The 96,497-nt window shown below is 69.9% G+C and carries 88 protein-coding genes and 10 pseudogenes (1 of these 98 only partly in view); 41 read left to right on the top strand and 57 right to left on the bottom strand.

Annotated elements, in window-relative coordinates:
* The 15 genes from ACIBB8_RS14615 to ACIBB8_RS14545 form a co-directional block, all read right to left on the bottom strand.
* Positions 1–203: flavodoxin-dependent (E)-4-hydroxy-3-methylbut-2-enyl-diphosphate synthase (locus tag ACIBB8_RS14615; RefSeq protein ID WP_393308375.1), on the bottom strand; the 203-nt coding region annotated here is incomplete at its 3' end.
* A gap of 4 nt (positions 204–207) precedes the next feature.
* On the bottom strand, positions 208–1,227 hold the full coding sequence (gene hpnH / locus ACIBB8_RS14610; protein WP_037698782.1) for an adenosyl-hopene transferase HpnH: 1,020 nt from the start codon (positions 1,225–1,227) through the stop codon (positions 208–210).
* Between the two features lie 5 nt (positions 1,228–1,232).
* Positions 1,233–1,892 (bottom strand): 1-hydroxy-2-methyl-2-butenyl 4-diphosphate reductase, encoded by a 660-nt coding sequence (locus ACIBB8_RS14605; RefSeq protein WP_398951953.1) that lies wholly within the window; start codon positions 1,890–1,892, stop codon positions 1,233–1,235.
* Positions 1,892–3,892 carry a squalene--hopene cyclase gene (gene shc / locus ACIBB8_RS14600; protein ID WP_398951950.1) on the bottom strand — a complete coding sequence of 667 codons (2,001 nt, stop codon included), beginning with the start codon at positions 3,890–3,892 and terminating at the stop codon, positions 1,892–1,894. The genes ACIBB8_RS14605 and shc overlap by 1 nt, the downstream gene beginning before the upstream one ends.
* Positions 3,893–3,996: 104 nt before the next feature.
* Positions 3,997–5,100, bottom strand: coding sequence for a polyprenyl synthetase family protein (locus ACIBB8_RS14595; RefSeq protein WP_366137882.1), 1,104 nt, complete (start codon positions 5,098–5,100; stop codon positions 3,997–3,999).
* Positions 5,097–6,485: a hydroxysqualene dehydroxylase HpnE gene (gene hpnE, locus ACIBB8_RS14590; RefSeq protein ID WP_398951947.1), complete on the bottom strand. Its 1,389-nt coding sequence runs from the start codon at positions 6,483–6,485 to the stop codon at positions 5,097–5,099. Before hpnE ends, ACIBB8_RS14595 begins: the two co-directional genes overlap by 4 nt.
* A 160-nt stretch (positions 6,486–6,645) precedes the next feature.
* Positions 6,646–7,587: a presqualene diphosphate synthase HpnD gene (gene hpnD / locus ACIBB8_RS14585; protein WP_398951973.1), complete on the bottom strand. Its 942-nt coding sequence runs from the start codon at positions 7,585–7,587 to the stop codon at positions 6,646–6,648.
* Between the two features lie 8 nt (positions 7,588–7,595).
* Positions 7,596–8,516: a squalene synthase HpnC gene (hpnC, locus tag ACIBB8_RS14580; protein WP_398951971.1), complete on the bottom strand. Its 921-nt coding sequence runs from the start codon at positions 8,514–8,516 to the stop codon at positions 7,596–7,598.
* 445 nt (positions 8,517–8,961) lie between these two features.
* Positions 8,962–9,747: an ABC transporter ATP-binding protein gene (locus ACIBB8_RS14575; RefSeq protein ID WP_398951945.1), complete on the bottom strand. Its 786-nt coding sequence runs from the start codon at positions 9,745–9,747 to the stop codon at positions 8,962–8,964.
* Positions 9,740–10,669: an ABC transporter permease gene (locus ACIBB8_RS14570; RefSeq protein ID WP_398951943.1), complete on the bottom strand. Its 930-nt coding sequence runs from the start codon at positions 10,667–10,669 to the stop codon at positions 9,740–9,742. Before ACIBB8_RS14570 ends, ACIBB8_RS14575 begins: the two co-directional genes overlap by 8 nt.
* A gap of 106 nt (positions 10,670–10,775) precedes the next feature.
* Positions 10,776–11,660 (bottom strand): glycosyltransferase family 2 protein, encoded by an 885-nt coding sequence (locus tag ACIBB8_RS14565; RefSeq protein WP_398951941.1) that lies wholly within the window; start codon positions 11,658–11,660, stop codon positions 10,776–10,778.
* Entirely contained in the window at positions 11,657–12,436 is a 780-nt protein-coding gene (locus tag ACIBB8_RS14560) for a CDP-alcohol phosphatidyltransferase family protein (protein ID WP_398951939.1), read from the bottom strand. Before ACIBB8_RS14560 ends, ACIBB8_RS14565 begins: the two co-directional genes overlap by 4 nt.
* On the bottom strand, positions 12,414–13,475 hold the full coding sequence (locus ACIBB8_RS14555; RefSeq protein WP_398951937.1) for an iron-containing alcohol dehydrogenase family protein: 1,062 nt from the start codon (positions 13,473–13,475) through the stop codon (positions 12,414–12,416). Before ACIBB8_RS14555 ends, ACIBB8_RS14560 begins: the two co-directional genes overlap by 23 nt.
* A complete protein-coding gene (locus tag ACIBB8_RS14550; RefSeq protein ID WP_398951935.1) occupies positions 13,463–14,200 on the bottom strand; it encodes a sugar phosphate nucleotidyltransferase in 738 nt (245 codons plus the stop codon). Before ACIBB8_RS14550 ends, ACIBB8_RS14555 begins: the two co-directional genes overlap by 13 nt.
* Complete coding sequence (locus ACIBB8_RS14545) at positions 14,197–15,957, bottom strand: DUF5941 domain-containing protein (protein ID WP_398951933.1); 1,761 nt, start codon at positions 15,955–15,957, stop codon at positions 14,197–14,199. Before ACIBB8_RS14545 ends, ACIBB8_RS14550 begins: the two co-directional genes overlap by 4 nt.
* 339 nt (positions 15,958–16,296) lie before the next feature.
* Here ACIBB8_RS14545 and ACIBB8_RS14540 point away from each other — a divergent pair.
* The 4 genes and pseudogenes from ACIBB8_RS14540 to idi all read left to right on the top strand — a co-directional run.
* Positions 16,297–16,611: pseudogene (locus ACIBB8_RS14540) on the top strand (NAD-dependent epimerase/dehydratase family protein); the annotation flags it as partial.
* A 219-nt stretch (positions 16,612–16,830) separates the two neighbouring features.
* Positions 16,831–17,772, top strand: coding sequence for a cation diffusion facilitator family transporter (locus tag ACIBB8_RS14535; RefSeq protein WP_398951931.1), 942 nt, complete (start codon positions 16,831–16,833; stop codon positions 17,770–17,772).
* Between the two features lie 283 nt (positions 17,773–18,055).
* Positions 18,056–18,383 (top strand): annotated as a pseudogene (locus ACIBB8_RS14530) (GNAT family N-acetyltransferase); the annotation flags it as partial.
* A 149-nt stretch (positions 18,384–18,532) separates the two neighbouring features.
* A complete protein-coding gene (idi, locus tag ACIBB8_RS14525; protein ID WP_398951929.1) occupies positions 18,533–19,126 on the top strand; it encodes an isopentenyl-diphosphate Delta-isomerase in 594 nt (197 codons plus the stop codon).
* A 39-nt stretch (positions 19,127–19,165) separates the two neighbouring features.
* Here idi and ACIBB8_RS14520 read toward each other — a convergent pair whose 3' ends face one another.
* Positions 19,166–19,621: an ATP-binding protein gene (locus tag ACIBB8_RS14520; protein WP_398951928.1), complete on the bottom strand. Its 456-nt coding sequence runs from the start codon at positions 19,619–19,621 to the stop codon at positions 19,166–19,168.
* A 370-nt stretch (positions 19,622–19,991) separates the two neighbouring features.
* On the bottom strand, positions 19,992–20,546 hold the full coding sequence (locus tag ACIBB8_RS14515; RefSeq protein ID WP_398951926.1) for an HdeD family acid-resistance protein: 555 nt from the start codon (positions 20,544–20,546) through the stop codon (positions 19,992–19,994).
* Positions 20,547–20,627: 81 nt separating this feature from the next.
* On the opposite strand from ACIBB8_RS14515, the gene ACIBB8_RS14510 reads away from it, so the two are divergent.
* Positions 20,628–21,392, top strand: a complete 765-nt coding sequence (locus ACIBB8_RS14510; protein ID WP_398951924.1) for an enoyl-CoA hydratase/isomerase family protein — start codon at positions 20,628–20,630, stop codon at positions 21,390–21,392.
* Between the two features lie 71 nt (positions 21,393–21,463).
* Here the strand turns inward: ACIBB8_RS14510 and ACIBB8_RS14505 are convergent.
* Positions 21,464–21,563 (bottom strand): annotated as a pseudogene (locus ACIBB8_RS14505) (DJ-1/PfpI family protein); the annotation flags it as partial.
* Between the two features lie 162 nt (positions 21,564–21,725).
* Here ACIBB8_RS14505 and ACIBB8_RS14500 point away from each other — a divergent pair.
* On the top strand, positions 21,726–22,589 hold the full coding sequence (locus ACIBB8_RS14500) for a hypothetical protein (RefSeq protein WP_398951921.1): 864 nt from the start codon (positions 21,726–21,728) through the stop codon (positions 22,587–22,589).
* Between the two features lie 153 nt (positions 22,590–22,742).
* A complete protein-coding gene (locus tag ACIBB8_RS14495; RefSeq protein WP_398951919.1) occupies positions 22,743–25,157 on the top strand; it encodes a Tex family protein in 2,415 nt (804 codons plus the stop codon).
* Between the two features lie 166 nt (positions 25,158–25,323).
* On the opposite strand, the gene ACIBB8_RS14490 is transcribed toward ACIBB8_RS14495, so the two are convergent.
* Entirely contained in the window at positions 25,324–26,961 is a 1,638-nt protein-coding gene (locus ACIBB8_RS14490; protein ID WP_398951917.1) for an ABC-F family ATP-binding cassette domain-containing protein, read from the bottom strand.
* A gap of 151 nt (positions 26,962–27,112) precedes the next feature.
* Positions 27,113–27,281 (bottom strand): annotated as a pseudogene (locus ACIBB8_RS14485) (DDE-type integrase/transposase/recombinase); the annotation flags it as partial.
* Here ACIBB8_RS14485 and ACIBB8_RS14480 point away from each other — a divergent pair.
* From ACIBB8_RS14480 to ACIBB8_RS14470, 3 genes and pseudogenes are all read left to right on the top strand, one after another.
* Positions 27,279–27,425: pseudogene (locus ACIBB8_RS14480) on the top strand (transposase); the annotation flags it as partial. The pseudogenes ACIBB8_RS14485 and ACIBB8_RS14480 overlap by 3 nt on opposite strands.
* Positions 27,425–27,805, top strand: coding sequence for a hypothetical protein (locus ACIBB8_RS14475; RefSeq protein ID WP_398951977.1), 381 nt, complete (start codon positions 27,425–27,427; stop codon positions 27,803–27,805). The pseudogene ACIBB8_RS14480 and the gene ACIBB8_RS14475, both read left to right, overlap by 1 nt.
* 57 nt (positions 27,806–27,862) lie before the next feature.
* Positions 27,863–28,825 (top strand): FAD-dependent oxidoreductase, encoded by a 963-nt coding sequence (locus tag ACIBB8_RS14470; protein ID WP_398951914.1) that lies wholly within the window; start codon positions 27,863–27,865, stop codon positions 28,823–28,825.
* A 317-nt stretch (positions 28,826–29,142) separates the two neighbouring features.
* On the opposite strand, the gene ACIBB8_RS14465 is transcribed toward ACIBB8_RS14470, so the two are convergent.
* Both ACIBB8_RS14465 and ACIBB8_RS14460 read right to left on the bottom strand, forming a co-directional pair.
* Positions 29,143–30,435 carry a M14 family metallocarboxypeptidase gene (locus ACIBB8_RS14465; protein ID WP_398951912.1) on the bottom strand — a complete coding sequence of 431 codons (1,293 nt, stop codon included), beginning with the start codon at positions 30,433–30,435 and terminating at the stop codon, positions 29,143–29,145.
* Positions 30,432–32,411: a Xaa-Pro dipeptidyl-peptidase gene (locus ACIBB8_RS14460; RefSeq protein ID WP_398951910.1), complete on the bottom strand. Its 1,980-nt coding sequence runs from the start codon at positions 32,409–32,411 to the stop codon at positions 30,432–30,434. The genes ACIBB8_RS14465 and ACIBB8_RS14460 overlap by 4 nt, the downstream gene beginning before the upstream one ends.
* A gap of 201 nt (positions 32,412–32,612) precedes the next feature.
* Between ACIBB8_RS14460 and ACIBB8_RS14455 the strand changes: the two genes are divergently transcribed.
* The 3 genes from ACIBB8_RS14455 (at position 32,613) to ACIBB8_RS14445 (ending at position 35,361) form a co-directional block, all read left to right on the top strand.
* Positions 32,613–34,097 (top strand): M1 family metallopeptidase, encoded by a 1,485-nt coding sequence (locus ACIBB8_RS14455; protein ID WP_398951908.1) that lies wholly within the window; start codon positions 32,613–32,615, stop codon positions 34,095–34,097.
* Positions 34,098–34,231: 134 nt separating this feature from the next.
* Positions 34,232–34,525: a substrate-binding domain-containing protein gene (locus ACIBB8_RS14450; RefSeq protein WP_398951969.1), complete on the top strand. Its 294-nt coding sequence runs from the start codon at positions 34,232–34,234 to the stop codon at positions 34,523–34,525.
* A gap of 29 nt (positions 34,526–34,554) precedes the next feature.
* Entirely contained in the window at positions 34,555–35,361 is an 807-nt protein-coding gene (locus ACIBB8_RS14445) for an SAM-dependent methyltransferase (RefSeq protein ID WP_398951905.1), read from the top strand.
* A gap of 68 nt (positions 35,362–35,429) precedes the next feature.
* Here the strand turns inward: ACIBB8_RS14445 and ACIBB8_RS14440 are convergent, their stop codons facing one another.
* Positions 35,430–36,317 carry an oxygenase MpaB family protein gene (locus ACIBB8_RS14440; protein WP_398951902.1) on the bottom strand — a complete coding sequence of 296 codons (888 nt, stop codon included), beginning with the start codon at positions 36,315–36,317 and terminating at the stop codon, positions 35,430–35,432.
* Positions 36,318–36,802: 485 nt separating this feature from the next.
* On the opposite strand from ACIBB8_RS14440, the gene ACIBB8_RS14435 reads away from it, so the two are divergent.
* Entirely contained in the window at positions 36,803–39,469 is a 2,667-nt protein-coding gene (locus ACIBB8_RS14435) for a SpoIIE family protein phosphatase (protein ID WP_398951900.1), read from the top strand.
* A gap of 150 nt (positions 39,470–39,619) precedes the next feature.
* Here ACIBB8_RS14435 and ACIBB8_RS14430 read toward each other — a convergent pair whose 3' ends face one another.
* Positions 39,620–39,826, bottom strand: a complete 207-nt coding sequence (locus ACIBB8_RS14430) for a hypothetical protein (protein ID WP_398951898.1) — start codon at positions 39,824–39,826, stop codon at positions 39,620–39,622.
* Positions 39,827–40,090: 264 nt separating this feature from the next.
* Between ACIBB8_RS14430 and ACIBB8_RS14425 the strand changes: the two genes are divergently transcribed.
* Positions 40,091–40,822, top strand: a complete 732-nt coding sequence (locus ACIBB8_RS14425; RefSeq protein ID WP_398951896.1) for a MerR family transcriptional regulator — start codon at positions 40,091–40,093, stop codon at positions 40,820–40,822.
* Between the two features lie 41 nt (positions 40,823–40,863).
* On the opposite strand, the gene thrS is transcribed toward ACIBB8_RS14425, so the two are convergent.
* The 6 genes from thrS to ACIBB8_RS14395 form a co-directional block, all read right to left on the bottom strand.
* Positions 40,864–42,189, bottom strand: a complete 1,326-nt coding sequence (gene thrS / locus ACIBB8_RS14420; RefSeq protein ID WP_398951894.1) for a threonine--tRNA ligase — start codon at positions 42,187–42,189, stop codon at positions 40,864–40,866.
* Positions 42,190–42,327: 138 nt separating this feature from the next.
* Positions 42,328–44,499: a 3-hydroxyacyl-CoA dehydrogenase NAD-binding domain-containing protein gene (locus tag ACIBB8_RS14415; protein ID WP_398951891.1), complete on the bottom strand. Its 2,172-nt coding sequence runs from the start codon at positions 44,497–44,499 to the stop codon at positions 42,328–42,330.
* A 38-nt stretch (positions 44,500–44,537) separates the two neighbouring features.
* Positions 44,538–45,752 (bottom strand): acetyl-CoA C-acetyltransferase, encoded by a 1,215-nt coding sequence (locus tag ACIBB8_RS14410; RefSeq protein WP_398951888.1) that lies wholly within the window; start codon positions 45,750–45,752, stop codon positions 44,538–44,540.
* A 36-nt stretch (positions 45,753–45,788) separates the two neighbouring features.
* Entirely contained in the window at positions 45,789–46,931 is a 1,143-nt protein-coding gene (locus ACIBB8_RS14405; RefSeq protein ID WP_398951886.1) for an acyl-CoA dehydrogenase family protein, read from the bottom strand.
* Between the two features lie 10 nt (positions 46,932–46,941).
* Positions 46,942–47,070, bottom strand: coding sequence for a hypothetical protein (locus tag ACIBB8_RS14400; RefSeq protein WP_398951884.1), 129 nt, complete (start codon positions 47,068–47,070; stop codon positions 46,942–46,944).
* Positions 47,070–48,212, bottom strand: a complete 1,143-nt coding sequence (locus ACIBB8_RS14395; RefSeq protein WP_398951881.1) for a CaiB/BaiF CoA transferase family protein — start codon at positions 48,210–48,212, stop codon at positions 47,070–47,072. Before ACIBB8_RS14395 ends, ACIBB8_RS14400 begins: the two co-directional genes overlap by 1 nt.
* 204 nt (positions 48,213–48,416) lie before the next feature.
* Between ACIBB8_RS14395 and ACIBB8_RS14390 the strand changes: the two genes are divergently transcribed.
* A complete protein-coding gene (locus ACIBB8_RS14390) occupies positions 48,417–49,607 on the top strand; it encodes a saccharopine dehydrogenase family protein (RefSeq protein WP_398951878.1) in 1,191 nt (396 codons plus the stop codon).
* A 45-nt stretch (positions 49,608–49,652) separates the two neighbouring features.
* Here the strand turns inward: ACIBB8_RS14390 and mmpA are convergent, their stop codons facing one another.
* A complete protein-coding gene (gene mmpA, locus ACIBB8_RS14385) occupies positions 49,653–49,796 on the bottom strand; it encodes a morphogenic membrane protein MmpA (RefSeq protein WP_327243110.1) in 144 nt (47 codons plus the stop codon).
* 81 nt (positions 49,797–49,877) lie between these two features.
* The gene (locus ACIBB8_RS14380) at positions 49,878–50,555 is read right to left on the bottom strand and encodes an endonuclease V (protein ID WP_398951876.1); all 678 of its coding nucleotides are present in this window, start codon (positions 50,553–50,555) and stop codon (positions 49,878–49,880) included.
* A gap of 65 nt (positions 50,556–50,620) precedes the next feature.
* On the opposite strand from ACIBB8_RS14380, the gene ACIBB8_RS14375 reads away from it, so the two are divergent.
* A complete protein-coding gene (locus ACIBB8_RS14375) occupies positions 50,621–50,917 on the top strand; it encodes a YciI family protein (protein ID WP_398951873.1) in 297 nt (98 codons plus the stop codon).
* Positions 50,918–50,978: 61 nt separating this feature from the next.
* Here ACIBB8_RS14375 and ACIBB8_RS14370 read toward each other — a convergent pair whose 3' ends face one another.
* Complete coding sequence (locus tag ACIBB8_RS14370; RefSeq protein WP_398951871.1) at positions 50,979–52,241, bottom strand: PucR family transcriptional regulator; 1,263 nt, start codon at positions 52,239–52,241, stop codon at positions 50,979–50,981.
* Positions 52,242–52,456: 215 nt separating this feature from the next.
* On the opposite strand from ACIBB8_RS14370, the gene ACIBB8_RS14365 reads away from it, so the two are divergent.
* The 3 genes from ACIBB8_RS14365 to ACIBB8_RS14355 all read left to right on the top strand — a co-directional run bounded on the left by ACIBB8_RS14365 (position 52,457) and on the right by ACIBB8_RS14355 (position 55,323).
* A complete protein-coding gene (locus ACIBB8_RS14365; protein ID WP_398951869.1) occupies positions 52,457–53,734 on the top strand; it encodes an acyl-CoA dehydrogenase family protein in 1,278 nt (425 codons plus the stop codon).
* Between the two features lie 70 nt (positions 53,735–53,804).
* Entirely contained in the window at positions 53,805–55,031 is a 1,227-nt protein-coding gene (locus ACIBB8_RS14360) for a CaiB/BaiF CoA transferase family protein (RefSeq protein WP_398951867.1), read from the top strand.
* 76 nt (positions 55,032–55,107) lie between these two features.
* Positions 55,108–55,323 (top strand): hypothetical protein, encoded by a 216-nt coding sequence (locus ACIBB8_RS14355; protein ID WP_398951865.1) that lies wholly within the window; start codon positions 55,108–55,110, stop codon positions 55,321–55,323.
* 142 nt (positions 55,324–55,465) lie between these two features.
* Here ACIBB8_RS14355 and ACIBB8_RS14350 read toward each other — a convergent pair whose 3' ends face one another.
* Complete coding sequence (locus ACIBB8_RS14350; RefSeq protein WP_398951863.1) at positions 55,466–56,581, bottom strand: WD40/YVTN/BNR-like repeat-containing protein; 1,116 nt, start codon at positions 56,579–56,581, stop codon at positions 55,466–55,468.
* Positions 56,582–56,765: 184 nt separating this feature from the next.
* Between ACIBB8_RS14350 and ACIBB8_RS14345 the strand changes: the two genes are divergently transcribed.
* The 4 genes and pseudogenes from ACIBB8_RS14345 (at position 56,766) to ACIBB8_RS14330 (ending at position 61,434) form a co-directional block, all read left to right on the top strand.
* Positions 56,766–57,182, top strand: a complete 417-nt coding sequence (locus ACIBB8_RS14345; RefSeq protein WP_398951861.1) for an SsgA family sporulation/cell division regulator — start codon at positions 56,766–56,768, stop codon at positions 57,180–57,182.
* A 731-nt stretch (positions 57,183–57,913) separates the two neighbouring features.
* Positions 57,914–59,545, top strand: a complete 1,632-nt coding sequence (locus ACIBB8_RS14340; protein WP_398951858.1) for an ABC-F family ATP-binding cassette domain-containing protein — start codon at positions 57,914–57,916, stop codon at positions 59,543–59,545.
* 140 nt (positions 59,546–59,685) lie between these two features.
* Positions 59,686–60,344: pseudogene (locus ACIBB8_RS14335) on the top strand (N(G),N(G)-dimethylarginine dimethylaminohydrolase); the annotation flags it as partial.
* Between the two features lie 115 nt (positions 60,345–60,459).
* Positions 60,460–61,434, top strand: coding sequence for an acyl-ACP desaturase (locus tag ACIBB8_RS14330; RefSeq protein WP_398951857.1), 975 nt, complete (start codon positions 60,460–60,462; stop codon positions 61,432–61,434).
* 668 nt (positions 61,435–62,102) lie between these two features.
* Here ACIBB8_RS14330 and ACIBB8_RS14325 read toward each other — a convergent pair.
* The 3 genes and pseudogenes from ACIBB8_RS14325 to ACIBB8_RS14315 form a co-directional block, all read right to left on the bottom strand.
* A pseudogene (locus tag ACIBB8_RS14325) lies at positions 62,103–62,345 on the bottom strand (short-chain dehydrogenase); the annotation flags it as partial.
* 344 nt (positions 62,346–62,689) lie between these two features.
* Complete coding sequence (locus ACIBB8_RS14320) at positions 62,690–62,944, bottom strand: WhiB family transcriptional regulator (RefSeq protein ID WP_327243128.1); 255 nt, start codon at positions 62,942–62,944, stop codon at positions 62,690–62,692.
* Between the two features lie 72 nt (positions 62,945–63,016).
* Positions 63,017–63,817, bottom strand: coding sequence for a VOC family protein (locus ACIBB8_RS14315; RefSeq protein WP_398951967.1), 801 nt, complete (start codon positions 63,815–63,817; stop codon positions 63,017–63,019).
* A 278-nt stretch (positions 63,818–64,095) separates the two neighbouring features.
* Here ACIBB8_RS14315 and ACIBB8_RS14310 point away from each other — a divergent pair, with 278 nt between their 5' ends.
* Together ACIBB8_RS14310 and ACIBB8_RS14305 are read left to right on the top strand one after the other, a co-directional pair.
* Entirely contained in the window at positions 64,096–64,266 is a 171-nt protein-coding gene (locus ACIBB8_RS14310; protein ID WP_398951854.1) for a hypothetical protein, read from the top strand.
* Between the two features lie 151 nt (positions 64,267–64,417).
* On the top strand, positions 64,418–66,625 hold the full coding sequence (locus tag ACIBB8_RS14305) for a DEAD/DEAH box helicase (protein ID WP_398951852.1): 2,208 nt from the start codon (positions 64,418–64,420) through the stop codon (positions 66,623–66,625).
* A gap of 30 nt (positions 66,626–66,655) precedes the next feature.
* Here ACIBB8_RS14305 and ACIBB8_RS14300 read toward each other — a convergent pair whose 3' ends face one another.
* From ACIBB8_RS14300 to ligD, 3 genes are all read right to left on the bottom strand, one after another.
* On the bottom strand, positions 66,656–67,669 hold the full coding sequence (locus ACIBB8_RS14300; protein ID WP_398951849.1) for a multicopper oxidase domain-containing protein: 1,014 nt from the start codon (positions 67,667–67,669) through the stop codon (positions 66,656–66,658).
* A 206-nt stretch (positions 67,670–67,875) separates the two neighbouring features.
* Entirely contained in the window at positions 67,876–68,958 is a 1,083-nt protein-coding gene (locus tag ACIBB8_RS14295; RefSeq protein ID WP_398951846.1) for an ABC transporter permease, read from the bottom strand.
* Positions 68,955–69,977 carry a non-homologous end-joining DNA ligase gene (ligD, locus tag ACIBB8_RS14290; RefSeq protein ID WP_398951844.1) on the bottom strand — a complete coding sequence of 341 codons (1,023 nt, stop codon included), beginning with the start codon at positions 69,975–69,977 and terminating at the stop codon, positions 68,955–68,957. Before ligD ends, ACIBB8_RS14295 begins: the two co-directional genes overlap by 4 nt.
* Before the next feature lie 76 nt (positions 69,978–70,053).
* Here ligD and ACIBB8_RS14285 point away from each other — a divergent pair, with 76 nt between their 5' ends.
* Positions 70,054–71,115 carry an ATP-dependent DNA ligase gene (locus tag ACIBB8_RS14285; protein WP_398951842.1) on the top strand — a complete coding sequence of 354 codons (1,062 nt, stop codon included), beginning with the start codon at positions 70,054–70,056 and terminating at the stop codon, positions 71,113–71,115.
* A gap of 283 nt (positions 71,116–71,398) precedes the next feature.
* Here ACIBB8_RS14285 and ACIBB8_RS14280 read toward each other — a convergent pair whose 3' ends face one another.
* Both ACIBB8_RS14280 and ACIBB8_RS14275 read right to left on the bottom strand, forming a co-directional pair.
* Positions 71,399–72,415 (bottom strand): MASE1 domain-containing protein, encoded by a 1,017-nt coding sequence (locus ACIBB8_RS14280; protein WP_398951840.1) that lies wholly within the window; start codon positions 72,413–72,415, stop codon positions 71,399–71,401.
* An 89-nt stretch (positions 72,416–72,504) separates the two neighbouring features.
* Complete coding sequence (locus ACIBB8_RS14275) at positions 72,505–73,335, bottom strand: PP2C family protein-serine/threonine phosphatase (RefSeq protein ID WP_398951838.1); 831 nt, start codon at positions 73,333–73,335, stop codon at positions 72,505–72,507.
* Between the two features lie 689 nt (positions 73,336–74,024).
* Here ACIBB8_RS14275 and ACIBB8_RS14270 point away from each other — a divergent pair.
* The 4 genes and pseudogenes from ACIBB8_RS14270 to ACIBB8_RS14255 all read left to right on the top strand — a co-directional run.
* A pseudogene (locus ACIBB8_RS14270) lies at positions 74,025–74,384 on the top strand (PucR family transcriptional regulator); the annotation flags it as partial.
* Between the two features lie 217 nt (positions 74,385–74,601).
* Positions 74,602–74,865: a hypothetical protein gene (locus ACIBB8_RS14265; protein ID WP_398951836.1), complete on the top strand. Its 264-nt coding sequence runs from the start codon at positions 74,602–74,604 to the stop codon at positions 74,863–74,865.
* 295 nt (positions 74,866–75,160) lie between these two features.
* The gene (locus tag ACIBB8_RS14260; protein ID WP_398951833.1) at positions 75,161–75,694 is read left to right on the top strand and encodes a hypothetical protein; all 534 of its coding nucleotides are present in this window, start codon (positions 75,161–75,163) and stop codon (positions 75,692–75,694) included.
* A gap of 149 nt (positions 75,695–75,843) precedes the next feature.
* On the top strand, positions 75,844–76,683 hold the full coding sequence (locus ACIBB8_RS14255) for a hypothetical protein (protein ID WP_398951831.1): 840 nt from the start codon (positions 75,844–75,846) through the stop codon (positions 76,681–76,683).
* A 172-nt stretch (positions 76,684–76,855) separates the two neighbouring features.
* On the opposite strand, the gene ACIBB8_RS14250 is transcribed toward ACIBB8_RS14255, so the two are convergent.
* Entirely contained in the window at positions 76,856–77,644 is a 789-nt protein-coding gene (locus ACIBB8_RS14250; protein ID WP_398951828.1) for an alpha/beta hydrolase, read from the bottom strand.
* Between the two features lie 162 nt (positions 77,645–77,806).
* Positions 77,807–78,352 (bottom strand): DoxX family protein, encoded by a 546-nt coding sequence (locus ACIBB8_RS14245; RefSeq protein WP_398951965.1) that lies wholly within the window; start codon positions 78,350–78,352, stop codon positions 77,807–77,809.
* A gap of 169 nt (positions 78,353–78,521) precedes the next feature.
* Between ACIBB8_RS14245 and ACIBB8_RS14240 the strand changes: the two genes are divergently transcribed.
* Entirely contained in the window at positions 78,522–78,692 is a 171-nt protein-coding gene (locus ACIBB8_RS14240) for a hypothetical protein (RefSeq protein ID WP_398951826.1), read from the top strand.
* Positions 78,693–79,280: 588 nt separating this feature from the next.
* Positions 79,281–79,430: a hypothetical protein gene (locus tag ACIBB8_RS14235; protein ID WP_398951824.1), complete on the top strand. Its 150-nt coding sequence runs from the start codon at positions 79,281–79,283 to the stop codon at positions 79,428–79,430.
* On the opposite strand, the gene ACIBB8_RS14230 is transcribed toward ACIBB8_RS14235, so the two are convergent.
* Positions 79,403–79,861, bottom strand: a complete 459-nt coding sequence (locus tag ACIBB8_RS14230; protein ID WP_398951822.1) for a YchJ family protein — start codon at positions 79,859–79,861, stop codon at positions 79,403–79,405. The genes ACIBB8_RS14235 and ACIBB8_RS14230 overlap by 28 nt on opposite strands.
* A 394-nt stretch (positions 79,862–80,255) precedes the next feature.
* Between ACIBB8_RS14230 and ACIBB8_RS14225 the strand changes: the two genes are divergently transcribed.
* On the top strand, positions 80,256–80,672 hold the full coding sequence (locus ACIBB8_RS14225) for a cupin domain-containing protein (protein ID WP_398951820.1): 417 nt from the start codon (positions 80,256–80,258) through the stop codon (positions 80,670–80,672).
* Positions 80,673–80,963: 291 nt separating this feature from the next.
* On the opposite strand, the gene ACIBB8_RS14220 is transcribed toward ACIBB8_RS14225, so the two are convergent.
* The 3 genes from ACIBB8_RS14220 to ACIBB8_RS14210 all read right to left on the bottom strand — a co-directional run bounded on the left by ACIBB8_RS14220 (position 80,964) and on the right by ACIBB8_RS14210 (position 82,942).
* Positions 80,964–81,767, bottom strand: coding sequence for an SAM-dependent methyltransferase (locus ACIBB8_RS14220; RefSeq protein WP_398951818.1), 804 nt, complete (start codon positions 81,765–81,767; stop codon positions 80,964–80,966).
* Between the two features lie 68 nt (positions 81,768–81,835).
* A complete protein-coding gene (locus ACIBB8_RS14215) occupies positions 81,836–82,078 on the bottom strand; it encodes a DUF397 domain-containing protein (protein ID WP_358861608.1) in 243 nt (80 codons plus the stop codon).
* A gap of 3 nt (positions 82,079–82,081) precedes the next feature.
* Entirely contained in the window at positions 82,082–82,942 is an 861-nt protein-coding gene (locus ACIBB8_RS14210) for a helix-turn-helix domain-containing protein (protein WP_398951816.1), read from the bottom strand.
* A 206-nt stretch (positions 82,943–83,148) separates the two neighbouring features.
* On the opposite strand from ACIBB8_RS14210, the gene ACIBB8_RS14205 reads away from it, so the two are divergent.
* Both ACIBB8_RS14205 and ACIBB8_RS14200 read left to right on the top strand, forming a co-directional pair.
* Positions 83,149–83,607 (top strand): ATP-binding protein, encoded by a 459-nt coding sequence (locus tag ACIBB8_RS14205; protein ID WP_398951814.1) that lies wholly within the window; start codon positions 83,149–83,151, stop codon positions 83,605–83,607.
* Positions 83,601–84,044, top strand: a complete 444-nt coding sequence (locus tag ACIBB8_RS14200) for a hypothetical protein (protein ID WP_398951811.1) — start codon at positions 83,601–83,603, stop codon at positions 84,042–84,044. The genes ACIBB8_RS14205 and ACIBB8_RS14200 overlap by 7 nt, the downstream gene beginning before the upstream one ends.
* Before the next feature lie 44 nt (positions 84,045–84,088).
* Here ACIBB8_RS14200 and ACIBB8_RS14195 read toward each other — a convergent pair.
* The 7 genes and pseudogenes from ACIBB8_RS14195 to ACIBB8_RS14165 all read right to left on the bottom strand — a co-directional run.
* Positions 84,089–84,508, bottom strand: a pseudogene (locus ACIBB8_RS14195) (GTP-binding protein); the annotation flags it as partial.
* 78 nt (positions 84,509–84,586) lie between these two features.
* Positions 84,587–85,933 carry a 6-phospho-beta-glucosidase gene (locus tag ACIBB8_RS14190; protein WP_398951809.1) on the bottom strand — a complete coding sequence of 449 codons (1,347 nt, stop codon included), beginning with the start codon at positions 85,931–85,933 and terminating at the stop codon, positions 84,587–84,589.
* A 132-nt stretch (positions 85,934–86,065) separates the two neighbouring features.
* Positions 86,066–87,607, bottom strand: coding sequence for a cytochrome P450 (locus tag ACIBB8_RS14185; RefSeq protein WP_398951807.1), 1,542 nt, complete (start codon positions 87,605–87,607; stop codon positions 86,066–86,068).
* A gap of 69 nt (positions 87,608–87,676) precedes the next feature.
* Positions 87,677–88,291 carry a GTP-binding protein gene (locus ACIBB8_RS14180; protein ID WP_398951805.1) on the bottom strand — a complete coding sequence of 205 codons (615 nt, stop codon included), beginning with the start codon at positions 88,289–88,291 and terminating at the stop codon, positions 87,677–87,679.
* Positions 88,272–88,643, bottom strand: a complete 372-nt coding sequence (locus ACIBB8_RS14175) for a DUF742 domain-containing protein (RefSeq protein ID WP_398951802.1) — start codon at positions 88,641–88,643, stop codon at positions 88,272–88,274. The genes ACIBB8_RS14180 and ACIBB8_RS14175 overlap by 20 nt, the downstream gene beginning before the upstream one ends.
* Positions 88,640–89,047 carry a roadblock/LC7 domain-containing protein gene (locus tag ACIBB8_RS14170; RefSeq protein WP_398951800.1) on the bottom strand — a complete coding sequence of 136 codons (408 nt, stop codon included), beginning with the start codon at positions 89,045–89,047 and terminating at the stop codon, positions 88,640–88,642. Before ACIBB8_RS14170 ends, ACIBB8_RS14175 begins: the two co-directional genes overlap by 4 nt.
* A complete protein-coding gene (locus tag ACIBB8_RS14165; protein WP_398951798.1) occupies positions 89,044–90,648 on the bottom strand; it encodes a sensor histidine kinase in 1,605 nt (534 codons plus the stop codon). The genes ACIBB8_RS14170 and ACIBB8_RS14165 overlap by 4 nt, the downstream gene beginning before the upstream one ends.
* A gap of 213 nt (positions 90,649–90,861) precedes the next feature.
* Here ACIBB8_RS14165 and ACIBB8_RS14160 point away from each other — a divergent pair, with 213 nt between their 5' ends.
* Entirely contained in the window at positions 90,862–91,071 is a 210-nt protein-coding gene (locus tag ACIBB8_RS14160; protein ID WP_398951796.1) for an SDR family oxidoreductase, read from the top strand.
* A gap of 242 nt (positions 91,072–91,313) precedes the next feature.
* Here ACIBB8_RS14160 and ACIBB8_RS14155 read toward each other — a convergent pair whose 3' ends face one another.
* Positions 91,314–91,820: a MarR family winged helix-turn-helix transcriptional regulator gene (locus tag ACIBB8_RS14155; RefSeq protein WP_398951794.1), complete on the bottom strand. Its 507-nt coding sequence runs from the start codon at positions 91,818–91,820 to the stop codon at positions 91,314–91,316.
* Complete coding sequence (locus tag ACIBB8_RS14150) at positions 91,817–93,496, bottom strand: FUSC family protein (protein WP_398951963.1); 1,680 nt, start codon at positions 93,494–93,496, stop codon at positions 91,817–91,819. Before ACIBB8_RS14150 ends, ACIBB8_RS14155 begins: the two co-directional genes overlap by 4 nt.
* Before the next feature lie 161 nt (positions 93,497–93,657).
* Between ACIBB8_RS14150 and ACIBB8_RS14145 the strand changes: the two genes are divergently transcribed.
* From ACIBB8_RS14145 to pcaC, 4 genes and pseudogenes are all read left to right on the top strand, one after another.
* A complete protein-coding gene (locus ACIBB8_RS14145) occupies positions 93,658–94,422 on the top strand; it encodes a VOC family protein (RefSeq protein ID WP_398951792.1) in 765 nt (254 codons plus the stop codon).
* Positions 94,423–94,543: 121 nt separating this feature from the next.
* Positions 94,544–95,115: pseudogene (pcaG, locus tag ACIBB8_RS14140) on the top strand (protocatechuate 3,4-dioxygenase subunit alpha).
* Positions 95,112–96,464 carry a 3-carboxy-cis,cis-muconate cycloisomerase gene (pcaB, locus tag ACIBB8_RS14135; RefSeq protein WP_398951790.1) on the top strand — a complete coding sequence of 451 codons (1,353 nt, stop codon included), beginning with the start codon at positions 95,112–95,114 and terminating at the stop codon, positions 96,462–96,464. The pseudogene pcaG and the gene pcaB overlap by 4 nt, the downstream one beginning before the upstream one ends.
* Positions 96,461–96,497, top strand: the start of a protein-coding gene (pcaC, locus tag ACIBB8_RS14130; protein WP_398951787.1) for a 4-carboxymuconolactone decarboxylase. Its footprint extends 1,124 nt past the window's final position; the window shows 37 of its 1,161 coding nt (coding positions 1–37); the start codon lies at positions 96,461–96,463; its stop codon lies beyond the right edge, outside the window. Before pcaB ends, pcaC begins: the two co-directional genes overlap by 4 nt.

Raw genomic sequence — 96,497 nt, 5'->3', positions numbered from 1 at the left:
CCCGACGCCGTCAACTCCGCGATCTGCTGCAACGTCGCACCGACGTCCGACGTACGCGTCGTGGTCATCGACTGCACCGACACCGGCGCATCCCCACCGACCGCCACCGACCCGACCTGGATGCGCCGCGAGGGGCGGCGCATCGCGAGCGGCCGGGCCGGCAGCTCGGGGAGACCCAGTGCGACTGGTTCTCCAGCGGTCATGACGTCACCGGTTCCCGGAGACGGTTTCCCGCGCGGCGCGCAGGGATTCCTTCAGCGACCCCATCGTGGCGAGGACCGCGGTCGGCTCGTAGCCGCAGTGCGCCATGCAGTTGGCGCAGCGCGGGTCCTTGCCGCGGCCGTACTTGTCCCAGTCGGTCTCCTCGATGAGTTCCCGGTACGTCGGGACGTACCCGTCGCTCATCAGATAGCACGGTCGCTGCCAGCCGAAGAGCGAGTAGTTGGGGATCGCCCAGGCCGTGCACGGGAAGTCCGCCTTGCCCTCCAGGAAGTCCAGGAAGAGCGGCGAGTGGTTCAGCCGCCAGCGGGCCCGGTTGCCACCCGCGAAGGACTTCTTGAAGAGCTCGCGGGTCTGCTCGACGCCGAGGAAATGCTCCTGGTCGGGCGCCTTCTCGTATGCGTAGGCGGGCGAGATCATCATCTCGTCTACCTTCAGATCGTCATTGAGGTAGTTGAGGACCTCGATGATGGTCTGTGGGGTGTCGGTGTTGAAGAACGTGGAGTTCGTGGTGACCCGGAAGCCGCGCCGCTTGGCCTCTTTGATCGCCGCCACCGCCTCGTCGAACACGCCTTCCTTGGCGACCGATTCGTCGTGCCGCTCGCGCAGGCCGTCGATGTGCACGGCGAAGGCGAAATACGGTGAGGGGGTGAATTTCTCGATCTTCTTGCGGAGCAGCATCGCGTTGGTGCAGAGGAAGACGTACTTCCTCCGTGCGACCAGTTGCCGTACGATTTCGTCGATCTGAGGGTGCATCAGGGGCTCGCCCCCCGCAATGGAAACCATCGGAGCACCCGATTCCAGCACCGCGCCGACGGCCTGGGCCACCGGCATCCGCTGCTTCAGGACTCCGGCCGGATGCTGGATCTTTCCGCAGCCCTCGCACGCCAGATTGCAGGCGAACAAAGGCTCCAGCTCAACAATCAGCGGGAACTTTTCCCGCTTGCGGAGCTTTTGTTCAATGAGGTACGTCGCAACCTTGATGGTCTGACGGAGCGGCATGGCCATCTAGCTCACCTCCTGGGGAGCAGCAAAGATCGGTGCCATTCATAGAAAGCCGGCAGGACGGCACGAAGAACACGGAAGGCTGATATTCCCCCGCGTACTGTGCCGATGCGGACGAGCTCATGCTCCGGGGCGTCCACGACCACCCGTACAGCCGCAACCGGGCGCGGCCCGGTGCGCAGGGCGGTGCGAAGAGTGGCGGCGGACTCCATGTCCACCGCGATTGCCCCGGTGGCCCGCAACTCGGCCCGCTCATGTCCGCGTACGACATGGCCGGAACCGGTGAGCGGACCGGTGTGGACGGTGCGGCCCGGCACCGCCCTGGCGAGGGCCTCGGCGAGCAGACCCGCGCCGGTACAGGCCGTCGAGTCCCCGGTGTCCCGGGTCTCGTCGGCGACCACCAGGTCCCCGGGGTGCATGTCGGGTGCGAGCCCGGCACAGAACCCGGAGGCGATGACCGCGGAGCCGTGCGCCCAGTCCTGGGCGAGCACGCGTTCCACGGCCGTCTCGGCGGCTTTCGGACCCATGCCCGTACGGAGCACGGTCACCGGGCCCGGGGCGTCGCCGGCCTTTCTACTGCCGCTGCGCAGGGCGAGTTGCTCGATACCGAGCGCGCAGGCGATCAGCAGAGGCGCTGCGAAGCCGGGCGGTCCCGGGGCATCGACCATCAGGCCCCCTCACGGGTGGCCGTGCGGGCGGCGAACGGGTCACCGTGCACGTACCGCCCCAGCGCGGTGAGAGGGAAGACCTGGCGGTAGAGGTGGTAGTTGATGGAGAAGTCCCAGGGGAACCCGGTGCCGGTGAAGTACGGCTCGTCCCAGGACCCGTCGGCCTGCTGGTTCTCGGTCAGCCAGGCGATGCCGCGGGCCACCGCCGTGCTGTCCCGCCGGTCGGCGGCGAGGAGGGCGAGGAGGGCCCACGCGGTCTGGGAGGCGGTGGACGAGCCGTGCCCGATCCACTTCTCCTCCCGGTACGAACGCAGGTCCTCACCCCAGCCGCCGTCGTCGTTCTGCACGGACTCCAGCCAGCCGACCGCCCGGCGGATCGCCGGATGAGCGGTGGGCAGCCCGGTGGCGATCAGGGCGGGCACCACCGATCCTGTTCCGTAGACGTAGTTGACGCCCCAGCGGCCGAACCAGGCACCACTCGCCTCCTGTTCGGCGAGCAGCCACTCGACGCCGCGCCGGGCGGCGGGGTGGTCGGACCGCCCCTCCATGGCGAGCATCTCCACCACGTGTCCCGTGACATCGGCGGATGGCGGGTCGATGACCTCTCCGAAGTCGCAGAACGGAAGCCGGTTGGGGAACGGGCTGGTGTTGTCGGCATCGAATGCGCCCCACGCGCCGTTGCGGGACTGCATGCCGAGGTTCCAACGCACCCCGCGTTCGATGGCGGCCTCGATACTGGCCGGATTGGGGTGCCGGACCCGGCGCAGCGCGAGGACCACCTCGGCGGTGTCGTCGATGTCCGGGTAGTTGTCGTTGTGGAACTCGAACGCCCATCCGCCCGGGTCCAGTTGAGGTCGACGCACGGACCAGTCGCCGGGCCTGACGATCTCCTCGCCGAGCATCCAGTCCGCCGCTTTCACGAGCGCGGGATGGTCGGGGCTGACTCCGGCATCGGCGAGCGCGATGGTGGCGAGGCAGGTGTCCCAGACCGGTGACTGGCAGGCCTCGATCATGCGGGCGCCGTCCTCGCGCCAGACGGCGAACCGGTTCAGCGAATCCAGGCCGGCCCGCATCACCGGGTGGTCGAGATCGTAGCCGAGGAGGTGCAGGGCGATGACGGAGTACACGGCGGGCGGCTGGATGCCGCCCCAGCAGCCGTCGTTCTCCTGACGCTCGATGATCCAGCGGGCCGCCGCGTTCATGGCGATCCGGCGCAGCCGGCGCGGAGCGACCCTGTGGTAGACGTGCAACGCTTTGTCGAGGCGCTGGAAGACGCCGTCCCAGCTGGCCGCCGGGGCGGGGCGCTTGGGCGGGTTCGGGACGAGCGGGTCGGTGTGCAGTTCGTCGAGGGCGAAGGGCGCGGGCCGCACCGGCCGCTTCGCCGAGACGACGGTCAGCGGCACAATGGTCTGCCGGGCCCAGCAGCCGAAGTCGTAGATGTTGAGCGGGAGCCACTTCGGAAAGAACATCAGCTCCGGTGGGAGCTCCGGCAGGTCGTCCCACTTCCACCAGCCGAAGAGGGCCAGCCAGATGCGGGTGAAGACGCGGCTCTCCGCAATGCCACCCTGCTCCCGGATCCATCCGGAGGCGCGAGCCATGTGCGGCTCGTCCGGCCGGTCTCCGGCCAGCCGCAGCGCGACGTAGGCCTCAATGGTGGCGGAGAGGTCTCCCGGGCCGCCGTAGAAGGTGGCCCAGGTGCCGTCGACGAGCTGCTCGCCGCGGATGAAAAGTCCGGCCGCCTCGACGGTGGCCGGGTCCTGAATGCCGAGGAACTGACGGAGCAGCAGGTCCTCGGCGTCCATCGTGACGTTGGTGGCGAGGTCGCCCTTCCACCAGCCCTGGGCGTCCTGCCTGCCGAGGAGATGCTCCGCCGAGCGTTCCGCAGCCCGCCGCGCGGCGGCGAGCACGTCGATTGCGGCGGTGGTTGATTCGGTCGGTTCGCTGGCCGAGGCTGCGCGGGGGTTCACAGCCCCGGTGCTTCCGTCGGTCGTCGCTGTCATGGCTTCCCCTTCGTGCAGTTGGTCCTCTGCTGTGCTGGGGTCTCCGTCGGCCGGCGCCCGGTACGGGCACCGGCCGGCGACTGCGAGTCATATGCGGATGGTGATCATCTCTTTCGTACGACGACGAAGTCCGCGAGCGCCGTGAGCTGCGCCCGCACGGTTTCCGGCATGGCGACAGCGTGCAGCGCCTCGATGGCGACCGCATGCTGCCGACGGGCCTCCTGGGCGGTCCACTCCCGGCCGCCCGCCTCCTCGATGAGCGCCGCCCGGGCGGCGAACTCCTCCTCGGAGAAACTGTCGAAGTCGCTGCTCTTGGCGTCCGCGGCGAGCAGTTCGCCGAGGCGCTCCGAGGCCGGTCCGCCGGCAGCGAGCGCGGCGACGACCGGCAGGGACTTCTTGCGCTGACGCAGATCGCTCCAGGTCTGCTTGCCGGTGGACTCCGGGTCGCCCCAGATACCGAGCAGATCGTCGACGGCCTGGAAGGCGAGGCCGAGGTGGTAGCCGTAGGCCTCCAGAGTGTCGGCGGTACGGTCGTCGGCGCCGCCGAGCACCGCGCCGATGGACACGGCGCAGGCAAGCAGGGCACCCGTCTTGTTGCCCTCCATCTCCAGGCACTCCTCGACGGTGACCCGCTCGCGGTGCTCGTAGGAGATGTCCTGGGCCTGCCCATCGATGAGCTTGCGGCTGGCGGTGGTCAACCGGCGGGCCGCGCGGCCCGCCTCGACCGTGCCGAGCTCCAGCAGGATCTCGTTGGCCAGCGCGAAGAGCGCGTCGCCGACCAGGATCGCCTGGGCGGGGCCGTGCACCTTCCACACGGTGTCGCGGTGACGGCGCTGCTCGTCGCCGTCCATCAGGTCGTCGTGCAGCAGCGAGAAGTTGTGCACGAGTTCGACGGCGACGGCGCCGGGGATGCCGGCCTCGGCGGCGGCGCCCGCCGCCTCCGCGGACAGCAGGGCGAGCGCGGGGCGGACAGCCTTGCCGCCGTCGCCGTCGGCGGGGCGACCCTGAGCGTCGATCCAGCCGAAGTGGTAGGCGGCGACGGTGTCCATGGGCGGTGCGAGCCGGTCAACGGCGGCCCGGAGCACCGGAGCGGACATGGCCCGTCCGCGCTCCAGAAGCGCGTTGACGTCCGCGGTGTCTGCCACGGTGTCGAAAGCCGGATTCGCCGGGGTCACTGACTCTCCTCTTGTTCCGGTGGTACTGCTCATGCCGCCTCCTGCAGCGGATGTTCATGGATGCGGCCGAGCGAGGAGAGCGCGGCGCCTGCGGCGCTGAACCCGCTGCGGACAGCGCCCTCCATCGTCGCGGGCCAGCCTGTGGCCGTCCATGCTCCGGCCAGATGGAGGCCGGGCATACGAGTGCGGGTTCCGGGGCGCAGCCGGCCAACGCCGGGGGCGGGGGCGAAGGTCGCCGTCCGCTCCCGGGTGACGAAGAAGTCCCTGATGCCGGCTCCGCGGGCGGCGGGGAGCAGCCGCTCCAGTTCGGGCAGGTAGCGGCTGCGCAGTTCGGCCACGGGCAGGTCGATCTCGACGTCGGCCGCGGACTGCGAGATCGCGAGGTACTGTCCGGGCCCGGTGAGCCCGGAGGCATCCGTGCGGTCGAAGACCCACTGGACCGGGGAACCGAGTGCGGCGAAGAACGGGCGGCGCAGCACCTTGCGGTCGTAGACGACGTGCACATTGAGGATCGGCGAGGTGCCGATGTCGAGCAGCCTGTCCGGCGCGTCGAGTGCGCCCTCGGGCAGCAGGCCGTGGGTCTCGCGCTGAGGGACGGCGAGGACGACGGTGTCCGCCTCGATCCGTTCGGCGCCCGTGTCGACGATCCAGCGTCCGTCGCCGGTACGGGAGAGGCTGTCGGCCTTGGTGCGCAGCTCGGTCCGCACACCTGCGGCGTCGAGCGCCTTGCGGGCCAGCGTGTCGTGGACCTCACCGAGCGGCACGCTCGCCCAGCCGATGTCGGCGGCGCCGGGCTCGGAGAGAAGTCCGGTCTTGAAGACCTTCGCAGCGAGGGCCAGCGAGGAGTTCGGTGCGGTGGCGTTGAGCGTGGCGACGCCGACCAGATCCCAGAGGGCCTCGATGGTTCGCGGGGACTGTCCGTGCCGGGCCAGCCAGCTGCCGAAGTCGATGGTGTCGAGCGCCGGGTCGTCCGGGTCGAGGCGGCCGAGTGCGAGCGCGGCGCGCCCGACGGACGCCCGTTCGGCGAGCGAGAGGTGCGGATAGCCGACGAGTCCGGCGGCGAGGTGGAACGGGACGGGAAGCGCATTGCGGCGCAGCCGTCCGAGCCGGGGCCCTGAGGGGCGTCCGACGTCGAGAACGGGCACGTCCAAACGGTTTTGCAGGGGTGCCAGACGGGCACCGTCGACCCGGTCCAGGAACCAGCGGTAGGCGGTGCAGCAGCGCAGATAGACGTGCTGTCCGTTGTCGACCGTCAGTTCGCCGCGACGGAAGGAGAAGGCGAGCCCACCGAGCCGGGGCCGTCCTTCGAGCAGGGTCACGTCAAGCCCGGTGTCGGAGAGACGGAGAGCCGCCGTGATGCCGGCGAGTCCGCCGCCGATCACGACGGCACGGGAGGAGCGCAGGGCCTCGTCGGTCATGCGTCCCCCCTCCGCTTCCGCCGGGTCGAACCGGCCGGGCTGGTCATGTCGGTCAGGCACGTCGTTTCAGTCAGAGACGCGTCATCCCGTCGAAGGGGCGCCCGCCGGAGAGACCGATTGTCCGTGTTGCACATGTTGCGCGAGTTGTCCGCGATACGCATCAGACACGCCCCCGGGCCGTCCGGCGCGAAATGTACCGCGCGTCCAGACCCGACAGGCCACGCACCGCGACGTACGCCTTCTCGTGGCCCGGCAGCGAGACCCGGCCGCGCAGCACCGCCTCGGGGTCCCGCTCGATCCGGTCGAGCAGCCGCCGGTAGATACCGGCCATGGCGGCGACACAGGCGCCGCTGCGGCGGTCCAGCATCGGCAGCAGCCGGTAGCCCTCGGCGAAGAGGGCGCGGGCGCGCCGGACCTCGAAGTGGACCAGGCCCACGAAGTCGGAGCCCGGCGGCGGTGTGGCCCGGTGGAAACCGGCGGAACAGCCGAACTTGGCGAGGTCGTCGGACGGCAGATACGTACGCCCGTTGCCCGCGTCCTCGCGGACGTCGCGGAGGATGTTGGTGAGCTGCAGGGCGAGGCCGAGCGTGTCGGCGTACTCCGCGGCCCGGTCCGCGCCGGGCGCACCCGGTTCCGTCCCGAAGACCCCCAGGCTGAGCCGCCCGATGGCTCCGGCGACACACCGGCAGTAGACCTTGAGGTCGTCCCACGTCTCGTACGTCGCGCCGCGCACGTCCATCAGCACGCCGTCGATCAGCTCGTCGAGCCCACCGAGCGGCAGCGGAAACCGGCGTGCGGCGTCGGTGAGCGCGACAGCCACCGGGTCGGTGTCGTCCTCGTCGACCGCGCCCTCCCGGATCCGGTTCAGGAGTGTGCGGGTGCCCTCCAGCCGGGTCCGCTTGGTCTCCCGGTCCAGCTCTCCGTCGCCGATGTCGTCGACCCGGCGGGAGAAGGCGTACAACGCCGACATGGCCTGCCGCTTCTCGGCAGGCAGCAGCCTGATTCCGTACGCGAAGTTACGTGCCTGCTGTCCGGTGACGGCCTCGCAGTAACTGTATGCGGCCTGTACCGGCGCCGACATGTACGTCGTCTGTCCCTCCATGGTCCGGCTCACCCCTCTCTCCGCGCTCTTCGCAAGACAACTCCCACCTCGCGCAACAGGCTGGGCTTGGCGGGCTTGGGCGGTCCGGGCAGTACGTCGAACCCGGCGGCCGCGATCGCGGTGAGGGCGGCACGCCCCCCTCCCACAAATCCGGCGAGAAGCAGCTTGAGCCTGCCGTGGACGCTACCCACCAGGGGGGTGCCTTCATTCAGCAGGTTCCGGGCGCGTTCTGCTTCGTATGCAACCAGTGCGCGCACCGATGCGCCCCCGGAGGGAGTCGCCAGGTCGGCCTCGGTGACATGGAACCGGGCCATGTCCTCGGCCGGCAGATAGATCCGGTCGCGGCCGAGGTCCTCGGTGACGTCCTGGAGGTGCTCGACGATCTGCAGGGCGGTGCAGACGGCGTCGGAGCGGCGGATCCGCTCGGGGCTCGCGGTCCCGGTGATCTGGAGGACCAGCCGGCCGACGGGATTGGCGGAGAGCTCGCAGTAGGCGAGCAACTCCTCGTACGTCCCGTACCGCCGGACCTTCTGGTCCTGCCGGTTCGCCTCGACGAGCCCGAGGAACGGTTCGGGGTTGAGCGAGCAGCGCCGCACGGTGGGGCGCAGTGCGCGGAGCAGCGGGTGGCGCGGGCCGTCGCCCGCGGTGTCGAAGACGCGGTGCAGATCCGCCTCGAAGGCGTCGAGCATCGCGAGCCGGTCATCGGTCTGCGCCGGGTCGAGTCCGAGGTGGCGGGCGTCGGCACCGCCGGGGGCGAGGTCGCCGTCGCCGATGTCGTCGACGAGGCGGGCGTATCCGTAGACAGCCATCAGATCGTCACGCCACGCGCGCGGCAGAAAGAACGGGGCCACAGGGAAGTTCTCGTCCGCGGCCTTGTCGAGCGTGGCGGGTACGGCGGCGTCATGGCGCGCCTGCCGGGCACGAGTCACCACGGACCGCCCGGCGCGGGGACGGCGTATACACCTCGGAGCTGGAGATTTTCCGTCATTGCCGTCACATCTCCCGTTCTACACTGCCGACCCAAAACATCCCATTCCGGACACGCCGCCCGCTCTCCTGAGTGCGGTGGACCGTCTAGGGTCGGTACTCCCAGGCGGTATCGCCCCACTTGCCACGAATCAGCACCGGTACAGCTTACGTTGTACAACCTTCAGCCATACGCCCGGGTGCAGTACCCAGTGCAGCAACGTTGTCCTTCCCACCAACCTTCGCCGTACGCAAGGAAATTGACGTCATCCGGCGGGAGGAGATCGCCCCTGGCGTGGCGCAGAGTCCGGCGCACGCCCGCCGGGTGCCCGCGATCCGGACATCGCAGCGGCCTCCGCCGGAGTGCTCCGGCGGAGGCCGCTGCGATGAGGGAGGACGACCGAGGGCCTACTTTCCGGTCTCCCGCTCGTACGCCTTGAGGACCTCGTCGGTCGGGCCGTCCATCAGCAGCTCGCCCTTTTCCAGCCAGAGCACCCGGTCGCAGGTGTCCCTGATGGACTTGTTGCTGTGGCTGACCAGGAAGACCGTGCCGGCCTCCTTGCGCAGTTCGCGGATGCGCTTCTCGGAGCGGATCTGGAACTTGCGGTCACCGGTGGCCAGCGCCTCGTCGATCATGAGAACGTCGTGGTTCTTGGCGGCGGCGATGGAGAACCTGAGCCGGGCGGCCATACCTGAGGAGTACGTCCGCATCGGGAGGGTGATGAAGTCGCCCTTCTCGTTGATGCCCGAGAAGTCGACGATCTCCTGGTAGCGCTCGCGGATCTCCTCGCGTGTCATTCCCATCGCGAGACCGCCGAGCACCACGTTCCGCTCGCCGGTCAGATCGCTCATCAGCGCCGCGTTCACACCGAGCAGCGACGGCTGTCCGTCCGTGTACACCTTGCCGCGCTCGGTCGGCAGCAGACCCGCGATGGCCCGCAGCAGGGTCGACTTGCCGGAGCCATTGGTGCCGATGAGGCCGATGGCCTCGCCCCGGTAGGCGGTGAAGGAGACACCGCGTACGGCGTGCACCTTCCGGACTCCCCGCGCGTCGCCCTTGCCGCGGCGCAGTATCCGGCTCAGCGCCGCAGTGGCACTGCCCTTGCCTCCGCCGGCGCCGTTGACCCGGTACACGATGTGCACATCGTCGGCGATGACGGTGGGGATGCGCCCCGAAGTGTTGTCCTCAGCCACGGCCGTACCGTTCCTCTGCCTTCCAGAAGTACACGAAGCCCGTGAGGCCGATGAAGGCCGCCCAGGCGAGCCCGGCGATCCACACGTGCGGCGGCAGGTTCTCGGAGCCGTAGCCGTCGATCAGCGCGAAGCGGATCAGGTCCATGTAGATGGCCGCCGGGTTGTACTGCAGCGCCCTGCCGACCCACTCCGGCTGGTCCTTGAGCATCACCGTGATGGAGAACATGACACCGGATGCGTACATCCAGGTGCGCATGATGAACGGCATCAACTGGGCGAGGTCGGGGGTCTTGCTGCCGAGCCGGGCCATGATCAGGGCCAGGCCGGTGTTGAAGACGAACTGCATGGCCAGCGCGGGCACCATCAGCAGCCAGGACAGCGACGGGTAGCTGCCGAAGCCGACGGCCACGATCACCAGCACGATCATCGAGTACAGCAGCTGCTGGAGCTGCTGCAGCGAAAACGAGACGGGCAGCGAGGCACGCGGGAAATGGAGTGCGCGCACCAGCCCGAGGTTGCCGGAGATCGCCCGGACACCCGCCATCACCGAGCTCTGCGTGAAGGTGAAGACAAAAACACCGGTCACCAGGAACGGGATGAAGACCTCCTTGCTCATTCCCCTGCTGGTGCCGAGGATCAGCCCGAAGATCAAGTAGTAGACGAGCGCGTTGAGCAGCGGCGTGGCCACCTGCCACAGCTGGCCGAGCTTGGCCTGGCTGTACTGGGCGGTCAGCTTGGCCCGGGAAAACGCCATGATGAAGTGGCGGCGGCCCCAGAGCTGGCGCACGTACTCGAACAGCCCGGGCCGGGCGCCGCTCACCGTCAGGCCGTACTTGCCTGCCAGTGCGGCGGCGCTCAGGCCGTCGTCGGCGGATGGCGGGGTGCTCAGCGCGACCGCACCGTCATGGGTTGTGTCACTCACCAGATGAAACTCTCGTATTCAAGATGCGCAGCCAGTCGCGGTCGCGGTTCAGGCGGACAGGTTCCGTAGGAAGTAAATACGCCTCATGCTCTCAGAGGAGAGCTTCTCAGATCACGGGAGGTCGGCCGAGTCTGGTCAGCCGCCATACCGTGCGCCACTTCATCGGACGACGTGGTCCGCAGGACTTGGTCCAGCCTTCCCGGAAGCCGCCGAACCATGCCTTCAGCGCGGGGCCCGAGGGCTTGCGAAGCAGCGTCAGCAGCAGCCAGACGCCGAGGTAGACGGGGACCAGAGGCGCGGGCAGATTGCGGCGCGCCAGCCAGACCCGGTTCCTGGCCACCATGCGATGGTAGACCGCGTGCCGGGACGGGGCGGTGGTCGGATGGTTGAGCACCATGTCGGCGCGGTAGTCGATCAGCCAGCCGGCGTCCAGTGCCCGCCAGGCGAGATCCGTCTCCTCGTGCGCGTAGAAAAAGTCGCCCGGCAGCCCGCCGACCTCGGCGAGGACCTGGGTACGGACGGCGTTGGCGCCGCCCAGGAAAGTCGTCACCCGCGACGAGCGCATCGGGTCGGCGGCGCGCAGCCGTGGCACGTGGCGGCGCTGGGTCACGCCGGTGTCCGGGTCGGCGATCCGGAAGCTGATGATCCCCAGCTTCGGGTCCCGCTCGAACGCCTGCCGGCACAGCTCGGCGGTGTCGGTCAGCGGCAGCAGTCCGTCGTCGTCGAGGAAGAGCAGCGCGTCGACGTCGGCGCCGGACGGGCCGAAGGCCTCGATGCCGACGTTGCGGCCGCCGGGGATACCGAGGTTCTCGGGGAGCTCGACGGTCCGTACCCCTGCGGGGACGTCCGGGACCGGGGCGCCGTTGCCGACGACCACCACCTCGATCCGGTCGCCGTCCTGCCTGGCGACCGAATCGAGGAGGGCGCGCAGCTCGTCAGGACGGTTGCCCATCGTGATGATGACCGCGCCGAGCTTCATGGGGGTGCTCACTTCAGCCTGCTCGATGCCAGGACCGACACCAGGTGCAGCAGCGTCTGTACAAGGGCGATACCGGCCAGGACGGCGACGCCGAGCCGGGAGAAGAACAGGTCGCCCCTGACCGCGTCCAGGACCGCCAGGACCAGGATCAGCAGGGATGCCTCGATTCCGAGCACCAGGCGGTGGAACTTCAGCGCCGCGGCGGCCCTGCGGGCCAGCGCCAGACCGGACGAGCGCGGCTCCGACGCCGCCTCCTTGACGGGCGGCAGTCCGCCCTGGTGACGCGCGACGCCGACGAGGTCGGTCTCGGCCTTGATCAGAACAGCGCCGAGGGCGGCGAGGGTGCCGAGGAAGGCCCACAGCCAGTCGATCCGCCCGGATCCCCACAGATCGGCCGCGCGCAGGCCGAAGCCGACCAGCACCGCGGCATCGCAGAGGTAGGCGCCGACACGGTCCAGGTAGACGCCGCCGAGCGAGAACTGCTTCTTCCAACGGGCGATCTCGCCGTCGATGCAGTCGAGCAGCAGATAGAGCTGGACCATCACCACCCCGAGGACGGCACCCGTGATCCCGGGCACCAGCAGGGCCGGGGCGGCGAGGACGCCGCAGACCGTCATCAGGTAGGTCAGCTGGTTCGGCGTGATCTTGGTGTTCACCAGGTACCGGTCTATGTGCAGCGAGATCTCCCGCATGTACAGGCGCCCGGCCCAGTGTTCACCGCTGCGCCGGTCTTTCACACCTTCCGGGTGAACGACCGGACGGAGTTCAGCTACTGATGGTCTTGGCATAGTCGGCGTACGCGTCCCTGATCTGGTCGGTGGACAGGTTGAGGTGCTCGAGGATCGTGAAGCGTCCCGGACGTGTCTGCGGGGCATAGGCGACGGCCTGGACGAACTCGTCGGCGGTGAAACCGATGTCCTCGGCCAGGACCGGCAGCCCGTGCCGGCGCAGGGTCGTCACCATGAGCAGCGACTCCTCGCGCGCACCTCGCAGATACATGGCGAAGCAGGCGCCGAGGCCGACCTGCTCGCCGTGGCTGGCAGCGCGCTTGGGGTACAGCAGGTCGAAGGCGTGGTTGATCTCGTGGCAGGCGCCCGAGGCCGGCCGGGAATCCCCGGCGACCGACATGGAGATGCCGGTGAGCACCAGGCCCTCGGCCAGTACCTTCAGGAAGGCGTCGTCGCCGACCCCGCCGGGGTGGCGCAGCACGGCCTCACCCGCCTGCCGGGCCATGGCTGCCGCCAGCCCGTCGATCTCCTCGCCCTTGACATCGTGGGCGAGCTCCCAGTCGGCCACGCAGGAGATGTTGGAGACCGCATCGCCGATGCCGGAGCGGACGAAGCGGGTGGGCGCCTCGCGGATGATGTCGAGATCGATGACGACCGCGATCGGGGTGGGGACCCCGTACGAACCCCGCCCGTTGTCGTTGTCCAGGGTCGCCACGGGCGAGCAGAGACCGTCGTGCGAGAGGTTCGTCGCAACCGCGACCATCGGCATGCCGACGCGCGCCGCGGCGTACTTCGCCACGTCGATGATCTTGCCGCCGCCGAGGCCGACCACGGCGTCGTACCGGTTGCCCTTGATCTCGTCGGCGAGCCGCACGGCGGAGTCGATCGTGCCGTCGGCGACCTCATACCAATCGGCGCCAGGCAGCACCGGGGACAGCCGCTCGCGCAGGACCCGGCCCGACCCGCCGCTGATCGCGACGGCGAGCTTGCCGGAAGCGGAGATCCGCTGGTCGGCGAGAAGGCCGGCCAGGTCGTCCAGGGCGCCGCGGCGGATGTCGACGACGACCGGGGACGGGATGAGCCTGCTCAGTACTGGCATGCGATCTCACGGCCCTTCGCGAGGTCGTCGTGGTTGTCGATCTCGACCCATGTCACTTCGCCGATGGGGGCCACATCGACGGTGAAGCCGCGGTTGACGAGCTCCTGGTAGCCGTCCTCGTAGTAGAGGTCGGGGTCGCGCAGATACGTCGCCTTCAGGGCGTCGGCGAGTTCCTCGGCGGCCTCGGGCTCGATCAGGGTCACGCCGATGTACTCGCCGGTCGCCGTGGCCGGGTCCATCAGCTTGGTGATGCGCTGGACGCCCTTGTCACCGTCGGTGACGACCTTCATCTCCTCGTCGCCGAGGTTCTTCACCGTGTCGAGGGCGAGGATGATCTTCTGTCCGTTGCCGCGGGCGGCGAGGAGCGTCTTCTCCACGGAGACCGGGTGCACGGTGTCGCCGTTGGCGAGGATGACGCCCCGCTTCAAGACCTCACGGGCACACCACAGGGAGTAGGCGTTGTTCCACTCCTCGGCCTTGTCGTTGTCGACGAGGGTGAGCGTCAGGCCGTACTTCGCCTCCAGCTCGGCCTTGCGGTCGTACACGGCCTCCTTGCGGTAGCCGACGACGATCGCGGCCTCGGTGAGACCGATCTCCGCGAAGTTGGCGAGCGTCAGGTCGAGCACGGTCTTCTCGCCGTCGACCGGCACGAGGGCCTTCGGAAGCGTGTCGGTGTAGGGGCGCAAACGCCGTCCTGCACCGGCTGCGAGTACGAGGCCGATCATGCGGGTTCTCCTTCGTCGTGAACGGCAGGTGCTCCGGAGGACACCCAGAAGCGGATGGACTCGGCGAGCACCACCACGGCCACGGCCACCGCGAGAGCGGTGAGTGCCATGGTGAAACCTGAATGCTGAGTGAGTACGGCGGCGAGTACGGCCACCACCAGGGTCCGGCCCTCGTGCCCACCGATCGTTCGCACCAGCCACCGGGGCGGCGCGCCGGTGCCCCCGCGAATGCGGTACACCGTGTCGTAGTGATGGTAGGCAACGGCCGAAACCAGTCCGAAAGCCGCAGGAAGGGCTTGATCGACACCGCTGCGGGCGGCCAGAGCAAGGATCGCGCAGTACTCCGCCGCCCGGAATATCGGGGGCACGAGCCAGTCGAGTGCGCCCTTGAGGGGGCGGGCGACGGCGACGCCGGAGCAGACCGCGTAGAACACCGCGGCGACGATCATCTGCCGGCTGCCGAACGGCTGCAGCAAAGCGGCGCCGATCAGGGCGGCCGCACCGACGAGGGCCACCACCGGGGCGGCCCATCCGCCCCGGATACGGGGTCCCCTCGCCGCGACGAGGCCGGCCAGCGGCCCGGAGTCCGCGAGGTCGGCAAGCGCCTGGGCGGCCCGGTCGGTGCGCTGCGCCTTGCGGGTCAACGAGCGCAGCAGGCGGCCGGCGGTGGTGTAGCAGGCGGCGACGGAGCAGCCGATCAGCAGAGCGTAGAAGACGATCCGCGGGGTCGTCACCGCGGTCAGCACGGCGATCATCGCCCAGCGCTCGCCGATCGGCAGCACTATCATCCGGCGCAGCCAGACCGTCCAGCCGACGCTGTCGAGCTTGTCGGAGAGGGCCGCCGTCGGGCTCGAATTGGCGACCGCGTCGTGGTTGGCCTCGTTGAACGAGAAGTCGACGACATGGCGGCAGGTCTGCAGCACCATCGCGCCGAGGGCAAGCGCCCATACGTCGTCGCCGTTGCGGGCCGCGCCGAGGGCGAGGCCCGCGTAGTACGCGTACTCCTTGGCCCGGTCGAACGTGGCGTCCAGCCAGGCGCCCATCGTCGAGTACTGCAGCGAGTAGCGGGCGAGCTGCCCGTCGGTGCAGTCCAGGACGAAGGAGAGGAGCAGCAGCAGTCCGGCGGCGATGTACCCGCCGCGGCTGCCGGTCGCCGCGCAGCCCGCCGCGATCAGCGCGGTGACCAGGGAGGCGGTGGTGACCTGGTTCGGGGTGAGGCCGCGGCGTGCGCACCAGCGGGCGATGTAGCGCGAGTACGGGCTGATGAAGTAAGTGGTGAAGAAGCCGTCGCGGGCCTTCACGGCGCTGCGCAGCCGTACCGCCTCGTCGTCGACCGCGGCCACCGCGGACTGCGCGGTGGCGCGGGCGGCCCGGTCGACGGGGACGGCCGCGACGAGCGAGCCGAGTTCCGGGCGCTGCACGGCGGTGCCCTCGGCCTCCAGCGCGACGGCGAGGCGGCCCGGCACGGTGCGGTCGGTGACGGGCACGGTGTCCGTGGCGCCGGCCGGCCGCAGGGGGACGCCCGCACCGACGGCCGCGGTCGCGCTGTGCAGAGCGCGGGCGAGCGCGGGACGCGCCTCCGGCTGCGCGGTGAGCGCACCGGGGACGGTGGCGGCGGGGAAGCGGGGGTCGGTCAGTCCGAGCCGGAGGGCGTGGACGTGTCCGACGAAGCGGGGATCGACGAGCGCGACGCGGGCGTCGGCGGGAGCCGCGGAGAGCAGCTCGGCGGCCTCGGTGACATCAGCGGCGGCCTGCACGTCGAAGCCCAGCGACCTCAGATCGTCCGCGAGCGACGATCCGGGTACCGGTGCACCGGTGAGGATGGCGGTCGACAGACGAACTCACTCCTTGGTGCTGACAGGGTCGGCGCGCGACAGTGCGGCCCGGATGCGGGCCGGCGGCACGTCGGCAGAGGCTATCGGATGAACGGAAGCGGGAGTTCACTGCCCGTTTATGCTCCGTTCGGGGCGGACCGGCATCATGCGGCGCCGCCCGCGATCATCATCGTCGATCCCGGCCCCGGCTCACAAACCGCGGGGGTACCGGGCTCCGCCTCGGCTCACACGCCGCAGCGGCACAGACCCAGGCTGACGGGTATGACATGGCTGATCACAGGCGGAACGGGACATATCGGGGCACATGCGGTTCGGGTCGTGGCGGCTGCCGGGGAGCGGGTGGTCGTGCTCGACGACCTGTCGACCGGCATCCGCGACCGGCTCCCGGCCGATGTACCACTGATCCGCGGCTCGGCCGCCGACCGTGCGCTGCTCGACCGTACGCTCGCCGAGCACGCGGCGACGGATGTGGTGCATCTCGCAGCGAAGAAACGGGTGGGCGAATCCGTCGAGAAGCCACTGCTCTCCTGCCGGGAGAACGTGCCGGGGCTGACCGTCCTGCTGGAGGCCGTGGTCGAGTCGGCCTGGGAGGGCTGGCGCCTGCGCCACCTCGAGGCACTCGTCACATGATCGGCGCCTGAACGGTGCACCGCCCTGACCAGCAATCGTTTCCGCAGGTCAGAGCACACGACAACGGTGTTCAATGCCGTGTTGCCCGATACCCCCTACCCGTAGTTCACTGGCCTTCTCGGGCCGATACGGGTCCGGTTCCGCAAGACGACCGGAGGCGTCCCCATGGGGGCAGGGCACGATCACGGGCACTCGCACGGCGGGCCGCCGCCCACCGGCACCGCTGCCGCCGCGTACAAGGGACGGCTGCGGATCGCGCTGTACATCACACTCACCGTGATGGTCCTGGAGATCATCGGTGGTCTGCTCTCCGACTCGCTCGCACTGATCGCCGACGCCGCCCATATGGCGACCGATGCGCTGGGGCTGGGCATGGCGCTGCTGGCGATCCACTTCGCCAACAAGCCTGCCGGACTCAATCGAACCTTCGGCTACGCCCGGGCCGAGATCCTCGCCGCTCTGGCCAACTGCCTGCTGCTGCTCGGTGTGGGCGGCTATCTGCTCTACGAAGCGGTCGGGCGCTTCATCACGCCCGTCGAGACCCGGGGCGGACTGACGATCGTCTTCGCCCTCGTCGGCCTGACGGCCAACATGGTCTCCCTGTCGCTCCTGGTGCGCGGGCAGAAGGACAGCCTCAATGTGCGCGGCGCCTATCTGGAGGTGCTCGCCGACGCACTCGGCTCGGTCACCGTGCTGGTCTCAGCCGGCATCATCCTGGCCACCGGCTGGCAGGCCGCCGACCCGATCGCCTCGCTGCTCATCGGTCTGATGATCGTCCCCCGTACGGTCAAGCTGCTCCGGGAGACGCTCAATGTGCTGCTGGAGGCGGCCCCCAAGGGCGTCGACATGGGCGAGGTACGGGCCCACATCACCGCCCTGCCCGGGGTGCTGGACGTCCATGACCTGCATGCCTGGACCATCACCTCGGGGATGCCGGTGCTCTCCGCCCATGTGGTGGTGCAGCAGGAGCTGCTCGACTCGATGGGGCACGAAAAGCTGCTGCACGAGCTGCAGGGCTGTCTCGGCGACCACTTCGACGTCGAGCACTGCACGTTCCAACTGGAGCCGAGCGGGCACGCGGAGCACGAGGCCGGACTCTGCCACTGAACGGCGATTCAGCGCGGTACCCGAACTGCCGTCCGGGCACGGGTGTAGGGTCCTGGGCAGAGGTATACGTGCCTCCCCCTGCCCGAGAGAGAAGCCGAGGTAGATGACCGTCGCGACGGCACCTGCCCGGCACAGCATCCGGTCCTTCTTCAACTCCCGGGTTCCCGGCTAGGAGGGTGCGTCGCCCGCCCGCAGGGCGGGCCCGGCGGCGTCTGGTGAGTGCGGCGCGCGCCTTCTGGGACCGAGACGGCCCGATGCACCCGGTGTCCGCACAGACGGCACGTACGCCCTGCCGACCCGGTGCCGGGTCGGTGACGCACCGGCGCTCGCACGGGCCCCCCGTGGCGACGGCCCCGGGCCGCCGGCGGCAGGGCGCGGGGCAGGCGGTGGTCCGGGCCGTCCTGGACGCGGCCCGGATGCGGGGCGAGTCGCTCGTGCTGGTGCTCGGGCATCGCGACTACCACCCGCGGTTCGGCTTCGTACCGGCGTCCCGGTACGGGATCCGGGCGGGTTTGGAGGTCCCGGACGAGGCGATGATGGCTCTGGTCCTCAACGATTCCCGGCCCGTGCCGACGGGCACGATCCAGTATCCGGCGATATTCGGGATCTGACGTGCCGTCCGGTCCCGCCGCATCCACCAGGTCCGGCGGGACCGGACATGCCAGGACCCGAAGTACGGACAAGCCGCTTTTGTACGGCAGACTTGAGCAGACTCGAGGGGACCGGCGCACGAGGCCGGGCACCATAGCGAAGGATGGGTATGCCGACCACACCAGCCACCGCGGCGAACAGCTCGTCGAACGGCACAGCAGAAGCGATCATGCTCGAACTGGTCGACGAGAACGGCACCACCATCGGCACGGCGGAGAAGCTCGCCGCCCACCAGGCACCCGGTCAACTGCACCGGGCGTTCTCCGTGTTCCTCTTCGACGAGCAGGGCAGACTGCTGCTGCAGCGCCGGGCGCTCGGCAAGTACCACTCCCCCGGTGTCTGGTCGAACACCTGCTGCGGCCACCCGTACCCGGGCGAGGCACCCTTCACCGCCGCCGCCCGGCGTACGTACGAGGAGCTCGGGATCTCACCCTCGCTGCTGGCCGAGGCGGGCACCGTCCGCTACAACCACCCCGACCCGGCCTCGGGCCTGGTGGAGCAGGAGTTCAACCACCTCTTCGTCGGGATGGCCCAGGCGGAGCCGGAGCCGGACCCGGAGGAGGTCGGTGAGACAGCGTTCGTGGCCGCCGACGAACTGGCGAAGCGGCATGCCGAGGCACCGTTCTCGGCGTGGTTCATGACGGTGCTCGATGCCGCGCGCCCGGCGATCAGGGAGCTGACCGGCCCGTCCGCGGGCTGGTAGCGGCGAACCGAACGGCGGGCGCGGGACGGTCAGAGGCGGTCAGAGGTACGGGTTCAGCGGCAGCGCGGCCCAGATGATCTTTCCGCCGCCTGCCGTGTGCTCGACATCGCAGGTGCCGCCCGCCTCGTTCGTGATCTCCCGGACCAGCAGCAGCCCGCGCCCGCCCGTCTGCGCATAGTCCGTCTCCAGCGCCGTGGGCCGGTACGGGTGGTTGTCCTCGACGGAGACTCTGACCCATTCGACGCCGACGGCCACCTCGACGGCGAGCTCCGGGGAGAGCAGCGCGGCGTGCTTCACGGCGTTGGTGACCAGCTCCGAGACGATGAGCAGCAGGCCCTGGGCGATGCCTTCGTCCATCGGCACGCCCTGGCGGTTCAGCAAATCGCGTACGGCGTGCCGGGCCTGCGGTACGGAGACGTCGACGGCCGGCGCGGTGAACCGCCAGACTCCCTCGTACGGCACGGGCCTGGCGGGGACACTCCCGCGGCTCTCCATAGTTCCCGCACCCGCTCTCGACTCGACAGTCACTGCACGTCGAAGTACAGAGTGCGGGGAGTAGTCGGTCCGGGCTGTGCTACTGAACAGAAGTCGACTTCTATCGACAGAATTTTTTTCGAATGAGTATGACAGCGTCACTTCTTGGACTGGTTCTGATCTTCTTCTGAGGGCTTGTCCGGCAGTGCCTCGGCCGCCAACACGCCCTAGGAGGGTGCTGAAGATCTTGGCCGGATCAGCGAGCGGCGTCTGGTGCGTGCAGCTGCAAGGCGCCGAAGCGGCCTCATAGCGGAGCTGTCAGGCCGTTTTGGCAACGCCGCAGATGTGCATGCAAGGCGCCGGGAGCCCGACCAAGATCTTCAGTGCCCTCCTAGACCAGCGAGACGGCGCGGCGGCCACCGACTCCGATCCCGATCAGGCTCAGCCCGTCGAAGAGCAACGCCAGCGAGAAGAACAGGCCGAGCACATAGAGGCTGCTGTGCGGCCAGCCGAAGAGGACCAACAGTCCCAGAAGCAGCCCGAAGGCACCCTGCAACAGCGTCCAGCCGAACTGCGGCCCGCGCACCACGAGGCTTCCCACCAGCCGGAACACCCCACCGGCCAGGAAGAGCAGTGCGGCGAACATGGTGAGTGCCTCGGCCGTGCCGTGCGGATGACGGATCACGACGACACCTGCGGCGATGTACAGCGCGGCGACCACCACACCGAGCCAGAAGTAGTCGGTGCCGCGGGACTGGATCGCGTGGAGCAGACCGATGAGGCCTCCGATGAGCAGCAGCCAGCCGAAGAGGAGCATCGAGGTGAGCGTGGCGGCCTCGGTGTAGACGAGACCGACCAGGCCGGCCACGACGAGGAGAGCACCGAGCAGGACGAGCCCGCTGAAGCCGCGGCTCAGCTTCCTGCCCTGGAGGTCGGGACCGGACATCTGGCAGCTCCTCACGGTGCGTGCCTGCTTCCCACCCGCATCTTGATCATAGGTTCGAACGGGACGGATAGCATCCGGCGCATGGACCGTACGGAACCGCAGCTGCAGCTCACCGTCGCGGACGGCATCGCCACCGTCGTGATCAGCAACCCGGCCAAGCGCAACGCCATGACGGCCGCCATGTGGCAGGCGCTGCCAGGACTGCTGGAGCGGATGGCCGCCGACCCCGCCGTGCGCGCCCTGGTTCTGACCGGCGCCGGGGACACCTTCTGCGCGGGCGCGGACATCTCCTCGCTGCGGGACCGGGCGAGCGGCCCGGCGTACGATCCGCAGGCTCTGGCGGTGGCGGCCGAGGAGGCCCTGGCCGCCTTCCCCCGGCCGACGCTCGCCGCGGTGCGCGGCTACTGCGTGGGCGGCGGCAGCCAGCTGGCGGCCGCCTGCGATCTGCGGTTCGCCGAGGAAGGCGCTTCCTTCGGCGTCACCCCGGCCAAGCTCGGGATCGTCTACGCCGCGTCGTCGACCCGGCGGCTGGTCTCGCTGATCGGACCGGCCGCGGCAAAGCATCTGCTGTTCTCCGGCGAGTTGATCGACACGGAACGGGCACTGCGGACCGGACTGGTGGACGAGGTACTGCCGGCCGGCGAGCTGGACAAGCGGGTGGAGGCGTACGTACGGATCCTGGCATCGCGCTCACAGCTGACACAGGCGGCGGCGAAGGAGTTCGCCACGGGGCGGGAGGACCGTGACGCGTACTGGGTGGAGCAGGCGCGCCGCAGCGGCGACACCGCGGAGGGTGTCGCCGCCTTCCTGGAGCGGCGGACGCCGCGCTTCACCTGGACGACCTGAGCGCCGGCCGTGATCCGCCGGACATCCTGTAGGGGCGCGTCCACAGAGTCCCGCCCGGTCCGCGGCGGGCCACGCCCTCCGGGCGAGCCAGTCCGAGGCGGTGCGCCACCCCTCCAGCAGACCGGCCGCAGCGAGCGGCAGCGAGCCGCTGCAGACAGAGGTCGTCCAGGAGCCCGGCCGCGGCGAGCAGCAGCACCCCCGTGCACATCCTGGACAGCGGGGAGCATGGCCGCAATGACGAAATGCCCGCCTTTTCTCCCATGCCCGGCCCGCATGAATCGGGTGCCCCGCGAGGGGTTACAGAACGTACCGACCAGTCGGTAATGTGAACGTATGAGTAATCTGCCGCCGCAAGCCGGACGCCGCTGCCACAACGCCATCAACCCGCTGCACTCGACGATCTACTTCTCCCCCGACCTCGGCAAGGAGTTCGGGGAGCTCGGCATCGACGACTCGAACGCCGTCTACATCGCCGGACGCGCGGCGGCGCTGGGCGCCGTCGGCCCCGGCACGGTCACCGCGACCTTCTACAACTTCAACCACGACCTCGTTGCCCGGCATCTGCCCGCCGTGTGGTCCGTCGCCTCGCCGCAGGCGGTCCTGGACGCCCGCCTGCGCGCCGCCGACTCCACGCTGCGCCGGCTGCTGGGCGAGGAGATCATCACCTCCTCCGACATGGCCGAGGCGGCCGGGCTGGCACTGCGCGCCGCCGAGGCGTGCACGCGACACGCCCGGCCGCTCTACGCCGCCCACGCCGATCTGCCAGTGCCGGAGCAGCCGCACCTGGCGTACTGGCACGCCGGGACACTGCTGCGCGAACACCGTGGTGACGGCCATCTCGCCGCGCTCCTCGCCGCCGGTCTCGACCCGGTCGAGGCCCTGGTCAGCCACACCGCGACCGGAAAGGGAATGTCCCCGCGCTGGGTGCTCGCCAGCCGCGGCTGGCGCCCCACGGACTGGGAGGACGCGGCCGAACGGCTGCGCGGGCGCGGACTCCTGGACAGCGAGGGCGAGTTGACGGAGGCGGGCGTCACACTGCGGGCGGAGCTGGAGGACACCACGGACCGGATGGACCTGGCACCGTACGAGCATCTGGGAGCGGAGGGCGTGGAGCGGCTCACCGAGCTGGCGCGCGGATTCCTCGTCACGGCGGCTTCTGCGGGCGCGTTCCCGGCCGATCTGATGGGCAAGGGCTGATTCCGCCGACCCGCCGACCGGCGGACAAGTGGGGTGGTCGGGCGACACGGCGCCCGACCACCCGGCACAATGCAGACGGAAGGGGCCCCGCCCCGGTAAGCACAGCCAGTACAGCCCAGCACAGCCAGTACGAGAAGGCGAGTCGGTAGAACCGTGACGACGTCCATCGAAGGCAGGATCGCCGAGGAGCTCGGCGTACGCGAGCGGCAGGTGAAGGCGGCCGTAGAGCTGCTCGACGGCGGGTCGACCGTGCCGTTCATCGCGCGCTACCGCAAGGAAGCGACCGAGATGCTCGACGATGCGCAGCTGCGCACGCTCGAGGAGCGGTTGCGGTACCTGCGGGAACTGGAGGACCGGCGGACGGCGATCCTCGACTCCGTACGCGAACAGGGCAAGCTCGACGAGGCCCTGGAGGCGCAGATCCGGGCCGCCGACACCAAAGCGCGGCTCGAGGACATCTATCTGCCGTTCAAGCCGAAGCGGCGGACCAAGGCGCAGATCGCACGGGAAGCAGGGCTCGAACCGCTCGCCGACGGTTTGCTGGGCGACCCGTCCGTCGAACCGCTCGCCGCTGCCGCCGCCTTCGTCGATGCCGGCAAGGGCGTCGCGGACGCGGCCGCTGCTCTGGAGGGCGCCCGTGCCATCCTCACCGAGCGGTTCTCGGAGGACGCCGACCTGATCGGCGAGCTGCGTGAGCGCATGTGGTCGCGCGGGCGGCTGGCCGCGAAGGTGCGGGACGGCAAGGAGGAGACGGGGGCGAAGTTCGCCGACTACTTCGACTTCGCCGAGCCGTTCACCGCGTTGCCCTCGCACCGGGTCCTCGCGATGCTCCGGGGCGAGAAGGAGGACGTGCTCGACCTGGTCCTGGAGCCGGAGGAACCCTCGGAGACACCGGGCCCTTCGACGTACGAGAACATGGTCGCCCGCCGTTTCGGCGTGGCAGACCGGGGCCGCCCGGGGGACAAGTGGCTCGGCGACACGGTGCGGTGGGCGTGGCGGACCCGGATCCTCGTCCACCTCGGGATCGATCTGCGGCTGCGGCTGCGGACAGCGGCGGAGGACGAGGCGGTACGGGTCTTCGCGTCGAACCTGCGCGACCTGCTGCTCGCCGCGCCGGCCGGGACGCGCGCCACGCTGGGGCTCGACCCCGGTTTCCGTACGGGTGTGAAGGTCGCCGTCGTCGACGCAACCGGCAAGGTCGTCGCGACCGACGTCATCTACCCGCACGTCCCGGCGAACAAGTGGGACGAGTCCCTGGCCAAGCTGGAGCGGCTGGCGAAGGAGCACTCCGTCGATCTGATCGCGATCGGCAACGGCACGGCGTCCCGCGAGACGGACAAGCTCGCGGGTGAACTGTGCGAGAGGCACCCGGAGCTGAAGCTCACCAAGGTAATGGTGTCCGAGGCGGGCGCCTCGGTGTACTCGGCCTCCGCCTTCGCCTCGCAGGAACTCCCCGACATGGACGTGTCGCTGCGTGGTGCGGTGTCGATCGCCCGGCGTCTGCAGGACCCGCTGGCCGAGCTCGTGAAGATCGACCCGAAGTCGATCGGTGTCGGCCAGTACCAGCACGACCTGTCCGAAGTGAAGCTGTCGCGCTCACTGGACGCGGTCGTCGAGGACTGTGTGAACGGCGTCGGTGTCGACGTCAACACCGCGTCGGCCCCGCTGCTCTCACGGGTTTCCGGCATCGGCTCCGGTCTCGCCGAGAACATCGTCGCGCACCGGGACACGAACGGGCCGTTCCGGTCCCGGAAGGCGCTGAAGGACGTGGCGCGGCTGGGCCCGAAGGCGTACGAGCAGTGTGCGGGCTTCCTCCGGATCCGGGGAGACGACCCGCTCGACGCGTCGAGCGTGCACCCGGAGGCGTACCCGGTGGTGCGGCGGATGGCGAAGACGGTCGGCGGGGATGTCGCGTCGCTGGTCGGCAACTCGGGTGTGCTGCGGTCGCTGCGGGCGGACGACTTCGTGGACGAGAAATTCGGGCTGCCGACGGTCACGGACATCCTGAGGGAGCTGGAGAAGCCGGGTCGCGACCCGCGGCCCGCGTTCAAGACGGCCACCTTCAAGGAGGGCGTCGAGAAGATCGGTGATCTGGCCCCCGGGATGGTGCTGGAGGGGGTCGTCACGAATGTCGCCGCGTTCGGGGCGTTCGTGGACGTCGGTGTGCACCAGGACGGCCTGGTGCACGTGTCGGCCATGTCGAAGACCTTCGTGAAGGATCCGCGGGATGTCGTGAAGCCGGGCGACATCGTGAAGGTGAAGGTGATGGACGTCGACATTCCGCGGAAGCGGATCTCGTTGACGCTGCGGCTGGACGACGAGGCTTCAAAGGGACAGTCGTCGTCGCAGGGCGGCGGGACGAAGCGGGAGCGGGGCGGCCAGGGCGGTCGGCCGCCGCGGCAGCGTCAGGGTCAGGGTCAGGGCGGTCAGGACCGTGACCGACGCGGTGGCAGTGGTGGCGGCTCTGCGCGTCAGGCGCCTGCGCCGGCGCCGGTGAACAGCGCCATGGCGGATGCGTTGCGGCGTGCGGGGCTGGCGGATCCGAAGCAGAGCGGAAGGAATCGCTGACGGCGGGGGCGGGTGAGGGCGGTCCGCTGCGCGGCTGTCCCCCACCCGCCCCTTCCTGAAACCGGGGGCTCCGCCCCCGGACCCCATTTTTTTGTCCTCAATCGCCGGACGGGCTTGGTTTTTCGCCTGCTCGGGCTTGGCTTTCGCCTGCTCGGGCTTGAGTGGGTCAGGCCTCGGTCAACCTGCCGTCGGCCACCTCGACGCGCCGCGTCGTCCGCACCGCCTCCAGCATCCTTCGGTCGTGCGTGACCAGCAGCAGCGTCCCCGTGTACGAGTCGAGCGCCGACTCCAGCTGTTCGATCGCGGGCAGGTCGAGGTGGTTCGTCGGCTCGTCCAGGACCAGGAGGTTCACCCCCCTGCCCTGGAGAAGGGCGAGGGCCGCCCGGGTCCGTTCGCCCGGGGAGAGGGTCGTGGCGGGCCGCATCACATGGTCCGCGCGCAGCCCGAACTTGGCGAGCAGCGTGCGGACCTCGGCCGATTCGGTCTCGGGGACGGCTGCGCAGAACGCCTCCAGCAAGGTCTCCGAGCCGTGGAACAGTTTCCGTGCCTGGTCCACCTCGCCCACCACCACGCCCGAGCCGAGCGTCGCATGGCCCGAGTCCAGCGGCAGGCGGCCGAGCAGCGCCGCGAGGAGCGTGGACTTGCCGGCTCCGTTGGCGCCGGTGATCGCCACCCGGTCCGCCCAGTCGATCTGCAGCGACGCCGGCCCGAACGCGAAGTCTCCGCGCACGACCTGCGCCTCGCGGAGCGTGGCGACGACCGATCCGGAGCGCGGGGCCGTGGCGATCTCCATCCGCAGCTCCCACTCCTTGCGCGGCTCCTCGACGACATCGAGCCGCTCGATCATGCGCTGCGTCTGCCGGGCCTTCGCGGCCTGCTTCTCGCTCGCTTCACTGCGGAACTTGCGGCCGAGCTTGTCGGAGTCGGTGGCCTTGCGGCGGGCATTCCTGACGCCCTTGTCCATCCAGCCGCGCTGCATCTGGGCGCGGCCTTCGAGGGCGGAGCGCTTGTCGGCATACTCCTCGAACTCCTCGCGGGCATGCCTGCGGGCCCGGTCGCGCTCCTCCAGATAGGCCTCGTACCCACCGCCGTAGAGGTTGATCTGCTGCTGGGCGAGATCGAGTTCGAGGACCTTGGTGACCGTACGCATCAGGAACTCGCGGTCGTGGCTGATGACGACGGTGCCGGCGCGCAGCCCGGAGACGTAGCGCTCCAGCCGCTCCAGTCCGTCCAGGTCCAGATCGTTGGTGGGTTCGTCGAGCAGGAAGACGTCGTACCGCGACAGAAGCAGCGAGGCGAGTCCGGCGCGGGCGGCCTGGCCGCCCGATAGCGCGGTCATCGGCAGGTCGAGGCCGACCGTCAGACCGAGGTCGGCGGCGACCTCCTCGGCACGCTCGTCGAGGTCGGCGCCGCCGAGGGCCAGCCAGCGTTCGAGGGTTTCGGAGTACGCGTCGTCCGCCCCCGGTGCCCCGTCGACGAGGGCCTGGGTGGCGGCGTCCATCGCCGTCTGGGCGTCGGCGACGCCGGTCCGGCGGGCGAGGAAGTCCCGCACGGTCTCGTCCCGGCGGCGCTCCGGCTCCTGCGGGAGGTGGCCAACGGTGGCGGTGGGCGGGGAGAGCCGCAGCTCACCCTCCTCCGGCCGGTCGAGCCCGGCGAGCAGCCGGAGCAGAGACGATTTTCCGGCTCCGTTGACTCCGACGAGACCGATCACGTCACCGGGTGCGACGACGAGGTCGAGTCCGGCGAAGAGTGTGCGGTCGCCGTGTCCGGCGGCGAGGTCCTTGGCGACGAGAGTGGCAGTCATCAGGGTGTCGATCCTAATCGGCGGACGGCTTCGCTCTCGACGAGTGTCGGAGAAGCCCGCGGGGGCACCGGACGCGGCGCGGTTCCGCGCGAGTGCGGGTGCGGGTGCGGATCGCGGGGCGGGCCCGCCCAGGTCGCCGTTCATCGCGGCTGTAGCAGGCGCCGTTGTCGGTCAGGACGCGTTCGACGGTGATCCCGGCCTGGGTGAAGAACGCGTGGGCCCCGGGCCCAGAAAGCGGTGGCGGTCTCTTTCTTCTCGTCGGTGAGGATTTCGCTGTAGGCGAGGCGGGAGTGGTCGTCGACGGCATTGTGGAGGTAGCTGTCAAGGGCTTCACCTCCCGCGTGCTGCGGGAAGAGTTTTTGCACCTGAAGTCGCGGACGCCTACCTTGTGGTCGTCGTCGTACTTCGCCGCATCGGTCGGCGCGGTCAGCGCCGCGACAGTGGAGAAGTACATCAACACCCAGTGGGAACGGCCCCAGAAGAAGGGCAAGGAGGCGCGGGACGGGCGCTGCTCGCGGTCGCTTCCGTCCTCGTCGGGTCCGCGACGGTTGCCGTGCTGCCCGGGCTGGTGCTGCTGGTCGCGGTGATCCGTGGCCTGCTGAACGGACGGATCTGGGCGCGGGCCCTCAGCATCCTCACGTCATCCGTGAGTCTGGGTGCCGCTGCGGCTGTGCTGCTGACGCTCGGCGATCTGGCCACCCCCAAGAAGGGCCTGTTCCCGCCCGAACCACCCGATGTGGCGGTCCCGGTGACTCTCACCGTGCTCGGCGCTCTGGTCCAGATCCTGCTGCTGTACGCGATGGCGGGAAGACGCGGAGCAGAGTTCTTCGACAAAGGCCGCTGACCCGAATCACGTCTCCGGGGGTCACCACTGACCAGGACTTTCCGTTAGCGTCCGGCCATGAGCGACACACGGGCAGAGATGACGGGGCAGACGGACGTGCCGGACGTGATCGTGGTGGGTGGTGGGATCAGCGGGCTGACCACGGCCCTGGTGCTGGCCGAGCGCGGCCACCGGGTGCGGGTCTGGTCCCGGGAGCCGGCTGCGGCGACGACGTCGGCGGTGGCGGGGGCGTTGTGGTGGCCGTACCGGATCGAGCCGGAGGGGCTGGTCGGCGACTGGTCACTGACGTCGCTCCGGAGATACGAGGAGCTGGCCGGGCGCCCGGACGAGACGGGGGTGCGGCTGGTCTCCGGTCTGCACGGGGGCGAGCGGCTCGCCGCTCTCGGTTCGTGGGCGGGGCAGTTGAAAAACGTGACCGAGGTCGCGGAGGGGCTGCGGGTCCGGCTGCCGCTGATCGACATGCCGGCGCATCTGAGCTGGCTGGAGCGGCAGTTGGCGGCGGCCGGTGGCGTTGTCGAGCGGCGTACCGTCACCTCGTTCGACGAAGCCGCCGCCGAGGCGTCGACGGTGGTCAACTGCACCGGTCTCGGGGTGCGGGAGCTGGTCCCCGATGCCGGAGTGCGCCCGGTCCGCGGCCAGCTGGTGCTGGTGGAGAACCCAGGGATCGAGGAGTGGTTCACCGAGGCGGACCCTGCCTCGGACGCGACGACGTACTTCTTCCCGCAGCCCGGGAGGCTGGTTCTCGGCGGCACGGCCGAGGTGGACGACTGGAGCACGGAGCCCGACCCCCGGACCGCCGAGGAGATCGTGGCCCGGTGTGCCCGGATCCGGCCGGAGATCGCGGGGGCGCGGGTCATCGGGCACCTGGTGGGTCTGCGTCCCGCGCGCGACACCGGTGTGCGGATCGAGGCCGAACCGCTGCCGGGCGGCGGGCGGTTGGTGCACAACTACGGGCACGGGGGTGCGGGGGTGACGGTGGCCCTGGGCTGCGCGCGGGCGGCGGCCGATCTCCTCTCCTGAACCGGGCCGCGGGGCGGGGGCGCGGGCGGCACGGCGGAGGGCGGCGCGCCGGGGCCTCAGTCGGGCGGCGTTCCGGGCTCGGACGGGTGATCGCGGTGGTCCGTGATCGGGCCGGACCGGGCCGATGCGGATCTCGGACACCACCCCGTCGGTCGTGGGGTGCCGGTCTCGCGTCGGGTCGCCGGGCAGATCCGCCGTGATCGGCAGATCCCCCGGCCGCCCGTTCTCCGTTCGTCCTACGACACGAGTGGCACCTTTCACGGAAGCCGAGTTCCGCTCTCCGTAGGCAGTGCCACACGCATCACATGCTCATGGGATCAGCAAGCCGTATCGACTTGTGCGCTTGTGAGGTGATACGTCGCCCGCTCGTCCAGGAGGAGCGGAATCAGGTTCCGGGCCGACTGCCGCAACGGTACGTACGCTCCGTCACCGTCAGGCCGGGACGTGACGCCGTGCAGGGCGAGTTCGTCCTTGACTTCGGCGAACTGGGCGGCGCTCAGACGGTAGCCGCACGGCGGGTCCTGGAGGATGTCGACAGGTTCGGCCGGGTCGTTGTCCGCGCCCCCGAGGTAGACGGGGCCGCGGTCGGCGAACCCGGCCGCCCGGGACGCGGCGGTGGCGGCGCCGATGGGACCCCGTCGTTCGTCGGTGAACCGGAGCAGTCCGTCAAGCGCGACGAGTTGCGAGTCGACGCGACGCCGGCTGTTGAGGGCCGGGTCCGCCTTCTCGGCGTCGGTGAGCGCATCGACGCGGGACTCGATGAGCAGGCCCACCGCGTGCTTGATTCCCGAGGTGTTGCGCAGGATGCGCTCCTGCCCGTCGCCCGCCGTCTGCTTGATGGGGTCTCCGGTGACCGGGTCGGTCCAGATCCCGTAGAGACCGCTGCTGTAGCCGGCGTCCTTGGCGGTGGGCCGCACGTACTGTTCCGCGAGGGTCCGCGATTCGTTGTGCACCCGGTCGGTGACGTTGAGGTTGCGGGGCCAGAGGACGAACAGGTCCTTGTCGTAGTACGGCGGGGTGGCACCGTACTCGTGCAGGTCGTAGATCACCTCGGGCTTCCGGTCGCGGATGACCGCTGCCATGGCGCGCGCCTCGGCGGTCTGCAGGGCGATGTGGTCACGGTTGATGTCGACGCCGTCGGAATTGCCGCGGGTGTTCGCGGCGCGCCCGTCGGGGTTGGCGGTGGGCACTACGAGGACATCGGTGTGCGAGAGGAAGGTGCGGGTCGCCCGGTCGTCTGCGTACGCGAGATCGCGAATGGTGGTCAGACACGCCTCGCGGCCGGACGGTTCGTTGCCATGCTGACTGCAGATCAGCAGGACCGTGGCGGCCGCGTGGCGGTGTTGGCCGATGCGGACGAGCTGGAGCGGGCGGCCCTGTTTCGTCGTGCCGATCCGGTCGACGGAGACCCGGTCGCTGCCCCGGTCGACGGCGGCGAGGAAGGACTGCTCCTCCGACTGGCCGGTCCAGTGGGCCCCGTTGCTGGTTTCGAAGCCGGTACGGGGCGGGGTGGGCGCGGCCTCGGCCGGCGCGGCGGCCAGGGGGACGGCCAGCGCCGTCGCCGCGACGGCGATGGCGAGGTTGCGGACGAGCGGGATACGGAGTCTCATGAGCGGCTGCCTCCCGGGATACGGAGTGCGGGACGCGGCGGTGCCACGCCTTCGGGACGGGATGCGTGGGGGGTGGCTACCGCGTGCGCGGGGCCCGCGGTGGCGCGCACGAACGCTGCGGCGCCGCCGACGAACGGCAGCTTCGCGGACGTGCGCGCCAGATCGAGGGTGAGCGTGGGGGTGGAGGCCGGCGGATCGATGAGGTCCTGGTCGGTGCCCGCGACGATCAGGGCGAGGCGGTGTCCGGCCGGCACCACGTGATCGCTCGCGGCCAGATCGACCGTGATCGTGTAGCGCTTGCCCGGGGTGAGCGGGCGGCCCTTGCCTCCAGAGGCGTACGTACCGAGGTCGGCCCAGCCGCGGCTGAAGACGGTCCGGTCGACGGCGGCGGTCCTGGCCGTCGTCTCCTTGAAGCAGGAGCTGTCGCCGGCCGTGCTCGCACCCCAGCAGGTGCGGTCGGTGAGGGTCCTGATGCCTTCGCCGGACGCGCCGTAGTCCCGGATGGTGTTGGGGCCGACATCGACGAGGACGGCCGAGAGATGGGCGGTCGAGGTGGTCGGGGTCGCGGTGACGGTCACCCTCGACGAGCCGGACAGCCGCAGGTCGTGGGCGAGCGGCGCGGTGAGGAACCCGGCCTTGGCGTCCGTGGACCGGTCCAGGTCGGCGGCCCAGTCCGTCTCGCTCTGCTTCGGGTCGTCGGTGAACGTCTCGGTGGCGCCGGGCCGGGCGGTCCTCCGGGTGAGGGTGCCGACACCGGGTGCGGTGCCGGTGCCGGGGCGCACGGTGGTGGCGGCGGTGGTGCGCGGCGGCCAGACCTTGTCGGTGGACCACTGGTCGGGGTGGCGCTCGATATCGGCCATCGGTTCGTGGTCGATGCCGTTGTCGTAACCGAGGAGGTAGTGGTCGAACCAGCGGTGCAGCGTGTCGACCCACTCGGCGCGCCGGAAGTCGAACGGGTCGACATGGCCGGTCTGGGAGAGCCAGATCTTACGCTCCACCCCCTGTGCGGCAAGGGCGTCCCACCACTGGCCAAGGTGCTTGGTGCGGACGTTGAGGTCCTGCATCCCGTGCACCGCAAAGACGCTGGCCTTCACCTTGCGGGCGTCCTTCACGTAGTCGCGCTCGCTCCAGAGATTCGTCCAGTCGCCGGTACGGGGCGCCTCGTCGACGAGTTTCTGCTGCACGGCAGCGCAGCGCGCCCGCGCCCCGGGGCTCTCGACATAGTCGGAGAGCCATTCGGGACCACCGTCGTAGAGGGGGGCGCCCTGGGCGAAGTAGTAGTCGTACCAGGAGGAGATGGAACCGATCGGGACGATGGTCCGCAGCCCGTCGACACCGGTCGCCGCCACACCGTTGGCGATGGTGCCGTCGTAGCTCTTGCCGATCATGCCGGTGCGGCCGTTGGACCAGCCTGCCGAGGTGCGTTCGGTGCCGGTGCGGGTGGTGTAGCCGCGGGCCCGGCCGTTCAGCCAGTCGATGACGGCTGTCGCGGACTGGATGTCCGAGCGGCCACCGACGTCGACGCAGCCGTCGGAGCGATTGGTACCGGCCAAATCCACGGCGACGAAGGCGTAGCCGCGCGGGACGAAGTAGTTGTCGTAGTAGAGCGGGAACTGGACGGGGTCGCCGTTGGTGTCGTACGTCTTCAACTGGCTCTCGTTGCCCCGCCCGCAGCACGAGTAGTAGGGGCTGGCGTCCATGATCACGGGTATCTTGCGGCCCTGTTGTGCGGGTTCGCGCGGCCGGACGATGTCGACGGCGACGCGGTCGCTCTTCCCGTTTCCGTCGCCGTCCAGGCCCGTGTCCACCCAGACGGACTCACGGACGGCGTTCCCGTAGGAGTAGACGGCTCTGCTCTCCCGTGGGCTCGAGCCCTGTGCACCTGCCGGCGAGAGCAGGACGGTCATCAGGGCGGCCGAGGCCGCCACCACCAGCGATCTGTACGTCAAGCGGGTACCCCGCGCGCGTATCGGCATCTGCGGAAGGTACCCCGGTCAACTCCTGTGCGACAGGGGGCGATCGCAGGCCGATGTGACGGAAAGGCAGTCAAGGTGTCATGTCGGCCGAATGGCGATCGTGTGACAGGGGTGGCCATGGACACGACCAGGCTGGGGAACGCTGAATAGTGTCGAAGGACCGGCCGGAAAGAGCATCCGCCCCGAAGACTTGGAGCATTCGTGCACCGCAGACTCATCGTCCCAAGCACACTCGCGGCCTCCCTGCTGCTGGCGATCCCGGCATCGGCCGCGGGAGGCACCGCGGGCGCCTCGGGTATCGGCGACCCCTATTACCCGGCCAGTGGCAACGGCGGCTACGACGTGTCCCACTACGACTTGCGGCTGAAGTATCAGCCCGCGACCGACCTCCTGGAGGGCACGGCGACGATCCTCGCCACCCCCACCCAGGATCTCTCGCGCTTCAACCTCGACTTCGGGCTCGACGTCTCCGAGGTGCGGGTGAACGGGAAGACGGCGCGGTACGCGAAGAGCGGAACCCAGGAACTGGAGATCACGCCGGCCGGCACCCTGGCGAAGGGCCGGTCCGTCTCGGTGGTCGTGCGGTACGCCGGGAAGCCGTCCGAGCTGAAGATCGGCGGCTGGACCGCCTGGGCCCGTACCCCGGACGGTGGCGTGGCCGCGCAGGAGCCGGAGTCGGCCGTGTGGTGGTTCCCCAGCAATGACCACCCGTTGGACAAGGCTACGTACGACGTGTCGGTGTCCGTCCCGGACGGGACCCAGGCCATCAGCAACGGCGTGCTGCAGTCGCAGAGTTCGAAACTCGGCTGGACGCGCTTCAACTGGCGCTCCAACAAGCCGCAGGCCGCGTATCTGGCGACGCTCGCGATCGGCAAGTTCGACATCACCAAGGACACGACGGCGGACGGGCTGCCGGTTCTCAACGCGTACAGCAAGGACCTCGGCGACAACGACGGGGCGGCGCGCGCCAGCATCGAGCGGACCACCGAGGTCGCCGAGTGGCTCACGGGTGTCTTCGGTCCGTATCCGTTCAACGCGCTCGGCGGCTACGTGCCCAATGTGACCAGCGGTTTCGCTCTGGAGACGCAGACCCGGCCGTTCTACAGCCCGAAGCAGTTCGCCAATGGCGCGAATGTCTCGGTGGTCGTCCATGAGCTGGCGCACCAGTGGTACGGCGACAGCGTGTCCGTCGACGGCTGGAAGGACATCTGGATCAATGAGGGCTTCGCCCGGTACAGCCAGTGGCTGTGGTCGGAGAAGGAGGGCGAGGGAACGGCGCAGGAACTGGCGGACTACACGTACGCCCTCCACCCGGCGGACGACCCGTTCTGGACGGTGAAGCCGGGAGACCCGGGTCCGGACAACCAGTTCCACGGGGCCGTCTACGACCGTGGGGCGCTGGCCCTTCAGGCGCTGCGGAACAAGCTGGGTGACGAGACCTTCTTCGCGCTGCTGAAGGGCTGGCCGGCCGAGCATGCCTACGGGAACGCGAAGGTGAGCGACTTCGTGACGTACGCGGAACGGGTGTCGGGCACGCCGCTCGCCGGCTTCTTCGACACCTGGCTGTACCAGCCGTCGCGGCCGGACGCTCCGGCGTCGGGCGCGGCACGGACCGTGCGGAGCGCCGGGCAGCCCGCCTCCTGGAAGAAGATCGCCGCGACGAACACGATCCACGACCGGGACTGATCCACAGGGGCACTGTCGGCGCCGTCACCCCCGGGCGAGGGGGGTGACGGCGCCGACAGTCCGGCGGGGTTCGTGCCGGTCCGCCGGCCCCCGGCCGCTCGCGGCCGGTTCGCGTGCGCACGAGGTGCGTCCCCCTGCCCGGTCCGAGCCCCGATTCCGCTCGCGAGGTCCGTCCCACGCCGGAGGCCGTCGCGGCCCCCGCAGGGGTCTCCAGGGCGACGGCCTCCCGGGTCGTGAACGGCGGGGCGGGGGTGCGCCTGGAGCAGGTCGCCGAGGCTGCCGATCCGCCGTTGACGACAGTCCATCAGGATGCCGTAGTGACGGGGAGGTTGATCGTTGGTCCGCTGATGCACCGGCTGGACGGCGAGGGGGAGGAACCCGATTCCGTGATCATGCCGACCGACTTCATCAAGCGGGCATCGGCCTGAGCGGCACGCCTCTGTGCCAAGCTCTGATCATGAATGATTCTTCTCGCTCACTTACCGACAGGCTGCAGACGGACCGACCGCACTCGGCCCGGGTATGGAACTACCTCCTCGGGGGCAAGGACAACTACCCCGTCGACGCCGAGTCCGGCGACATGATCCTGCGGGCGTTTCCCGACTTCGCCCAGATCGCCCGGCTGCAACGGGCCTTCCTCGCCCGCGCGGTGCACTTCCTGACCGCGGAGGCCGGCATACGCCAATTCCTCGATATCGGCACCGGCCTGCCCACCGCCAACAACACCCACGAAGTGGCTCAGCGGCTGGCGCCGGAGTGCCGGGTGGTGTACGTCGACAACGACCCCCTCGTACTGACCCACGCCCGCGCACTGCTCGCCGGCACCCCCGAGGGCGAGTGTGCGTACATCGACGCCGATGTGAGGGACGTCGACACAATCCTCGAACAGGCGGCCAGAACACTGGACTTCAGCCGGCCGATCGGTCTGACGATGCTGGGAATCATGGGGCAGCTGCCCGACGAGGACGGCCCGTGGGCCATCGTCGACCGGCTCGTGGCCGCGCTGCCCTCGGGCAGCTACCTGGCGCTGAGCGACGGTACGAACACGAGCGAAACGCTGAACGCGGCCATCAGGACGTACAACGCGAACTCGGCCAGCTCGTACCACCTGCGCAGTCCGGAACAGATCGCCGACTTCTTCCACGGCCTGGACCTGGTCGACCCCGGCGTCGTCAGGACGGCGGCCTGGCGGCCCGATCCCGACCAGCCGCGGGATGACGCCGCTCAGGGGCACGCGGCCAGCGGCATCGGGCGCAAACCCTGATCCGAACGTCTCGTCCCGAAGCCTGACGGGCGGCGCCGACCGCGCCGCCCGTCCACTCCGGAGGACCTTCAGCGAGAAGCGCCCCGGACCGCCCTGCGGTGCTCCGCCCGCGCCTCGCGGGCGAACCGCAGATAGCGCAGCCGCTCCGGAAGCACGGGCACCACGACCCGCACGACAACGGAGAACCGCCGCAGCTTCCGCTCCTGAGCGTCCGTCCACTCCAGACCGATCGCCTCGCGCGCGTCCGGCGGCATCAGCCCGATGGTGATGAACCTACGGAACCGGGCCAGCGGCGGGAGCACAAGCGGCCACAGCGCCTTGAGCAGCAGTCTGACGGGCAGCGGGCCGCGGTCCGGTGGCGGTACCGGCCGGTCGGTGGCGACCAGCTCCTCGACGACGACGGTCGTCTCGATCTCGTCGGCGAGCATCTTGCGGTAGTACGGCCAGAACTCCTCGATCGACTGCGGCATGTCCCGGTCGTGGATACCGAGGACCCGGCCGACCTGAAGCCATTCCCGGTACAGGGCCCGTTCCTGCACCTCGGTGAGGGGGCGAACGAGATAGCGCGTGGCGTGCCGGTAGATGGGGAAGCCGGTGGCGTGCACCCACGCGTAGTTCTCCGGTGACAGCGCGTGATAGCGGCGCCCTCGGCTGTCCGTGCCCTGGATGGTGCGATGGAGCTTCCGCAGCCTGCGCCCCTCCTCGGCTGCTTCCTCGCCCCCGTACACCCAGAGCAGGAGCGAGCGCAGGGACCGCTCGCCGCGCCCCCACGGGTCCGTACGGAACACCGAGTACTCGTCGACGCCCGCGCCGACCGCCGGGTGCGCAACCTGGAGGGTGAGGGCCGCCGGGAGCATCAGCAGGGCGCGGACATCCCCGGCGAGGCTCCACAGCACTCCGCCGGGCGGCGGCGGCTCGGGATCCCGAACCCTGTCCCGGGGTGCTTCGCTGCTCATACGGATACTCCCAGCGTTCGGTGGCGTGCGGGCCGGTGCCCGGCTGGTGTGTGTTCCAGTATGCGATCGTGACCCACAGTGCCGGCCACCGACGTCTTGCCTGCCCCGACGGTGCCGGTGATCAGAAGGGCACGGGCTTCATCACCCCTCCGTTGCTGCCACACAACTGAGTGCGCAATGCGCAGCACCCTGGCCGCTGGTCACTGCGCGGTCAAGGCCTCCGACCGCCGCCGTTCGCCTTGCGGCGCACCGGTTTCCTCCCGGCGATCGGCAACACTGGATCCATGGGTGTGCTCAGATGTTTCCGCCGATCCTCGGTGGCGTCTTCCCGTCTGTTCGCTGGTTGGCGTGCGCGGATTCGGCGTGAGGTTCCGCGTCCGGGAACGGGGCAGCGGACGCGTCCGGGGGGCGGGCGGGAGGTCCCACACCCCTCGCGGGGGCGGCGCCTGCGCTCCCTGCTGAGCCCGCGGAGCGTCGCCGGCCAGGTGTTCCTTCTGCAGCTGGCGGTCGTGGTGTTGCTCGTCGCCGCGACGGTGGTGGCGCTGGCGGTGCAGGCCCGGCGCCAAGGCACGGAGAAGGCCCGCGACAGGACGCTTGCCGTCGCCGAAGCGTTCGCGAACTCCCCAGGGATCGTGGAGGCGCTGGACAGCCGCGATCCGACCGCGGTGCTGCAGCCGCGCACCGAGAGGGCCCAGGAGCGATCCGGCGTCGACAGCATCGTGATCATCAGCACGGACGGTATCCGATACACCCACCCCGACCCGCACAAGATCGGGAAACATGTCGTCAAGGCCGATCCCTACAAGGAGGCGGTGAGGGGCAAGACCCTCACGGACACCGAGGTGACCCCGCTGGGTCTGAGCGTGTTCGCGGAGGTCCCCGTCTTCAGGCCTGACGGCTCGGTTGCCGGCATCGTGTCCCCCGAGGTCAGGGTCAAGAAGGTGAACGAAGCGGTGCAGGGGGAGCTGGCGATCATCTTCGGTGCCGCGGGCGGCGCGCTGGCCCTGACCGCGAGCGGGTCGGCGCTGGTGGGCCGTCGGCTGCTGCACCAGACCCGCGGGCTGGGCCCCGCCGAGATGACGCGCATGTACGAGCATCATGACGCGGTGCTGCACGCGGTGCGCGAAGGCGTGCTGATCATCGGTGGCGACGGGCGGCTGCTACTGGCCAACGACGAGGCGAGTCGGCTGCTGGACCTACCGGCGGACGCGGAGCAGCGCCAGGTCACCGATCTCGGCCTGCCCCCGGGCACTGCCGAGCTGCTCGCTTCGGGGCGGGCGGCCACCGACGAGGTGCACCTGGCGGGGAACCGGCTGCTGGCCGTCAATGTGCGGCCCGTCCACCGCCACGGCGGCTCGGCCGGCAGCGTGGCGACGCTGCGCGACACGACCGAACTGCGCACGCTCACAGGCCGGGTCGAGGTGGCCCGCGAGCGCCTGCAGTTGCTCTACGACGCGGGGGTGCGGATCGGCACCACGCTGAATGTGGTGCGCACTGCCGAGGAGCTGGCGGAGATGGCCGTCCCGCGGTTTGCCGACTTCGTCACCGTGGAGCTATTGGATCCGATCCTGCGGGGCGAGGAGCCGACCGACGCGCGCACCGAGATGCGCCGCACCGCCATCCGTGGCGTCCGCACCAGCCTTCCCTTCGTCCCGACGGGAGAGCTGATCACATTCGCGCCCGCCACACCGCAGATGCAGGGCTGGGAAAGCGGCCATGCGGTTCTGGAACAGGATCTGGCCCGTGCCGACAGGTGGCGGGCCGGGGACCCTGAATGGGCTCGGACGGTCCTGGAGCTGGGCATTCACTCGCTCATCTCGGTTCCGCTGCAGGCCCGCGGCGTGGTGTTGGGAATCGCCAATTTCTGGCGCTCGGAGAAGGAATCCTTCGAGGAGGAGGACCTGTCCTTCACCGAGGAGCTGGTCGCCCGCGCCGCGGTGGCGATCGACAACGCCCGCCGGTACACCCGCGAGCACACCATGGCCGTCGCCTTGCAGCGCAGTCTGCTGCCCCGGGGCCTGCCCAAGCAGTCAGCCTTGGAGGTGGCCCACCGCTATCTGCCCGCGCAGGCGGGAGTCGGCGGGGACTGGTTCGACGTGATCCCGCTGCCTGGGGCCCGGGTCGCCCTGGTCGTGGGAGACGTGGTCGGGCACGGGCTGCACGCGGCGGCCACCATGGGCCGGTTGCGCACCGCCGTGCACAACTTCTCCACCCTGGACCTCGCCCCGGACGAGCTGCTGGCCCGCCTGGACGAGCTGGTCGCCCACATCGACGCCGACGAGGCCGCCGGCGAAGGTGAGGGCGAAGGAGTCACCGGCGCCACCTGTCTGTACGTGATCTACGATCCGGTCTCCGGGGTGTGCAACATCGCCTGCGCCGGTCACCTGGGTCCCGCCCTCATCCACCCCGATGGCACTGTCACCTTCCCCGATGTCCCCGTCTCCCCGCCTCTCGGTCTGGGTGGCAGCCTCCCGTTCGAAACCGCTGCATTGCAGCTGCCGGAGGGCAGCCAACTGGTCCTCTACACCGACGGACTCATCGAGAATCGCCACCAGGACCTCGACGCCGGCCTGGGACTCCTCCGCGATGTCCTGTCCCACCCCGGCCGCAGCCCGGAACAGACCTGCCAGGCGGTCTTCGACGCACTGACGCCCGAGCGCCCCAGCGACGACATCGCCCTGCTGGTCGCCCGCACCCGGCTACTGGACGCGGAACGGGTCGCCGACTGGGACGTTCCCTCCGACCCCGCAGCCGTCTCCCAGGTGCGCGCCGACGTCACCGACCGGCTGGAGACCTGGGGCCTGGACCAGGTGGCCTTCACCACCGAGCTGATCGTCAGCGAGCTGGTCACCAACGCCATCCGGTACGGCACCCAGCCCATCAGGCTCCGCCTGCTGCACGACCGCAACCAGCTGATCTGCGAGGTTGCCGACGGCTCCAGCACCTCCCCCCACCTGCGCCGGGCGGTCACCACCGACGAGAGCGGCCGCGGCCTGTTCCTCGTCGCCCAGTACGCCCAGCGCTGGGGCACCCGGTACGGCACGCGCGGCAAGGTCATCTGGACCGAACAACCCCTTCACGTCGCCGCAGCCGAAACCGGTGCAGGCCTCGGCGACAACCTGTTGGATCTTTGGCCTGACACAGAGCTGTGACGACGGCGTGTTCGGTGCGCAGGAGTCGCACACTCGCCCAGGTCCCACAGCTGCTCCGTGCTCATCGTCTCCGCCGATCGGCCCGGGCTCCTGACTCAGCCTTGACCGCATGTTGCTCACCCGGCCAAATGAGCGTCTCGGTCGAGCACTTCACCGAAGCAGCTGTTCAGCGGCCTGTCCCAGGAGAGATCGTGCGGAGTCTGCGTAGCGCATCGCCGTCTTCTCGTCGAGCCCGAAAACCTTGGCGAGGTGGAGCGGGTCAGGCCCGTGGGTGAGGGCCTCTTCGAGTTGTCGGTCGACACGGGGTGCCCGGCAGTAGGCAGCGCGGGTGAAGGAGCGGGGCTGGGGTGCGTGCATTGCAAGGCGGAGGATTGAGCCAACGCGGAGCGTTGGTGATTGACGACAACGCCGCGAGGTGCGTGCGCCGGCCCCGCGGCGCCGCGAAGCCTACTGCCGGGCACTCTAAGTCACAGGACTGCGCTTCGATGCTGGTGGGCAATTTCACAACTGTGGTGAGACAGCAATACTGTTGAACCGAATGGATGCAATGGATGCGGCCGTGCCCACGTACAGCCGTGACCGAGGACAACAGTGCCCAGCGGTCAGCAGCGAGGAGCAGACATGGCGACCGGGACCGAGGAGCCGACGCTCACCGTCGACGAGCTGGCGGCGCGCGCCGGAGTCACCGTACGCACCGTGCGTTTCTACAGCACGCGGGGGCTCCTGCCGCCGCCCGTGATCGGACCGCGCCGGGTCGGTCACTACGGGCACGAGCACCTCTCGCGGCTGGCGCTGATCGAGGAGCTTCAGCACCAGGGCATGACCCTGGCCGCGATCGAACGCTATCTGGAGCAGCTTCCGCCCGATCTCAGCGCGCACGACCTGGCCATCCACCGGGCGCTGGTGGCGTCCTGGGCGCCGGACTCGGCGGAGCACGCCACCCGGACGGAGCTGGAGCGGCGGGCGGGACGGGCGCTGACCGAGGAGGACATCGACCGGCTGGCCGCAATGGGCGTTCTGGCGCGTGCGGAGGCGGCGGCCGGTAGCTACCGGGTCGATCCCGGGCTGCTGCGTCTCGGCGTCGAGCTGCTCGACGTGCCGATCGCGCACGAGACGATCCTCGCGGCCCGCACGGTGCTGCTGGAGCACACCCGTTCCGCCGCGCACGAGCTGACGCGGCTGTTCCGGGACGAGGTGTGGAATCCGTACCGGGAGCGGGAGTCGGACCCGGAGCAGGTGGCGGCGATGAAGTCGCTGTCGGCCCATATGCAGCCGATGGTGCTGCAGGCGCTGGTGACCGCGTTCCAGCGGTCGCTCAAGGAAGAACTGCGGGCGGCCTTCACGGCGGAGTGAGCCCCGCCACGGACAGGGGCTCACTGCCGGTGGACAGTTCATTACGAAACGTCGTCCCACAGCTCGGTGCTGTGGGCGTCGATGAGCGCGCCGATCCGTTCGAGGAAAACGTCGGCAGGCTGCGGGTCGAGGCGACGGCCGTCGCGCAGTCGTACGGCGACGTGGTCGTCGGCGGCTTCCCTGGCGCCGATCACGGCCTGGTACGGCACCAGGCGGTCCTCGCGGATGCGTGCGCCCAGGGTGCCGCGTTCCGGTCCGGCGATGCCGGACCGCAGCCCGAGGTCGGTGCAGCGCCGGGCCAGCGCCTCGGCGTGGGGCAGCTCGGCCTCGGAGATCGGGAGGATCGCCAGCTGGGTCGGGGCGAGCCAGGCCGGGAACGCGCCGCCGTGTTGTTCGATGAGATGGGCGACGGCCCGCTCCACGCTGCCGATGATGCTGCGGTGGACCATGACCGGCCGGTGTTTCGCACCGTCGGCGCCGATGTAGTGCAGGTCGAACTGCTCGGGCTGGTGGAAGTCGATCTGGACGGTGGACAGGGTGGATTCCCTGCCCGCGCCGTCGGTGACCTGGACGTCGATCTTCGGGCCGTAGAACGCGGCCTCGCCCTCCGCCGAGTCGTACGGCAGGCCGGAGCGGTCGAGTACCTCGGTGAGCAGGGCGGTGGACCGCTGCCACTTCTCGGGCGCGGCCACGTACTTGCCGCCGGGGCCGGGGAGGGAGAGCCGGTAGCGGGCCGGGCGGATGCCCAGCGCCTCGTACGCACTGCGGATCATCTCCAGGGCGGCCTGTGCCTCGCCGGCGACCTGCTCCAGGGTGCAGAAGATGTGCGCGTCGTTCAGCTGGATGGCGCGGACGCGGGTCAGTCCGCCGAGCACGCCGGAGAGTTCGGAGCGGTACATGCCGCCCAGTTCGGCCATGCGCAGCGGCAGCTCGCGGTAGCTGTGGGAGCGGGAGCGGTAGATCACCGCGTGATGGGGGCAGAGACTCGGTCGCAGGACGACCTGCTCCGAGCCCAGGTCCATCGGCGGGAACATGTCGTCGCTGTAGTGCGACCAGTGCCCGGAGATCTCGTACAGCTCCCGCTTGCCCAGCACCGGCGAGTACACATGCCGGTAGCCGGCCCGCCGCTCGGCGGCGCGGATGTACTCCTCCAGGGTGTGCCGCACGGTCGCCCCGTCGGGCAGCCAGTAGGGAAGTCCCGCGCCGATCAGTGGGTCGGTGTCGAAAAGGCCCAGCTCGCGGCCGAGCTTGCGGTGGTCGTGCATGGCGGTCTCCTCGCGGTCATCGGGCGAGTGACCGCAAGCCGAAGCCCCGGGGCACTCGCCCCGGGGCTTCGGACTGAGACATCTGTCAGCGCGCCGGGACACTCTCCGGCGTCGTCGTCATGGCAGCGCGCTTCATGGCGCTGACGCTAGCAGGGTGTCCCGCTGTCCACCCGGTATTTTCCGCCGGGAGGGTGCGGATAGCGCAGCCTCCCGGCGGTACGCCGTCCGCGGGGGCGCCGGTCAGTCGTGGAAGGTCTCGCCCTTCTCGGCCTTCTCCACCAGCAGCGCGGGCGGCAGGAACCGGTCGCCGTACTTCTCGGCGAGTTCCCGGGCGCGCGCCACGAAGCCGGGCAGGCCGCCCTCGTACCCGTTGATGTACTGGAGCACGCCTCCGGTCCACGGCGGGAAGCCGATGCCCATGATGGAGCCGATGTTGGCGTCGGCGACCGAGATGAGGACGTTCTCCTCCAGGCAGCGGACGCTGTCCAGTGCCTCGGAGAAGAGCATCCGCTCCTTCATGTCCTCGAACGGGACATCGGCGTCCGTCCTGGTGAAGTGCTCGCGCAGCCCCGGCCACAGTCCGGCCCGCTTGCCGTCCTCGTCGTAGTCGTAGAAGCCCGCGCCGCCGCTGCGTCCGGTGCGTCCGAACTCGTCGACCATCCGGTCGATGACCGCGTCCGCGGGGTGCCCGGCCCAGATGCCGCCCGCCTCCTCGACCGCGCGCTTCGTCTCGTTGCGGATCTTGCGCGGCAGGGTCAGCGTCAGCTCGTCCATCAGCGAGAGGACCTTGGCCGGGTAGCCGGACTGCGCCGCGGCCTGCTCGACCGACGCGGGCTCGCCGCCCTCGCCGACCATGGCGACGCCCTCGTTGATGAACTGGCCGATGACGCGCGAGGTGAAGAAGTCGCGCGAGTCGTTGACGACGATCGGCGTCTTCTGGATCCGGCGGACCAGGTCGAAGGCGCGTGCCAGTGCCTCGTCGCCGGTCTGCTCGCCCTTGATGATCTCGACCAGCGGCATCTTGTCGACGGGCGAGAAGAAGTGCAGGCCGATGAAGTCGGCGGGGCGCGTGACGCCCTTGGCAAGGACCGTGATCGGCAGGGTCGAGGTGTTGGAGCAGAGCAGCGCGTCGGGCTCGATGATGTCCTGGACCTCCTGGAACACCTTGTGCTTGAGCGCGGTGTCCTCGAAGACCGCCTCGATGACGGCGTCGCAGCCCGCCAGATCGGCCGGGTCGCCGGTCGGGGTGATGCGGGCCAGCAGTTCGTCGCGCTTCGCCTCGGTGGTGCGGCCCCGGGAGAGCGCCTTGGCCAGGAGCTTCTCGCTGTATGCCTTGCCCTTGGCGGCCGCCTCCGTGGAGACGTCCTTGAGGACGACGTCGATGCCGGCGCGGGCGCAGGAGTACGCGATCCCGGCGCCCATCATCCCGGCGCCGAGGACGGCGACCTTGGTGACCTGGCGCTCCGCGATGCCCTGGGGGCGGTTGGCGCCGGAGTTGACGGCCTGGAGGTCGAAGAAGAACGCCTGGATCATGTTCTTCGAGATCTGGCCGGTGACGAGCTCGGTGAAGTACCGGGCCTCGATGGTCAGCGCGGTCTCGAAGTCGACCTGGGAGCCCTCGACGGCGGCGGCCAGGATGTTGCGGGGCGCGGGCATGGGGGCGCCCCCGAGCTGCTTCTTCAGGTTGGCCGGGAAGGCGGGCAGGTTGGCCGCGAACTTCGGGTTCGACGGGGTGCCGCCGGGGATCCGGTAGCCCTTGACGTCCCAGGGCTGCTGGGACTCGGGGTGGGCGTCGATGAAGGCGCGGGCCTTGTCGAGCATCTCCTCGGGCGTGGCCGCCACCTCGTGGACGAGGCCGTTCTCCAGGGCGCGCTGCGGGGTGTACTGGGTGCCCTGGAGGAGGACCTTCAGCAGCGCGTCGGCGACGCCCATGAGGCGTACGGTGCGGGTGACACCGCCGCCCGCGGGCAGCAGGCCGAGGGTGACCTCGGGCAGGCCGATGCGGGAGCCGGGCGCGTCGAGGGCGACGCGGTGGTGGGAGGCGAGCGCGATCTCGTAACCGCCGCCGAGGGCCGCGCCGTTGATGGCGGCGACGACGGGGATGCCGAGGGTCTCGATGCGGCGCAGCGAGTTCTTGATGGCGGTGCCGACATCGAAGGCGTCCTGGGCGTTCTCGGGACCGACCTTGATCATGTCCTTGAGGTCGCCGCCCGCGAAGAAGGTCTTCTTGGCGGAGGTGAAGATGATGCCGCGGATGGAGTCCTTCTCGGCTTCCGCACGGTCGGCGATGGCCGCGATGGAGTCCTTGAAGGCCTGGTTCATCGTGTTGGCGGACTGGTTGGGGTCGTCGAGTACGAGGGTGACGACGCCGGTCTCGTCCTGTTCCCAGCGGATGGTCGTGCTCTCGGTCATTGCGGTGTTCTCCGTAAGCAAGGGGTGGCCGGGGACGGTCAGAGACGCTCGATGACGGTGGCGATGCCCATGCCGCCGCCGACGCAGAGGGTGGCGAGGCCGTACCGCTTGTCCTGGCGCTCCAGTTCGTCGATGAGCGTGCCGAGAATCATCGCGCCGGTGGCGCCGAGCGGGTGGCCGAGCGCGATGGCGCCGCCGTTGACGTTGATCTTGTCGAGGGACAGCCCCATGTCCCGGGCGAAGCGCAGCACGACACCGGCGAACGCCTCATTGATCTCGACGAGGTCGATGTCGTCGATGGTGAGTCCGGCCTTGGCGAGTGCCTTGCGGGTGGCGGGCGCGGGGCCGGTCAGCATGATCGTCGGCTCGGAGCCGGAGACTGTTGCGGAGACGATCCGGGCACGCGGCGTGAGTCCGTACCGCTCGCCGGTCTCCTTGTTGCCGATGGCGACGAGTGCGGCACCGTCCACGATGCCGGAGGAGTTGCCCGCGTGGTGGACGTGGTCGATCTTCTCGACCCAGTGGTACTTCTGCAGCGCCACGGCGTCGAAGCCGCCCAGCTCGCCGATGGTGGCGAACGAGGGCCCCAGCGCGGCCAGCGAGTCGGCGGTGGTGCCGGGGCGCATGTGCTCGTCGCGGTCGAGGACGACGAGGCCATTGCGGTCCTTCACCGGGACGACGGAGCGCGCGAAGCGGCCGTCCTTCCATGCCTCGGCGGCCCGCTCCTGGGAGAGCGCGGCGAACTCGTCGACGTCGCGGCGCGTGAAGCCCTCGATGGTGGCGATGAGGTCGGCGCCGACGCCCTGCGGGACGAAGCCGATCTCGTAGCTGGTCATCGGGTCCATCGCCCAGGCACCGCCGTCGGAGCCCATCGGTACCCGGGACATCGACTCGACACCGCCCGCGAGGATCAGGTCCTCCCAGCCGGAACGGACCTTCGCGGCAGCCAGGTTGACGGCTTCCAGACCGGAGGCACAGAACCGGTTCTCCTGGACGCCCGCCACCGAGTCCGGGAGTCCGGCGGCGATGGCGGCGATCCGGGCGATGTCGGAGCCCTGGTCACCGAGCGGGCTGACCACGCCGAGGACGATGTCGTCGATGGCGGCCGGGTCCAGGCCCGGGAAGCGGCTGCGCATTTCGTGGATGAGGCCGACGACGAGGTCGATCGGCTTGGTGCCGTGCAGGGCGCCATTGGCCTTGCCGCGGCCGCGCGGGGTGCGGATCGCGTCGTAGACAAACGCTTCGGTACTCAAGACAGCAGCCTTTCGGGGGTGGTCGATCGTCAGGGGTCAGGCAAGCAGCGAGCGGCCGATGATCTCCTTCATGATCTCGGTCGTACCGCCGTAGATGGTCTGGATGCGGCCGTCGGTGAACGCTTTGGCGACCCGGTATTCCGTCATGTAGCCGTAGCCGCCGTGGAGCTGGAGGCAGCGGTCGGCGACACGCTTCTGCAGTTCGGTGGCCCACCACTTGGCCATCGACGCGTGCACGGCGTCGAGCTTCCCGTCCGAGTGGTCGACGATGCACCGGTCGAGGAAGGCCCGGGTGACGGCGCACTCGGTGGCCATCTCGGCGATCTCGAAGCGGATGTGCTGGAGCGTGGAGAGCGGCCGCCCGAAGGCCTCGCGCTCCTTGACGTACTGGGTGGTGATCTCCAGGAGGTACTCGGCGGCGGCGATACCGGCGACCGCTATGCCCATCCGCTCCTGCGCCAGATTGGTCATGAGGTGGATGAACGCGCCGTCGCGCTCACCGAGCAGGTTCTCCTTGGGGACGCAGACGTCGTTGAAGAACAGCTCGGCCGTGTCCTGGGACTTCTGGCCGATCTTGTCGAGGTTGCGGCCCCGCTCGAAGCCGTCCGCACCGCGTTCGACGACGATCAGCGAGAGCCCCTTCGCGCCGCCCTCCGCGGTGGTCTTCGCCACGACGATCACCAGGTCGGCGAGGATGCCGTTGGAGATGAACGTCTTGGAGCCGTTGAGCAGCCAGTGGTCGCCCTTGTCCTCGGCGGTGGTGCGGATGCCCTGGAGGTCGGAGCCGGCGCCGGGTTCGGTCATCGCGATGGCGGTGATGATCTCGCCGCTGCAGAAGCCGGGCAGCCAGCGGCGCTTCTGCTCCTCGGTGGCGAGACCGGTGAGGTAGGGGCCGATGACGTCGTTGTGCAGGCCGAGCGCGAGCCCGGGGGCGCCGGCCCGGGTGAACTCCTCGGCGAGAACGGCGCTGTGGCGGAAGTCGGTGGTGCCGCCGCCCCCGTACTCCTCGGGCACGGCGAAGCCGAGCAGCCCCTGCCGGCCGGCCGCGAGCCAGACCTCGCGCGAGACGATGCCGTCCTTCTCCCACTGCTCGTAGTGCGGAAGGACTTCCTTGGCCAGGAAGGTCCGGACGGTCTCGCGGAACGCGTCGTGCTCCTCGGTGAAGATCTGCCGCTGCACTGCGAGCCCCCTAGAGCCAGTTCTTGACGGTGGAGATCAGCCGGGCCGGGTCGGGACCGACCGGGACGACATTGAGCATGGTGACGACGGAGGCCTCGCGCGGGTCGCCCGCGTAGTTCGGCGGCAGGAAGAGTTCCATCAGTCGGTGGGGTCCTTCCGGGGCCGGTGGATGCTTGGTACGTCCCAGTCCCGGGCGACGCCCGCGGTGTCCGCGCCGGGCTGCGCGGGTCCGTTGCGTACGGAGACGGGGGTGGCGGAGAAGCGGGGTGCGGGGGCGGGCTGGGTCAGACCGCTGTGTTCGACGAAGGTGGAACGGGCCGCGAGGTGCGGGTGGTGCGGGGCCTCGCGGAGCGACAGGACCGGGGCCACACACGCGTCCGTGGCTTCGAAGACCTCGGTCCACTCCGCGCGCGTCCGGGTCCTGAACCGGTCGGCGACGACCCTGCGCAGCTCCTCCCACCGGGTGAGATCCCTGCGGTCCGGGGCCCGGTCCTCGATGCCGAGGAGCTTCACGAACTCGTCGTAGAACTGCTGCTCCAGCGGGCCGACCGCCATGTACTGGCCGTCGGAGGTCTCGTACGACCCGTAGAACGGGCAGCCGCCGTCCAGGAGGTTGGAGCCGCGCCGGTCCTGCCAGCCGCCGGCCGCCAGCATCCCGTGGATCATCGTGGCGAGATGGGCGGCGCCGTCGACGATCGCCGCGTCCACGACCTGGCCCGCGCCGCCGGGGGTGCGGGCGTGCTGGAGGGCGGCGAGGACGCCGACGACGAGGTAGAGCGAGCCGCCCGCGTAGTCGCCGACCAGATTGGCGGGGACGGTGGGCGGCTCGCCGGGCTTGCCGATCATGGAGAGGGTGCCGGTGAGGGCGATGTACGCGATGTCGTGCCCGGCCCGTTCGGCGAGCGGCCCGTCCTGGCCCCAGCCGGTCATCCGCCCGTACACGAGCCGCGGGTTGCGGGCGAGGCAGGCTTCGGGGCCGACTCCGAGGCGCTCGGCGACGCCCGGCCGGTAGCCCTCGATCAGGATGTCGGCGCGTTCCACCAGGTCCAGGACGCGGTCCGGGCCGTCCTCGACCTTGAGGTCGACGAGCACCGAGCGTTTGTTGCGGTTGGTGAGGTCGTACGCGGGGTCAATACCGAGCCCCGCGCCGCCGGGCCGGTCGACCCTGACGACGTCGGCGCCGAGGTCGGCCAGCAGCATCGCGGCGAACGGGCCGGGGCCGATGCCCGCCAGCTCGACCACGCGCACACCCGCCAGCGGGCCGTGCTCTGTCGTTGCCATCGAACCCCCAGCGGTGTGACACAACTGATGTAACAGCGACGATGCTAAGAATGCTCCCCGCTCCGCACAACCCTTTTGGCCGAGCAAGCGCTTAGTTCTTTCTCGAGGATCCTCCCTCACGAGCGGCGCCCGCCTGCACACCGCCACGAACCCCTCCGCTAACCTCTGCCTGCGACATCGGCGCCGGCCCCTGCGGAGGCACTCGTGAACAGGCAGAACGGGGCACAACGCCCCTACGACATAGTCCTCTTCGGCGCCACCGGCTTCGTGGGTGTCCTCACCGCCGAATATCTCGCCTCCCACGCACCCGACGGCTGCCGCTGGGCGCTGGCCGGCCGCAATCCGGCCAAGCTGCAGAAGCTGCGCGAACGCCTGGCCGCCATCGATCCGCGCTGCGCGGACCTTCCGCTGCTGCACGCCGACGCCGACGACCCCGGTTCACTGCGCGCACTGGCCGAATCGGCCCACGTGGTGGCCACCACCGTGGGCCCCTACGTCTGGTACGGCGAGCAGCTGGTCGCCGCCTGCGCGGAGGCAGGGACGGACTACACGGACCTGACCGGTGAGGCGGAGTTCGTGGACCGGATGTTCCTGGAACACGATGCGCGGGCCCGCGAGACCGGGGCGCGGCTCGTGCACGCCTGCGGTTTCGATTCCGTACCCCACGACCTCGGCGTCTACTTCACCGTCCAGCAGCTGCCGCAGGACGCGCCGCTGACCATCGACGGGTTCGTCCGCAGCAACGCCGTCTTCTCCGGCGGTACGTTCGCCTCCGCGCTCACCGCTATGGGCCGCGGCCCGCAGATGCTGCGCGCCGCGCAGGAGCGCCGGCTGCACGAACCGCGCCTGGTCGGACGCCGAGCCCGCGCCTGCTTCGGCACCCCGCACTTCAGTGCCGAGACCGGCACCTGGGCGCTGCCCCTGCCGACACTGGACCCGCAGGTCATCGAGCGCTCGGCGCGGGCGCTCGCGCGATACGGCCCCGACTTCCGCTACCGCCACTTCGCCTCGGTGAAGACGCTGCCGGTGGCGCTGGGCGGCACGGCCGCGATCGGCGCCCTCGTGGGCGCCGCGCAGCTGCCCGCCGCGCGCAGCTGGCTGATGGACCGGTACGAGCCGGGTGAGGGCCCCGACGCGGAGCGCCGGAAGCGGAGCTGGTTCACGGTGCGATTCGTCGGGGAAGGCGGCGGACGCCGGGTCTTCACCGAGGTCTCCGGCGGCGACCCCGGCTACGACGAGACGGCGAAGATCCTCGCCCAGTCCGCGCTCTGCCTCGCCCTCGACGAACTCCCGCCGACATCCGGGCAGGTCACCACGGCCGTCGCAATGGGCGACGCACTGCTGGAGCGGCTGCGCGGGGCCGGGCTGCGCTTCCGGGTCGCGGCCATGCGCTGAGCGGATTCACGCAGGGACGGCCGCGGCCGGCGGGCCGTCCCGGCGTCAGAACATCCAGGACACGAGCGTGCAGATCATCGAGACGGTCCAGACGACCCCGGCAAGGACACCGAGAGTCATCCCTATGGCAACGCGCCGCTGGGCGACGTAGACGGTTCCGGCACGTGTGGACGTTCGATGATCGGTCATACGCACCAGCCTGCCGTTCATGATCGGCACGTGGTATCCGTACACATACTCAGATACTCGGACGCGGGTGCCGTCGGACACTCAGGCGGTCGCCTCCCGGAGGACCAGCCTGCAGAGTGCGTCGGCCCTGCGGGTGGTCTCCGGCTGGCGGAAGTCCCTGGCCAGCAGAAGTGTGTGCGCACAGGCGTTGTCCAGACCGGTCCGGTGGCCGACGGACACGTACACCGGCTTGGTGCCGTCCTGGGTGCGCAGTGCCCGGCCCACCTCCTCGTCCCCGTCGACGAGCGGGGAGAAGTCGCCTCGCCGGGGGCCCGGCTGCTCGTACGTGAAGGTGAACGGGTTCTTGGCGACGCCGATGACCGGCAGTCCGGTGAGGACGCCGAGGTGGCTGGCGAGCCCGAACCGCCGCGGGTGCGCCCTGCCGTAGCCGTCGCAGACGACGAGGCCGGGGTCGACCGGGAGGGATTCCAGCGCGGCCAGCACGGTCGGTATCTCCCGGAAGGCGAGCAGCCCCGGGACGTACGGGAAGGTCACCCGGCCGGTGGCGGTGGCCTCGGCGACGACGTCGAGGGTGGCCGCGTCGAGCACGACCGCCGCCGCCACGACGAGGTCGCGCTCGTCGTCGTAGGCGACGTCCACACCGGTCACCCGTCCGGTGCCGGGCAGCGGTCCCGGCTCGTCCAGCACCACGCGGGCGCGGAGGGTGTCCTGGATGGCGCGGGCTTCGGCTGCGTCGGCCGGCGTGCGGAGCGTCGTCATAGTGCCATCCAGCTTAGAAGTCCCGTCCGGACCTCCCTCGACAAGGCCTCGATAGGGTGAGACGTATGTTCGTACTCGAATTGACCTACACCGCCCCCGTCGAGCGCGTCGACGCACTCCTGAAGGCTCATGTCGCCTGGCTGGACACGCAGTACGCGGCAGGTGTCTTCATCGCGTCCGGGCGTAAGAACCCGCGCGATGGCGGGGTGATTCTCGCCGTCGGGGACGACCGCACGCAGATCGAGAAGATCACGGCGGCCGACCCGTTCGCGGCCGAGGGCGTGTGCGCGTACCGGATCACGGAGTTCATCGCGACCAAGACGTCGGACGAACTCGCCGCGCACCGGCAGCAGTTGCCGTAGCAGTTCAGAGCGCGGGTCATCGGGGTCCCGGGTACGGTACGCACCACCGCCTGACGCCGCGTCACGGTGGGCGGACCCGCAGGATCGGGGGGCCGAGGTACTGGCAGGCGAGCAGGGCCAACCCCAGGTCCGTACGGCGCTCGTGGACCGATCGCCTCATGGCCTCCTCGGCCTTGCGGATGCGGTACTGCACAGTGTTCTTGTGCAGGATCTGGCGACCGGCGGTCGCGGTGTAACTGCCGCCGGTGGCAAGGAAGATCTGCAGTGTCTCCCGCAGCCGCGCGGAGTGCTCGTCGTCGGTCGCCAGTTCCCCGAGGACGCTCCACACCCAGGCCCGCATGTCGTCGATGTCCTTGCACATCAGTGCGATCGGGGCGACCTGGTGGTACAGGGTGACCCGGCTGTCCTGGCCGGCCGCCACCGCGAGGTCCTGCGCGCGCACAGCCTGCCGGTGCGTGCGCCGGAATCCCTCGACGCCGCACTCCAGGTCCCCCACGCACGCCAGCGCGGTGGGGTCGCCGTCCTCCACCGTGCCCGCCAGCAACTCCCAGGGGATCTCGCCGCGCGAGCCGAACGGAAGCCAGGCCCAGGCGAGTGTTTCGTCCCGGGCCACGAACAGAGGTCTGCCACTGCAGTCCAGCTCCGCCGCGATCCTGCCGGTGAGCCGGTCGAGCCGGGACAGCGCCGCCCCGCCGTGGGACCTCTCGGGCAACCACAGCACGATCCCGAGGTGGCGCTGCCCCAGCCGGTAGCCGAGGACCGATTCCGCCCAGTCCGGATCCATGCGGTCCTCATCGAGGATCTCCCGCACCCGTGCCGTGCGGGCCGCCGTCTGACCCAGCAGCCAGCGATCACGTTCGAGCTGGTAGACCTCGATGACCCGTTCGCTGATCCGGTCGATATAGCCGAAGGTCACCGACAGCATCCGGCGGGTGGCCTCTGCGGAGACCTCCTCGTCGGGGCGCTGGCGGTGGAGTTCGTCGAGGGGCCACTGCAGAAAATAGAAGTGGCCTATCCGGTAGGCCCTGACCAACGCGCTGATGGGGATATTGCGCTGGGCCAGCCTGCGGGCATATTCCCATGCGGCCACAGGCCCTTCGACATTCTCCAGGGAGACGTCGTGCTCAAGAATGTGGAGCATCGTGATGACGTTTTCCGAGACGCTCGCCTGAAGCAGGCTGAGGATGTCCTCATCGCCTCTGAGCTGCGGGATCTCGGCGACCAGGCGCGCCCACACATCCCGGCTGACCTCCGGGGCGTGTGACCCTAGCTCCGACGCCACGAGCGACAGCCGCTTCATGGCTTCGGTGTCACCCATGGCCATGGACACACCGTACCCCGGTGCCCGCGAGCGGGCATGGAGAGGCCGGAGCATTCCGTGGCCGAACCGCCACCCTGAGTTCGTCGGGCCGCCGGTACCAGAGCCGCGGGAAATGTCGTGTCCGGCGTCCGATGGCTTCTCCCCCGGCTTCTCCTAGCGTGAGAGCGCGGGGGACGCCATGGAACACGGAGGGGAATCCGGAGAGGAGCAGCGGACAGATGAATGCGATGCAGAGCACTGCGACGGCGGGCATCGATCTCGTCACCGTAGGTTCCGGGAACGGGAAACCGGTCGTCCAGCCGCCGGTTCTGGGCGGACCCGAGCACACGGACTACTTCCTGCTGAACGACCTGCTGGACGATGAGCAGCGGGCCCTGCGCCAGAAGGTCCGGGACTTCATGGACCAGGAGGTCACTCCGATCATCAATCCCTACTGGGAGCGCGCGGAGTTCCCCCACGAGCTCGTCCCCAAGCTGGCCCAACTCGGCGTCATGGGTTTCCAGATCCAGGGCCACGGCTGCCCGGGGATGAGCAACGTGACGGCCGGCCTGGTGATCCTGGAGCTGGCGCGCGGCGACCTCAGCATCTCCACATTCAGCGGTGTGCACTCGGCCCTGGCCATGACGTCGATCGCGCTGCTGGGCTCGGAGGAGCAAAAAGATCGCTTCCTCCCGCCGATGGCGCGCCTGGAGAAGATCGGCGCCTTCGGTCTGACCGAGCCGGCCCACGGCACGGACGTGGTCAAGCTGGAGACGACCGCGCGCCGGGACGGCGACGCGTACGTGCTCAACGGCCACAAGCGGTGGATCGGCAACGCGACCTTCGCCGATTATGTGATCATCTGGGCCCGCGGTGAGGACGGCCACGTCGGCGGATACGTCGTCGAAAAGGGCGCTCCAGGCTTCGAGACTGAGGTCATCACGGGCAAGACGGCGCTGCGGTGCGTGCAGAACGCGCAGATCTCCCTCACCGACGTCCGCGTACCGGCCGAGAACCGCCTGGCGAACGTCCACACCTTCCGCGACACCGAGAAGGTCCTGCTGGCCTCCCGTTACTGCGTGGCGTGGGAGGCGGTCGGAGCCGCCATCGCCGGCTATGAGACCGCACTGGCCTACGCCAAGCAGCGCAAGCAGTTCGGGATTCCGCTGGCCGCCTTCCAGCTCATCCAGCACCGCCTGTCGCGCATGCTGGCCGACATCACCGACATGCTGTGCATGCAGTACCGGCTCAGCCAGCTCATGGACGAGGGCAAATACTCGATGCCACGGGTCGCCCTGGCCAAGATGCACTACACCGAGCGCGCCCGGGCCATCCTCGCCGACGCCCGCGACATGCTCGGCGGCAACGGCATCATCCTCGACTACCACGTGGCCCGGCACCTGTGCGACATCGAGGCCATCGACACCTACGAGGGCACCGACACGGTGCAGTCCCTGATCGTCGGCCGTGACATCACCGGTTACAACGCCTTCGTCCCGATGGCCCCAGTTCACTGAACCGCGCGGCCCGCATCCGCTGGGGACACCTCCCAGCGGCAGCCAGAGGAGGGCGGAAGGAGGATCAGCTATGGAAGACACGACTCTGCTGCAGGGACTGCACGTCGTCGATATCGCCAGTTTCATCGCCGGGCCCGCCGCGGCCACCATCCTCGCCGACTTCGGCGCCGATGTCGTCAAAGTGGAACCACCAGGCATCGGGGACACCTACCGGGCCTTCAGCCGCTTCCCGCCGAACCCGAGGGTCGAGGGCGTCAATTACGCGTGGCAGCTGGACAACCGCAACAAGCGCAGCATGGAGCTGAACCTGAAGTCCCCCGGAGCCCGCCCGGTCCTGGAGCGGCTGGTGCGGTGGGCCGACGTCCTGGTGACAAACTTCCCGCCGCCGACCCGGGCCAGGCTGCACCTGGAGTACGGCGACCTGGCCCCGCTCAACAGCCGGCTGATCTACGCGGACGTCACCGGCTTCGGCGAGACGGGGCCGGACGCCCACCTGCCCGGCTTCGACGCGACCGCGTACTGGGCGCGCACCGGCCTGATGGACCTCACCCGCCAGCACGATGCCCCGCCCGCGATCAACGTCTCCGGCGCCGGCGACCACGCCACGGCGATCACGCTGTTCGCCGGGATCATGACCGCGCTCTACCGCCGTGAGAAGACCGGTCAGGGGGCGCGGGTCAGCGCGTCACTGGTCGCCGAGGGGGCATGGGCGGCGGGCGTGTGGCTGCAGGCGATGCTGGTCGGCGCGAAGAACCCCCACCCGGTGGACCGGTTCCACCCGCCCAACGCACTGGCGAACGCCTACCGCACCGCTGACAACCGCTGGCTGCTGCTCGCCTTCGTCAACGAGGACAAGCAGGTACCCCCCTTCCTGCGGGCCATCGGCCATCCCGAGGCGGCGGAGGACCCGCGCTTCAAGGACACCGCGAGCCGGCACACCCACTCCGCCGACATCGTCGAGTTGCTGGACCGGGCGTTCGCCAGGCGCCCGTTGGCCGAATGGCGCGAGCTGCTGGACTCCGCCGGTATCACGTACGGGGTCGTCCAGACGCTGGAGGAGAGCGCGCACGACCCTCAACTCCTGGCCAACGGGGTTCTGGTGCCGATCGAGGCCGACGGCACCGACTCCCGTCTCACCATCGACAGCCCTGTGCGGCTGGACCAGGAGCGGAAGGTCCCCCCGCGCCCCGCTCCCGACCTCGGCGAGCACACCGAGGCCGTGCTCGCCGACCTCGGCTTCGACACCGCAGAGATCGAGGAGCTACGTGCCGCGGAGGCGATCCCGACCCCGCGGTGACCGTCCCCGCGGCCGGCCTCGTCGCCGATCGCGCGCAAGACGTCCCAGACCGCGCGCAGGACAAGGAACCACCACCATGGCAGACACCAGCACCTCCGGCGCCCGCACCGTGCGAACCGAGGAGCACGGCGGTGTCCTGGTGATCACCATCGACCGTCCGGAGCGGCGTCGCGCCGTCGACGGGGCCATCGCCCAGGCGGTGGCCGACGCCTTCGACCGGCTCGACAGCCGCGACGGCCTAGCGAGCGGCGTCTGGTGCGTGCAGCTGCAAGGCGCCGAAGCGGCCTCATAGCGGAGCTATCAGGCCGTTTTGGCAACGCCGCAGATGTGCGTGCAAGGCGTCGGGAGCCCGGCCAAGATCTTCAGTGCCCTCCTGGGGCGTGTTTCGAACGTCCCGCCAGCCGCCGCCTGGCCCGCCCTGCGGGCGGACGACGCTACTTTCGAAGCATGGCCTGGTTCATCCGGGCGATCCGCCCCTTCTCCCCCGCCGCCCAGCAGCCGCCGTCCTTCGTGCAGTCCACGGTGTCGTACGAACCCGTGTCGACGGTGTGCCAGGTGCGGCCGCCGTCCGTCGTCAGGTCCGTCCCGGTCGGCCCGACGGCGAGTGCCGTGGAGCGGGTGTGCGGGACCCAGGTGACGCCGGAACGGTAGGCGGTCGGCGGGGTGGTGGACCGCTGCCAGGTCCGGCCTCCGTCGCCCGTGACGGCCGCGGCGTCCGGGGAGGCCTGGCCGGCGCGGTAGTCGCCGCCGACGGCAATGCCGTGGTTACGGTCGCGGAAGGCGAGACCGAAGACGCCGCGGGCCGGGTCCCCCGCCGGGATCGTCGATTCGGTGGCCGTCCAGGTCAGCCCCCGGTCGGCGGAGTGCAGCACCCGTGCGGTGGCCGCCCCGCCGGTCGCCAGCCATACGTCCTTCGGCCCCGAGCTGACCAGGCACTGGCCGCTGGCGGCAAAGCCCGCCTCGCCCGCCTGGGCCGCCGGCATCCCCGCTGTGGGCAGTACGTTCCAGCTGCGGCCGCCGTCCTCGGTGGACAGGATCCGGTACTTCCCGTCGACCGGGTCGCTCATGGCGAGCCCGTGGCGGCTGTCGAAGAAGGTGAGGCAGTCGTAGAAGGCACGGGCATCGCTATTGCGGAAGGACTCGGTCCAGGTCACTCCACCGTCGTCCGTACGGAAGACCCGCGACGCCTCGCCCTCACCGATGGCCAGCGCCACCGCACGCCGCGCGTCGAACGCCTCGATGTCACGGAATTCCAGAGCCGCCTCCGCCGCTCCCGCCGGCGACACGTCGTGCCAGTGACGGCCGCCGTCGGAGGTGCGCAGCACCGTGCCCTTCGAGCCCGCGACCCAGGCCGTGCGCCGGCTGACGGCGGAAAGGCCACGGAAGCGGGCGCCGGTTCCCGTCTCCGTAAGTGTCCAGCCCGTCCGGTCGCCGGGTCCGTGCCGCTGCCCCGGCGCTGCCTGCGCTGCCGATGTGACCAGTGCCGCGGTCAGCGCCGCCCCGCACAGTCCCCATGCCATCAGTCGTGTCGTCTTCCCCTTGGGCCTCATGGCGCAGGAAGCTAGCCCACGGGCAGTACGCCGTCCAGAGTGCGCTGCCGCACGCGGGCACGTGCGTCGAAAGGAGTGTGGCGCGGTGACGCAGCTCACTCCCTCGCCCGAGCACGGATCGGGACGTTCCGTCGTCTCTGCCAGTGCCGGGAACCGTTCATCTGGCCGCAAGAGGGAGCAGGTCTTGTCCAGCGTTATAGAGCAGTCCGTGCAGGCCCGCATGGTCGCATCCGCGCCGCGGATGGAGACCCTTCCCGCCACCTTGCAGTACGACTGCAGGGATCCGTTCGCCGTGCGCATGGCCTTCCCTGCCCCGGCAACCCTGGAGGGCACCGAGGTGTCCTGGGAGTTCTCCCGCGAACTGCTGGCGGCAGGAATAGAAGGAGCGGCCGGGGACGGGGACGTACGGATCAGGCCGTTCGGCTACGACCGTACGGTCCTGGAGTTCCATGCCGCCGAGGGCATCGCCATGGTGCATGTCCACACGGCGGAGCTGCGTCGCTTCCTCGGGCGCGCCGAGGAACTCGTCCCGTCGGGGCAGGAGCACCGATTCCTGGATCTGGACCGGAGTCTGACGGACCTGCTCGGCGGAGCGTGCTGAGCCCGGGAGCGGCTTCGCTGCCGCCCGGCGCGTCGGCGCCGCCCGGGGCCCGTACCCGGTACGCCCCCGGGATCCGGCGGCTCCACCGCCGTGTCCCGCGGTAGACGTCCCCGGCGATGAACCGGCGTCCGGCCTCGGAGCAGGTGGCCGCTCCGATCGCCGGCCCGGTGGTGCCGGGCAGCAGGAGGACCCGGCGGGACGGTCAGCGGAATGCTCCGCTGCCCGGAGGGGACGGACACGTGGTCCCCGAAGTTCGGTGGCTGCGGTCCCCGAGGTGGAGGCGCCCACCGAGGAGCGCGAGGAGGCGAAGCAGCCGGTCAGCACCGCACCGCCGCAGAACACCGTGGGCATCGTCAGGGCCCTGCCCGTCCAGCGACCTGTCATCGTCCGGCCCCCGATCCGCCGCACGCACCGGCACGGCCGGGATCGACGTAAATCGTTTGCCGGGGCGCGAAGTCCCGTCGTACCGTTCGTGACGTCCTTGTTGTCGTCGGATCGGAGAAGGACGTTGCTCGTCTGAGGTCGTGAGACACCGCGTTGCGCGCCGTGTCCGGACAGTGCATGCCCGTTCAGGTCTGTCATGTCTGTCATGTCTGCGCGCCCGAGTGTGACCTCAGCTCTTAGAGCCGTCCTCCGCAACCGGGGCTCCTCCTTGGCCATGTCCGTGGAACGCCCGTGACCGGTGTCTCGCCCGTTGCCCCCCTGCCCTTCCTCGCAACCGGGAGATCCGTATGTCTACCCCCATGACTCATATCGCCTGTTCGTCGCTCTCCTTCGCCTGGCCCGACGGCAGTGAGGTCTTCGACGACTTCCAGCTGGCCGTGGGCCCCGGCAGGACCGGTCTCATCGGCCTCAACGGGTGTGGAAAGTCAACCCTGTTGCGGCTGATCGCGGGTGAACTCACCCCCACCGATGGCCACATCCGCACCCGGGGCGAGATCGGGTATCTCCCGCAGAATCTGGTCCTGGACACGGCGCTGCGGGTCGATGCCGCCCTGGGCATCGCCGGTACCCGGGCCGCTCTGCACGCCATCGAGGCGGGGGACGTCCGCGAGGAGCAGTTCGCGGCCGTCGGTGACGACTGGGACGTGGAGGAGCGCGCCCGCGCGACGCTCGATCAGCTCGGCCTCGGCCACATCGGGCTCGACCGCACGATCGGCGAGATGTCGGGCGGCGAGTGCGTGTTGCTGCGCCTGGCCGCGCTGTTGCTGGCCCGCCCCGGGGTGCTGCTGCTCGACGAGCCCACGAACAATCTGGATCTGTACGCGCGCAGGCGGCTGTACGAGGCGGTCGACGCGTGGGCGGGTGTCCTGGTCGTCGTCAGCCATGACCGCGAGCTCCTGGAGCGGGTGGACCAGATCGCGGATCTGCGGGACGGGTCGGTCACCTGGTACGGCGGGAATCTCTCGGAGTACGAGGAGGCGCTCGCCGTCGAGCAGGAGGCGGCCGAGCGCATGGTGCGGGTCGCGGAGGCCGACGTGCAGCGACAGAAGCGTGACCTGGCAGACGCCCAGGTCAAGTTGGCTCGGCGTAAGCGCTACGGACAGAAGATGTCGGACAACAAGCGCGAGCCGAAGATCGTCATGGGCAACCGCAAGCGGGCCGCCCAGGAATCGGCCGGCAAGCATCGGCTCTTGCACGCCGGGAAGCTGGCGGAGGCGAAGGAGCGCCTCGACGACGCTGTCGAGGCGGTGCGGGACGACGACGAGATCAGGGTCGAGCTGCCGCACACCAAGGTGCATCCGGGCCAGGGCGTGCTCGTACTGCGCGATCTGGAACTCGCGCACGGGGCACGGGTGAGCGGCGGGTTCGAGCTGCGGGGCCCTGAGCGGATCGCGCTGGTGGGCCGCAATGGCGCGGGCAAGACGACGCTGTTGCGAACCATTGCCGGCGAGCAGGCACCGGTGTCCGGCGAGGCGACACCCCAATTGCCGCTGGGCTTTCTGCCGCAGCGTCTGGATGTACTCGACGACGGACTGAGCGTGGTGGAGAACGTGGCGCGATTCGCACCGAATGCCACGGACAATCGGATCAGGGCGAGGCTGGCGCACTTCCTGTTCAAGGGGGCTCGGGCGGACCGGCCCGTGGGGACGCTGTCGGGCGGGGAACGATTCCGTGCGGCACTGGCGGCGCTGCTGCTGGCCGAACCGGCACCGCAACTGCTGATGCTGGACGAGCCGACGAACAATCTGGACATGGCGAGCGTGCGCCGGCTGACGGCGGCTCTGGAGTCGTACGAGGGCGCGCTGATCGTGGCGAGCCACGATGTGCCGTTCCTGGAATCGCTCGGCATCACGCGCTGGCTGCTGCTGGACGGCGAACTGCGTGACACCACGGCCGAGGCGGTGGCGATGGAGCTCTGAGCCGTGGGGGTGACGGGGACAGACGGCGGCCGGGGACATCGGCGGAGCACGGCCCGGCTCTTCCAGCCGCCGACCGCAGTCGGTGCGGGAGCGTACCCCGGCCCCCGCCCCGCCCTGCGAGTCGACCGCGGCGGCGAGCATGGGAGCGGTATGTCGCCGTCCTCGGCGAGTACGGATGGGAGACGGTCGAGGCGAGCCCGGCGGACGGATACCCGGACGGCGTGTTCGTCGAGGACACCGTGGTGATGTGCCGGAACGTGGCGCTCATCGCCCGGACCGGCGCGGAGTCCCGCCGGGGCGAGACCGCGGCCGTGGAGGAGGCACTGGCCGGGCTCGGCTGCTCGGTGAACTGGAGGAGGAAGCCGGGCACGCTGGACGGCAGCGACGTCCTGAAAACCGGCGGCACGGTCTTTGTCGGGCGCGGCGGCCGGACGAACGCGGAGGGGGTGCGGCAGCTCAGATCCGCGTTCGAGCCGCTGAGTGCCCGTGTCGTAGCCGTGCCGCCGACCAAGGTGCTGCACCTGAAGTCCGCGGTGACGGCTCTGCCGGACGGCACAGTCGTCGGGTACCCGCACCCGGTTGACGAACCGTCGCTTTTCGGCTGTTTCCTGCCGATTCCGGAAGAGGCGGGCCCGCACGTGGTGCTGCTCGATGGCGGGAATCTACAAGTGCACCAAAGACCGCAGAGTCGTCCACCAAGTTCGGATATCACCCCGTATCAGTAGATATCAGCAATTTCGAGAAACTGGATCACTGCGTGACCTACCTCTCCGTACGCCTGCGCGACCTGCAGACATAACGGTACGTAGTCGGACTTCGCGCGGCCGGGCTTGGCGGGGGGCTTACTCCCGCTTTAACCTACGGTCTCGTAACCTACGAAGCCGTAGGTAATTCTCCCGTCCCCAGGAGCCCCCGTGACGATCACCTCTCCCCACCTCGGCAGTTCAAAGGCGTGGACCGACGCCCAACTGCTGTACGCCCTGGAGGAGGTGGTGGAGAAGGAGCTCAACCGCCATCTCAAGGTCGCCAAGGACTGGATGCCCCACGAGTACATCCCCTTCTCGGACGGCCGGAATTTCCCCGGCATCTTCGAGGACGGTGAGGCGTGGCAGGCCGACCAGTCCAAGGTCACCGACATCGGCAAGATCGCGCTGGTCGTGAACCTGCTGACCGAGGACAACCTTCCCAGCTACCACCACGAGATCGCCTCCCTGTTCGGCCGTGACGGCGCCTGGGGCACCTGGGTGCACCGCTGGACCGCCGAGGAGGGCCGGCACGGCATCGTGATGCGCGACTACCTGCTCACCTCGCGCGCCGTCGACCCGGACAAGCTGGAGCAGTTCCGCATGGCGCACATGGCGGATGGATTCGAGTCCGACAACCGACACTCGATGCTGCACTCCGTGGCGTACGTCGCCTTCCAGGAACTCGCAACCCGCGTCTCGCACCGCAACACCGGTCACCAGTCGGGCGACCCGGTCTGCGACCGCATGCTCGCCCGGATCGCCACCGACGAGAACCTGCACATGATCTTCTACCGCAACCTGCTCGGCGCGGCCTTCGAACTCGCCCCGGACCTGACGATGCAGGCCGTGCGTGAGGTCGTGGTCAACTTCCGGATGCCCGGTCACGGCATGCCCGGCTTCGAGCGGGCCGCAGCGCAGATGGCGATCGGCGAGATCTACAACATGCGGATCCACCACGACGACGTGATCCAGCCCGTGCTGCGCTACCTGAAGGTCATGGACATCGACGGGCTCGGCCCGGACGGGCTGAAGGCGCAGGAGGAGCTGGGGCTCTACATGGGCGGACTGGACCGCGAAGCGGCCAAGTTCGACGAGAAACTGGCCGCGCGCAAGGCGCGGATGGCCGCCCGCGCGAACGCCTGACCCGTCACTCTCGCGGAGGCCTGGACCCCAGGCCTCCGCGAAACGCCTGACCCACAACCCGCACAGCACCCGACGGCCCACGAGCACACTCACTTGTGGGCCGTCGCCTCAGTGTGACGAGGCGTCACGCACATCGGGACCGCGAGGGTAATACCGGACCTGGCGGCGTGGCGCCCACGGTGACGAGCGAGCCCTCGCCCGACGGTCGGCAACCGCCGCGTGGGAGGCACCGCGGCAGCCGGTCGGCGGAACCCGGATCAGCCGGTCCTGGGATCGCCCTGATGCCCGTGGAGCCATTCTCGACCGGTCACCTGCGGTTGCACATAGCCGACCGGTCGCTAGCTCTGCACTTGAGGAGCGTCGTCCGGTGCGTGCGGTCGCACGGCGGCCGGAAGGCCTTGGATGGGGTCTCCCCTGCTCGAACGGAGCTGAGAGCTCGGGGAAGGAGCTGCCAGGGCTTTCGGCCAACGCGGCGAGCGCGTGTGCTGGGCGGCGCGACGGGGCAGAGCCTGCCGGGAGGGGCACCGATTACTGCCGGTCGGCCGGGGCACCGCCGAGGAACGGCGAAGCCGGTCTCCGCGATTGCGAGGGCCGGCCTGTCCGGTGGTGTGTCAGTCGGTCTCGGTCGTCGCCCTCCGGCGGGGCCGCAGTGCGAGTGCGGTCGCCCTTCACCATTCCGCTTCCCGGTAGTCCTTGAGGAAGACGCCCGAGACGGGCGATCCCGCCTCGCCACGCACGATCGGATCGTAGACGCGGGCGGCGCCGTCCACGATGTCGAGCGGGGTACGGAAGCCTCCGGCAGCGATCCGCTCCTTCTTCGGCACCGGGTTCTCGTCGGTGATCCAGCCGGTGTCGACGGCGCACATATGGACGCCCTGGGAGGCGAGTTCGGCACTGCTGGTGCGGGTCGCCGCGGGTGATGCATGGCATGACCGAGGCGTCGACCCGCGCGCAGCCGCGGGTCGGTCACGGATGCCGGGTCCTCCCCCCACCGTGCAGGTGCCGACCGGGTGGCAGAGCGTCTCCGCGCCGGTCCGGATCACCTCGGCGAGGTGCGTGTCGTCGACCGGGCCAGGTACGTCCCGGCTCGACGAGCGCGCCCCGGACCCGTGGGGTCCTCGGAGAGTCGCGCGGCCGGCACGCAGCCGGCCGATCCCGCCCCGACGACCATGTAGTCGTACTCGCTCAACCCGGCTCCCCGGAGATCCGGACTCAGGACCCCGGAGGGCCGAATACCGGTACGTACAGGGGAAGTTCAGGCCCGGTCGCGCTCAACCCTGCGCAGCCGTTCCCGCTCCTTCTCCGAAAGTCCGCCCCAGACGCCGAACCGTTCGTCGTTGTCGAGCGCGTACTCCAGGCAGGCCACCCGGCCCTCGCAGGCGTTGCACAGTTGCTTCGCCTCACGTGTGGAGCTGCCGGGGGCAGGGAAGAAGAACTCGGGTCCCGCTTGCGCGCAGAGCGCCGTCTCCTGCCAGGCGAGTGCGGGGTCCGTCACGGTGTTGATCAGCATGGCGCACACAGTGCCCGGTCGCGATAAACGACTGCTCAACGCCACATCAATGCGGGGCCGTACGTCCTCCGGTCAGCTTCCCGGCGTGTCCGAGCTCTTGATCACGGCGAACTGCGCCCCGTACGGATCGGCGACGTTGGCGAACTTGCCCACGCCTTCCATCTCCATCGGCTCCAGCGTCAGCTTGCCGCCCAGCCGCTCGACGTCCGCGACCGTGGCGTCGCAGTCGTCGACCTCGAAGTACGGCAGCCAGTGCGGTCCCAGAACGCCCTGTGTCGCAACGGCGTCGAGAGGTACGAGCCCACCGAAGTCAGCGCGCTCGCCTGCGCCCCTGGTGCGGATCAGAGTGTAGGACCCACCGCCGCCGGGGTACGCCACCTGCTGGGTCTCCCACCCGAAGACCATGCCGTAGAACGCGGCGGCCGCAGGCACGTCCGGGGTGTACAGCTCGGTCCAGCAGAGCGAGCCCGGCGCGCCCACCACACCCAGGCCGGTGTTCTTTCTCGGCTGCCAGGTCCCGAAGTACGCGCCGTCCCGGTCCGTGAAGCCGCCCATCCGGCCGAAGTCGAGGACATCCATCGGCTGGAAGGGCACCGCGCCGCCGGCCTGCTCGACCGCCTTGGCGGTGGCATCGACATCGGGCGTCTGGAAGTAGACCGACCAGGACGACTTCGCCTGCTCCGGGGTGACGGTCATGGCGCCCGCGACCGATTTCCCGTCCAGCATGAACATCCCGTACCCGCCGGTCTCGGGACCGCCGGGAACGAAGTCCCAGCCGAAGAGGCCCTGGTAGAAGGTGGTGGCCCGGTCGAGGTCGGGCGTGCCGAGATCGAGCCAGTTGGGGGATCCGGTGACAAAACCGGTGGTGAGCATGGTGCGCTCCTTCAGCGAGTCCCGCGTGTGCACTGCAGGGGTTTCTCCTGACCATCCGAGTCTTGCACCGGGCACTGACAACCGCAGACTGCGCAACGCGGGAAACCGTTGCACCTCGGCTCGGCCCTCATGGATGATCGGCGCATGACCACCAGAAAGGTTCATGGCTCGTAGGCGCCCCCTGCTCCGCCCCTCGGCCCACGCGCCGCCGGCACCTGCGCATGTCCGCAGCCGCCTGGTCCACGTTCCGCGTTCCTGCTTTTCTGCCGAGGAGCACCATGGAGTCCACGCCTCTGACCCGGTACGCCTGTCTGCCGCGCACCTACCAGGGTCTGCACATGATGAGCAGCACCATCGACGCGTACGGCCGCGCACACTGGCTGATGGGCGAGCACATCCCTGTGCGGCGCGGCCCCTGCGCCAGGGCGCTGGAGGTCCCGCTGCTGTGACCGGCCGGACGCCGCCCGCCCGAGTCCTGACCGTGCACCGGGGCTCTCGCTCCGCCGGGCCCGCACTGTCAACGGCCCATGGCACGATATGTCTCACTCGGGCAGCTGCCGGGCAAGGCGGCAGCGGGGCTGCGCGGACAGAGGTACGTATATGACAGAGGCCGGGGAGACCGGTACCGGGGCGAGGGACACCGGGGCGCCGACGGGGAAGGCAGCCCGGGAACTGATCGCAGAAGCCGAACGGCTGCTCGACGCGGCGCGTGCCGTGCTGGCCGACCACACTCGCGCGACCGACGCCATACACGCCGCTCTCACCCCGATCCTCGACTCCCTGATCCACCGTGCGCTGGCCGCGATCCCGGTCTCCCGGCTCAAGGACGTCACCGAGGGCCGGTTGCGCCTCGGCGCGGTCGAGCAGGCCGGCTACACGACGGTCGGTCAGGTCCATGAGGCCAATCGGTACGAGCTCCGCCAGATCCCCGGCGTCGGTGCGCAGACCGCCGATCAGGCGCTCGCCGCCGCGGGCCAGATCGCGCACGCGGTCCGGGACACGGTCGCCGTCCGGATCGACGTGGAGGCGCCGGACGAGTCCACGACCGCCCTGGTCATGGCCTTGCACCGACTGATCGAGGCCGGTCCGGACGTCCGGCGGGCCGTGGACGCGGCCCGGCGGCTCGTCGGGCGGCTGGAGCCGCTGCTCACCGAGGCCGGACCGGCCCGCGGGCGGTTGCGCATGCTGTTCGCCCGGCGGCAGGCCCGTACGGCGGCGCTCATTGCCGTCGCCACTGTCCGGACCGCGGTCGCGGAGGCGACGGAGCGCGGGCTTCCGCTGCTGTTCGGGCAGGTGTCGGTCGATCTGCTGCGGGACCCCGAGTCGGACCTCGCGGCGTGGGTCGACTTCGAGCTGCGGTCCGCCGAGTACTACAGCCTGCTCGCCGAGATGTCGGGCACGCGGCCCGACCGGGACGCCGCCGAGGGGTTCCTTCCGTCGGGGATCGCCGACCGGGTGCGCGGGCTGCGGCTCGACGATGCGCATCTGCGGGTCTCCCTGCGGGGCTACCAGTCGTTCGGCGCCCGCTTCGCGCTCGCGCAGAAGCGGGTGATCCTCGGCGACGAGATGGGGCTCGGGAAGACCGTGCAGGCGATCGCCGCGCTCGCGCACCTCTCGGCGCGGGGCGAGACGCACTTCCTGGTGGTCTGCCCGGCGAGCGTGCTGATCAACTGGGTGCGGGAGCTCCGGGCCCGGTCCACTCTGCGGGTTCTGCCGGTGCACGGCCCCGAGCGACAGGAGGCGTTCGCCGACTGGCGCGAGCGCGGCGGGGTCGCCCTCACCACCTTCGATGCCCTGCACACCCTCCCGGCCGCCCGGGACGGCGGGAAGCGGCCCGGCATGCTGGTCGTCGACGAGGCGCACTACGTGAAGAACCCCGCCACCCGCCGCTCGCGCGCGGTCTCCGGCTGGGCGGGGCGCACCGAACGGGTGCTGTTCCTGACCGGTACGCCGATGGAGAACCGGGTCGAGGAGTTCCGCAGCCTGGTCCGCCATCTCCAGCCCGAACTGGCGCCGTCGATCAGGACCACCCACGGGGCCGCCGGCTCGCACGCCTTCCGCCGTGCCGTCGCGCCCGCCTATCTCCGGCGCAACCAGGAGGACGTGCTGACCGAACTTCCGGCGCTGGTGCAGGTCGACGAGTGGGAGGAGTTCAGCGAGGCGGATCTCGACGCCTACCGGGAGGCGGTCGCCGCCGGACAGTTCATGCGGATGCGCCGGGCCGCGTACGCCCGGCCGGAGACCTCCGCGAAGCTGAACCGGCTGCGCGAGCTGGTCGCGGAGGCCGCCGGCAACGGGCTCAAGGTGGTCGTGTTCTCCTACTTCCACGAGGTACTCACCACGGTCCGGGAGGCCCTGGGCAACGGGGTGTTCGGGCCGGTCTCCGGCAACGTCCCGGCGGCCCGGCGGCAGGGGCTGATCGACGAGTTCAGCACGGTGGACGGCCACGCCGTCCTGCTGAGCCAGATCCAGGCCGGGGGCGTCGGGCTGAACATGCAGGCCGCGTCGGTTGTCATCCTCTGCGAGCCGCAGATCAAGCCGACGATGGAGCACCAGGCCGTGGCACGCGCCCACCGGATGGGGCAGATACGCACGGTCCAGGTGCACCGGCTGCTCGCGACGGACAGCGTCGACCAGCGGATGCTGGACATCCTGGCCCGCAAGGAGCGACTGTTCGACGCGTACGCGCGGCGCAGCGACGTCGCCGAGACGACGCCGGACGCCGTGGACGTGTCGGACGGGAGCCTGGCCAGGCGCATCGTCGAGGAGGAACAGCTGCGCCTGGCGACGGGGCCGACGGAACCCTGACCGGATTCCTCAGGCCTCGGTCCGCCGGCCTCAGGTCCTGTCGGTCATCGCCTTGTCGTTCATCGGCGTGTCGGCCTTCATGTCATGCCTGGCACGGGGGTCGTAGCCCGGGACCGTTCCGTCCGCCTTGGCGACCAGCAGCAGTCCGGCCATACCCATGTCGGAGTGGCTCTGCACATGGCAGTGGTACATCCAGGCACCCGCGCCCACCTGTTCGCCCGCGATGACCTGGAAGCCGAAGGAGTCCGCCGGGCCGACGATCTTCGTGTCGATGACGCGGCTGGGATCGTCGGGCCCGGTGAGCAGCCCGGTGCGGTTGTCCGCCCAGCGATGACCATGGATGTGGAACGTGTGGTAGTAATTGCCGTGCGTGATCATGACTACTTCGAGCCGGTCGCCCACGGTGGCGTCGAAGTTGGGGCTGTCGTGGGCCGCTCTGTTGTTGATCGTCATGTCGTTGAAGACAATCGTGATGGTCTTGTCCGGCAGGAGGTCCCCGTTGCGCCGGACGACCACGGGGCCGTACAGACCCTTGCGGATGCCGCCCGTGCCGTGGTCCGTCCCGACGACATGGTCGTGATAGTGCCAGTAGCCCGCGCTGCCGGGCTGCCACGTGCCGTCCTTCCGGCGGCCCGGCGCGTGGGTGCGCCAGGTGTACGTACGCGTGCCACCCGGCTCGACGATGCTGTTGTTCACCCTGGTGCCGTCGCTCGCGATGTCGTAGTCGACGCCGTGCACGTGCAGGCCGGCCGCCACATCCATCGTGTTCTCGAACTCGATGTGCAGGGTGTCGCCCTCGTTGATCTCGATGAGCGGCCCGGGGACCGTCGCCTTGCCCTTCTCGAGGCCGTACGCCATCCGACCGTCCGCCAATTTCTCGGCGTACAGCTTGAGATGACGGATCACGCCTCCCGCCGGGGCGGTCCTCGGCGGGGGCTCCGCCGAGTTGGCGTCGACCGATCCGAGCAACAACGATGTCGCTCCGGTCGCCGCGACGACCCCGCCACCCACCAGGAAACGGCGGTTGAAGCTCCTTCGGTCCATGTCGAACTCCCCACTGGTAGACGGGCGTTACGGAGACTTGCGGAGACCGTCGGGGCACAGGCGGCTCCCGGAGCGGGCCATACCGTAGCCCGAGAATCTTCGGTTATTCACATTAAGGACGAAGTTCGCGCCATGGCTGCCATAGCGATTGGCGAGTCGCGAAAAGAGGTCTGGCTTCATCGACTGTTGCAGTGACTCGGGGAAGGTCAGGAGGCCGTGGCCGCATGCTGAGGCATGTGGTCACGGCCTCCGGGGTGCCGGTGGCGCCATACCCAGAACACCGTGCAGGAGACCAGCGACCAGCCGGCGAGCACCAGGTACGGGAAGATCCGCTGGTGCCCCGGGTAGTAGACGGCGGCGTGCTGGGCGTTGACCGCAGCGCCCGGGGGGAGCCAGCGGCCGACGAAGCCCAGTACCGACGGCAGCAGCGGCCAGGACACCGCACCGCCGGAGGACGGGTTGCCGAGCAGCACCATCAGTCCCCAGGTGGGGATCATCGCCCAGCGCCCCATCAGGGTGTTGAACATGGTGAAGACCATGCCCGTGGTGAACATCGTGAAGGTGAGGATCATCCACGACTGAACGAACGGCAGATCGACGGAACCGAGCAGCCAGTCCACCACAGCAGCGATCGCGAAACCGCCGAGCAGCGCGTACGCCACGGTGAAACCGATCCGCTCCAGCGGGTTCAGCCCCTTGGCGTGCACACTCAGCTGGATGGCGCCGAGAAAGCCGATGACCACCGCGGCGAGCGAGATGTAGAAGAGGGCGAGGCCGCGCGGATCGCCCCGCTGCAGGGGCTTCACGTCCGTGACCTTGACCGGCACATGGGCCGCTTGCCCCACCTTCAGCGTGGACTCGGTGAGCAGTTGGGCGACCGACGCCCCGGACGCGCTCGCGACATCCACGGCGACCCCGCCGTTCGCGGACCGCAGGACGGCGAAGACCTTCTGCTCCTCCAGCGCGGTGCGGGCCTCGGCTTCGGTGGCGTACTCGTGCAGCACCAGCGATGTGTCGAGCGCGACCTCCAGCCCGGCGAGGAAGACCTTGTCGCGCGGAGTGCCGAGATCGCCGACCACGGCGGCCGGGATATTGCGGGGGGTCGGATTGGCCATCGCGTACGTGTAGGAGCCCGCGAAAAGACCGGCCGCCGCCGCGATGATGAACATCAGCACGACGGCAGGCAGATACGGGGACGCTTTGAACACCGCCCACCAGCTGTCACCACGGGTCCGGGGACGGGCGTGTTCCCCGTGCGGTGAGACGGGCTCCAGATCGGGCGCGCTCATGCCTCCCCGTCCTCGTCGTGCCGGGCGCGGCTCGGCTGAACCCGCTTGGGTTCGCCGGGCATCTTCGGGTACTCCGGCGGGTAGGGCATGTCGCCGAGCCCGCGCTCCCGCTCGTCCCGGTCCGCCAGTTCCAGCAGCCCGTCGAGCCGGAAGGCGTGGTCGTCCATGTCCGCGTGCACGTCGCCGAGCTCCGCGTACCGCTTCGGCATGGTGCGGATGTCGAAGTCCTGCGGCTCGGCGTCGTCGAGCTCGTCCCAGCGCAGCGGCGCGGAGACCGGAGCGTGAGGGCGGGGCCGCACGGAGTAGGCGGAGGCGATCGTCCGGTCGCGAGCGGTCTGGTTGTAGTCGACGAAGATGCGTTCACCGCGCTCCTCCTTCCACCACGCGGTGGTCACCCGGTCCGGCATCCGGCGTTCGAGTTCGCGGCCGGCCGCGATGGCCGCGCGACGGACCTCGGTGAAGGTCCAGCGGGGTTCGACGGGGACGAAGACGTGGATGCCGCGGTCGCCGGAGGTCTTGGGCCAGCCGCGCAGACCGTGGTCGTCGAGGACGGCGCGCAACTCATGGGCGGCGGTGACCGCGTCGGCGTAGTCCGTGCCGGGCTGCGGGTCGAGGTCGATGCGGAACTCGTCCGGGTGGTCGGTGTCGGCTCTCCGCACCGGCCAGGGGTGGAAGGTGAGCGTGCCGAGGTTGGCCGCCCACAGGACGGCGGCGAGTTCGGTGGGGCAGATCTCGTCGGCCGGCCGGCCGCTGGGAAAGGCGACGCGGGCGGTGGGGATCCAGTCGGGGAGGTTCTTCGGGGCGCGCTTCTGGTAGAAGAAGTCGCCATCGACACCGTCGACAAAGCGCTGGAGTGTGGTCGGCCGGTCGCGCAGGGCCCGCGTGATCCCGGCCCCGACGGAGAGGAAGTACTCGGCGACGTCCCTCTTCGTGTAGCCCTTCTCCGGGAAGTACACCTTGTCGGGGTTGGACAGCCGTACTGCCCGTCCGTCTGCATCCAGCTCCACCGCTGCGCCCATGGGGGTCAGGGTAGGCCGGGGTCCCATATGCCGCATATCGGGAGCCACATCGAGCTATCCGAGCAAGAATCGGCCCATGGACCTGCCGGTGATGCCACCCGTGAAGCCGATGCTGGCCAAGTCTGTGTCCCGGATCCCGTCGGGCATGCAGTACGAGGCCAAATGGGACGGCTTCCGGGCGATCGTGCACCGCGACGGCGACGAGGTGGTGATCGGCAGCCGCACCGGCAAGCCGCTCACCCGGTACTTCCCCGAGCTGGTCACGGCGGTCCGGGAGAATCTGCCGCCGCGCTGTGTGATCGACGGCGAGATCGTCGTCGCGTACGACGGGAAACTGGACTTCGACCGGCTCAGTGAACGTATCCATCCGGCCGATTCACGGGTGCGGCTGCTCGCCGAGCAGACCCCGGCCAGTCTGGTCGCCTTCGACATCCTCGCGGTGGGCGACGACTCGCTGCTCTCCACCCGGCAGGCGGACCGCCGAGCCGTCCTGGAAGCGGCGTTGTCCGGCGCCTCGGCCCCCGTCCATCTCGCCCCCGCGACCACCGACCCAGCCGTCGCCCAGGAGTGGTTCGAACGGTACGAGGGTGCCGGGCTCGACGGTGTCGTCGCCAAGCCGCTGGATCGGCCGTACCGCCCGGACGTCCGTGTCATGTACAAGATCAAGCACGAGCGGACCGCCGACTGTGTGGTGGCGGGATACCGCTTCCACAAGAGCGGCCCGGTCGTCGGCTCGATGCTGCTCGGCCTCTACGACTCCGAAGGCGTCCTGCAGCACGTCGGAGTCTGCGCGGCGTTCTCGATGAAGCGACGCGAGGAGCTGGTCGCCGAGCTGGACCCGTTGCGGACGGAGTTCGCCGACCATCCGTGGGCGACGTGGGCGGATGCCGCCGCGCACGAGACCGCCCGGCTGCCCGGTACACCGAGCCGCTGGTCCGGGAAGAAGGATCAGTCGTGGGTGGCGCTGCGCCCGGAGCGGGTGTGCGAAGTCGGTTACGACCACATGGAGGGCGACCGGTTCCGGCATACGGCCCAGTTTCGCCGGTGGCGGCCCGACCGCACCCCCGGGAGCTGTACCTACGCACAGTTGGAAGAAGTGGTGCGGTACGACCTGGCCGAGGTGCTGTCAGCCCGCTGATGTCGCGCCCGACGGGGTGGCGCAGGGGTGGTCGCCGGCCGGGGTCCGGCTATGGGGGAGTCGTCGACTGACGACAACGCCGGAGGCGGAGTCGCATGACGCCCGGAGTCCGCTCGCTGTCGTGCACCAGGCCGTAACCGAAACGCGTTGGATTCAAGGGCGTCGCCGCGGTTGTCTCGCCGCCGGGCGGCGCGCTCGTCACCGACTCCGCGCAGATCACCGGTGAGCCGCTCGGCCTGATGTCCATCGGGGCGCGTACGAAGAGGGTGCCGGCCGGGCACCCCTAACGTTCGTCGCCGCGGCCGTCCGCGTCGTCGGGGTCGTCGGACGTCAGCCACTGGTCGGTGACCGGGTGGTCCGACATGGCCGCCACTATGTCGGTGAGCCGCCCGCAGAGCCGATTGATCTCGTCGTGGGTGCGGTTCCGCTCGGTGATGACCGCCGCGAGCAGCAGCGCGGTCAGCGCTGTGGCGCCGTTGAATGCCTGGAGTGTGACCATATTGATGATGAGCTCCTTATGGGCGAACGGACCGGCCCCACGAACGGCCGCCAGAATCGCCAGCATGGAGACTCCGAGCGCACACGACGCGGCGCCTGCGCGTTCGAATCGGAACGCGGCCCAGATGAGGAACGGGAAGACAAGGAAGAGCAGGGAGGCGCTGCTGCCCGTCACCAGCAGCGTGACCGCAAGGGTGCCGAGGAACAGAGCCGCCGCTTCGGCCCACCGCCGGAGTGCCACACCGCGTGGCCACCGCGCCCCGCGAAGGACGAGCAGAAACGGTGCGACGACCAGCACGCCCATGGCGTCGCCCGTCCACCACACCGACCATGTGGGCCAGAAATGTCCTGCGGGCACGGCGCCGGAGAGCACCAGCGCACTGCCGCCCACTGTCGCACTGATGAGCGTCCCGCCCAAGGCGCCGATGAAGACCAGCGCCAGCGCGTCGCGCAGCCGGTCCAGATCGTTGTGGAACCCCGCACGCCGCAGCATCAAGTAGGAGCAGACCGAAGCGAGCGTGTTTCCCACGACGATGAGCAGAACGGACAGACCCGTCGGTCCGATGGACACGTTCGCAAGAAAGGCCCCGATCGCAATGCCCGGCCAGACGCGGAGCCCGAAGACGAGCAGTCCGGCCAGGGCAATGCCGGTAGCGGGCCAGAGTGGCGTGACCTGTCCGCGCACCAGTTGTTCGAGGAGACCCAGCCGGGCAGCCCCGTAGTAGGCGGCTGCGACAGCGAGGACCAGGAGAGTCGAGGCGCCCCTGCGCCGAAGCTCCGGATTGGTCACCACGGCAGTCATCGGACACCACCTGGAAGGGCTCTACCGGCCAGGACGGGTCGGGAGCCACCTCGGTCGTTGCAGCGCGGAGCAGGCAGCGCGGGCCATGGCTACCCCGCGCCGGGCAGGCCGGCGTATCGGACGACGAGGACTGCGGCATCGTCGCAGTGGCCCGTCAGATCGGCCACCTTCACCACTTCACGAGCCAGGTCGTCGGGGTCGCCGTCGTAACCATTGCAGACCAGCCGTACCACCTCCTCCAGCCCTTTCTCGATCGGGCAGGTCGGTCCTTCCACCACCCCATCGGTGACCATGACCAACGATCCCGGCTCCGTCAGCCATCGTCGCGTCACCGGATAGATCTCCCCGGGGAGTATGCCGAGGGGCGGACCGCCACGGTCGAGGATGATGCAGGAGTGACCGGCTGACGTGGCCCAGACCATCGGGATGTGGCCGGCGCGGGAGATCGCGAGCGCGCCGTCGAGCGGGTCGAAGGTCAGAAAGCAGCAGGTCGCGAAAAGGCCGCAGCCCATGGAAATGAGCAGATCATTGGCGCGGCTCAGTACCTCGCCCGGATCGCTCGTGGCGCAGGCGAGGGCCCTCAGGCAGGTGCGAGCCTGACCCATGAAGGCAATGGCTTCCACGTCGTGACCCTGCACGTCACCGATGGCGATCCCGACCGCCCCGTTCGTCATCGGAAAGGCGTCGTACCAGTCGCCCCCGACATCGAGACCGTCATTCGAAGGGGTGTAACGGGCCGCGATGGCCAGGTGGGGCAGCTGCGGAAGCTGGGGCGGGAGCAGATGGCGCTGCAACGCCTCGGCCAGTTCCGCACGCGCCTGCTGGATCCTGAGCCGCTCCAGCGCCTGGTCGACAAGACGCCCGAGGGTGAGCAGGGCATCCTGGGCACTGTCGGCGTGAGTGGTGCGGTGTCGGCGCATGGCCCCTCCGGGGCGTTCCTACATGACCCGTATACCACCTTAGTTCTCTTCGTGCCCGGGGGCCGGACTTCTGACTGACGGTGCAGGAACCTCGAACGGGGATGGGGCCACCGCTGCCGATGCGGCTCCTCCGGCGTAGGCGGATTACTCAAAACCGGGTCCGGCCCTGTCGGCACCGAAGGGCTGTCCCGTAATCCCTGGTGGATCAGCGCGTAGAGGGTTTCCTCGGAATACAGGTGGTGTCCGGGTTCCTGGTGATCGCGTTCCCAGGGCCGGAGAGGGAAGCGGTGAACAGCGGGTCCAGGTCTTCGCCACTCGTTCCACAGCCGGAGAACGGAGGGATCTCGATCTCTCCCTCCAGTGGTCCGCCGCGAAAGATATTGACACATTTCACTCCCCCATGGAGAAGCGTCCTGAAAGACCCGGCCGTCCTGCAGTCGCCCCCCCCACACCCAAAGGAGTGCCGTTGATCTCCGCATCACAGAGGTGTAGAGATTTCCTGAAGGAGGCCGCGGAATACGTTGCCCTCTCGGCGCCGGAACCAATATCTCCCGTGGAGACGGCGATCAGCCCGTTCTCGAACTTCACTTTCGCAGTCACCGGCTGAAATCAGAAATCCAAAAAGGTGGATTCGGCGCCCGGAAGCTTCAAGCTTCCTCAGCAACGGCGGCTTCGGCGGCGGCAGTATGGGCGTCATCGACGACGCGTCCGTCGTCCTCTGCGAGGACCACCTCATTGCTCGGTGGCCCCTCTCCGATCCGGTCCTCCTCGACCAGCTCGCCCGGTGCGACATCGCGCCCGTCGCGGAGATCAGCACCAACCGGCGCGAGCGCCCGATCGAGACGTGGCGGATCCGGCTCGAAACCCGTGATGCCGCTGCCCAGATGGGCGAGTTGCTCGACATACGACCGCAGTCCGTCCGTTACCGGATGCGCAATCCGGAGACCAGCTTCGGCGAGCAACTCGTCGACTCCGAGTCGCGGTTCTCGACCGGGGCAGTGCCGCGTGCGATGCAGCTGTGCGCCCACAGCGACGGCGCGCAGCCCTGATCGGCGCAGCGCGGATTCCGACCGAGCACGTACCTCACGCAGAGTCAACTTACTTATGGGTAAGGGGAAATACCCGGTCACTCTCAAACGGTTGCCAGACGGAGACGTTCTCCTTGAGAAACCCGGAACTGCTTCCCGTTACATAGGAGGAGTCGACCGCCCACCCGGCGGCCGTGGAGCACCACCTCCTGGTCAACCATCCGAGAGGGAAACCCCGATGACCGCCTCGCACCTCCTCGTTCCCGTGCCGATCCCGGACCGGGTCGTCGAACTGATCGGGTCCTGCATCCCGCCGCACATCGTGCAGGCGGAGTTCGACGCCGAGTGCGCCGCCCGCGAGGTCCGCAGGTTCCGAGGCCCGCGGCTCTGCGTCGAGGACCAGGCAGACCGCGAGCAGGCCCTGTCCGAACTGGCGCAGGCCAACAAGGTCCTGGCCGCCCACCATCCCCGGCTGGCGGTGCGCCCCGGCAGCGCCTGGTGACTCACCCGCATCCGACCAGAAGGTTGCTGCTGTTGCGTCTCCGAGCCGCAGACCGGCTCCGATGTCTCCGCGACAGCCACCAGGGCGCGTTACGACGGGGCCCGCGAACGCCGGGCGGGAGGGGACGGAGCAGCGTGAGGGGCTCGGCGAGCGCCCCGGCCGCTCATCAGCGCCGGTCGAGATGCCGTGAGGGGTAGCCGGGCGAGACGCGAAACCATACGATCACGTGTGACCGGCGCACGGGGGGCGGCGTCGGCCGCACCATCACATGAGTGTGCCCCCGCAGGGAGATTTCATGCGATCAACCGCCCTTTCCTCGCTGGCAGTTGTCGCGGCAATCGCCTCGGCACTGCTGAGTGCCGCGCCCGCCTCCGCCGAGACCGCAGCACCCGGGGAGGGCGGCTGGGAGCCTGCCGCCCCCACCCGGCCGTTCGACTACCCGGCCGGAGCCCGCTGCGACTTCCCCGTCCACACCGAACCGGTCGTCGACGAGGTCGTGCAGAAGATGCTGGACCGCCATCCGGACGGATCCGCCTCGAAGATCGCGTTCAAGGGCGATCTGGTCATCCGGGTCACCAACACCGACACCGGCGCCTCCTACGACGCCGATGCCGGTGGCAGCGCGATCATCGACTTCCACACCGACCGCTCGCAGCTCTGGCACGTGGTCGGGCCGGTGCTCGTCGGAGTGGGCGAGAACAACGGCAATCTGCCACGCGGCGAATACCGCATCGACGGCATCTACACCCTCGCCATCAGCTCCACCGGGTACAGGACGCTGAACATGTTCCACGGGTCCACGGACGACGTCTGTTCGCGCATCGGCTGACGGTCGCTCCGGCCGGCCGGAGGCCGGGGTGAACCGGACCGGAAGCGACTGCGAGCCCCGGGCACTGACGGTGCTCCGACGTCGTGAACGGGCAACGCCATCAAAGTCATTGATCCGCTGTCCGCCCTCACACCCGCTGGGAGAACCTCATGCCTGCCGGTCCGCGCCCGTCCGTCCTCTTCGTCACCGACCTCGCGTACCAGGCGCGCGGCCGCCGCTACTGCGACGAGGACATCTTTCTCACCTCGCGGCTGCGCGAGGAATTCGATGTCGCGCTCTGTCATCCGCGCGACGCGGCCGCGCTGCTCGACGGCTTCGACGCCGTCGTTGTCCGCAACAGCGGTCCGGTGCTGCACTACCAGGAGGCGTACGACGCGTTCTGCGCCCGCGCCCGCGAGCGGAAGGTGCCGGTGTACAACCCGCTGACCGGGCGCGGTGACATGGCGGGCAAGCAGTATCTGGTCGATCTGAGCGCCGCGAAGTACCCGGTGATCGCGACCGTGGACCGGGCGGGCGATCTGGGGCTGCTGCCCAGGGCGGCTGAGTATGTGATCAAGCCGAAGCTGGGCGCGGACTCGGTCGGGCTGCGCTTCGTCACGCCGGACGAGCTCGCGGCCGAGGTGGGCGCCGAGCCGGACGGCACCGTGCTCGTCCAGCCGCGGATCGACTTCCGCTACGAGGTGTCCTTCTTCTTCATCGACCGCGACTTCCAGTACGCGCTCTACGCACCGCACCCCGAGCAGCGCTGGGTGCTGGAGCCGTACGAGCCGACGGCGGCAGATCTGGACTTCGCCCGCCGGTTCGTGGAATGGAACGACCTCGCACACGGCATCCAGCGCGTCGACGCGTGCCGGACGGCGGACGGTGAGCTGCTGCTCGTCGAGCTGGAGGACCTCAATCCGTATCTTTCGCTGGACCGGGTGGCGGACGAGGTACGGGAGGCCTTCGTGGCCCGCATGAAGACGTCGGTTCGGGCGCTGCTGCGCTGACCCGGCCGGCCGGCCCCACAGGGGGCCCGGACCCTCTCCGGCGCCCGGACGGAGTGGGTCGAGGAACAGCTCTGGATCACGGCACACGCGGCGACTGAGCCGAGACCGGCCTGTCCCTGGGCTGCCTCAGCGTCTTCGTCCGACTGACGGCTGCGTACGCCGGATGGCGCGCTCAGCCGGGCGAACAGCTTTCCCGCACCTCGGTAGGTGCGTTGTCGGTACGTTGCTGCTGGGGAGTCGTCGTACTGACGTCGGGACGGGAACCGGCCCGGTCCGGAAGGTCTCCGGGCAACCTTTCCCGATGAGCCGGCGCAGTCACCGGCCCTCCCGGCGGGGCGGGGAAGGCTGCCCGCTCGACCAGCCAGCCTGCTAGGGCCGCCAGCGCGTCACGGGCGATTGCGTGGCCAACCTGGTCACGCCGGGAGATCGCAGGTGCCCCTGACTCGACGGTCAGGTAACGCCATGTCCGGTCGAGCAGTTCGCGGGGTATGACCTGATCGTGATCGCCTTGTGCGACGAAGACAGGCACTCCGGCAAGCCGCGCGGCATCGGTGGGCACCCCTGCCTCGAACGGCAGCGTTCCGTACAGGATCGCCGCGCCGGCGAACCGCGCGGGATCGTCCAGCAAAAGACCTCCCGCGAAGGCGGCTCCGCCGCTGAAGCCGACGAGAACAACCGGCCGGCCCGGCGGGGCGACGCCGTCGAGCCACAGTCGGAACCAGTCCATGGTGGCACGCAGTGACTCCGCGACGGGTCGGCCGATGCCACGGTTGGCGAACCAGGCGAAGCCGCCGTGTTCAGCGATAGGGGCGCGAACCGCCGCGTAGGAAAGGCCACGGGGCAGAGCGTCCGCCAGCCCGATGATCTCGGTCTCACGCGAGCCGCGGCCGTGCAACAGAACGACCAGCGGTCCCTCCGCGTCTCCTCGGGTCACCACGACAGGCGTGTCGAAACGGCTCACGACGCGCCTCCCGTGTCAGTGCCGCGGGTCGGTATCGCAGGAGTAGTGCTCACGACTGGTGTCCCTTCAGACGGTGGGGCCGAGCAGTGCCCGGCCGGTCCGCCGAGGCCGGTTGTTGTCGGCGGTGAGTGAGATGGCGAAGTCCGCAGCGGACAACTGGGGTCAGTTACGGATGAGCAGCACGAGAGCAGCGATCACGGCGGCAAGCACCAAGGCCGCGACGCCGTATACAAGCCGATGGGCCCGCAGCCCGGGGAGAAAGCGGTCGACGGCGAACCTGCCCGGCCCGGTGAGGGCCAGCCCGGCCGCACCTGCGGACAGCAGGAGTTCATACTCGACACCCGTCGGGGCGAAGAAGCCGCCGCCCCACTTGACTGCGAGCGCGTTGATCATTGTGCCGAGCACGGCCGCGCCTGCGAGCGGAGTGAGCAGCCCGAGCACAAGGCCGAGTCCGCCGAGGACTTCACTGAGTCCGGCAATCAGCGCCATGGTTTCGCCGGAAGGATAGCCACTCATGGTGAAGAACTGACCAACGCCTTCAAGCCCGCCGCCACCGAACCAGCCGAAGAGTTTCTGCGCGCCGTGGGCCGCCACCGTCAGGCCGAGAACCAGGCGCAGGATCAGCAACCCGGCATCGTAGGCGTACAGAGAGGGGCCTTCCGTGCGGGCGCCGGAGAAGGAGCGGGTGGTGCGCAGGATGGAGGTCATTTTTTGCACGTGCCCTTCCAGAGGGAGCAGACGTTGAACTTTCAAGCGTTGCTCAAGCGTACCTGTTACGTGAAACTTCAAGCAACTTCTCTGAACGGTCGGCGTTCGCCGGCACCGGAGTCGGGCGAGACAGCCACGGTGACGCTCTACGGCGAGGACGACCGGTGCCGTGCTGTCCCCGATCACCGGCACCACCTCGACGCGTCTCTTCCTCGACGGCCAGGAGCTGGTCGACCGACCGGTCGCGAACCACCCGTGCGTCTGCGCGGCCACCGACGGCCGGCCCGTGGTGCGCGTCGACGACGCGCACATCCATGGCGGGGTGCCGGCTGTCACGTAAGTGCTGACGAGACAGGAGACGCCGGCGAGGGCGGCGGCACCGGCGTTGATGCCCGGGACGAGGGTCGTGATCCGCATCTTGGTACGGGGCAGGTGCGACCAGCCGAGCGCCCCGTTGCAGAGGCAGTGGCTGCACACCGAACCGAGGTTGACGAAGACGAACACGGCCGCGAGGGCGTCGAGGAGGAGGCCGTGGTCACCCGTGGGGATCGGCAGGAAGTTGCCGCCGGCCGTTGCCGCGGAGGCGACGGCACCGGCCGCGACGGACGATCTTGTTCGCCACGTACGGGGCACCGGCCCCGCACCGAGCGCGTAGCCGTACGGAGCCCATCCGCGAGCCGAGACACCCACCGGCCGCGGGGCCGCCCACTGGTCGAACTCGTCCGCGCCTGCTGCAGCAGAACGGCGAACCGGTGGCGATCGTCACCGGTCAGCCACAACGCCCCCGCCCGCAGACGGCACCACGACCAGCCGCTCACGGCAGCCTCCTTGTGCGGCGCGCCGCCTCACTGGCTGATGCCGACACCACCCCGCACTGCTGGGCTCCGACGAGGGCAGGACGGGGCACTACCGGATCGACGGTAACGGCGTGCCCGGGGCTCCGTCGGCACATCTGCCGTACGCGGATCTCGCGATGGCGCCGGTGGACGAGGCGGAGAATCCGGCGCTCCACCGCACGCGGGCGTCCGTTGAGCCGGGCGCGAGCAGCGATCAGTCGATGAAGACCGCCGTCGTGTAGACCCAGGCGCCCTCGTGCCGGACGAACCGGCTCTTCTCATGGAGCGAGTCCGGTCGGCCGTGGTCCCTGTAGTGGGCGCGAAAAGTGACGGTGCCCGTGGTGTGGAACGCGCTGCCGTCCGTCGTCTCCAGGATCTCCAGGCGCACCCAGCGCATTCCGGGATCGAAGTCGACCACGGGCGGCCGGGTGTCCGGGTGCCAGGTGCGGAGGAGATACGCCGCATCCTGGACGACGAAGGCGGCATACCGCGAACGCATCAGCGCCTCGCAGGTCGGCGCGGCGGCGGTGCCGGCGTGCAGTCGTCCGCAGCAGTCGGCGTACGTGGCGGGCAGGCCGCACGGGCACGGCGAAGCCGGAGTGATCGCGGTCACCGGGGCGTTCCGGGTGCTCGCGGCGTTGGGCTGCCGGGGGCGTGTGCTGCGTCGGGACATGCGTCCATTGTGACCTGTTGCGGGCGGGTCAGTGCTTCAGGGTGAACCTGCGCCGGTACTCGGTGGGGGTGACCCCGGTACGGCGGCGCAGCTGGGCGCGCAGGTTCGTCGCCGTACCGAGTCCGCCGGGCGGGCGACCGCGAATCCGGCAACCTCGCCGAACTGGAAGAAACCGTGGCACATCCGCACGGTCGGGGTCTCGGCGCAGGACGCGAAGTCGTACCAAGGCACGGGCAGCTCGGCGTGGCGCAGGCCCGAGAGTTCGGTGGCCACGCCCATCCCAAGGGGGTTGGATCCGGCCGAAACGATCACCACGATCGGGTGCGAGGATTCTTGTGCCCTATTCCGTTCATAGCACTCCCCTTCGTGGGGCCCAGCGTCGAGGATGGGGATCATGAGCGATGACACGACGAAGGCCGGCCCGGACCCCATCCTGCTGAGCAAGGCCCTCACGACGTTCGAGACCCTGTGGAGCCCGCGGATCGTGACCCGCGTCAACGACTACGACGTACGGGTCGCGAAGGTCCGGGGCGAGCATGTCTGGCACGTCCATGACGACACCGACGAGTTCTTCCTCGTCCTCGACGGCACACTGGACATCGCCCTGCGCGAGGACGGCGGCGAGCGCACGGTCACGCTCGACCGGGGCGCGGTGTTCGTCGTCCCGCGCTCCACCTGGCACAAGCCGTTCTCGGCGGACGGCGCCTCGCTGCTGCTCTTCGAGCCGTCCGGTACGTCGACGGTGGGCGACCGGCACGACGACGTACCCGGGCATGTCGACGCGACGACCGGGCACGCCTTGGGCAGCTGAACGCGGCTCGCACACTGGGGGTTGACACTCCGTCGGGCTGCGGGCCAGAGTCCCGCCGATAGAGATCACCGAGCTGACCGCCGCCGAGCGCCGCGTCTGGGACGCCTTCCCGCGCGGCACAGCAGTCGATTTCCGTACGGGGGCGGGCAGGAGCGGGCGTTCAACCCGCAGGGCTGGTACCAGTGGCTGTCGTACTTCCTCATCGCGACCGGGTGGCTGCTCGCGACGACGATCGCCGCGGGCATCACCCGGTCGGTCAGCAGGCAGTGAGCATGCAGGTGACGGCCCGGGTCAGGGCTTGCGGGCCACGCCCGCGTAGCCGGGAATCGGCTCGTCGCCGGGTACATCGATGACCTCGCCGAGCTCCGGGTGCCAGTCCGCGGAGAGCGAGACGCCCGGATCCACGAGTTCGAGTCCCTCGAAGAACGCGGTGAGTTCGGCGCGCGAGCGCGGACGCAGCGTCATCCCGCGGGCCTTGTACAGGGCCGACGCCTGCGCCGCACCCTCGGGGTTGAAGTCCCCGGTGGTGTGCGAGAGCACCAGATAGCTGCCCGAGGGGAGCTTCTCAACCAGCTGGTCGACGATCTCGGCGGCACCGTCCTCGTCGTCGAGGAAGTGCAGCAGGGCCAGCAGGGACAGAGCGATCGGCTTGCTGAAGTCGAGTACCTTGCCCGCCTGTTCGAGGATGGTCTCCGGCTCGCGGGCATCGACCTGGATGTACTGCGTGGCGCCCTCGGGAGTGGAGCGCAGCAGGGCCACCGCGTGCGCAAGGACGATCGGGTCGTTGTCGCAGTAGACGATGCGCGAGTCCGGGGCCGTCTGCTGGGCGATCTGGTGGAGGTTCGGCTCGGTGGGGATGCCGGTGCCGATGTCGAGGAACTGGCGTATGCCCTGGTCGGCGAGCCACCGTGTGGCGCGGTGCATGAACGCCCGGTTGACCCGGGCCATGTCACGGCCGCGGGCGTCGAGAGTCAGGAGCTGCTGCGCCATCTGTTCGTCGACCGGATAGTTGTCCTTGCCACCGAGGAACCAGTCGTACATCCGGGCGGGATGCGGCTTGCTGGTGTCGATCTCAATGGGCTCGTGCCCGGTCATGGGGCGCTCCTGGGGTCCGTGGATCGGCTAACTGAGACTGAGCGTGGCAAGGACAGACGCCGGATGCGTCAGGTTCCGGTAAGGAGGAAGTCCGCTTGGCCGGCCTTTGCTCCCTGAATGAAGGCGGCGATCTCGAGGTGGGTGTAGATCAGGGCGGGGCCGTCGGGGTCAGCGGACTGGCGTACAGCGACTCTGCCGTCGGCCAGCTTCATGGCCTCGACACAGTTGCCGCCGTTCCCACCGCTCCACGGCTTGTACCAGCCTTCGGAGCCGAGTTCGCCGGCGGGCATGCCGTTGTATATGGGGTCCATCGATCACAGCTCCTTGCGGAAATCCCGGAGGATTTCCTTCGTGCGTTGTGCAGTTGCGGCCTGAGCCGCCATGCGGTCCATGACTTCGAGGTAGGAGGCCACCTCGGGGCGCGCGTCGAAGTAGACGGCGCCGGTCAGGTACTCGCTGTAGACCATGTCGGGCAGTTCGGGGATGTCGAAGCGGAAGAGGACGAACGGGCCGTAGGTGCCCGGGTGGTGGCCGCTCGCGAACTCCGCGATCTGCAATGTCACATGGGGCATCTCGGTGGCGTCCAGCAGCCGGTCGATCTGCGCACGCATGGTGTCGACGCTGCCGACGGGACGACGCAGGACAGTCTCGTCCATCACCACCCACAGCTTCGGGGCATCCGGCCGCGTCAGCAGGGACTGTCGCTCCATCCGCAGCGCCACATGGCGCTCGATGTCCTCGGGCCGGGTCTGGCCGACGGCGCCGGTACGCATCACCGATCGGGCGTATTCCTCGGTCTGCAGGAGTCCGGGGACGAAGTGTGGTTCGTACATACGCAGGAGGCCCGCTGCGCCCTCCAGGCTGACGTACATGCTGAACCAGTCGGGCAGGACGTCGTGGAACCGCTGCCACCAGCCGGGCTTGTTGGCCTCCTCGGCCAGCTCGACGAAGGACTCGGTCTCCTCGTCGGCGATCCCGTAGGCCTTCAGGAGCAATTGCACATAAGGGATCTTGAGCGCGACCTCGGCGGTCTCCATCCTGCGTATCGTCGCGGGAGCGACCCGGAGCACCTTCGCAGCCTGGTCACGGCTCAGGCCGACACGCTCCCGCAGATCCTGCAGGCGCTTGCCGAGAACGACCTGACCCACGGTCGGGGCGGACCGCGGTTCGCTCACTTCAGACCTCCCGATGCGCTGTTTGCGAGCAGTGTGCCATGCGTATGCCGCCAAAGACACAACCACTCTGAATTTTTCAGAGTGCCCCTTGCCAAGTGTTCACGACAGGGGGAGAGTTGGTGAGTGAACCAGTTCACTTAGTCATGCCCGCCCTCATGCCCTGGGATGCGAGGCGTGACGAAGCCCCCCACTGTGAGGAATCGGTCGTGGCACCTGGCAGTGCGCTCATCCCCCGGCTCATCGACCTGAGCCCCGGGACGGAAGCGCTCCGATACTGCTTCGCGCTCCCTGCGCATCCGGAATCGGTGGCCGGTGCGCGGCGGCTGACACGGACCCGGCTGGACGAGTGGCAGGTGGACGCTGAGACGCACGACGCGGCAATCCTGGTCGTGTCGGAACTGGTCACCAACGCGGTGGTGCACACCGCGAGCGCGCGCGTCGTGTGCGAGCTGCGCTGTCTCGAGAGACGGCTGCGCATAGCCGTGCAGGACCAGGGGCACCAGCCGGATGGCCCGAAGCTGTGCCGCACCGCCGACGACGAGCACGGACGCGGCCTGCTGCTCGTCGACGCGCTGAGCAGCGCCTGGGGATCCCGTGACGCGGGCGACGGATCGGGCCGGATCGTCTGGGCGGAACTGCCGCACCACGCGGAGCGGTCATGTTGAGGAACGCGATGTCCCATCTGCTCGGATCGCGTCTCTCCCGCGAGTCCCGCCTGCCCGGCTCCGAGGATGGCCTCGTGCAGCTGCCGCTGCCTCCTGCGCTGTCGGCGAGCCTGGGCTGCGACGCGGTGGGGGTGCCTGCCGGGTACGGCTTCCGGCTCATGTCCCATCTGCCGCGCACCGGCTGTGTCTTCGCGGACGCCGACCGCTGGTGGTGGATCGTACCGGCGGGCTCGGACCTCGATCTGGACTGGCCGGCGCAGGTCACGTACGCCAAAGGGGCGTACGTCCCCGCCGTGCGGCCGCGGCTGATCCACGCACCCGACAGCCGCACGCCGTACACTCCGCCCATTCCACTCTTCCTGATGGTGTGTCAGGTCATGGGTGTGACGCCGTCCTGGGCGGCGGCCGGTGGTCCGCACGCGGTACCCGCCGGCTGATCCGGCCGGCCCCGCCCTCGTTCGGGCGGAGCCGGCCGTTGCGTCACCGTCTGGCCCGTCTCGCGGTCGGTCCTGACCGCGAGCGAGGGGACCTCCTCGACCAGCCGCGCCAGCGCCGATACCAACCGGTCCGCGTCGGTGCGGCTGCGGGCCTCGAACGTGTCGCGGGCCCAGACCAGCGACCGCATACGCAGCAGGTTCACCACCCCTCTGAACCCGTCCTCCGCTCCGATCGGCAACTGGACCACCAGCGGGGCCGGATGCAGCCGTGCCCGGATCGACTCGACCGCCGTGTCGAGGTCGGCACCGGCCCGGTCCAGCGTGTTGACGAAGGCGATTCGCGGCACCCCGTGGCGATCGGCCTGCCGCCACACCGACTCGCTCTGCGGCTCGACTCCCGCGACAGCGTCGAACACCGCAATCGCGCCGTCCAGCACCCGCAGCGAGCGCTCCACCTCGGAGGATCAACGCCGACGCACAGCAGCCCCGCCTTCGGGTACGTACGAACCCGAAGGCGGGTACCAGGAGGCAGGGGCCGGGCCTCAAGGCCGGTTCAGGTAGGCGAGTCCGGGATGGACTTTTGTGTAACCGTCGACCAGCCGGCGGGCGACCGAGACCGAGTCGACGAGGGGGTGCAGTGCGAAGGCCTGCACGGCGGTCGCGCGTGAGCCGTTCGCGGCCGCGTCCAGAACGGCACGTTCGACGGCCTTGACCGCGGTGACCAGTCCGACGGCGTGGTACGGCAGGGGGTCGACGCTCACGGGGCGGGCGCCGTTCGCGTCGACGAGGCACGGCACTTCGATGACGGCGTCGGCGTCGAGCACGGAGAGCGTGGTGCGGTTACGGACATTGAGGATGAGCGAGGTCCGTTCGTCACGCGCGACGGCCCGCATGAGTGCGAGGGCGACCTGCTCGTACCCACCGGACTCCAGATCGCTCTCGTCGCGCTCGCCGACCCCGGCGACCTCTCTGTTCTCCGACATATAGGTGGCCTCGCGCTCGGCGCGGGTCCGGTCCCAGGCCGGGAAGGCAGGAGCGGCCGGGTCCTTCATCCGGGCGTAGAAGCCCTCCTGCTGATCGCGGAGGAAGGCGCCACGGGTCTGTTCCGCATCCTGGTAGGCGCGGACGGCTTCCCGGTTGAAGTAGTAGTAGTGCAGGTACTCGTTGGGGATCGCACCGAGTGACCGCAGCCAGTCGGTGCCGAAGAGCTTTCCCTCCTCGAACGAGCCGAGCAGGTGCGGGTCGGCGAGCAGGCGCGGCAGTTCGTCGCGGCCGTCGACGTGCAGCCCGCGGACCCAGCCCAGGTGGTTGAGGCCGGCATAGTCGATCCGGGCCCGCTCGGGGTCGACGCCGAGGGTCCGGGCGATCCGGCGGCCCAGGCCCACCGGGGAGTCGCAGATGCCGATGACCCGGTCGTCGAGGTGCCGGGACATCGCCTCCGTGACCAGACCCGCCGGGTTGGTGAAGTTGATGACCCAGGCGTGCGGGGCGAGCCGGGCGATGCGCCGGGCGAGGTCGACGGCGACGGGGACGGTGCGCAGTCCGTATGCGATGCCGCCCGCGCCGACCGTCTCCTGCCCGAGCACGCCTTCGTCGAGGGCCACCCTTTCGTCGGCGGCACGTCCTTCGAGACCGCCGACCCGGATGGCGGAGAAGATGAAGTCGGCGCCGCGCAGTGCCTCGTCGAGCTCGGTCGTGGCAAGGACGGCAGGTGCGTCCGGCACCCCTTCGGCCTGGTCGGCGAGAACACGGGCAATGGCGGTGAGCCGGTCGGAGTCCGTGTCGTACAGGGTGACAGCGGTGACCCGGCCCTCGGCATGGTCGGCGAGCAGCGCCCCGTACACGAGTGGGACCCGGAATCCGCCGCCGCCCAGAATTGTCAGCTTCACGCTTCCGCATGGTACGGGGGACCTTGTGCCCGCGCCGTGCCCGCCACCACGGCGGCATCGCGCAGACCGGTGGCCCGGAGCCAAGGGTCCCGGACCCCTGGAACGTCGCGTGTCGTCCCGTGAACGGCCCGGTCAGTAGCCGCTCCACCACCGTGTCACCGCACGCCACACCCGTGCCGGTGCGGCCGGCCTGCGCTGCTGCGGGATCCGGCCGGCGGACGCGCCATGGGGCGACGCATCGGTCCGCTCGCCGCCGGCGTGGCTCTGCCCGGTCTGCGCAGCCACCCCCGCAGGAACGGGCGCGGGCGTGGTGTGCGGGACCGGCGACTGTGCCTCCGAGTCGTCACGCGGTAGTCTGCGCCGCCCCGTCGACGGCAGCTCGTCGTCCTTCGGCGAGCGTGGCTCGAAGTTGGCCGGCAACTCCAGCAGATGCCGGGACATGATGTTCCCGATCCGATTCAATTCGCTTTCCTCGACGGCGAGTCCGAGGTCGGGTAGCCGCATCAGCAGGGCGTCGACGCCAGCATCCGCGATCGCCCGTCCGATGTCCTGCCCGGGGCACTCGTGCGGTCCGCCACTGAACGCCAGGTGCGCGCGGTTGCCCTCCATGTCGGCGGCCAGATCGGGCCGAACCACCGGGTCCGTATTGGCGGGTGCGATGCCGACGATCAGCGCGTCGCCCGCCTTGATCCGCTGCCCGCCCAGCTCCGTGTCGCCGACCGCCCAGCGGCCGAAGACCGCGGTGAACGGCGGCTCGTCCCACAGCGTCTGTTCGACCGCCTCCGGCACCGTCATGTGGCCGCCGCTGAGCCTGGCCCGGAACCGCGGGTCGGTGAGGACCATCCGCAGCACATTGGCGATGAGGTTGGCGGTCGCCTCGTACGCGGCGATGAGGATCAGTCGCAGATGCTCGGTGACCTCGGTGTCGGTCATGCCCGCGGGATGCTCGACGAGCCAGGTGGCGAAGTCGTCGGCGGGTTCGGTCCGGCGACGCCGGACGAGCCGGTTCAGTGCGGCGACCACGTACGTGTTGCTCGCGACGGCGGTCGCGGTGCCCCGGGTCATGTCACGGGCGGCCTGCACCATCAGGTCGTTGCACTCCTCGGGCATGCCGAGAATCTCGCACATCACCATCATCGGCAGCCACTCGGCGAACTGACCGACCAGGTCGGCATGGCCGTCCTGGCAGAACTCGTTGACGAGCCGGTTGCTGTAGCGGTTGATGTGCCGGCGGACGCCGCGATGGTCGATGCGCGCCATGCTGTCGGTGACCGCGCCGCGCTGGCGCTCGTGGGTGGCGCCGTCGGCGAAGACGCAGACCGGTTGCCAGGTGAAGATCGGGGCCAGCGGGTGGTCGGGGGCGACGCTGCCGTCCTGGAGGGCCCGCCAGCGCCGGGAGTCGCGGGAGAACTGCGAGGGGTTGCGGGTCAGGTGCAGGTTCTCGCTGTGCCCGAGCACCAGCCAGGCGGGTACGTCTCCGTGCAGCAGGATCGGCGCCACCGTGCCGTGTTCGGCGCGCAGCTTGTCGTACAGCCCTGCCGGGTCCCGCTCGGCCTCGGGGCCGTAGAACCGGCGCAGCCCGCCGGGTCCGACGCCGAGTCCATGCGCCGGGCATTCGGGGGGCGGAACCGGCCCCGCGGCCGCTCCGGGTTCGTGTGGGAAAGGGGTTGTCACGATCGCTCCAGGGATCAGGCTTCCAAGGATCAGTGCGAATGATCAGACGGCGTTCGAGCGGGAGGGTGCTCAGGCAAGCGGGACGGCCAGGCTGTGCAGATAGCGCATCAGGGTCATCAGCACATCGCGGCTGGAGCCGCGCAGTCTGGCGTCGCAGTCGATCATCGGCACGTCGTCCGGCAGGTCCAGTGCGCTGCGCAACGCCTCGGCGGGGTGCTTCGGGGCGTCCGGGAAGGTGTTGATGGCGACGACGAACGGCACACCGCGTTCTTCCAGGCGCCCGATCACGTCGAAGCTGGCCTCGAGACGCCGGGTGTCGATGAGGACGACGGCGCCGAGGGCGCCCTCGAAGAGACCGTTCCACAGGAACCAGAAGCGCTCCTGGCCCGGGGTGCCGAAGAGGTAGAGGATCAGTTCCTCGCTGATGCTGATCCGGCCGAAGTCCATGGCGACCGTGGTGGCGGTCTTGCTCTCCACTCCGACGTTGTCGTCCACGCCGACCCCGGCCTGGGTCATGGTCTCTTCGGTGGTGAGGGGCCGGATCTCGCTGACGGAACCGACCATGGTCGTCTTGCCGACCCCGAACCCGCCGACGATGACCACCTTCACGGCGGCCGTGGCCGTGGTCGGAAGGATGTCCTCGGTCCTGGGGCCGGTGATCGTGTCAGAGTTGCTGAAGTCCATGCATCACCGCTTCGAGAAGGGACCTGTCCGGGAGAGTGGCGCGGACGATGGGCGCGCGCGATTCGATCAGTTCGCTCGCGAGAAGTTCAGTGAGGAGCGAGGTCACCACGCTGAACGGCAGGCTGAGGTAGGCCGAGATCTCGGCGACGGATAACGGTGCCTGGCAGAGCCGCAGGATCACGGCCTGCTCGGGCTGGACCGTCGGCGTCGGCTGCTCCTTCGCAACGATCATGGTGACCAGGTCGAGCGCCGCCCGCTCACCACCGTCGGGATCGCCGGTGATGACGTACAGCCGCTCCGGGTCGCTCAGCACCGGATCAGTCTCCCGGCGTTCTCGTCGCATAGAACTCATCCGGCCTGCCTGTCATGGCGCGGCGGGCTCGTGAGATGGGCACCGATCCGGGCGACCATGTCGCGCATCCGTGCTCCGACGAGTCCCGCGTCCACCGTCTCTCCGGCAAGGACGGCGAGATACGCGCCGGTCCCCGCGGCCATCAAGTAGAATAATCCGCCGGTGACTTCGATGACGACGAGCCGCATCAGGCCGTCGCTGTAAGGGATTTCGGAGGCGACGGCCGCCGCCAGACTCTGCAGTCCGGCGCAGGCGGCCGCCAGGCGGTCGGCGACATCGGGGTCGCCACCGTGCTGGGCGATGCGCAGGCCGTCCGCGGAGAGCACCACGATCTGATGGATGTCCGGAACGTCGTCGGCCAGTTCCTTGAGCATCCAGTCCATATTTCCCCGCTGCTGGATCACTTCAGGTCTCCCTTGTCCCACGCGTCATCGGTGTCTTCGCCGGTCTTCGGCTCCTCCGGGACGCCGTTGACGGCGTTGGTGAAGGCCTCGAGCCAGAGCCCGGGGGGCTGGTCCTTGCCGCTGTGGCTCCCGTTGGCGTGACCGTTGCGCTGTCCCGAGGGCGGGGCGGCGGGCTGCACGGGGAGATTGTGCGAGCCCAGCGGCGCGCGGCCGCGGCTACGGCGCTGCGGGAGTCCGCCCGCGGTCCATTCCGTCACCACGGGGGCGTCGTCAACCATGGCCGACGACGCGGCCACCGGCCGGGAGTCGGAGGCGACCGGTCCGGTGGCCGGGCGGGATTCCACCGCGAGAGGCTTGCGGCGCTTGCTGCGCGGCGGGACGACGTGTTTCAGGCCCGCCAGGTCGATGTCGCTGGTGGGCCTCGACGTGGCGCCGATACCGTGGGCGATACCGGGGGCGGGACCGGTGGTGATCATGGCACGAGGGACGACGAGTACGGCGCGGACGCCGCCGTACGCGGACTGTCGCAGCGAGACCTGGAGGTCGTACATCCGGGCGAGCCGGCCGACGACGGCCATGCCGAGCCGGGGGGACTCGCCGAGGTCGTTCATGTTGGACCCGGCCTGGGCCCGGGCGAGCATGTTCTCCGCCCGCGCACGGGCCTCCTCGCTGAGGTTGACGCCGCCGTCCTCGATCTCGATGGCGATGCCGGTCTGGACCTCGACCGCGGTGACGTGCACACGGGTCTGCGGCGGCGAGTAGCGGGTGGCGTTGTCAAGGAGCTCGGCGCACGCGTGGATGAGCGGTTCGACGGCGGTGCCGACGATGGCGACCTTGGCAATCGAGTGCAGGTCGACACGCGGATATTCGAGGATCCGGGACATGGCACCGCGCAATACGCTGAACAGCGGTACGGGCTTGGGCCATTGACGGCTGGGGCGGGCGCCCCCGAGTACCGCGATGGAGTCGGCGAGCCGGCCGATCAGCGCGGTGCCGTGGTCGATGCGGAGCAGGTCGTCGAAAACATCGGGGTTGCGCCCGTGGTGCTCCTCCATCTCCCGCAGCTCGCTGGCCTGCCGGTGGACGATCGCCTGGACGCGCCGGGCGACGTTGACGAAGGCGCGCTGCGCGGAGTCCCGCATCGCCTCTTCGTTGTCGATGATGTTCAGCACCGTGCGGACGAGGGCGCGTTGGGCGTCGGGAAGGTCGCGGTAGACCTCATCGGCGTCGATGATGTCGCGCAGCACCTCGTCGGGCGAGTTGCCCACGCGGAGCCGGTGGATCGCGGCCGGCAGGAGCTCCTTGTTGATCCGGACGGTCTCTTCGTCCTGGGTGGCGAGGCGGCGTTCCAGGACGGCGAGGCGGTGCTCGTACTCCGCGCGCTGCCTGCGCATCGCGCGGGCGCGACGCGCCAGCGCGACGACGAGCGAGGCGATCACGACGGTGGCGACCGCACCGCACCAGACGACTGGTATCCGGGCTGCCCCGGAAACCAGCGCCGCGGCTGCGGCGGTCGCGCCGGCCGCCAGGAGCACGGGGAGCAACGCGGCTCGGGCAAGGGGGATTTCTCGGTGGATCGGCGGTGATTCAACACGAGCCATCTAAGACCTCTGGCGGTTGATTCGGGATGCATAAGCACGTGTAGGGCATGACGGAACAAGCGCTCGAATTCATATCAACTCGACTTCACTGCGCGTGAGCTTAGTCAGATCGAAACAGTGCTTCGACACATTCACCCAACCGTCTACGCGCGCGTTCCCGCGGTAATACACTCACGAGTTTTCGCACGCACCGCCTCCGAACGTGCGCAAGGAGTGACGATCACCGGAGCTCAGCAGGCCGCTCTCCGCCGCCCCGTCCCGGAGGTCGCCGCCTGCGCCCGACGGATGCTGGACTCCACGCCGTGGGGACACCGCGGATCCCCGCAGGACATCGCGTACGACGTGCTCCATCTCGCCTCCGAAGAGGCTCGCTTCGTGACCGGCACCGAACTCGTCGCGGACGGCAGCTGTACGGCGGTCTGAGCCGTCACCCCCCGGTCATGTCTTCGGGCGCCCACCACGGGACGTACTGCCAACAGGACCGTCAGCCGAGAGAGTACGGGCACGTCATGGGACCGACGCGGCGTCGGCGGTGAACGAGTTCACGCCGACCGACGCGGTGATGTGTGCGCTGATCCCAGCCGCGCACCCGCGGGCGCCGGCGGCCCGGGCAGGCCGTCCGACGGCCGTCGTCCACCCGCGCGGAGCGGGGTCCGATGCGCGGTTCAGCGCCGGGCCCCGCCGAGGCGTCCCTCCAGCTGGACCAGCAACTCGCTTAGCTGAGAGCTGAGTTCGCCACGGGTCCGTTCGTCGAGACCGGACAGCACGGTGCGTTCGTACGCCAGTTGCCGGGGCACCAGCTGATCGACCAGGGCGCGCCCCTCGTCGGTGAGACGGACGTGTGCGACGCGACGGTCCCGGGCGTCGCTGCGGCGGTCGACCAGGCCGCGCTCCTGGAGGCCCCGGAGGCGTTTGGTGACGGCGGCGCCGGAGGAGAACGTCTCCCTGGCCAGTTCACCGGGGGTGAGTTCACGGTTGGTACGGCGCACCGCGCCGAGCAGGTCGAACTCGGCGCGGCTCAGTCCGGCGGAGCGCAGCGGGGCGTCCTCCGCCTGCTGGAGCAGGGCGGCGCAGCGGTTGATGCGCCCGATGAGTTCCATCGGTCCGGTGTCCAGCTCCGGGTTGACGGCCTGCCACTGCCGTACCACCGAGGCGACGATGTCGTCGGTCACACCGCTCCGTTCTCCTGGGCGGGGACGATCAGCCCCTGCCGTGTTGCTGTCGCCGCGAGCGTACGGTGTCCGGCCTGCTCCGCCGCGAGGACCCGCTCCTCGGGCAGGGCGCGCTGCCACCATTCGCCCGCCGCGGTGTCGCCCGCCTCGCGCAGCTCGACGAGCGATCCTGTCAGCGCGCGGCGCGCGGCGTCGAGTGCGGCGGGTGCGGGTGCCGGGGCGGCCAGGGTCCGTGCGGCGTGGGCGCGGGCCCGGTCGGTGGCGGCAAGGGCCTGTTCCAGGCGCCCGGCGGCCCGCCGGTTGGTGACGGCCATGGCGGCGAGCAGTCCGACGGCGGCGCCGATGACGGTGTCCAGAACCCGGTCACCGATGAGTTCACCGGCCGGATGGGTGCCGCCGAACTCGATGACGAGGAGGGCCAGCGGGGTCACGGCGATGGAGCCGAGCCAGTAGTTGCGGGTGATCAGTGCCTCGGCGGCGAAGCTGGAGAAGAGGCAGCAGCCGATGAGCGCCAGCGGCCCCGTCCGGGTGACGGGGAGGACGGCGGCGAAGACGAGCACGCCGATGAGGTTGCCGAGGGTGCGCTGCAGGGCTCGGTTCCAGGAGAGCGTGACGTTGGCCTGGTAGATGGAGGCCGCGGTGACGATCGCCCAGTACGGGCGGCCCACGCCGAGAGCCATGGAGACGTATCCGGCGAGGGCACAGCCGACGAGGGTACGGGCGGCGATGGGCAGCAGCGGGGAGCCGGGGGCGAGCGCGCGCAGCAGTGTCCGGCGGGCGTCGCGGCGGCTGCCGGTCCCCCGGGCGGCGCGTTCGGCGTCGATCCCGAAGAGCTCCTCAGCGGTGCCGGGGGCGGGCGGCGGGGTGGGGACGGGTCCGCGGGCCCGGGTCTGATCCGCCCAGGCACGCAGTCGGTCGGGGTCGGCGGTGCGGGACCCGAGAGCAGCTTCGGCGAGGGCGGCCTCGGCGTGCACGAGGAGCCGTTCCAGCGCCCGGCGTACGGGGGTGGGGCGCCCGGAGGCGAGCAGCGTCTGCCAGCCGGCGTGCACGGCGGCGGCCGCGGAGTGCCGGGTGCGGTGTCCCGGGTCGGAGGCGTACGCGGCGGCGGCGTTCAGCGCGCGGGCCGTGGCGCGGCGCTCCGGGCCCTCCCGGCGGATCAGGGCGGGACTGACGGTGACCAGCCAGGCGAGCGCGCCCGCCGCCACGGTAAGCGCGAGGTGCCCGGGAACCTGGCCGAGGTGCTGCGGGGCGAAGAGGGCGGCCGAGGTGACGAACGTGAAGATCACATGCCCGGGAGGCCCGATACGGGTGGCATCACAGAGCGCCTTCTGCCCGGCCGCGAGGAGCGCGCCGACGGCGATCAGTACGGTCGTCGAGTCGGTGAGCGAGGCCGTGACCAGCGAGATCGCAAGGCCGACGAGCATGCCGAGGACGACTCCGGCGACGGCACGGGCGCGGCGGGCGTACGGGAGGTTGTGGCCGTACATCGCACAGAGCGAACCGGCCATCGCGTACATGACGAGGTCGAGCCGATCGAAGGCGAAGAGCACCAGGTCCGGCACGGCGGAGGCGACCACCACGCTCAGCGCCGGCTTGAACCACATGTCCGAGGGGCGGGCCAGGCGCAGGGCGGGGGCCAGCGGGAGTCTGCGGACGGAGGGCTGCCGGGTTCGCATGGTCATATCACTCACCCAAACACTTTAGCAGGTATTACACCTGTAAAATACTTCTCCGTATCACGGGCCGTCGCCCGGATGGCCGTCTTTCACGGCCGGTCGTACGTTGCGAGGAGACCCGCACACACGCGCGTCCCCGGAAAAGAAACAGAGGGAACGGAATGAAGCTCTCCGAACCGGTGCCCGGCGGTCCCTGCTGGATCGAGCTGAGCGCCTCGGACGTCCCGGCGGCCGCATCGTTCTACGCGGCGCTCTTCGGCTGGCGGTCCGAGACCGATCCGCGCGAGGAGGCCGGCGGCTACACGATGGCCCACCTCGGAGCTGCGCGCGTCGCCGCCCTCAGCCCGGTCTACCAGCCGGGCCGGCCACCAGCCTGGACGGTTTCGTTCGCCACCGAGGACATGGACGCCACGGTGGAGAAGGTGGCATCGGCGGGCGGCTCACTGCTGGTCGCCCCGATGGACGTCTTCGACCAAGGGAGATTCGCGGTCGCCGCGGACCCGTCCGGCGCGGTGTTCTCGCTGTGGCAGGGCCGCGCCTTCGCGGGCGCCGAGCTGCTGAACGCTCCGGGCTCGCTGGGCTGGGTCGAACTCGTCACCCGCGAGGCCGATCCCGCACTCGCCTTCTACCCGGCGGTCTTCGGCTGGACGGTCACCGCGTCGAAGACCTACCCCCAGTGGGGTGTCGACGGCGCTGACTTCGGCGGTCTGCTGGCGAGCGACGACACGCTCCCGCCCGAGGCGCCGCCGAACTGGCTGCCCTATTTCGCGGTGACGGACGTCGACGCGACCGCTGCCACCGCGCAGGGTGCGGGCGGTGAACTGATGATGCCGCCGACGACCCTCCCGGGCGGCCGGCAGATCGCGGTGGTCCGCGACCCGCAGGGAGCGGTGTTCGGGATCCACCAGGCAGGCGACGAGGGCTAACGGCCTGGTGCACGAGAGAGAGTGGATCAGGCCGTAAGAGGAGCTAAGGGCTGTCCCCGGGCATGCCGGAGGACATCATTCTCGACGGACCGTCCGCCACCTGGATCGAGGAAGGCCACCACTGACGACCCACGCCCCGACCCCGTCCCAGGCCCTCGGCCCGTTCTACGGGTACGCGCTGCCGTTCGCCGGTGGCGGCGACATCGCCCCGCTCGGCCATCCGGACACGATCACCGTGCACGGGCTGGTGCTCGACGGCAACGGTGACCCCGTCCCCGACGCGCTGATCGAGATCTGGCAGCCCGCCCCGACGGCTCGCGCATCGGCCGCCCCGGCTCACTGCGGCACGACCCGGTCACCGGCCGGGTCGTCGGCCGCGACGGCGTCGGATTCACCGGCTTCGGCCGCGTCCCGACCGACGCCGACGGCCGGTGGGCGGTATGGACCCTGCCGCCGGGCGGTGTCCCGTACCTCTCGGTCGCCGTCTTCGCCCGCGGGCTGCTCCACCACCTGTACACCCGGATCTACCTGCGGGCCGCGGACGGCGCCGTACCGGCCGGCGACCCGTTGCTGGAGTCGCTGGACGCGGAACGTCGGGCCACACTGATCGCGACGCCCACGGACCGGCGCACCCACCGGTTCGACATCCGCCTGCAGGGCGCCGGCGAAACGGTCTTCCTGGAGTTCACGTGACGTACGAGAGCGATGCCGGTCTGCTCGCCCCCGGGCGGGCCGGCTCCCCCGCCGAGACCAGCACCGGCGACCGTGCCGTCCTGCAGGCGATGCTCGACGCCGAGGCGGCGCTGACCCGCGCCCAGTCCGCATGCGGGCTCGCCCCGGCGAACGCCGGACGAGCAGTGACTCAGGCGGCGGACGCCGACCGCTTCGACATCCGGGACCTGGCGCTCCGGGCTCGCCCCGGCGGCAACCCTGTCATCCCCCTGGTCGCCGACCTCACGGCAGCGGTGCCCGAGGAGGTGCGGCCGTATGTGCACCGGGGTGCGACCAGCCAGGACATCCTGGACACTGCGGCGATGCTCGTCGCCTCACGCACACTGGCCGGGGTGCTCGACGATCTGGTGCGGGTGGCGGACGAGCTGGCGCGGCACGCCGCCACGCACCGCGACACACCGATGGCGGGCCGTACGCTCACGCAACACGCCGTGCCGACCACATTCGGGCTCAAGGCCGCCGGGTGGCGTGCGCTGATCCTAGACGCGCGGGACCGGCTGGCTTCCGTACGGGATTCCCTCCCCGCCCAACTCGGGGGTGCGGCGGGAACCCTGGCCGCCTTCTCTGCCTTCTCCTTCGAGGAGAAGAGCGCGGACGCACTCGCCCTCGTCGCCGCGTACGCACGCGAACTCGGCCTGGCGGAACCGGTGTTGCCCTGGCACACCCTGCGCACCCCGGTCGCCGATCTCGCCGGGGCGCTCGCCTTCACCGCGGGCGCGCTCGGCAAGACAGCGGCCGATGTGCTCACGCTGTCCCGTACCGAGATCGGCGAGGTCGAGGAGGGCCAGGTCGGCGGTTCGTCCGCCATTCCGCACAAGGCGAATCCCGTGCGCGCGACGCTGATCGCCGCCGCCGCCCGACGGGCGCCCGGCCTGGCGGCCACGCTGTACGGCTCTCTGGCCGCCGAGGACGAGCGGCCCGCCGGGGCGTGGCACGCCGAGTGGGAGCCGCTGCGCGATCTTCTGCGGCTCGTAGGCGGCGCCGCGCGGGACGGCGCCGAACTCGCGGCGGGGCTGCGGATCGTCCCATACGTCATGCTGGAGAACCTCCACCTCACCGACGGTCTGATCGTCTCGGAGCGGCTGGCCGCCGCCTTCGCCGAACGCATCGGCCGGGCCCGCGCCAAGGACGTCCTGGCAGGCGCGGCGGACCGGGCCCGGTCCGAGACGACCGACCTCTCCGATGTGCTCTTCGACGTCCTGGACGAGGAGCCGGAGCTCGCCGGTCTCGATCTGGCCGAACTGACCGACCCCGCCCGGTACACCGGATCCGCGGGCCCCCTCACCGACCGCGCACTGGACCGCCGATGACTGCGTCCGACCGCCTTCTGCATCACCGTACGG

Origin of the sequence: Streptomyces sp. NPDC051286, from assembly GCF_044455345.1 — a bacterium.
GTDB lineage: Bacteria > Actinomycetota > Actinomycetes > Streptomycetales > Streptomycetaceae > Streptomyces.
This window is presented reverse-complemented; position numbering and strand designations above follow the sequence as displayed.

What these genes read in the sequence shown, in the direction of transcription:
- shc (WP_398951950.1), bottom strand. Translation starts at nt 3,892, where the DNA reads ATGACAGCGACGACCGACGGAAGCACCGGGGCTGTGAACCCCCGCGCA.
- ACIBB8_RS14300 (WP_398951849.1), bottom strand. Translation starts at nt 67,669, where the DNA reads ATGGACCGAAGGAGCTTCAACCGCCGTTTCCTGGTGGGTGGCGGGGTC.
- hpnH (WP_037698782.1), bottom strand. Translation starts at nt 1,227, where the DNA reads ATGGCCATGCCGCTCCGTCAGACCATCAAGGTTGCGACGTACCTCATT.
- ACIBB8_RS14260 (WP_398951833.1), top strand. Translation starts at nt 75,161, where the DNA reads ATGCGATCAACCGCCCTTTCCTCGCTGGCAGTTGTCGCGGCAATCGCC.
- ACIBB8_RS14295 (WP_398951846.1), bottom strand. Translation starts at nt 68,958, where the DNA reads ATGAGCGCGCCCGATCTGGAGCCCGTCTCACCGCACGGGGAACACGCC.
- ACIBB8_RS14430 (WP_398951898.1), bottom strand. Translation starts at nt 39,826, where the DNA reads ATGCACGCACCCCAGCCCCGCTCCTTCACCCGCGCTGCCTACTGCCGG.
- ACIBB8_RS14360 (WP_398951867.1), top strand. Translation starts at nt 53,805, where the DNA reads ATGGAAGACACGACTCTGCTGCAGGGACTGCACGTCGTCGATATCGCC.
- mmpA (WP_327243110.1), bottom strand. Translation starts at nt 49,796, where the DNA reads ATGACCGATCATCGAACGTCCACACGTGCCGGAACCGTCTACGTCGCC.
- ACIBB8_RS14350 (WP_398951863.1), bottom strand. Translation starts at nt 56,581, where the DNA reads ATGAGGCCCAAGGGGAAGACGACACGACTGATGGCATGGGGACTGTGC.
- idi (WP_398951929.1), top strand. Translation starts at nt 18,533, where the DNA reads ATGCCGACCACACCAGCCACCGCGGCGAACAGCTCGTCGAACGGCACA.
- ACIBB8_RS14605 (WP_398951953.1), bottom strand. Translation starts at nt 1,892, where the DNA reads ATGGTCGATGCCCCGGGACCGCCCGGCTTCGCAGCGCCTCTGCTGATC.
- ACIBB8_RS14425 (WP_398951896.1), top strand. Translation starts at nt 40,091, where the DNA reads ATGGCGACCGGGACCGAGGAGCCGACGCTCACCGTCGACGAGCTGGCG.
- ACIBB8_RS14465 (WP_398951912.1), bottom strand. Translation starts at nt 30,435, where the DNA reads ATGAGACTCCGTATCCCGCTCGTCCGCAACCTCGCCATCGCCGTCGCG.
- ACIBB8_RS14265 (WP_398951836.1), top strand. Translation starts at nt 74,602, where the DNA reads ATGACCGCCTCGCACCTCCTCGTTCCCGTGCCGATCCCGGACCGGGTC.
- ACIBB8_RS14275 (WP_398951838.1), bottom strand. Translation starts at nt 73,335, where the DNA reads ATGCGCCGACACCGCACCACTCACGCCGACAGTGCCCAGGATGCCCTG.
- ACIBB8_RS14490 (WP_398951917.1), bottom strand. Translation starts at nt 26,961, where the DNA reads ATGACTGCCACTCTCGTCGCCAAGGACCTCGCCGCCGGACACGGCGAC.
- hpnD (WP_398951973.1), bottom strand. Translation starts at nt 7,587, where the DNA reads ATGGAGGGACAGACGACGTACATGTCGGCGCCGGTACAGGCCGCATAC.
- ACIBB8_RS14340 (WP_398951858.1), top strand. Translation starts at nt 57,914, where the DNA reads ATGTCTACCCCCATGACTCATATCGCCTGTTCGTCGCTCTCCTTCGCC.
- ACIBB8_RS14400 (WP_398951884.1), bottom strand. Translation starts at nt 47,070, where the DNA reads ATGGAACTCTTCCTGCCGCCGAACTACGCGGGCGACCCGCGCGAGGCC.
- ACIBB8_RS14145 (WP_398951792.1), top strand. Translation starts at nt 93,658, where the DNA reads ATGAAGCTCTCCGAACCGGTGCCCGGCGGTCCCTGCTGGATCGAGCTG.
- ACIBB8_RS14395 (WP_398951881.1), bottom strand. Translation starts at nt 48,212, where the DNA reads ATGGCAACGACAGAGCACGGCCCGCTGGCGGGTGTGCGCGTGGTCGAG.
- ACIBB8_RS14595 (WP_366137882.1), bottom strand. Translation starts at nt 5,100, where the DNA reads ATGAGCAGTACCACCGGAACAAGAGGAGAGTCAGTGACCCCGGCGAAT.
- ACIBB8_RS14310 (WP_398951854.1), top strand. Translation starts at nt 64,096, where the DNA reads ATGGAGTCCACGCCTCTGACCCGGTACGCCTGTCTGCCGCGCACCTAC.
- ACIBB8_RS14165 (WP_398951798.1), bottom strand. Translation starts at nt 90,648, where the DNA reads ATGGCTCGTGTTGAATCACCGCCGATCCACCGAGAAATCCCCCTTGCC.
- ACIBB8_RS14215 (WP_358861608.1), bottom strand. Translation starts at nt 82,078, where the DNA reads ATGGACCCCATATACAACGGCATGCCCGCCGGCGAACTCGGCTCCGAA.
- ACIBB8_RS14220 (WP_398951818.1), bottom strand. Translation starts at nt 81,767, where the DNA reads ATGACCGGGCACGAGCCCATTGAGATCGACACCAGCAAGCCGCATCCC.
- ACIBB8_RS14370 (WP_398951871.1), bottom strand. Translation starts at nt 52,241, where the DNA reads ATGGCCATGGGTGACACCGAAGCCATGAAGCGGCTGTCGCTCGTGGCG.
- ACIBB8_RS14415 (WP_398951891.1), bottom strand. Translation starts at nt 44,499, where the DNA reads ATGACCGAGAGCACGACCATCCGCTGGGAACAGGACGAGACCGGCGTC.
- ACIBB8_RS14150 (WP_398951963.1), bottom strand. Translation starts at nt 93,496, where the DNA reads ATGCGAACCCGGCAGCCCTCCGTCCGCAGACTCCCGCTGGCCCCCGCC.
- ACIBB8_RS14255 (WP_398951831.1), top strand. Translation starts at nt 75,844, where the DNA reads ATGCCTGCCGGTCCGCGCCCGTCCGTCCTCTTCGTCACCGACCTCGCG.
- ACIBB8_RS14440 (WP_398951902.1), bottom strand. Translation starts at nt 36,317, where the DNA reads ATGAGCAGCGAAGCACCCCGGGACAGGGTTCGGGATCCCGAGCCGCCG.
- ACIBB8_RS14225 (WP_398951820.1), top strand. Translation starts at nt 80,256, where the DNA reads ATGAGCGATGACACGACGAAGGCCGGCCCGGACCCCATCCTGCTGAGC.
- ligD (WP_398951844.1), bottom strand. Translation starts at nt 69,977, where the DNA reads ATGGGCGCAGCGGTGGAGCTGGATGCAGACGGACGGGCAGTACGGCTG.
- ACIBB8_RS14470 (WP_398951914.1), top strand. Translation starts at nt 27,863, where the DNA reads ATGAGCGACACACGGGCAGAGATGACGGGGCAGACGGACGTGCCGGAC.
- ACIBB8_RS14285 (WP_398951842.1), top strand. Translation starts at nt 70,054, where the DNA reads ATGGACCTGCCGGTGATGCCACCCGTGAAGCCGATGCTGGCCAAGTCT.
- ACIBB8_RS14175 (WP_398951802.1), bottom strand. Translation starts at nt 88,643, where the DNA reads ATGAGTTCTATGCGACGAGAACGCCGGGAGACTGATCCGGTGCTGAGC.
- ACIBB8_RS14510 (WP_398951924.1), top strand. Translation starts at nt 20,628, where the DNA reads ATGGACCGTACGGAACCGCAGCTGCAGCTCACCGTCGCGGACGGCATC.
- ACIBB8_RS14230 (WP_398951822.1), bottom strand. Translation starts at nt 79,861, where the DNA reads ATGTCCCGACGCAGCACACGCCCCCGGCAGCCCAACGCCGCGAGCACC.
- ACIBB8_RS14380 (WP_398951876.1), bottom strand. Translation starts at nt 50,555, where the DNA reads ATGACGACGCTCCGCACGCCGGCCGACGCAGCCGAAGCCCGCGCCATC.
- ACIBB8_RS14445 (WP_398951905.1), top strand. Translation starts at nt 34,555, where the DNA reads ATGAATGATTCTTCTCGCTCACTTACCGACAGGCTGCAGACGGACCGA.
- hpnE (WP_398951947.1), bottom strand. Translation starts at nt 6,485, where the DNA reads ATGACCGACGAGGCCCTGCGCTCCTCCCGTGCCGTCGTGATCGGCGGC.
- ACIBB8_RS14520 (WP_398951928.1), bottom strand. Translation starts at nt 19,621, where the DNA reads ATGGAGAGCCGCGGGAGTGTCCCCGCCAGGCCCGTGCCGTACGAGGGA.
- ACIBB8_RS14280 (WP_398951840.1), bottom strand. Translation starts at nt 72,415, where the DNA reads ATGACTGCCGTGGTGACCAATCCGGAGCTTCGGCGCAGGGGCGCCTCG.
- ACIBB8_RS14555 (WP_398951937.1), bottom strand. Translation starts at nt 13,475, where the DNA reads ATGCCAGTACTGAGCAGGCTCATCCCGTCCCCGGTCGTCGTCGACATC.
- ACIBB8_RS14305 (WP_398951852.1), top strand. Translation starts at nt 64,418, where the DNA reads ATGACAGAGGCCGGGGAGACCGGTACCGGGGCGAGGGACACCGGGGCG.
- ACIBB8_RS14320 (WP_327243128.1), bottom strand. Translation starts at nt 62,944, where the DNA reads ATGCTGATCAACACCGTGACGGACCCCGCACTCGCCTGGCAGGAGACG.
- ACIBB8_RS14515 (WP_398951926.1), bottom strand. Translation starts at nt 20,546, where the DNA reads ATGTCCGGTCCCGACCTCCAGGGCAGGAAGCTGAGCCGCGGCTTCAGC.
- ACIBB8_RS14375 (WP_398951873.1), top strand. Translation starts at nt 50,621, where the DNA reads ATGTTCGTACTCGAATTGACCTACACCGCCCCCGTCGAGCGCGTCGAC.
- ACIBB8_RS14180 (WP_398951805.1), bottom strand. Translation starts at nt 88,291, where the DNA reads ATGGACTTCAGCAACTCTGACACGATCACCGGCCCCAGGACCGAGGAC.
- ACIBB8_RS14365 (WP_398951869.1), top strand. Translation starts at nt 52,457, where the DNA reads ATGAATGCGATGCAGAGCACTGCGACGGCGGGCATCGATCTCGTCACC.
- ACIBB8_RS14315 (WP_398951967.1), bottom strand. Translation starts at nt 63,817, where the DNA reads ATGCTCACCACCGGTTTTGTCACCGGATCCCCCAACTGGCTCGATCTC.
- ACIBB8_RS14550 (WP_398951935.1), bottom strand. Translation starts at nt 14,200, where the DNA reads ATGATCGGCCTCGTACTCGCAGCCGGTGCAGGACGGCGTTTGCGCCCC.
- ACIBB8_RS14500 (WP_398951921.1), top strand. Translation starts at nt 21,726, where the DNA reads ATGAGTAATCTGCCGCCGCAAGCCGGACGCCGCTGCCACAACGCCATC.
- ACIBB8_RS14560 (WP_398951939.1), bottom strand. Translation starts at nt 12,436, where the DNA reads ATGCCAAGACCATCAGTAGCTGAACTCCGTCCGGTCGTTCACCCGGAA.
- ACIBB8_RS14245 (WP_398951965.1), bottom strand. Translation starts at nt 78,352, where the DNA reads ATGACCTCCATCCTGCGCACCACCCGCTCCTTCTCCGGCGCCCGCACG.
- ACIBB8_RS14200 (WP_398951811.1), top strand. Translation starts at nt 83,601, where the DNA reads ATGTTGAGGAACGCGATGTCCCATCTGCTCGGATCGCGTCTCTCCCGC.
- ACIBB8_RS14535 (WP_398951931.1), top strand. Translation starts at nt 16,831, where the DNA reads ATGGGGGCAGGGCACGATCACGGGCACTCGCACGGCGGGCCGCCGCCC.
- ACIBB8_RS14355 (WP_398951865.1), top strand. Translation starts at nt 55,108, where the DNA reads ATGGCAGACACCAGCACCTCCGGCGCCCGCACCGTGCGAACCGAGGAG.
- ACIBB8_RS14460 (WP_398951910.1), bottom strand. Translation starts at nt 32,411, where the DNA reads ATGCCGATACGCGCGCGGGGTACCCGCTTGACGTACAGATCGCTGGTG.